Origin of the sequence: Klebsiella sp. CN_Kp088 (assembly GCF_040064335.1) — a bacterium.
GTDB classification, from domain to species: Bacteria; Pseudomonadota; Gammaproteobacteria; order Enterobacterales; family Enterobacteriaceae; genus Klebsiella; species Klebsiella aerogenes.
Window position 1 is genome coordinate 57672 of sequence record NZ_JBEAIQ010000025.1, and the last position, 97886, is coordinate 155557.

Annotated in this window: 95 protein-coding genes, 1 tRNA gene, 2 pseudogenes and 1 other annotated feature (1 of these 99 only partly in view); of the genes and pseudogenes, 62 read left to right on the top strand and 36 right to left on the bottom strand. The window is 56.6% G+C overall.

The features are described from left to right. From gyrB to ABLV08_RS15695, 10 genes are all read left to right on the top strand, one after another. Nucleotides 1-129 carry the 3' end of a DNA topoisomerase (ATP-hydrolyzing) subunit B gene (gyrB, locus tag ABLV08_RS15650; RefSeq protein WP_015703899.1) on the top strand. 2286 nt of this gene lie to the left of the window's left edge, so only the last 129 of its 2415 coding nucleotides appear in the window; its start codon lies off the left edge, out of view; it ends in the stop codon at nucleotides 127-129. Between the two features lie 202 nt (nucleotides 130-331). Continuing rightward, nucleotides 332-1144: a sugar-phosphatase gene (yidA, locus tag ABLV08_RS15655; RefSeq protein ID WP_015369035.1), complete on the top strand. Its 813-nt coding sequence runs from the start codon at nucleotides 332-334 to the stop codon at nucleotides 1142-1144. Nucleotides 1145-1463: 319 nt separating this feature from the next. After that, nucleotides 1464-2477, top strand: coding sequence for a hypothetical protein (locus ABLV08_RS15660; protein WP_072206474.1), 1014 nt, complete (start codon nucleotides 1464-1466; stop codon nucleotides 2475-2477). Then, nucleotides 2474-3613, top strand: a complete 1140-nt coding sequence (locus ABLV08_RS15665; RefSeq protein WP_077203993.1) for a BamA/TamA family outer membrane protein — start codon at nucleotides 2474-2476, stop codon at nucleotides 3611-3613. The genes ABLV08_RS15660 and ABLV08_RS15665 overlap by 4 nt, the downstream gene beginning before the upstream one ends. 233 nt (nucleotides 3614-3846) lie before the next feature. Continuing rightward, on the top strand, nucleotides 3847-4536 hold the full coding sequence (dgoR, locus tag ABLV08_RS15670; RefSeq protein WP_348856015.1) for a D-galactonate utilization transcriptional regulator DgoR: 690 nt from the start codon (nucleotides 3847-3849) through the stop codon (nucleotides 4534-4536). Then, nucleotides 4533-5411 (top strand): 2-dehydro-3-deoxygalactonokinase, encoded by an 879-nt coding sequence (locus ABLV08_RS15675; RefSeq protein WP_348856016.1) that lies wholly within the window; start codon nucleotides 4533-4535, stop codon nucleotides 5409-5411. The genes dgoR and ABLV08_RS15675 overlap by 4 nt, the downstream gene beginning before the upstream one ends. After that, nucleotides 5395-6012, top strand: coding sequence for a 2-dehydro-3-deoxy-6-phosphogalactonate aldolase (locus tag ABLV08_RS15680; protein WP_004181595.1), 618 nt, complete (start codon nucleotides 5395-5397; stop codon nucleotides 6010-6012). The genes ABLV08_RS15675 and ABLV08_RS15680 overlap by 17 nt, the downstream gene beginning before the upstream one ends. Beyond that, a complete protein-coding gene (dgoD, locus tag ABLV08_RS15685) occupies nucleotides 6009-7157 on the top strand; it encodes a galactonate dehydratase (protein WP_348856017.1) in 1149 nt (382 codons plus the stop codon). The genes ABLV08_RS15680 and dgoD overlap by 4 nt, the downstream gene beginning before the upstream one ends. 177 nt (nucleotides 7158-7334) lie before the next feature. After that, nucleotides 7335-8672 (top strand): MFS transporter, encoded by a 1338-nt coding sequence (locus tag ABLV08_RS15690; RefSeq protein ID WP_032706561.1) that lies wholly within the window; start codon nucleotides 7335-7337, stop codon nucleotides 8670-8672. 51 nt (nucleotides 8673-8723) lie between these two features. Further along, complete coding sequence (locus ABLV08_RS15695) at nucleotides 8724-9950, top strand: DUF3748 domain-containing protein (RefSeq protein ID WP_163374208.1); 1227 nt, start codon at nucleotides 8724-8726, stop codon at nucleotides 9948-9950. Nucleotide 9951: 1 nt separating this feature from the next. On the opposite strand, the gene ABLV08_RS15700 is transcribed toward ABLV08_RS15695, so the two are convergent. Further along, nucleotides 9952-10281 (bottom strand): YceK/YidQ family lipoprotein, encoded by a 330-nt coding sequence (locus ABLV08_RS15700; RefSeq protein WP_015369045.1) that lies wholly within the window; start codon nucleotides 10279-10281, stop codon nucleotides 9952-9954. Between the two features lie 233 nt (nucleotides 10282-10514). Continuing rightward, nucleotides 10515-10589 (top strand) — a sequence feature (ROSE (Repression Of Heat Shock gene Expression) occurs in the 5'-region of heat shock genes and acts as an RNA thermometer to modulate expression.). On the opposite strand from ABLV08_RS15700, the gene ibpA reads away from it, so the two are divergent. The 3 genes from ibpA to ABLV08_RS15715 all read left to right on the top strand — a co-directional run bounded on the left by ibpA (nucleotide 10583) and on the right by ABLV08_RS15715 (nucleotide 13326). After that, entirely contained in the window at nucleotides 10583-10996 is a 414-nt protein-coding gene (ibpA, locus tag ABLV08_RS15705) for a small heat shock chaperone IbpA (RefSeq protein ID WP_015369046.1), read from the top strand. Its footprint overlaps the feature before it by 7 nt. A gap of 116 nt (nucleotides 10997-11112) precedes the next feature. Beyond that, complete coding sequence (ibpB, locus tag ABLV08_RS15710) at nucleotides 11113-11541, top strand: small heat shock chaperone IbpB (RefSeq protein WP_015369047.1); 429 nt, start codon at nucleotides 11113-11115, stop codon at nucleotides 11539-11541. A gap of 123 nt (nucleotides 11542-11664) precedes the next feature. Continuing rightward, nucleotides 11665-13326: a putative transporter gene (locus ABLV08_RS15715; RefSeq protein WP_049053715.1), complete on the top strand. Its 1662-nt coding sequence runs from the start codon at nucleotides 11665-11667 to the stop codon at nucleotides 13324-13326. Here ABLV08_RS15715 and ABLV08_RS15720 read toward each other — a convergent pair. After that, on the bottom strand, nucleotides 13294-14040 hold the full coding sequence (locus ABLV08_RS15720; protein ID WP_348856027.1) for a GntR family transcriptional regulator: 747 nt from the start codon (nucleotides 14038-14040) through the stop codon (nucleotides 13294-13296). The two genes, ABLV08_RS15715 and ABLV08_RS15720, sit on opposite strands and share 33 nt — an antisense overlap. Before the next feature lie 297 nt (nucleotides 14041-14337). On the opposite strand from ABLV08_RS15720, the gene ABLV08_RS15725 reads away from it, so the two are divergent. From ABLV08_RS15725 to ABLV08_RS15745, 5 genes are all read left to right on the top strand, one after another. Then, nucleotides 14338-15960, top strand: a complete 1623-nt coding sequence (locus ABLV08_RS15725; RefSeq protein WP_020077627.1) for an alpha-glucoside-specific PTS transporter subunit IIBC — start codon at nucleotides 14338-14340, stop codon at nucleotides 15958-15960. Next, nucleotides 15957-17279 carry a 6-phospho-alpha-glucosidase gene (locus ABLV08_RS15730; RefSeq protein WP_348856018.1) on the top strand — a complete coding sequence of 441 codons (1323 nt, stop codon included), beginning with the start codon at nucleotides 15957-15959 and terminating at the stop codon, nucleotides 17277-17279. The genes ABLV08_RS15725 and ABLV08_RS15730 overlap by 4 nt, the downstream gene beginning before the upstream one ends. Nucleotides 17280-17377: 98 nt before the next feature. Beyond that, on the top strand, nucleotides 17378-17725 hold the full coding sequence (locus ABLV08_RS15735) for a DUF202 domain-containing protein (RefSeq protein WP_015369053.1): 348 nt from the start codon (nucleotides 17378-17380) through the stop codon (nucleotides 17723-17725). Beyond that, entirely contained in the window at nucleotides 17715-18077 is a 363-nt protein-coding gene (locus ABLV08_RS15740; RefSeq protein WP_015703888.1) for a DUF202 domain-containing protein, read from the top strand. The genes ABLV08_RS15735 and ABLV08_RS15740 overlap by 11 nt, the downstream gene beginning before the upstream one ends. Nucleotides 18078-18133: 56 nt before the next feature. After that, complete coding sequence (locus tag ABLV08_RS15745; protein WP_020077630.1) at nucleotides 18134-18562, top strand: hypothetical protein; 429 nt, start codon at nucleotides 18134-18136, stop codon at nucleotides 18560-18562. On the opposite strand, the gene dsdA is transcribed toward ABLV08_RS15745, so the two are convergent. Then, nucleotides 18559-19887 carry a D-serine ammonia-lyase gene (gene dsdA, locus ABLV08_RS15750; protein WP_348856019.1) on the bottom strand — a complete coding sequence of 443 codons (1329 nt, stop codon included), beginning with the start codon at nucleotides 19885-19887 and terminating at the stop codon, nucleotides 18559-18561. The genes ABLV08_RS15745 and dsdA overlap by 4 nt on opposite strands. A 16-nt stretch (nucleotides 19888-19903) precedes the next feature. Next, complete coding sequence (gene dsdX, locus ABLV08_RS15755; protein ID WP_015369057.1) at nucleotides 19904-21241, bottom strand: D-serine transporter DsdX; 1338 nt, start codon at nucleotides 21239-21241, stop codon at nucleotides 19904-19906. A gap of 223 nt (nucleotides 21242-21464) precedes the next feature. Between dsdX and dsdC the strand changes: the two genes are divergently transcribed. Further along, complete coding sequence (gene dsdC / locus ABLV08_RS15760; protein ID WP_058674163.1) at nucleotides 21465-22388, top strand: DNA-binding transcriptional regulator DsdC; 924 nt, start codon at nucleotides 21465-21467, stop codon at nucleotides 22386-22388. 70 nt (nucleotides 22389-22458) lie between these two features. Here the strand turns inward: dsdC and emrD are convergent, their stop codons facing one another. From emrD to ABLV08_RS15785, 5 genes and pseudogenes are all read right to left on the bottom strand, one after another. Then, nucleotides 22459-23643 carry a multidrug efflux MFS transporter EmrD gene (gene emrD / locus ABLV08_RS15765; protein ID WP_015369059.1) on the bottom strand — a complete coding sequence of 395 codons (1185 nt, stop codon included), beginning with the start codon at nucleotides 23641-23643 and terminating at the stop codon, nucleotides 22459-22461. Between the two features lie 175 nt (nucleotides 23644-23818). After that, complete coding sequence (locus tag ABLV08_RS15770; RefSeq protein ID WP_048231455.1) at nucleotides 23819-24652, bottom strand: DMT family transporter; 834 nt, start codon at nucleotides 24650-24652, stop codon at nucleotides 23819-23821. A 67-nt stretch (nucleotides 24653-24719) separates the two neighbouring features. Continuing rightward, nucleotides 24720-25166, bottom strand: coding sequence for a GNAT family N-acetyltransferase (locus ABLV08_RS15775; RefSeq protein ID WP_015369061.1), 447 nt, complete (start codon nucleotides 25164-25166; stop codon nucleotides 24720-24722). Between the two features lie 89 nt (nucleotides 25167-25255). Then, entirely contained in the window at nucleotides 25256-25375 is a 120-nt protein-coding gene (gene tisB / locus ABLV08_RS15780; protein WP_004145059.1) for a type I toxin-antitoxin system toxin TisB, read from the bottom strand. 370 nt (nucleotides 25376-25745) lie between these two features. After that, nucleotides 25746-25914: pseudogene (locus ABLV08_RS15785) on the bottom strand (hypothetical protein). Nucleotides 25915-25926: 12 nt separating this feature from the next. Here ABLV08_RS15785 and ivbL point away from each other — a divergent pair. The 8 genes from ivbL (at nucleotide 25927) to ABLV08_RS15825 (ending at nucleotide 33818) form a co-directional block, all read left to right on the top strand. Further along, the gene (gene ivbL, locus ABLV08_RS15790) at nucleotides 25927-26022 is read left to right on the top strand and encodes an ilvB operon leader peptide IvbL (protein ID WP_016162016.1); all 96 of its coding nucleotides are present in this window, start codon (nucleotides 25927-25929) and stop codon (nucleotides 26020-26022) included. A 104-nt stretch (nucleotides 26023-26126) separates the two neighbouring features. Then, a complete protein-coding gene (gene ilvB / locus ABLV08_RS15795) occupies nucleotides 26127-27815 on the top strand; it encodes an acetolactate synthase large subunit (RefSeq protein ID WP_032709481.1) in 1689 nt (562 codons plus the stop codon). A gap of 3 nt (nucleotides 27816-27818) precedes the next feature. Next, entirely contained in the window at nucleotides 27819-28106 is a 288-nt protein-coding gene (gene ilvN / locus ABLV08_RS15800) for an acetolactate synthase small subunit (protein WP_016162014.1), read from the top strand. A 150-nt stretch (nucleotides 28107-28256) separates the two neighbouring features. Next, the gene (gene uhpA, locus ABLV08_RS15805) at nucleotides 28257-28850 is read left to right on the top strand and encodes a transcriptional regulator UhpA (RefSeq protein ID WP_015369064.1); all 594 of its coding nucleotides are present in this window, start codon (nucleotides 28257-28259) and stop codon (nucleotides 28848-28850) included. A gap of 17 nt (nucleotides 28851-28867) precedes the next feature. After that, entirely contained in the window at nucleotides 28868-30352 is a 1485-nt protein-coding gene (gene uhpB / locus ABLV08_RS15810; protein WP_196092727.1) for a signal transduction histidine-protein kinase/phosphatase UhpB, read from the top strand. An 11-nt stretch (nucleotides 30353-30363) separates the two neighbouring features. Next, nucleotides 30364-31692, top strand: coding sequence for an MFS transporter (locus tag ABLV08_RS15815; protein ID WP_196092723.1), 1329 nt, complete (start codon nucleotides 30364-30366; stop codon nucleotides 31690-31692). Nucleotides 31693-31837: 145 nt separating this feature from the next. Continuing rightward, a complete protein-coding gene (gene uhpT, locus ABLV08_RS15820; RefSeq protein ID WP_015703879.1) occupies nucleotides 31838-33229 on the top strand; it encodes a hexose-6-phosphate:phosphate antiporter in 1392 nt (463 codons plus the stop codon). Between the two features lie 136 nt (nucleotides 33230-33365). Then, nucleotides 33366-33818 (top strand): DUF1198 family protein, encoded by a 453-nt coding sequence (locus ABLV08_RS15825; RefSeq protein ID WP_348856021.1) that lies wholly within the window; start codon nucleotides 33366-33368, stop codon nucleotides 33816-33818. Between the two features lie 90 nt (nucleotides 33819-33908). On the opposite strand, the gene ABLV08_RS15830 is transcribed toward ABLV08_RS15825, so the two are convergent. Together ABLV08_RS15830 and ABLV08_RS15835 are read right to left on the bottom strand one after the other, a co-directional pair. After that, the gene (locus tag ABLV08_RS15830) at nucleotides 33909-34232 is read right to left on the bottom strand and encodes a DNA-binding transcriptional regulator (RefSeq protein WP_004173862.1); all 324 of its coding nucleotides are present in this window, start codon (nucleotides 34230-34232) and stop codon (nucleotides 33909-33911) included. Further along, nucleotides 34216-34575: a type II toxin-antitoxin system RelE/ParE family toxin gene (locus ABLV08_RS15835; protein WP_032454415.1), complete on the bottom strand. Its 360-nt coding sequence runs from the start codon at nucleotides 34573-34575 to the stop codon at nucleotides 34216-34218. The genes ABLV08_RS15830 and ABLV08_RS15835 overlap by 17 nt, the downstream gene beginning before the upstream one ends. 211 nt (nucleotides 34576-34786) lie before the next feature. Between ABLV08_RS15835 and nepI the strand changes: the two genes are divergently transcribed. After that, entirely contained in the window at nucleotides 34787-35971 is a 1185-nt protein-coding gene (nepI, locus tag ABLV08_RS15840) for a purine ribonucleoside efflux pump NepI (protein ID WP_015369069.1), read from the top strand. Between the two features lie 5 nt (nucleotides 35972-35976). Here nepI and phnX read toward each other — a convergent pair whose 3' ends face one another. Continuing rightward, on the bottom strand, nucleotides 35977-36786 hold the full coding sequence (phnX, locus tag ABLV08_RS15845) for a phosphonoacetaldehyde hydrolase (protein ID WP_015703877.1): 810 nt from the start codon (nucleotides 36784-36786) through the stop codon (nucleotides 35977-35979). A 9-nt stretch (nucleotides 36787-36795) separates the two neighbouring features. After that, nucleotides 36796-37899, bottom strand: a complete 1104-nt coding sequence (gene phnW / locus ABLV08_RS15850) for a 2-aminoethylphosphonate--pyruvate transaminase (RefSeq protein ID WP_015703876.1) — start codon at nucleotides 37897-37899, stop codon at nucleotides 36796-36798. A gap of 141 nt (nucleotides 37900-38040) precedes the next feature. Between phnW and phnR the strand changes: the two genes are divergently transcribed. From phnR to phnV, 5 genes are all read left to right on the top strand, one after another. Continuing rightward, entirely contained in the window at nucleotides 38041-38760 is a 720-nt protein-coding gene (gene phnR / locus ABLV08_RS15855) for a phosphonate utilization transcriptional regulator PhnR (RefSeq protein ID WP_015369072.1), read from the top strand. A 179-nt stretch (nucleotides 38761-38939) separates the two neighbouring features. Then, nucleotides 38940-39953 carry a 2-aminoethylphosphonate ABC transporter substrate-binding protein gene (gene phnS / locus ABLV08_RS15860; RefSeq protein ID WP_032709474.1) on the top strand — a complete coding sequence of 338 codons (1014 nt, stop codon included), beginning with the start codon at nucleotides 38940-38942 and terminating at the stop codon, nucleotides 39951-39953. A gap of 5 nt (nucleotides 39954-39958) precedes the next feature. Continuing rightward, on the top strand, nucleotides 39959-41071 hold the full coding sequence (phnT, locus tag ABLV08_RS15865) for a 2-aminoethylphosphonate ABC transport system ATP-binding subunit PhnT (protein WP_015369074.1): 1113 nt from the start codon (nucleotides 39959-39961) through the stop codon (nucleotides 41069-41071). Continuing rightward, on the top strand, nucleotides 41071-41931 hold the full coding sequence (gene phnU / locus ABLV08_RS15870) for a 2-aminoethylphosphonate ABC transporter permease subunit (protein ID WP_002923191.1): 861 nt from the start codon (nucleotides 41071-41073) through the stop codon (nucleotides 41929-41931). Before phnT ends, phnU begins: the two co-directional genes overlap by 1 nt. A gap of 2 nt (nucleotides 41932-41933) precedes the next feature. Next, on the top strand, nucleotides 41934-42731 hold the full coding sequence (phnV, locus tag ABLV08_RS15875; RefSeq protein ID WP_047056138.1) for a 2-aminoethylphosphonate ABC transport system, membrane component PhnV: 798 nt from the start codon (nucleotides 41934-41936) through the stop codon (nucleotides 42729-42731). A 57-nt stretch (nucleotides 42732-42788) separates the two neighbouring features. Here phnV and ABLV08_RS15880 read toward each other — a convergent pair whose 3' ends face one another. The 3 genes from ABLV08_RS15880 to ABLV08_RS15890 all read right to left on the bottom strand — a co-directional run bounded on the left by ABLV08_RS15880 (nucleotide 42789) and on the right by ABLV08_RS15890 (nucleotide 46096). Then, a complete protein-coding gene (locus tag ABLV08_RS15880; RefSeq protein ID WP_032713034.1) occupies nucleotides 42789-44168 on the bottom strand; it encodes a carbohydrate porin in 1380 nt (459 codons plus the stop codon). A gap of 276 nt (nucleotides 44169-44444) precedes the next feature. After that, nucleotides 44445-45770, bottom strand: a complete 1326-nt coding sequence (locus tag ABLV08_RS15885) for a PTS cellobiose transporter subunit IIC (RefSeq protein WP_015703869.1) — start codon at nucleotides 45768-45770, stop codon at nucleotides 44445-44447. Between the two features lie 11 nt (nucleotides 45771-45781). Beyond that, nucleotides 45782-46096, bottom strand: a complete 315-nt coding sequence (locus tag ABLV08_RS15890; RefSeq protein WP_015369080.1) for a PTS sugar transporter subunit IIB — start codon at nucleotides 46094-46096, stop codon at nucleotides 45782-45784. 293 nt (nucleotides 46097-46389) lie between these two features. Here ABLV08_RS15890 and ABLV08_RS15895 point away from each other — a divergent pair, with 293 nt between their 5' ends. Beyond that, nucleotides 46390-47340 carry a LacI family DNA-binding transcriptional regulator gene (locus ABLV08_RS15895; protein ID WP_020077647.1) on the top strand — a complete coding sequence of 317 codons (951 nt, stop codon included), beginning with the start codon at nucleotides 46390-46392 and terminating at the stop codon, nucleotides 47338-47340. Between the two features lie 45 nt (nucleotides 47341-47385). Here ABLV08_RS15895 and ABLV08_RS15900 read toward each other — a convergent pair whose 3' ends face one another. The 3 genes from ABLV08_RS15900 to ABLV08_RS15910 form a co-directional block, all read right to left on the bottom strand. Further along, entirely contained in the window at nucleotides 47386-47676 is a 291-nt protein-coding gene (locus tag ABLV08_RS15900; RefSeq protein ID WP_015703867.1) for a YicS family protein, read from the bottom strand. Between the two features lie 101 nt (nucleotides 47677-47777). After that, nucleotides 47778-48680: an EamA family transporter gene (locus tag ABLV08_RS15905; protein WP_045375196.1), complete on the bottom strand. Its 903-nt coding sequence runs from the start codon at nucleotides 48678-48680 to the stop codon at nucleotides 47778-47780. A gap of 62 nt (nucleotides 48681-48742) precedes the next feature. Then, nucleotides 48743-49648 carry an AraC family transcriptional regulator gene (locus ABLV08_RS15910; protein ID WP_015369088.1) on the bottom strand — a complete coding sequence of 302 codons (906 nt, stop codon included), beginning with the start codon at nucleotides 49646-49648 and terminating at the stop codon, nucleotides 48743-48745. A 116-nt stretch (nucleotides 49649-49764) separates the two neighbouring features. Between ABLV08_RS15910 and ABLV08_RS15915 the strand changes: the two genes are divergently transcribed. Next, the gene (locus ABLV08_RS15915; protein ID WP_015369089.1) at nucleotides 49765-50301 is read left to right on the top strand and encodes a peroxidase-related enzyme; all 537 of its coding nucleotides are present in this window, start codon (nucleotides 49765-49767) and stop codon (nucleotides 50299-50301) included. A gap of 19 nt (nucleotides 50302-50320) precedes the next feature. Here the strand turns inward: ABLV08_RS15915 and ABLV08_RS15920 are convergent, their stop codons facing one another. Both ABLV08_RS15920 and ABLV08_RS15925 read right to left on the bottom strand, forming a co-directional pair. After that, nucleotides 50321-50791: a nuclear transport factor 2 family protein gene (locus ABLV08_RS15920; RefSeq protein ID WP_015369090.1), complete on the bottom strand. Its 471-nt coding sequence runs from the start codon at nucleotides 50789-50791 to the stop codon at nucleotides 50321-50323. Then, nucleotides 50791-51420, bottom strand: a complete 630-nt coding sequence (locus tag ABLV08_RS15925; RefSeq protein ID WP_348856022.1) for a pyridoxamine 5'-phosphate oxidase family protein — start codon at nucleotides 51418-51420, stop codon at nucleotides 50791-50793. Before ABLV08_RS15925 ends, ABLV08_RS15920 begins: the two co-directional genes overlap by 1 nt. Before the next feature lie 39 nt (nucleotides 51421-51459). Between ABLV08_RS15925 and ABLV08_RS15930 the strand changes: the two genes are divergently transcribed. Beyond that, nucleotides 51460-52431, top strand: coding sequence for a LysR substrate-binding domain-containing protein (locus ABLV08_RS15930; RefSeq protein ID WP_161798755.1), 972 nt, complete (start codon nucleotides 51460-51462; stop codon nucleotides 52429-52431). Here ABLV08_RS15930 and ABLV08_RS15935 read toward each other — a convergent pair. Next, the gene (locus tag ABLV08_RS15935; RefSeq protein ID WP_015369093.1) at nucleotides 52428-53921 is read right to left on the bottom strand and encodes an MDR family MFS transporter; all 1494 of its coding nucleotides are present in this window, start codon (nucleotides 53919-53921) and stop codon (nucleotides 52428-52430) included. The genes ABLV08_RS15930 and ABLV08_RS15935 overlap by 4 nt on opposite strands. 80 nt (nucleotides 53922-54001) lie before the next feature. Here ABLV08_RS15935 and ABLV08_RS15940 point away from each other — a divergent pair, with 80 nt between their 5' ends. Next, on the top strand, nucleotides 54002-54649 hold the full coding sequence (locus tag ABLV08_RS15940; RefSeq protein WP_032709455.1) for a TetR/AcrR family transcriptional regulator: 648 nt from the start codon (nucleotides 54002-54004) through the stop codon (nucleotides 54647-54649). Between the two features lie 176 nt (nucleotides 54650-54825). Here ABLV08_RS15940 and ABLV08_RS15945 read toward each other — a convergent pair whose 3' ends face one another. Continuing rightward, nucleotides 54826-55242, bottom strand: a complete 417-nt coding sequence (locus ABLV08_RS15945) for a GNAT family N-acetyltransferase (protein WP_020077651.1) — start codon at nucleotides 55240-55242, stop codon at nucleotides 54826-54828. 287 nt (nucleotides 55243-55529) lie between these two features. Here ABLV08_RS15945 and eefA point away from each other — a divergent pair, with 287 nt between their 5' ends. From eefA to nlpA, 6 genes are all read left to right on the top strand, one after another. Then, a complete protein-coding gene (gene eefA / locus ABLV08_RS15950; protein WP_015703858.1) occupies nucleotides 55530-56654 on the top strand; it encodes a multidrug efflux RND transporter periplasmic adaptor subunit EefA in 1125 nt (374 codons plus the stop codon). Further along, nucleotides 56654-59761 (top strand): multidrug efflux RND transporter permease subunit EefB, encoded by a 3108-nt coding sequence (eefB, locus tag ABLV08_RS15955; protein WP_348856023.1) that lies wholly within the window; start codon nucleotides 56654-56656, stop codon nucleotides 59759-59761. The genes eefA and eefB overlap by 1 nt, the downstream gene beginning before the upstream one ends. 3 nt (nucleotides 59762-59764) lie before the next feature. Beyond that, nucleotides 59765-61129, top strand: coding sequence for a multidrug efflux RND transporter outer membrane subunit EefC (gene eefC, locus ABLV08_RS15960; protein ID WP_063421576.1), 1365 nt, complete (start codon nucleotides 59765-59767; stop codon nucleotides 61127-61129). Nucleotides 61130-61345: 216 nt separating this feature from the next. After that, nucleotides 61346-62248 carry an N-acetylmuramic acid 6-phosphate etherase gene (gene murQ / locus ABLV08_RS15965; RefSeq protein WP_047037960.1) on the top strand — a complete coding sequence of 301 codons (903 nt, stop codon included), beginning with the start codon at nucleotides 61346-61348 and terminating at the stop codon, nucleotides 62246-62248. A 24-nt stretch (nucleotides 62249-62272) separates the two neighbouring features. After that, nucleotides 62273-63706 (top strand): PTS N-acetylmuramic acid transporter subunit IIBC, encoded by a 1434-nt coding sequence (murP, locus tag ABLV08_RS15970; RefSeq protein ID WP_020077655.1) that lies wholly within the window; start codon nucleotides 62273-62275, stop codon nucleotides 63704-63706. Between the two features lie 188 nt (nucleotides 63707-63894). Continuing rightward, nucleotides 63895-64704 (top strand): lipoprotein NlpA, encoded by an 810-nt coding sequence (nlpA, locus tag ABLV08_RS15975; RefSeq protein ID WP_026612192.1) that lies wholly within the window; start codon nucleotides 63895-63897, stop codon nucleotides 64702-64704. On the opposite strand, the gene ABLV08_RS15980 is transcribed toward nlpA, so the two are convergent. Next, on the bottom strand, nucleotides 64705-65247 hold the full coding sequence (locus ABLV08_RS15980) for an NUDIX hydrolase (protein WP_020077657.1): 543 nt from the start codon (nucleotides 65245-65247) through the stop codon (nucleotides 64705-64707). It lies immediately after the preceding gene. A gap of 167 nt (nucleotides 65248-65414) precedes the next feature. Here ABLV08_RS15980 and ABLV08_RS15985 point away from each other — a divergent pair, with 167 nt between their 5' ends. Beyond that, the gene (locus ABLV08_RS15985; protein WP_015369105.1) at nucleotides 65415-66194 is read left to right on the top strand and encodes an MBL fold metallo-hydrolase; all 780 of its coding nucleotides are present in this window, start codon (nucleotides 65415-65417) and stop codon (nucleotides 66192-66194) included. Between the two features lie 21 nt (nucleotides 66195-66215). Then, a complete protein-coding gene (locus tag ABLV08_RS15990) occupies nucleotides 66216-67169 on the top strand; it encodes a helix-turn-helix domain-containing protein (protein ID WP_059304931.1) in 954 nt (317 codons plus the stop codon). Here ABLV08_RS15990 and ABLV08_RS15995 read toward each other — a convergent pair. From ABLV08_RS15995 to ABLV08_RS16005, 3 genes are all read right to left on the bottom strand, one after another. Beyond that, the gene (locus tag ABLV08_RS15995; RefSeq protein WP_032709443.1) at nucleotides 67166-68215 is read right to left on the bottom strand and encodes an NAD(P)-dependent alcohol dehydrogenase; all 1050 of its coding nucleotides are present in this window, start codon (nucleotides 68213-68215) and stop codon (nucleotides 67166-67168) included. The genes ABLV08_RS15990 and ABLV08_RS15995 overlap by 4 nt on opposite strands. A 157-nt stretch (nucleotides 68216-68372) precedes the next feature. Further along, complete coding sequence (locus ABLV08_RS16000) at nucleotides 68373-68675, bottom strand: putative quinol monooxygenase (protein WP_042893661.1); 303 nt, start codon at nucleotides 68673-68675, stop codon at nucleotides 68373-68375. Continuing rightward, a complete protein-coding gene (locus ABLV08_RS16005; protein ID WP_047078221.1) occupies nucleotides 68676-69683 on the bottom strand; it encodes a zinc-binding alcohol dehydrogenase family protein in 1008 nt (335 codons plus the stop codon). It lies immediately after the preceding gene. A 210-nt stretch (nucleotides 69684-69893) separates the two neighbouring features. On the opposite strand from ABLV08_RS16005, the gene ABLV08_RS16010 reads away from it, so the two are divergent. From ABLV08_RS16010 to ABLV08_RS16020, 3 genes are all read left to right on the top strand, one after another. Then, nucleotides 69894-70340 (top strand): helix-turn-helix domain-containing protein, encoded by a 447-nt coding sequence (locus ABLV08_RS16010; protein WP_348856024.1) that lies wholly within the window; start codon nucleotides 69894-69896, stop codon nucleotides 70338-70340. Next, nucleotides 70340-70915: a PIN domain-containing protein gene (locus tag ABLV08_RS16015; protein WP_045362976.1), complete on the top strand. Its 576-nt coding sequence runs from the start codon at nucleotides 70340-70342 to the stop codon at nucleotides 70913-70915. The genes ABLV08_RS16010 and ABLV08_RS16015 overlap by 1 nt, the downstream gene beginning before the upstream one ends. A gap of 304 nt (nucleotides 70916-71219) precedes the next feature. Beyond that, nucleotides 71220-72416: a hypothetical protein gene (locus ABLV08_RS16020; RefSeq protein ID WP_348856025.1), complete on the top strand. Its 1197-nt coding sequence runs from the start codon at nucleotides 71220-71222 to the stop codon at nucleotides 72414-72416. A gap of 110 nt (nucleotides 72417-72526) precedes the next feature. Here the strand turns inward: ABLV08_RS16020 and ABLV08_RS16025 are convergent. The 3 genes and pseudogenes from ABLV08_RS16025 to ABLV08_RS16035 form a co-directional block, all read right to left on the bottom strand. After that, a pseudogene (locus tag ABLV08_RS16025) lies at nucleotides 72527-72815 on the bottom strand (SymE family type I addiction module toxin). Nucleotides 72816-72886: 71 nt separating this feature from the next. Then, the gene (locus tag ABLV08_RS16030) at nucleotides 72887-73189 is read right to left on the bottom strand and encodes a DUF6680 family protein (protein ID WP_020077664.1); all 303 of its coding nucleotides are present in this window, start codon (nucleotides 73187-73189) and stop codon (nucleotides 72887-72889) included. Between the two features lie 117 nt (nucleotides 73190-73306). Continuing rightward, nucleotides 73307-73401, bottom strand: a tRNA-Sec gene (locus ABLV08_RS16035). A gap of 291 nt (nucleotides 73402-73692) precedes the next feature. On the opposite strand from ABLV08_RS16035, the gene ABLV08_RS16040 reads away from it, so the two are divergent. The 11 genes from ABLV08_RS16040 (at nucleotide 73693) to ABLV08_RS16090 (ending at nucleotide 85425) form a co-directional block, all read left to right on the top strand. Continuing rightward, the gene (locus tag ABLV08_RS16040) at nucleotides 73693-75087 is read left to right on the top strand and encodes a glycoside-pentoside-hexuronide family transporter (RefSeq protein WP_032709427.1); all 1395 of its coding nucleotides are present in this window, start codon (nucleotides 73693-73695) and stop codon (nucleotides 75085-75087) included. Nucleotides 75088-75099: 12 nt separating this feature from the next. Next, nucleotides 75100-77418 carry an alpha-xylosidase gene (gene yicI / locus ABLV08_RS16045; protein WP_059305037.1) on the top strand — a complete coding sequence of 773 codons (2319 nt, stop codon included), beginning with the start codon at nucleotides 75100-75102 and terminating at the stop codon, nucleotides 77416-77418. A 267-nt stretch (nucleotides 77419-77685) separates the two neighbouring features. Continuing rightward, the gene (locus tag ABLV08_RS16050; protein WP_015369117.1) at nucleotides 77686-79257 is read left to right on the top strand and encodes a transcription antiterminator; all 1572 of its coding nucleotides are present in this window, start codon (nucleotides 77686-77688) and stop codon (nucleotides 79255-79257) included. A 10-nt stretch (nucleotides 79258-79267) separates the two neighbouring features. Beyond that, entirely contained in the window at nucleotides 79268-79738 is a 471-nt protein-coding gene (locus ABLV08_RS16055; RefSeq protein WP_015369118.1) for a fructose PTS transporter subunit IIA, read from the top strand. Nucleotides 79739-79759: 21 nt separating this feature from the next. Further along, entirely contained in the window at nucleotides 79760-80074 is a 315-nt protein-coding gene (locus tag ABLV08_RS16060) for a PTS fructose transporter subunit IIB (RefSeq protein ID WP_015369119.1), read from the top strand. 23 nt (nucleotides 80075-80097) lie between these two features. After that, complete coding sequence (locus ABLV08_RS16065) at nucleotides 80098-81189, top strand: PTS fructose transporter subunit IIC (protein WP_015369120.1); 1092 nt, start codon at nucleotides 80098-80100, stop codon at nucleotides 81187-81189. 11 nt (nucleotides 81190-81200) lie between these two features. Beyond that, nucleotides 81201-82052: a class II fructose-bisphosphate aldolase gene (locus ABLV08_RS16070; protein WP_015369121.1), complete on the top strand. Its 852-nt coding sequence runs from the start codon at nucleotides 81201-81203 to the stop codon at nucleotides 82050-82052. Nucleotides 82053-82132: 80 nt separating this feature from the next. Beyond that, a complete protein-coding gene (locus ABLV08_RS16075) occupies nucleotides 82133-82993 on the top strand; it encodes a ketose-bisphosphate aldolase (RefSeq protein WP_015369122.1) in 861 nt (286 codons plus the stop codon). Between the two features lie 49 nt (nucleotides 82994-83042). Further along, nucleotides 83043-83960 carry an ROK family protein gene (locus ABLV08_RS16080; RefSeq protein ID WP_262830552.1) on the top strand — a complete coding sequence of 306 codons (918 nt, stop codon included), beginning with the start codon at nucleotides 83043-83045 and terminating at the stop codon, nucleotides 83958-83960. Further along, nucleotides 83957-84631, top strand: a complete 675-nt coding sequence (locus ABLV08_RS16085; protein ID WP_116326451.1) for a D-lyxose/D-mannose family sugar isomerase — start codon at nucleotides 83957-83959, stop codon at nucleotides 84629-84631. Before ABLV08_RS16080 ends, ABLV08_RS16085 begins: the two co-directional genes overlap by 4 nt. 71 nt (nucleotides 84632-84702) lie before the next feature. Further along, nucleotides 84703-85425, top strand: a complete 723-nt coding sequence (locus tag ABLV08_RS16090) for an SIS domain-containing protein (protein WP_045375248.1) — start codon at nucleotides 84703-84705, stop codon at nucleotides 85423-85425. 87 nt (nucleotides 85426-85512) lie between these two features. On the opposite strand, the gene ABLV08_RS16095 is transcribed toward ABLV08_RS16090, so the two are convergent. From ABLV08_RS16095 to ABLV08_RS16110, 4 genes are all read right to left on the bottom strand, one after another. Beyond that, a complete protein-coding gene (locus ABLV08_RS16095) occupies nucleotides 85513-86892 on the bottom strand; it encodes a glycoside hydrolase (protein WP_213192074.1) in 1380 nt (459 codons plus the stop codon). A 13-nt stretch (nucleotides 86893-86905) separates the two neighbouring features. After that, nucleotides 86906-88465 (bottom strand): PTS transporter subunit EIIC, encoded by a 1560-nt coding sequence (locus ABLV08_RS16100; RefSeq protein ID WP_032713061.1) that lies wholly within the window; start codon nucleotides 88463-88465, stop codon nucleotides 86906-86908. 192 nt (nucleotides 88466-88657) lie between these two features. Beyond that, nucleotides 88658-90367 (bottom strand): AsmA family protein, encoded by a 1710-nt coding sequence (locus ABLV08_RS16105; RefSeq protein ID WP_117026066.1) that lies wholly within the window; start codon nucleotides 90365-90367, stop codon nucleotides 88658-88660. 161 nt (nucleotides 90368-90528) lie between these two features. After that, nucleotides 90529-91920 carry a uracil-xanthine permease family protein gene (locus tag ABLV08_RS16110; RefSeq protein ID WP_015369129.1) on the bottom strand — a complete coding sequence of 464 codons (1392 nt, stop codon included), beginning with the start codon at nucleotides 91918-91920 and terminating at the stop codon, nucleotides 90529-90531. Nucleotides 91921-92207: 287 nt separating this feature from the next. On the opposite strand from ABLV08_RS16110, the gene gltS reads away from it, so the two are divergent. Then, the gene (gene gltS / locus ABLV08_RS16115; protein ID WP_015703819.1) at nucleotides 92208-93410 is read left to right on the top strand and encodes a sodium/glutamate symporter; all 1203 of its coding nucleotides are present in this window, start codon (nucleotides 92208-92210) and stop codon (nucleotides 93408-93410) included. Between the two features lie 114 nt (nucleotides 93411-93524). On the opposite strand, the gene glpK is transcribed toward gltS, so the two are convergent. Both glpK and ABLV08_RS16125 read right to left on the bottom strand, forming a co-directional pair. Then, nucleotides 93525-95036: a glycerol kinase GlpK gene (glpK, locus tag ABLV08_RS16120; RefSeq protein WP_045386561.1), complete on the bottom strand. Its 1512-nt coding sequence runs from the start codon at nucleotides 95034-95036 to the stop codon at nucleotides 93525-93527. 21 nt (nucleotides 95037-95057) lie between these two features. After that, nucleotides 95058-95906 carry an MIP/aquaporin family protein gene (locus tag ABLV08_RS16125; protein ID WP_015369132.1) on the bottom strand — a complete coding sequence of 283 codons (849 nt, stop codon included), beginning with the start codon at nucleotides 95904-95906 and terminating at the stop codon, nucleotides 95058-95060. Between the two features lie 438 nt (nucleotides 95907-96344). Between ABLV08_RS16125 and zapB the strand changes: the two genes are divergently transcribed. Beyond that, on the top strand, nucleotides 96345-96590 hold the full coding sequence (gene zapB / locus ABLV08_RS16130; RefSeq protein ID WP_020077673.1) for a septal ring assembly protein ZapB: 246 nt from the start codon (nucleotides 96345-96347) through the stop codon (nucleotides 96588-96590). Nucleotides 96591-96742: 152 nt separating this feature from the next. Continuing rightward, a complete protein-coding gene (locus tag ABLV08_RS16135; protein ID WP_015369134.1) occupies nucleotides 96743-97732 on the top strand; it encodes a sulfate ABC transporter substrate-binding protein in 990 nt (329 codons plus the stop codon). Nucleotides 97733-97886 lie beyond the last annotated feature (154 nt).

The window sequence follows — 97886 nt, forward strand, 5'->3', positions numbered from 1 at the left end:
CTGCGCGTCACCGTGAAGGATGCGATTGCCGCCGACCAGCTGTTCACCACCCTGATGGGCGATGCCGTTGAACCGCGTCGCGCCTTTATCGAAGAGAACGCCCTGAAAGCGGCGAACATCGATATCTAAGCCTGTATTTCCCCGGCGACATACTGTCTACCGGGGCCACGGCTTTGCTAAACCCGGTATGCGTTGCGCTGCCGGGTTTTTCTTTTGCGGCAAAAGAGGAATCCTCCCACGCAATCCATCCTCGTTTTCTCCCGTTGCGAGAGCTGTTTTTTGAGCGGAATCGCGTTAGCATGAGTAAAGACTCATCTTACCCGGGGATCCCATGGCTATTAAACTGATTGCAATTGATATGGACGGCACGCTGTTGCTGCCGGACCATACCATTTCTCCGGCGGTGAAAACCGCCATCGCGGCAGCGCGCGCCCGCGGCGTTAACGTGGTGCTGACGACTGGCCGCCCTTACGCTGGTGTTCATAGCTACCTGAAAGAGCTGCACATGGAACAGCCGGGCGACTACTGCATCACCTATAACGGTGCGCTGGTTCAGAAAGCCAGCGACGGCAGCACCGTGGCACAAACGGCGTTAAGCTACGATGATTATCGCTTCCTTGAGCAACTCTCTCGTGACGTCGGCTCGCATTTCCACGCGCTCGATCGTAATACGCTTTATACCGCGAACCGCGATATCAGCTACTACACGGTGCATGAATCCTACGTGGCGACCATTCCGCTGGTATTCTGCGAAGCAGAAAAAATGGACCGTAACATTCAGCTGCTGAAGGTGATGATGATCGATGAGCCTGCCGTTCTCGATCGGGCCATCGCTCGTATTCCGGCGGAAGTGAAAGAGAAGTATACCGTGCTGAAAAGCGCGCCGTACTTCCTCGAAATCCTCGATAAACGCGTCAATAAAGGCACCGGCGTGAAGTCGCTGGCCGATACGCTGGGTATTAAGCCGGAAGAAATTATGGCGATTGGCGATCAGGAAAATGATATTGCGATGATTGAATTTGCCGGCGTCGGCGTGGCGATGGATAACGCCATCCCGACCGTTAAAGAAGCGGCGAATTTCGTCACCAAATCGAACCTTGAAGATGGCGTCGCCTTCGCCATTGAAAAATACGTTTTAGCCTAAGCGCATTTCGGGCCCGGAATTCTCCGGGCCTCAGACTGCTGACAAAGAAGGAAAAAGCGTGGTTTTTCCTTCTTTGTGGTTATCAGCCGAAAATCAATAAATTGATTTTCCATGTTTTTTGTCTGGTGCAATTTGTAAGTGCAACGGTTGCATGAGGTTTGTCATCAATCTCAGGCCCCGAATTCTCCGGGCCTGTCTTCTCTTTTTTCATGAATAGATGTTAATCCGCATTTAAATCCCTTAATTAGCGCAGGGGATTCTATAAGCTACCCGCCCCATTTTATGAATTCTGTTCTTAAGAACTAACATCATATTTCCCATGAATAAAAATCACCTTTTGATGTTGGTTGCGCTGCCTTTTCTCTCTTTTCAGGCCTGCGCGGCCGCAGAACCAACGGCTCAACTTGAGCCCATATATGCCTGGCACGGTAGCGAACCGGCGGATCTGCCCGCGCCTGACAATAGCCAGGCCGCGGCGCCGGAATCGACATCGGTATTGCCTTTTTTAGGCGATGAAGCCCGAAAGCGTGGCTACGTCCTACCGCTGCCATTTGGCGTCGGCGTTAACTATATGGATATGCGGCAGAATATTAATGTCGATAGCATTAATTTTACCGGTTTATCGTTAGGTCATTTTTCACTAGATAATGCCTTCCAGATTGGCGTCGGTAATACGCGAGAAAGTAGCAAAACCGAGACCCTTAAGCTGGATGCCTGGCTGCTGCCGTTTATGAACGTCTATGGTCTGGTTGGACACACTAAAGGCCATTCTATCTCGCAAATCGCCGTTGGCCTGAAAGGGCCGAATGGTAAAGTGGTGCCTATGCCAGGTATGCAGAATCTTGATTTTCGTCTTGATTTTAAAGGCACTACCTACGGCGTCGGTACCACGCTGGTGGGCGGCGTCGGCAACTGGTTCACGGTATTAGATGCCAACTATACGCAGACGCGTTTTGATATCCTCGACGGCAGCATTGATGCTTTCACCTTTTCGCCGCGTTTGGGCTATCGTTTCAATACGCCGTCGGTAGATGCGCTGCATCTGCCGAACGGGAAGCTGAATGTCTGGGTCGGCAGCATGTATCAGGATGTGCAGCAAGAATTTAAGGGCAGCCTGAACGATCTGTCGATGCCGTCGACGATGCTGCAAAACATGGTCAATCTGGCCAATAAGAACGGCAACGGTCGCTTTGATGTGAAACAGCATCTGCAGTCGCCGTGGAACGTGCTGGTGGGCGCGCAGTATGAGATGACCCGGAACTTTAATATCACTACGGAGTTTGGTTTTGCCGAACGTAATAGTTTCTTTATCGCCGGCGAGTATCGCTTTTGAGCCGACCGTTTAACCCTATCCTGCTGTTGCTAACCTGCCTTGTTATGGGGCAGGCGCAGGCACAGGCGCTTAGCCGCGAAAAAATCGACGGCTGGTTGCAAAACCTTGGCGCCAGCGACAAGTTTGACGCCAGCAAAGGCATCGACTGGGGCGTCATGCCGGGGCCATTTTATACGCCGGAGCTGGGGCTTGGATTGGGTACGGCTGTTGTGGGCATGTATCGCCCGGACCCACATGACACCATCAGCCAGAACTCCACGCTGACGCTTAGCGGCTACGTCAGCTCCACCGGCGCGTTTGGCCTTAGCGTTAAAAACTATGCCTTTTTCGACAATGATTTGTGGCGGGTATTTGTTGAAGGCTCGATGGCCAACACACCGACTTACTACTGGGGACAAGGTTTTCACGCCGGCGACAAAGACAATGAGAAAGAAAAATATACCGCCCAGGTGCTGACATTGCGCCCGATGCTCTACCGGCAGCTCATCGATAATGTTTATCTGGGGGCGGGGTGGTCGCTGGCGGCGCAAAATGCCGATGAGATGGACCATGACGATCTGCCGAAAATAGAAAACACCCCGCAGGGGCCATCGGTATTCAGCTCCGGCGCCAGTATTGATATCAACTGGGACGATCGCGATTTTGTCCCCAACCCACGCAAGGGCCAATACGCCGATTTTCGCTATACCCACTATGCGCCGGGGCTCGGCAGCGACACGCGTTTTGATGAGTTTCGCCTGCACTACAGCCGCTATCAGGCCCTGAGCGATAAAAGCGTGCTGGCCTGGGAAGCGGATGGCACATTTACTCAGGGCGATGTGCCGTGGAGCATGATGCCGCTGCTCGGTAGCGATGAGCGTATGCGCGGCTACTACCAGGGGCGCTACCGCGATAAAAACGTGGTCAGCTCTCAGCTGGAATATCGTCGTCAGTTGACGTGGCGACACGGCGTTGTTGCCTGGGTCGGCGCGGGCACCATGGGGCCATCCATTGATTCACTGAATGATGGACGCTGGCTACCTTCGGCGGGCGTCGGCTACCGCTTTGAATTCAAACCTCGCGTTAATATTCGCCTCGACTACGGTATCGGTAAGGGCAGCAGCGGCTTTTACTTCCAGGTCGGCGAAGCGTTCTAACTCTTATTTACCCTCCTTCCCTGCTTTGACGGCGCCATCTGTCGTGGTCACAGGCATTTTTATTTTTATGGGTTGTTCTTTTTGTGATCTAAATTGTAGTACAACACAATCATGTTGTACTACATTGAGCTCATGACGACGACGCCTGACATCACGCTAGTAGTACAAAAGTGAGGCGAAATTCGACAGCGACGGTAAAGTAGAGCAGTACACATAGAGCATAAGGACTCTCCATGACTCTCAATAAAACCGATCGCATCGTGATCACGCTGGGCAAACAGATTGTCAGCGGTAAGTACGTACCGGGTTCGGCGCTACCGGCCGAAGCGGAACTGTGTGAAGAGTTTGAAACTTCGCGCAACATCATCCGCGAAGTGTTTCGCTCGCTAATGGCGAAGCGGCTGATCGAAATGAAGCGTTATCGCGGCGCGTTTGTCGCTCCCAGAAACCAGTGGAACTACCTCGATACTGAGGTTCTGCAGTGGGTACTGGAAAATGATTATGACCCGCGTCTTATCAGCGCGATGAGTGAAGTGCGTAATCTGGTAGAGCCCGCCATTGCCCGCTGGGCGGCGGAACGCGCCACCTCAAGCGATCTGGCGGAAATCGAGTCGGCGCTCAATGACATGATCGCCAACAACCAAAACCGGGATGACTTTAACGAGGCCGATATTCGTTACCACGAAGCGGTGCTGCAGTCAGTACATAACCCGGTTTTGCAGCAGCTTAGCGTGGCGATCAGTTCGCTGCAGCGGGCGGTATTTGAACGGACCTGGATGGGCGATGAAGGCAACATGCCAAAAACCCTGCAGGAACATAAAGCGCTATTTGACGCCATTCGGCATCAGGATAGCGACGCGGCGGAGCAGGCGGCGTTGACGATGATCGCCAGCTCGACACGAAGGCTCAAGGAAATCACATGACGGCTCGCTACATCGCAATAGATTGGGGATCGACGAATTTACGCGCCTGGCTTTATCAGGGCGAAGAATGCCTGGAAAGCAGGCAATCTGAAGCAGGCGTAACGCGCCTGAACGGTCGCTCTCCCGCTGCGGTGTTAGCGGAAATTACTCAAAACTGGCGCGATGGCGCCACACCGGTGGTGATGGCTGGTATGGTTGGCAGCAACGTGGGCTGGAAAATCGCCCCCTATTTGCCGCTTCCTGCCGCTTTCTCGGACATTGGCCAGCAGTTAACTGCCGTTGGCGACAATATCTGGATAATTCCCGGTCTTTGCGTTTCCCGTGACGATAACCATAACGTCATGCGTGGAGAAGAAACGCAACTGCTGGGCGCACGCGCCTTAGCCCCTTCATCTGTCTACGTGATGCCGGGAACCCACTGCAAGTGGGTACTGGCCGATCGCCTGCAAATTCACGATTTTCGTACCGTTTTGACCGGTGAGTTGCATCATCTGTTGCTTCAGCACTCGCTGGTGGGCGCCGGCTTACCGCCGCAGGAAACGTCCGCTACCGCATTCGCGGCCGGTCTGCAGCGCGGTATCAACAACCCCGCCGTCCTGCCGCAGCTGTTTGAAGTGCGCGCTTCGCACGTGCTGGGCGCGCTGCCTCGCGAGCAGGTTAGCGAATTTCTTTCCGGCCTGCTGATTGGCGCTGAAGTTGCCACCCTCAGCGACACGTTCGCCGGACAGCAGGCGATCGGCCTCGTCGCCGGATCATCGTTAACGTCCCGCTATCAGCAGGCATTCGCCGCCATTGGCCGCGAAGTCACCGCGGTTGCGGGCGATACGGCATTTCAGACAGGAATAAGGAGTATCGCTTATGCAGTGGCAAACTAACCTTCCGCTTATCGCTATCCTGCGCGGCATTACGCCAGACGAGGCGCTGGCTCACGTTGGCGCCGTTATCGACGCCGGTTTCGACGCGGTCGAAATCCCGCTGAACTCGCCGCAGTGGGAGAAAAGTATTCCGCAGGTCGTCGACGCTTACGGCGAGCAGGCGCTTATCGGCGCGGGCACCGTGCTGCAACCGGAGCAGGTCGACAGGCTGGCGGCCATGGGCTGTCGGCTGATTGTGACGCCAAACATTCAACCGGAAGTGATCCGGCGAGCGGTGGGTTACGGCATGACCGTGTGTCCAGGCTGCGCCACCGCCAGCGAAGCCTTTAGCGCGCTCGATGCCGGCGCGCAGGCGCTGAAAATCTTCCCGTCATCGGCTTTTGGACCGGATTACATCAAAGCGTTGAAAGCCGTGTTGCCGCCGGAGGTTCCGGTCTTTGCCGTTGGCGGCGTGACGCCGGAAAACCTGGCGCAGTGGATTAATGCCGGTTGTGTGGGGGCTGGGCTGGGTAGCGATCTCTATCGCGCCGGCCAGCCGGTTGAACGTACCGCGCAACAGGCAGCCGCATTCGTAAAAGCGTATCGAGAGGCAGTGAAATGAAAATAACCAATATCACCACGTACCGTTTACCTCCGCGTTGGATGTTCCTGAAGATTGAAACCGATGAAGGCATTGTTGGCTGGGGCGAACCGGTGATTGAAGGGCGCGCCCGCACGGTCGAGGCGGCCGTTCATGAATTTGGCGACTACCTGATTGGCCAGGATCCGGCGCGGATTAACGACCTGTGGCAGGTGATGTACCGCGGCGGCTTTTATCGCGGCGGCCCGATTATGATGAGCGCCATCGCCGGTATTGACCAGGCGCTATGGGATATTAAAGGTAAGGTTCTGAATGCCCCGGTCTGGCAACTGATGGGCGGGCTGGTGCGTGACAAAATTAAAGCCTACAGCTGGGTGGGCGGTGACCGCCCCGCCGAAGTAATTGACGGGATTAAGAAGCTGCGCGGCATTGGTTTCGACACCTTTAAATTAAACGGCTGCGAAGAGATGGGGCTCATCGATAATTCCCGCGCGGTTGACGCGGCGGTGAATACCGTGGCGCAAATCCGCGAAGCGTTTGGCAATGAAATTGAGTTTGGTCTCGATTTTCATGGCCGCGTTAGCGCGCCGATGTCTAAGGTATTAATTAAAGAGCTGGAGCCATATCGCCCATTATTTATTGAGGAACCGGTATTAGCCGAGCAGGCGGAATATTATCCGCGACTGGCGGCGCAAACGCATATTCCAATTGCCGCCGGCGAACGTATGTTCTCGCGCTTTGAATTTAAACGGGTACTGGAAGCGGGCGGGGTGGCTATTTTACAGCCCGATTTGTCGCACGCAGGCGGTATTACCGAATGCTATAAAATTGCCGGAATGGCGGAAGCCTATGACGTTGGGCTGGCGCCGCACTGCCCGCTGGGGCCGATCGCTCTGGCGGCTTGTCTGCACGTCGATTTCGTTTCACATAATGCGGTCTTCCAGGAGCAGAGCATGGGGATCCACTACAACAAAGGCGCCGAACTGCTTGATTTTGTGAAAAATAAAGAAGATTTCAATATGGAAGGCGGCTTCTTTAAACCTTTGATGAAGCCGGGGCTGGGCGTAGAAATCGATGAGGCCCGCGTGATTGAGTTAAGTAAAAATGCGCCGGACTGGCGAAATCCGTTGTGGCGGTATGAGGATGGATCTGTCGCCGAATGGTAAATGCGCGTCATACTTCGCACTGGTGATGCGTTGGCTGCATTTTCTTACCCTGGTCACATACTATTGTATGCTCCCAGGGATGCGAAAATTTGCCGCCTTTCCCCAGCACGAATTATTTAGCGCATCGCAACATAGTTATTAATAAAAAACAAAAACACCCTCTGTAAATTACCGGGCATGGTGAGCGGCTTCGCTATGCCCAAAATCTGGAGACAGATTGCGATGGATATTTCAGTTACCGCTGTAAAAACCGGGCGTCGCCGTTATCTGACGCTCATCATGATCTTTATTACCGTGGTTATTTGTTATGTTGACCGCGCCAACCTCGCCGTCGCCTCGGCGCATATTCAGGAGGAGTTTGGTATTAGCAAAGCGGAAATGGGCTACGTATTTTCCGCCTTTGCCTGGCTGTATACCCTCTGTCAGATCCCTGGCGGTTGGTTCCTTGACCGCGTGGGATCCCGGCTTACCTACTTTATCGCTATATTTGGCTGGTCCGTGGCGACGTTGTTACAAGGCTTCGCCACCGGCTTAATGTCGCTTATCGGTTTACGCGCCATTACCGGCATCTTCGAAGCGCCAGCCTTCCCGACCAATAACCGCATGGTGACCAGCTGGTTCCCGGAGCACGAACGCGCCTCTGCCGTCGGGTTTTATACCTCGGGGCAATTTGTGGGCCTGGCCTTCCTCACGCCGCTACTGATCTGGATCCAGGAGCTATTAAGCTGGCATTGGGTATTTATCGTTACCGGCGGGATCGGCATTATCTGGTCGTTAATCTGGTTTAAGGTTTATCAACCGCCGCGCCTGACTAAAAGCATCAGCAAAGCCGAGCTCGACTATATCCGCGACGGCGGCGGCCTGGTGGATGGCGATGCGCCGCTGAAGAAAGAGGCGCGTCAACCGTTATCAAAAGCGGACTGGAAGCTGGTCTTTCACCGTAAGCTGGTTGGCGTTTACCTTGGGCAGTTCGCGGTTACCTCGACGCTGTGGTTCTTCCTGACCTGGTTCCCGAACTACCTAACCCAGGAAAAAGGCATCACCGCGCTGAAGGCCGGTTTTATGACCACGGTGCCCTTCCTCGCCGCGTTTTTTGGCGTCCTGCTCTCCGGCTGGCTGGCGGATAAGCTGGTGAAAAAAGGTTACTCGCTGGGCGTAGCGCGCAAAACGCCGATTATCTGCGGGCTGCTGATCTCCACCTGCATCATGGGGGCGAACTATACCAACGACCCCGTGTGGATCATGGCGCTGATGGCGCTGGCATTCTTCGGCAACGGCTTTGCGTCTATCACCTGGTCGCTGGTCTCCTCCCTGGCGCCGATGCGCCTGATCGGCCTGACCGGCGGGGTGTTTAACTTTGTTGGCGGACTGGGTGGTATCACCGTACCGCTGGTGATTGGTTATCTGGCGCAGGATTATGGCTTTGGCCCGGCACTGGTTTATATCTCCGTGGTGGCGCTGATCGGCGCGCTGTCTTATATCCTGCTGGTCGGCGATGTGAAACGTGTAGGCTAAATTTTGGCGATACGCTACCCTGATGCGTAAGTCTCGCATCAGGGTATCGTCATGAAACAAGTCACTTTTGCTCCCCGTCACCATCAGCTTACCAATATCAATACCTGGACCCCGGACAGCCAGTGGCTGGTTTTCGACGTCCGCCCGTCGGGGGCCTCTTTCACCGGCGAGACCATTGAGCGGGTGAATATCCATAGCGGCGCCGTTGAGACGCTCTATCGCGCCGCTGACGGCGCCTGCGTTGGCGTGGTCACCGTACACCCGACGCAAGATAAATACGTTTTTATTCACGGCCCTGAACACCCGGATGCCAACTGGCATTACGATTTTCATCACCGCCGCGGGGTGGTGAGCTGGCAGGGTGAAACCCGCAATCTTGATGCGCTGGATATTACCGCGCCTTATACCCCCGGCGCGCTGCGCGGCGGCAGCCATGTTCATGTCTTCAGCCCTGACGGCCAGTTTGTTAGCTTCACCTATAACGACCACGTACTGCACGAGTACGATCCGGCGCTGGATCTGCGCAACGTTGGCGTGGCCGCGCCCTATGGCCCGGTGAGCCCGCAGGGCACGCATCCCCGTGAATATGCCGGCAGCCACTGGTGCGTGCTGGTGAGCCGTACCACGGCGAACCCATTACCGGGCAGCGATGAGATCAATCGCGCCTATGAAGAGGGATGGGTGGGTAATCATGCCCTGGCGTTCATTGGCGATACGTTGGCGGAAAACGGCGACAAAGTGCCTGAACTGTTTATGGTGACGCTGCCGCGGGATGAGGCGGGCTGGAAGCGGCAGGGCGATATGCCGCTGGCCGGTACAGCAACGACGCTGCCCGCGCCGCCGGCAGGCATAAGCCAGCGCCGCTTGACCTTTACCCACCAGCGCCGCTATCCGGGGCTGGTGAATGTACCGCGCCATTGGGTACGCGCCAATCCGCAGGCCACCGAGATCGCCTTTCTGATGCGTGATGACGCAGGCGTTGTACAGCTGTGGCTTATCCCGCCTGCGGGCGGCGAGCCGCGCCAGCTGACACATACGGTAACGGGCATCCAGTCAGCATTTAACTGGCATCCGTCGGGCGCGTGGCTGGGATGTGTGGTGGAAAACAAAATCGCGCTCTGCGATGCCCGCAGCGGCGCGGTAAGTTATTTGACGACCGATCGCGAAAATCCGCCGTCCGCGGATGCCGTCGTATTTTCACCGGATGGCAAATACCTGGCGTGGATGGAAGACGTCGACGGTTATCGCCAGTTGTGGATAACCGAAACGCAGCGCTAGCTTAGCGCGAAGGCATTGGCGCTGGCGGGATGACGGAGTTGGTCGCCAGCGTCTCCTGCTCGCTTTTTTCGACGCGCGATTTGACCGAGCTATCGGTGCGGAATAAATCCCACGGCAGCAGTAGCGTGTCCATGACCGCGGTGAACGGCATATCGAGGGCCACCAGCGATTTCACGCCCCAGTTAGTGTCGTCATCGCCCAGCGTATGGGCGCTGGAGCGCGTGCCTGGGTAGGTTCCTTCCTTGCCGCCGGTATGCGACATCACGCTGGAGCAACCGCCCAAACTAATCATCCCGCTGAACAGGACCAGCTTTAACAATCCGCTTTTCATCACTCTTCCGTCATTTTATCGGGGTTACTTCGGTTATAACGAGCCGTCCCGTGAATGCCTAGCGTTATTGCACTGCACTGTGGCGAGTATCGCACTTTGCCTTTTGTGCTTTGCAACCAGTCTAAGCATTCGCCAGCAAACTGCAAAAAAATTTGGCCGAAAAGGCCTTGAAAAGCGTCGGGGCACACCCATTTTAGTAGTGTCACCCAATGAGGATACGCCTGAGGGGTATTCCGGGTCATAACGGCTTGTCCATGATGGAAAGCCATTGAATTCTCGCTGATTTCAGGAGCTATTTACTATGCGTAATTTCGATCTCTCCCCGCTTTATCGTTCTGCTATTGGTTTCGACCGTCTGTTCAACCTGTTAGAAAATAATCAAAACCAGGGCAACGGCGGCTACCCTCCGTATAACGTTGAATTAGTAGATGAAAACAATTACCGCATCGCGATTGCCGTCGCCGGTTTTGCGGAAAGCGAATTAGAGATAACCGCGCAAGACAATCTTCTGGTGGTGAAAGGCTCCCATGCCGCCGAGCAGAAAGAGCGCACCTACCTGTACCAGGGTATCGCGGAGCGCAACTTCGAGCGTAAATTCCAGCTCGCCGATAACATTCATATTCGCGGCGCGAACCTGGTCAACGGCCTGCTGTATATCGATCTGGAACGTGTGATTCCGGAAGCGAACAAACCGCGCCGTATCGAAATTAACTAATCGTCCTCTTCAGGCCGCGCGGCGGCCTGAATATACAACTTGCTCGCCGTCAGGGAGCAAATGCGAATTCGCTGAATTCGCAGGTACCTACTCGCTTCTCAGAAGGAGAAAACACTATGCGTAACTACGATTTATCCCCACTGCTGCGTCAATGGATCGGTTTTGACAAACTGGCTAACGCCCTGCAAACCGCCGGTGAAAGCCAAACCTTCCCGCCCTATAACATCGAAAAAAGCGACGATAACCATTACCGCATTACCCTCGCGGTAGCCGGGTTCCGTCAGGAAGATTTGGATATTCAGCTGGAAGGTACGCGTCTGACCGTTAAAGGCACGCCGCAGGCCGCTGAAAAAGAGACCAAATGGTTGCACCAGGGGCTGGTGAATCAGGCCTTCAGCCTGAGTTTCACCCTCGCGGACAATATGGAAGTCTCCGGCGCCACCTTTACCAATGGCTTATTGCATATCGACTTAACCCGCCACGAGCCGGAAGTCGCCGCCCCGCAGCGTATCGCCATTAGCGAGCGCCCGGCACTGAATAGTTAATTAAGCCACATCGCTTTCAAGCCCCGATAACTCGGGGCTTTTTTGTGCGCGGGACTACATACAGTATTCCCGCCTTCAGTCATAATCCCTGTTAATAATAATGTTATTCACAGGGAAAATAGTATGAGTGATATAGCATTGACCGTCAGCGTGTTGGCGCTGGTTGCGGTGGTGGGATTGTGGATCGGTAATGTCAAAATCCGCGGCGTCGGTTTTGGCATCGGCGGCGTGCTGTTTGGCGGCATTATCGTGGGCCACTTTGTGGATCAGGCAGGGATTACGCTGAGCAGCCCGATGCTGCATTTTATCCAGGAATTCGGCCTTATTCTCTTCGTTTATACCATCGGTATTCAGGTCGGGCCGGGCTTTTTTGCCTCGTTACGCGTCTCCGGACTTAAGCTCAATCTGTTCGCGATCCTTATCGTCGTACTTGGCGGGCTGGTGACTGCGATCCTGCATAAACTGTTCAATATTCCGCTGCCGGTGGTGCTTGGTATCTTCTCCGGTGCGGTCACCAATACCCCGGCGCTTGGCGCCGGACAGCAAATCCTGCGCGATCTTGGCCTGCCGTTTGATGTCGTCGATCAGATGGGGATGAGTTACGCGATGGCCTACCCGTTTGGTATCTGCGGCATTTTGCTGACCATGTGGCTGGTGCGGCTGTTCTTCCGCATCAATGTGGAAAAAGAGGCGCAGCAGTTTGATGAGAGCAGCGGTAACGGGCACGCTCATCTGCACACCATTAACGTGCGGGTGGAGAACCCGAACCTGAATAATATGGCGATTCAGGATGTGCCAATGCTCAACAGCGACAAAATTATCTGCTCGCGGTTGAAGCGCGATGAGCTATTGATGGTGCCGGCGCCGGGTACGCTTATCCAGCATGGCGATCTGCTGCACCTGGTCGGGCGGCCGGAGGATTTACACAATGCGCAGCTGGTGATTGGTAAAGAGGTGGCGACTTCGCTCTCAACGCGCGGAACCGATCTCAAAGTGGAACGCGTGGTGGTCACTAACGAGAAGGTCTTAGGGAAGAAAATCCGCGATCTGCACTTTAAACAACGCTATGACGTCGTGATCTCGCGGCTTAATCGCGCCGGGGTGGAGCTGGTGGCCAGCAGCCATGCCAGCCTGCAGTTTGGCGACATTCTTAACTTAGTTGGGCGTCCACAGGCCATTGACGCGGTGGCCAATGAACTCGGCAACGCACAGCAAAAACTGCAACAGGTACAAATGCTACCGGTGTTTATCGGCATTGGCCTGGGGGTGCTGCTGGGGTCTATTCCGCTGTTTATTCCTGGCTTCCCGGCAGCGTTAAAACTGGGGCTGGCCGGCGGGCCGCTGATTATGGCGCTGATCCTCGGGCGTATCGGCAGCATCGGCAAGCTGTACTGGTTTATGCCGCCGAGCGCCAACCTGGCGCTGCGCGAACTCGGTATTGTGCTGTTTCTGGCGGTGGTGGGGCTGAAATCCGGCGGCAATTTTGTCGACACCCTGCTCCACGGCGAAGGGCTCAGCTGGATCGCCTACGGTATTTTCATCACCGCTATCCCGCTGCTGACGGTGGGCATACTGGCGCGGATGCTGGCGAAGATGAACTATCTGACCCTCTGCGGCATGCTGGCCGGCTCAATGACCGACCCGCCGGCGCTGGCCTTCGCCAACAACCTGCACGCCACCAGCGGCGCGGCGGCGCTCTCCTACGCCACGGTTTATCCGCTGGTGATGTTCCTGCGGATAATCACCCCTCAGCTACTGGCCGTGCTGTTCTGGGGGCTGAGTTAGCGGGCTCTGTGCCTGGACCCGGCGCAGGTGGTAATCCACCTGATACTCGCTGGCGTTGCGGAACATCACGGAATAGTTAAGAAACTCGCCGCTATCGCTGTAGGAAAGTGAGGTAATGCGCAGCAGCGGCGTCTGCTCCGGCACGTTCATTGAGCGGGCCAACTGTTTATCCGCCAGTACCGGGGTGAGGGTTTCATAGTTGCCGCTGATGGTGATACCGCATTCTTTCTCGATATAGTCGAACTTCGACCCCTCCAGATGACCCAACGACAGATGGCGGAACAGTTTCACCGGCATATAACTGTCCTCCAGCATTAGTGGTTTACCATCGACGTAGCGCACCCGGCGTGAGAAATAGATCCGTTCATCAATTTTAATTCGCAGCTGACTGGCGATAGCCGGCGGCGCGGGCATCACTTCGAATATCAACACCTGACTCACCACTTCTTTACCCTGCTGGCGCAGAACTTCCGCCAGCCCGGTCAGGTTGCTGGTCTCATGGTGTACATCTTTGCGCGCGACATAGGTGCCGGAGCCGTGGCGGCGCACCACTAATCCACTTTCCACCAGCAGGTCAATGGCTTTGCGAATCGTCATGCGCGCCACGCCGAACTCCTGCGCCAGTTTTTTCTCGCCCGGTAACGGGTTGCCAATGTTGAAATCGGAAGAGTTGAGCCGTAAACGCAGTTTGTCAGCAATAGATTTGTAGATCACCAGTAGACCTCTATTCGTCATTGATGAATCAGCGATAGTTAGCTGACGTGAATTATAAAATTATAAAAAACAATAAATTAAAAACTATTGCTGACGTTGATTTCGTCACCTCAATTCATCGTGTCTATGTTTTACGCAAAAAGTAGACAACATTGACCGAATTAAAACCATGAATGCGATCACGAATCGCAGCGGCGCAGCATGTTGCCGACGGGGCGAATTCCTATGCTCGAAGCAGGCCGGTAAAGAACAAAAAAAGGCCACTTACCCTACGAGTTGTTACATGAGGATTTTCAAATGCTCAGTCAAATACAACGCTTTGGCGGCGCCATGTTTACCCCGGTTTTGCTGTTCCCATTCGCCGGGATTGTGGTGGGTATCGCCATTATGCTGCGTAATCCGATGTTTGTCGGCGAAGCGCTCACCGCACCCGATAGCCTGTTCGCGCAAATTGTTCACATCATTGAAGAGGGCGGCTGGACCGTCTTTCGTAATATGCCGCTGATTTTCGCCGTCGGCCTGCCGATTGGCCTGGCGAAGCAGGCCCAGGGCCGGGCCTGCCTGGCGGTACTGGTCAGTTTTCTTACCTGGAACTACTTCATCAACGCCATGGGGATGACCTGGGGCCACTTCTTCGGCGTTGATTTCACCCTGGATCCCACGGCGGGAAGCGGCCTGACGATGATTGCCGGGATTAAAACCCTGGATACCAGCATTATCGGAGCCATCGTTATCTCCGGCATCGTCACCGCGCTGCACAATCGTTACTTCGATAAACCGCTGCCGGTGTTCCTCGGTATTTTTCAGGGATCGTCGTTCGTGGTGATAGTTGCTTTTCTCGCGATGATCCCTTGTGCCTGGCTAACGCTGCTCGGCTGGCCGAAGGTACAGATGGGGATTGAGTCGCTGCAGGCTTTCCTGCGCTCAGCCGGTGCGCTCGGGGTGTGGGTTTACATCTTTCTTGAGCGCATTTTGATCCCGACCGGCCTGCATCACTTTGTCTATGGGCCATTTATCTTTGGTCCGGCGGTAGTGGAAGGCGGCATCCAGGTCTACTGGGCGCAGCATCTGCAGGAATTTAGCCAGAGCGTTGAACCGTTGAAAGCGCTGTTCCCTGAGGGCGGTTTTGCGCTGCATGGCAATTCGAAAGTCTTTGGTTCGGTGGGTATTGCGCTGGCGCTTTACTTCACCGCCGCGCCGCAAAACCGGGTGAAGGTCGCTGGTTTGCTGATCCCCGCCACCCTGACCGCGGTGCTGGTGGGCATTACCGAGCCACTCGAGTTTACCTTCTTGTTTATCTCACCGCTGCTATTTGCCGTGCATGCGCTGCTGGCGGCCACCATGGCGACGGTGATGTATATCTGCGGCGTCGTGGGGAACTTCGGCGGCGGCCTGCTCGATCAGTTCCTGCCGCAAAACTGGATCCCGATGTTCCATCACCACGCGTCGATGATGTTTATCCAGATAGGCATCGGCGTCTGCTTTACCGGCATCTACTTCGTCATCTTCCGCACCCTGATCCTGCGCCTGAACCTGAAAACGCCGGGTCGCGAAGACAGCGAAATCAAGCTTTACAGCAAAGCGGATTATCAGGAGGCGCGCGGTAAAACCAGCGTGGCGGCAGCTGCGGAAAACAAGCTGGGTCAGGCCGCCGGCTTCCTGCAGGCGCTGGGCGGGGCCGGCAATATTGAAAGCATCAATAACTGCGCCACCCGACTGCGTATTGCGCTGGTGGATATGGCGAAAACGCAAAGCGACGAGGTGTTTAAAGCACTCGGCGCTCACGGCGTGGTCCGCCGCGGCAACGGCATTCAGGTCATTGTTGGTCTGCATGTCCCGCAGGTTCGCGACCAGTTGGAAACCTTAATGAAAGATTCTTTATCGACCGAACACACCACCATGACGGAGGCAGTATCATGAAAAAATTCTCAGTTGTTATCGCAGGCGGCGGCAGTACCTTTACCCCTGGCATCGTTTTAATGCTGTTGGCAAACCGCGATCGTTTCCCGCTGCGGGCGCTAAAATTTTATGACAACGACGGCGCGCGTCAGGAGACTATCGCCGAAGCCTGTAAAATTATCCTCAAAGAACAGGCGCCAGAGATTGAGTTCAGCTACACCACCGACCCGCAGGCCGCCTTTAGCGATGTCGACTTCGTGATGGCGCACATCCGCGTCGGCAAATACCCGATGCGCGAGCAAGATGAAAAAATACCGCTGCGCCACGGCGTGTTGGGTCAGGAAACCTGCGGACCGGGCGGGATTGCCTATGGTATGCGCTCTATCGGCGGCGTGCTGGAGTTGGTGGATTATATGGAGAAATATTCGCCAAACGCCTGGATGCTCAACTACTCCAACCCGGCGGCGATAGTGGCAGAAGCCACACGTCGCCTGCGGCCTAATGCTAAAATTCTCAATATTTGCGATATGCCGATCGGCATTGAAGGGCGGATGGCGCAAATCGTCGGGCTGAAAGACCGCAAACAGATGCGCGTGCGTTACTACGGCCTTAATCACTTCGGCTGGTGGACCTCAATTGAAGATCTCGACGGCAACGATTTGATGCCGAAACTGCGCGAGTATGTGGCGAAATACGGCTATGTACCGCCATCGAACGACCCGCACACCGAAGCCAGCTGGAACGATACGTTTGCCAAAGCGAAAGATGTACAGGCGCTGGATCCGCAAACGATGCCAAACACTTACCTGAAATATTATCTGTTCCCGGATTACGTGGTCGCGCACTCCAACCCGGAGCGTACCCGCGCGAATGAGGTAATGGATCATCGGGAGAAAAACGTCTTTAGCGCCTGCCGGGCGATTATTGCCGCCGGTAAATCTTACGCGGGCGATCTGGAGATCGATGAACACGCGTCGTATATCGTCGATTTAGCGACGGCTATCGCCTTTAACACTCAGGAACGAATGTTGTTGATTGTGCCGAACAATGGCGCAATCCATAACTTTGATGCCGACGCGATGGTAGAGATCCCTTGTCTGGTCGGTCATAACGGACCGGAGCCGTTGACGGTGGGCGATATTCCGCATTTCCAGAAAGGGATGATGAGCCAGCAGGTGGCGGTGGAAAAACTGGTGGTGGATGCGTGGGAGCAGCGTTCATATCACAAGCTGTGGCAGGCGATTACGCTATCGAAAACCGTACCGAGCGCCTCTGTGGCGAAAGCGATCCTCGATGACCTGATTGCCGCTAATAAAGCGTACTGGCCTGAGCTGCATTAACCCTCGTTTTACCGGCATCCATCGGGTGCCGGTTCTTCTCTCCTGTTCGTGATTTAGGCTATGCTGTGGCCTGTTTGCCTGACGAACAAGGACTGCTGATGAAAATTTCCCGCATTGGCGAAGCGCCGGATTACCGCTTTTCGCTGGCCAATGAACGCACCTTTCTGGCGTGGATCCGTACGGCGCTCGGCTTTCTCGCCGCGGGCGTCGGGCTCGATCAGCTGGCGCCGGATTTTGCCACTCCGCTTATTCGCGAAGTGCTGGCGCTGCTGCTGTGCCTGTTTGCCGGCGGGCTGGCGGTGTATGGCTATCTGCGCTGGTTGAGTAACGAAAAGGCGATGCGCCTGAAGCAGGATCTTCCCTATACCCGTACGCTGCTGGTGATTAGCGTCCTGCTGCTGGCGGTCGTGGCGGCGGTGATGCTGCTGGTGCTGTATGGCGGATAAACGCCGGGCGCGGCGGGAGAGTGATCCTGGTTTGCAGCCGGAGCGCACCTCGCTGGCGTGGTTCCGTACTCTGCTTGGCTACGGGGCGCTGATGGCGCTGGCGATTAAGCATAACTGGCATAGCGCCGGGCTGGCGTTCTGGATATCGATTGGCGTACTGGCAGTGGTGGCGATCATTCTCTGGCGCTACACCCGCAGCCGCCATTTAATGGATGTCGGCGAGAGCGATTTTTTGCAGCCGGGAGCAGTTCGTGACAAATTTTTGATCTCCCTCGCAGTGCTTTCGCTGTCATTATTGTTTGCTGTAACGCATCTACGGCAGATCATTTTATTTCTTAAGGATGTGACATGACAGGATGTCGGACAGAATGCCACTCCCTCGCTCATAACGAACCGGCAGTTCAGGAGGTGAAAGTTTATCTCCACCATTGCCAGCAACCGCTGCAGTTCTATCGGGAGCTACGCGCACAGGGCGTGCGCGCCGTTCGTTTTATTCCACAGCTCAGAGCGGAAGATGCCAATGCATGGGGAAATTTCCTTTGCGCCATTTTCCACATCTGGGCGCGGGAAGATATTGGCCGCATAACGATTACGTTATTTGAGGAAACCCTGCGTATCTGGTGCGGCGAACCGCTGCGCGAACAACGGCAGTTGGCCGCCAATAGCGCCTGTTTTGTCTGTGCGTGGCGGCGATTATGCGCAGGCGACGACGATCCGCTCTGTGAAGGCTACCGCCAGTTCTATGTCGCCAGCGCGCCCTGTATGCGGGTCATGCGCGATCTGCGTAAACAGCAGCGGTCACCGGGCGAACTGATGCCGCTGCTGAGGGCGATTTAACGCCCCTTCGCCAGATACTGCGCCATCTCTTCTTCCGGCACCATGCCGCCGCCGGTCGCCCATATCAGGTGAGTGGCGTGGCGTAGCTGTTCGTCGCTCAGTCCTTGTAGCTGATGGTACGCTTTACTGGCGCAGACGCGCTGCGGCCCGGCCATACCGGCCAGCGCGGACGGCTCAAGGCGAATATTTTCCGCCGTTGCCAGCCAGCCCAGCATGTCGTACATCGTTTGATCGTCGAGAGTATACAGGCCGTCGAGCAGGCGCTCCATCGCCCGGCCAACGAAGCCGGAAGCGCGGCCGACCGCCAGACCATCGGCGGCGGTCAGGTTATCTATCCCCAAATCCTGCACCGCAATCTGGTCATGGAGCCCGGTGTAAATGCCGAGCAGCATGCATGGGGAATGGGTCGGTTCGGCGAACAGACAGTGAACGTGGTCGCCAAACGCCAGTTTCAGGCCGAATGCGACGCCGCCGGGGCCGCCGCCAACGCCGCATGGCAGATAGACAAACAGCGGGTGATCGGCATCGACCACGCGCCCTGCCTGGGCAAACTGCGCTTTCAGGCGCTCGCCGGCCACGGCATAGCCGAGGAACAGCGTGCGCGAGTTTTCATCGTCGATGAAAAAGCAGTTTGGGTCGGATTCCGCCGCCTTGCGCCCCTGTTCGACCGCCACACCGTAATCTTCTTCATACTCAACGACCGTTACGCCGTGGCTGCGCAGTTTGGCCTTTTTCCATGCGCGGGCATCCGCCGACATATGTACCGTCACCTTAAAACCAATGCGCGCGCTCATGATGCCAATCGACATACCGAGGTTGCCGGTAGAACCGACGGCGATGCTGTAGTGGCTGAAGAACTGTTTGAATTCCGGCGTCAGCAATTTGCGATAATCATCCGCGATGGTGAGCAGCCCGGCTTCCAGCGCCAGCTTTTCCGCATGGGTCAGCACTTCATAAATGCCGCCGCGCGCCTTAATGGAACCCGAAATCGGCAGGTGGCTATCTTTTTTCAGTAACAGATCGCCATTAATCGGCTGATTGAATTGTTGCTCGAGGCGGCGTTTCATTGCCGGAATGGCAACCACTTCTGATTCGATAATCCCGCCGGTGGCGGCCGTTTCCGGAAAGGCTTCCGCCAGATACGGCGCGAAGCGCTGCAGGCGTTCGTGAGCGTCTTTTACATCTGCGGCGGTCAGGCCGACATAGGGCAAACCTTGCGCCAGCGTCGTCGTCGCCGGGTTAAACCAGGTGGTTTCTTTCAGCGCGATCAGCTCCTGTACAAGCGGGAAGGTCGCGGTTAATTGGGTCAGGTCAGCGTTTTTCATATTACGTCTCGTTCGCTTAGATGATGAAAGAAAGCAGGAAGGTGGCGGCGAGTGCAAGTAAAGAAGCGATAAATGTCGCCGTCGTATAATACTTGAACGTTTCGCTGAGGCTTGCGCCACAGTATTGTTTCACCAGCCAGAACAGGGAATCCGTTACGATCGTGCAGCCAATCGCGCCGGAACCGATGGCAATAGCGATGATCTCCGGACTTACGCCGGGATACAGCGGCAGCATCGGGGCGACGATAGCGGTGGCGCCCATCATGGCCACGGTAGCGGAACCGACGGCGGCGTGAAGGATCAGCGCCACCAGCCAGGCCAGCAGAATCGGATGCATATGCAGATTCGAGAGGATCACCGCCAGGCTATCGGCCAGGCCGCTGGATTTCAAAATCGCGTTGAACGCGCCACCCGCGCCAATAATTAGCAGAATATTAGCAATCGATCCGAAGCCGTTTTCAGTATGGGTCAGCAGGACGCCCATCCCCATCTGGCGACGAATACCAAGAATGTAATAAGCGACAAAGACGGCAATAAACATCGCGGTGATCGGGTTGCCGATAAATTCCAGCAACATATACAGCGTGCCGCCTTTAGCCATGTTCAATTCAGCGACGGTTTTCACCAGCATCAGCCCAATCGGTAGCAGCACGGTAAATAGCGTAGCGCCGAGCGAGGGCAGCGTCGATTCTTCGCGTACTTCAAGGTTGGAAAACTCGGTCGGCACCGGTTTAAACGGCAGGCGGTTGCCGAGCAGCTTGAGGAACAGCGGGCCGCCAACCAGCGAGGCAATCAGGCCAACCAGCAGGCCGTAGACGATGACCGTGCCGATATCTGCGCCGAGTTTATTCGCCACGAACAGCGCGGCCGGATGCGGCGGCACCACGCAATGCACCGCCATCAGCGCGGTACACAGGGGGATGGCCAGCTTCAGCAGCGAGGTATTGGTTTTTTTGGCAATGGAGAACGCCAGCGGGATTAGCAGCACCACGCCGACTTCAACAAACAGCGTAATACCGCAGATCAGGCCAACCAGCACCATAATTACGTCTGCCGACAACCAGCGACAGCGCTGCAGCGCCAGGCCGATGCGTTCCGCCGCGCCGGAGACTTCCATCATCTTCCCGAGGATGGTACCGAGACCGATCACCGCCGCCAGGAAACCAAGCGTACCGCCAATACCGCTCTCAATGGCGTTGACCATATCCAGCGGCCCCATGCCCATCATCGCGCCGACGAAAAAGCTCGCCAGCAGGAGCGCCAGAAACGGATGAAACTTCAGTTTGACGATCGTTAAAACGATTAACACGATACTGATAAATAGCGTGCATACCACCCAGATTTGAGATTCCATACCCCACCTCGCCGTAAATAACGTGTGGTTATTGAACAGAAAAGCGACATAGGCTGACAAACGATATAAATCGCCTTTCAGGTGAGCCAAATTGATGCAAAAGCGTGATTTGGTTCTTAAATAGACCGTTAAATGTGTATTGAGTCACTTTTATTCATCTTTCAGGCGCGCTCCGGCTGCGTTTTTTTTACACTTACCGGCAAAGAAAAGGCGGGGAATTTTGATGGATGTGATGAAAGAGATGGGTAATCGCCTGCTGAACGGCTGGCAGTTGTCAAAGCTGTATACCTTTGAAGTCGCGGCTCGCCATGAGTCCTTTGCACTGGCGGCGGAAGAGCTGTCGCTGACGCCGAGCGCCGTTAGCCATCGCATCAACCAGCTGGAAGAAGAGCTGGGTATTCAGCTATTTATACGTTCGCACCGCAAGGTGGAGCTGACGCGCGAGGGGCGGCGGGTATTCTGGGCGTTGAAATCCTCGCTGGATAGCCTTAACCAGGAGATTCTGGATATTAAAAATCAGGAGCTCTCCGGCACGCTGACGGTGTACTCGCGCCCGTCGATCGCGCAGTGCTGGCTGGTACCGGCGCTGGGCGATTTCACTCGCCGCTATCCGTCCATTTCGCTGACTGTGCTCACCGGCAACGATAACGTCAATCTACAGCGGGCGGGTATCGATCTGGCGATCTATTTTGATGATGCGCCGTCATCACAGCTAAGCCATCATTTTCTGATGGATGAAGCGATCGTGCCGGTATGTACGCCGAATTACGCGCAACAGCAGCAGTTAATCCACAATCCAGGCAACCTGCGATACTGCACGTTGCTACATGACCGCCAGGCATGGAGCAATGATTCCGGTACCGATGAGTGGTTCAGTTGGGCGCAGCAATTTGCGATTGAATTGCCGCAATCGTCGGGTATCGGCTTCGATCGTTCTGATTTAGCGGTGATTGCGGCGATGAATCACGTCGGGGTAGCGATGGGGCGTAAGCGGCTGGTGCAGAAGCGGTTAGATAGCGGGGAGCTTATCGCGCCGTTCGGCGACATGACGCTGAAGTGTCACCAGCACTACTATGTGACGACCCTGCCGGGCCGTCAGTGGCCGAAAATCGACGCCTTTATCGAATGGTTGCACAGCCTGACATAAGGCAAAAGCAGCCGCCGAGGGGGTAGCCCGGATAAGGCGTAAGCCGCTATCCGGGGAGCGCCAGCGGCGCTTAGACCGGCTGCTGGTGGCTGGTAAAGCGCGAGGCCAGCGGCAGCCAGCACAGCAGAATCAACAGCCCCATTAACATCATCAGCAGGCCGAGGCTGCTTTGCCCGGTTTGCGGCATCATTGCCGACAGCCAGGCCAGCACGCCGGAGCCGATATTCTGCAGGCCGCCAACCAGCGCGCCAGCGGTACCGGCGAGGAACGGGAATGGTTCCATCGCGCCGCTGGTAGCCAGCGGGAACAACATACCCGCGCCGAAGAAGAACAGCGCCGCAGGCACCAGCAGTGTCCAGACGGTCATAATGCCGAACAGCCCCGGCAACCACATCATAATTCCCGCCAGCAGGCAGCAGATAACCGACTGCCACATCAGCGTTGAGAAGCGTTTATTCGGACGGCCAGCGAACCACGCGCCGAAGAACGCCGCCGGGATCGGCAGAATAAACAGAATACTGACCGCCATACTGCTCAGGCCAAGGACCGCGCCCATCAGCACGCCGGAACAGGCTTCGAACACCGCAATCCCGGCCAGTCCGCCCACCAGCATCAACAGGTAACAGTTAAAGGCGCCGGTACCGAACAGCGTTTTGTAGCTGGCCAGTAGTTTCGTCCGCGGCGCGCCTTGTGGGCGCGTTTCCGGCATCCATTTCGCCATACTAATCGTTACGCCAGCGCACAGTATGAGCAGGAAAGCGTAGCATGCGCGCCAGTTCCACAGGGTATCAAGGATGCCGCCGAGCAGCGGCGCAATCAGCGGGCTGACCAATATTCCCATATTCAACAGGCTATTAGCGTGACGCAGCTGCGCGCCTTCATACAGGTCTCGCGGTAGGGTGCGCGCCATCACGCCGCCGACGCCGGTGCCCATCCCCTGCATGGCGCTGGCGGCGATCAATACCGGCAGGCTATGGGTAGTGATGGCAACCAGCGTCGCCAGCATAAAAATAGACATCCCGACGAGGATCACCGGACGGCGGCCCACGCGGTCGGAGAGCGGGCCGTAGAACAGCTGGGAAATGCCGTACGTCAGGAGATAGGCCGCCATCACGCTTTGTACCGCCCCTTCGCGGACGTTAAGCGATACCGCCATGTCGGCGATAGCCGGAATATAAATGGTCTGCGCCATCTGGCCAACGGCCACCAGCAGTACCAGCATCAACAACAAATTGAAGTTCTTATGCCGTTTCATGTCGATGAATACTTCGTGAGCAATGAGAAATGAAGAATATGTGACTGGCACACCCCTTAAACGATGGAGGAATCTACCACAATAAAATGACAGAACAACTACATAGCACCGATTGTTGGGGAAAATTCAGGCAGGTTTTGTAAACAGGATCGGCAACTAATGTTGCCATTTTAATCTATGAGAGGCGCAGCAGGATTGCTCCGGCGGCAATACCGCAGGCGGCAACGATGCGCAGCGCTACCACCTGTTCTTTCAGGACGATAAACGCGATCAGCGCGCCGAACAGAATGGAAGTTTCACGCAGCGCGGCGACCACCGCCAGCGGCGCCTGAGTCATCGCCCATAGCGCCAGGCCGTAGGATCCCATGGTGCCGACGCCGCCGAGGATGCCTTTTTTCCAGTGCTGGCGTAAATAACGGCTGGCTTCGCGCCGCCGCGCCACCATCGCCCAGCACAGCAGGCAGCAACCGTTCATAAAAAAGGTCCACAGGGTATAGCCGAGCGCCGATCCCGCCAGCCGTACCCCGGTGCCGTCCACCAGCGTATAACCCGCAATAAAACAGGCGTTGATCAGCGCCAGCATGATGCCTTTGCGGGAACTGACGCGGCCGTTAAAGGCCATCGCCAGAATCGCCAGGCAGATGACGCCAATACCCAACCAGGCTAGCGGCGATAAGCGATCGCCGAGAAATATCACGCTGATAGCCGCGACCAGCAACGGCGCGGTGCCGCGCATTAGCGGATAGGTCTGGCTCATATCCGACACCTGATAGGTCTTCGCCACCAGTACCGTATACACCACCTGCAATGCACATGACGCCACCAGATAAGGGGCGCTGGCCAGCGTCGGCTGCGGCGCGAAGGGGAGCATCACCAGGGCGATCAGCGAGGCCGACCCGCTGACGCTTATCGCCGCGTACACTTTATCGCCGCTGGCTTTGACGATAGCGTTCCAGCTGGCGTGGAGCAGTGCGGCGAAAAGCAAAATGCAGAATACGGTGATGGTCATCGCAGGCAGATTCAGCAGTTAAGGTCAGCGGACTGTAACATGACCCCGTTCCGCCAGCCAGCCACGCTTACAGCGAGCAGAACAGGCGATGCGTGACCCGCGGCTCATCGTATACCGGGCGGAAACCAAAGCGTTCATAAAAGGGCCAGGCCTGCGCCGGGGCATGAGTGTTAAGGAAATCGAACCAGGCGCCGGAATGCGTGATGACTGAGAGCAGCAGCTGCTGGCCAATTCCCTGGCGGCGATGGCTATCGCGAATATAGAGATGGCGAATGCGCCCGGCCCGCGGCTGCTGGCTGAAGGGGTCGACGTTCAGACCGCAGACCCCAACTAACTGGCCACGGACGAACGCGCCCAGCAGCTTTTCACCAGGGGCGTTAAAGCGGTTTTTGCCGCTTTGCCAGTTTTCCGCCAGACGGCGCAGCATATTGAAGTGCTGTTCAAGGCTTTCGGCGCGCAGCGCAACGAACCCCGGATCCTCCGGCGTTGTTGCGGCAATTAATAGCGGTGGCATGGTTCCTCCATCAAGTTTTCCCGGAACGCCCGCAGGACGCCTGTAGGGGGGCGGTTTCCCGCCCCCCTCAGGTGCGACTTGAACCTGAATCAGCGGAACTGTTTCAGGACTGCATCAAGTAGTTGCAACACAGCAACCATGAGTTTCAGGATTAAAATAATAATATCCATTCCGCCCATACGCGCGTCTCCTGTGGTTAAGGAGCACAATAAGCTGACGTACCTTTCCGCTGCCTGTTGCCAGCTTATCCCTGTTCTCACAGGGGTTGCGCAGTGATGGCCGCACGGGCCGGACACGACGCATTGTTGACGTAACACAGTGTGCTCTCTCGGGGTTAAGGCACTGACGGCACCACCCGTTTCAGCCAGGACTTCGTTGCGCCGGTCAAACTTGCGGCCCCCGAATGGCACAAAGTGAACACATCCAGTATAGATAAATACTGTATGTATGAACAGTATTTTTTGGACAAATTCGCACCCGCCATCCATACTCTATGACAGAGAAATTTCGACCTTAAATTGCGCGAATTGCAGCGATCGCGTATACTTTTGTCGTTGACGTAATACAGTGTGCTTGCGGCTACCACCCGTAAAAATGCTGATAAAAACCTCGCTCCGGCGGGGTTTTTTGTTTTCTGCCGCTGATGTCGCAAACTGTGATCTTTCGCGCAAATTCTCGTGGATGAAAATAAATCCATTGTGAAAACGCAAAACCTGTGTTTGTATAAATTCAGCTTATTTTTCGACACAACAGGTCCCTAATGAACGCTGCCATGATGACTTCGACCCTACTAAAAACCGCGCCTGCCGCGGTGGTCGTCGTGTCTGTGGTGGTCGTCGTCGGCAATGCGCCGTAGGGTCCGGAACAACACGAATTCCAAACCCCGCCGGCGCAAACCGAGCGGGGTTTTTTGTTGGCGAGCCCCCCGGTAAAGTCGGCCCAGAATAAAAGGACTGGAGCATGGCAAGTTCGGGCACCACATCAAACACAATGCGCTTTACCGGCGCGCAGCTGGTTGTTCATTTACTGGAACGCCAGGGTATCACTATGGTCAGCGGCATTCCGGGCGGCTCCATCCTGCCCATCTATGATGCCTTGAGCCAAAGCACGCAGATCCGCCACATCCTGGCGCGCCACGAGCAGGGGGCGGGTTTTATCGCTCAGGGGATGGCGCGTACCGAAGGTAAACCGGCGGTCTGCATGGCCTGTAGCGGCCCTGGCGCCACCAACCTGATTACCGCCATCGCCGATGCCCGCCTCGATTCTATTCCGCTGGTCTGCATCACCGGCCAGGTTCCGGCCTCAATGATCGGCACCGACGCCTTCCAGGAAGTCGATACCTACGGCATCTCTATCCCCATCACCAAGCATAACTACCTGGTGCGCGACATCGCCGAGCTGCCGCAGGTGATGAGTGACGCCTTCCGTATTGCCCAGTCCGGGCGCCCCGGGCCGGTGTGGATAGACATTCCTAAGGACGTACAGGCGGCGACCATTGAGCTGGAAGCGCTGCCGGAGCCAGGCGAGCGCGCCCCGGCACCGGCATGCGCGCCTGAAAGCGTGCGTGAAGCGGCGGCAATGATCAACGCGGCGAAACGCCCGGTACTGTATCTGGGCGGCGGCGTGATTAATGCGCCGCAGGCGATCCGTGAGCTGGCGGAAAAAGCCAACCTGCCGACCACCATGACCTTAATGGCGCTGGGTATGCTGCCGAAGGCGCACCCGCTGTCGCTGGGGATGCTGGGGATGCACGGCGCACGCAGTACTAACTTTATTCTGCAAGAAGCTGATTTACTGATTGTTTTAGGCGCGCGTTTTGATGACCGGGCGATTGGCAAGACCGAGCAGTTCTGCCCGAACGCGAAGATTATTCACGTCGATATCGACCGCTCGGAGCTTGGCAAAATTAAGCAACCGCACGTAGCGATTCAGGGCGATGTGGCGGAGGTCTTAGCCCAGCTTATTCCGCAGATTGAGGCGCAGCCGCGTGATGAGTGGCGCCAACTGGTGGCTGATTTACAAAGAGAATTCCCCTGCGCCATCCCGCAGGAAAGCGATCCGCTCTCCCATTACGGCCTGATTAACGCCGTGGCCGCCTGCGTTGATGATGAGGCGATCATCACCACCGATGTGGGTCAGCATCAGATGTGGACGGCGCAGGCCTATCCGCTCAACCGTCCGCGCCAGTGGCTGACTTCCGGCGGTCTCGGCACCATGGGCTTCGGCCTGCCGGCGGCCATCGGCGCGGCGCTGGCGAATCCGCAGCGGAAGGTTATTTGTTTCTCCGGTGACGGCAGCCTGATGATGAATATTCAGGAGATGGCCACCGCCGCCGAAAATCAGCTGGATGTAAAAATTATCCTGATGAACAACGAAGCGCTGGGGCTGGTGCATCAGCAGCAGAGCCTGTTCTATCAGCAGGGCGTCTTCGCCGCGACCTATCCGGGGATGATTAACTTTATGCAGATAGCTGCCGGTTTTGGTCTGCAAACCTGTGATTTAAATAACGAATCCGATCCGCAGGCGGCGCTGCAGGCGATTATCGACCGCCCAGGTCCGGCGTTGATCCACGTGCGAATCGACGCGCAGCAAAAAGTGTATCCGATGGTACCGCCGGGTGCGGCCAATACTGAGATGGTGGGGGAATAAGCCATGCAAAAGCAACACGATAACGTCATTCTGGAACTCACCGTCCGCAACCACCCAGGCGTCATGACCCACGTCTGCGGGCTATTTGCCCGCCGCGCGTTTAACGTTGAAGGTATTCTCTGCTTGCCGATTCAGGGCAGCGAGCACAGCCGCATCTGGCTGCTGGTAAATGATGACCAGCGGCTGGGGCAGATGATTAGCCAGATTGAAAAGCTGGAAGATGTCACCAATGTGGCGCGTAACCAGTCCGATCCCACCATGTTTAACAAAATTGCGGTGTTCTTCGAATAGCGCTCAAGGCTTGAACAGCTACGCGCTTACCGCTAAGGTAAGCGCCTTTGCCGGATGGCGCTGCGCTTATCCGGCCTACAGGGAGTGAATCCGTAGGCCGGATAAGGCGTTTACGCCGCCATCCGGCGCTTTCAGGCACCAGGAAACACCATGACTACCATCGCCCTTATTGACGATCATTTGATTGTCCGCTCCGGTTTTGCTCAGCTGCTGGGGCTGGAAGCTGATTTTCAGGTTGTCGCTGAATTCGGCTGTGGACGCGAGGCGCTGGCGGGGCTACCGGGGCGCGGTGTACAGGTCTGTATCTGCGATATCTCAATGCCGGATATTTCCGGGCTGGAGCTGTTAAGCCAGCTGCCTAAGGGGATGGCGACCATCATGCTGTCGGTGCACGATAGCCCGGCGCTGATCGAGCAGGCGCTGAACGCCGGCGCGCGCGGCTTCCTGTCGAAACGCTGCAGCCCGGATGAACTTATCGCCGCGGTCCGCACGGTGGCGGCGGGCGGTTGCTATCTCACGCCGGATATCGCCATGAAGCTGGCCGCCGGGCGCCAGGATCCGCTCACCAAACGCGAACGCCAGGTGGCGGAAAAGCTGGCGCAGGGTATGGCGGTGAAAGAGATCGCCGCTGAGCTCGGTCTGTCGCCGAAAACCGTTCACGTTCATCGCGCCAACCTGCTGGAAAAACTGGGCGTCAGTAACGACGTTGAGCTGGCGCGCCGCATGTTCGATAGCTGGCAATGAACACCGTCGTTTCACGATTGCTGTCGGTGATCGGCTGCGCCTTTATCTTCTCAGCCGCCTGGTTCTGCCTGTGGAGTATCAGTCTGCATCTGGTGGAACGCGCGGATTTAGCGGTGCTGCTGTTTCCCTTTGGCCTGCGTTTAGGGCTGATGCTGCAATGCCCGCGTGGCTACTGGCCGGTGCTGCTGGGAGCCGAGTGGCTGCTTATCTTCTGGCTGGCGCAGGAAGTGGCGCTGGCGCATCCGATAATATTGATGACCGGAAGTCTGCTGACCCTGCTGCCGGTGGCATTGATTTCACGCTATCGCCAGCAGCGAGACTGGCTGACATTGTTGCGCCAGGGCGGGGCACTGATCGCCGCCTCGCTGCTGCAATCGCTGCCGTGGCTGGCGCAAGAAGGCAGTGAGGGACTGACCGCGCTGTTGTTGACGCTGACCGGCGGCCTGACGCTGGCGCCGACCTGCCTGGTTATCTGGCATTATCTGACCAGTACCGTCTGGCGGCCGTTGGGGCCGTCGCTGGTGTCGCAGCCGGTTAACTGGCGTGGCCGGCATCTGATCTGGTACCTGCTGCTCTTTACCGTCAGCCTGTGGCTACAGCTCGGGTTGCCCGCCGAACTCTCCCGCTTTACCCCTTTTTGTCTGGCGCTGCCGATTATCGCTCTCGCCTGGCACTACGGCTGGCAGGGGGCGCTGATCGCCACCCTGATGAACGCCATTGCGCTGATTGCCAGCCAGACCTGGCACGATCACCCGGTTGATTTATTGCTTTCACTGCTGGCGCAGAGCCTGACCGGACTGCTGCTGGGCGCGGGGATCCAGCGATTGCGCGAGCTTAACCTGTCGCTACAGAACGAACTGGCGCGTAATCGGCGGCTGGCGGAACGTCTGCTGGAAACGGAAGAGAGCGTGCGGCGTGACGTGGCGCGCGAGCTCCACGATGATATTGGCCAGACTATCACGGCAATTCGCACCCAGGCGGGGATCGTGCAGCGTCTGGCGCCAAACAACGCCAGCGTACGGCAGAGTGGCCAGTTGATAGAACAGCTGTCGCTGGGGGTTTACGACTCTGTGCGAAGACTGCTTGGTCGTCTGCGTCCGCGCCAGCTTGACGATCTGCCGCTTGAACAGGCGGTACGTTCGTTGATGCGTGAAATGGAGCTGGAAGACCGCGGTATCGTCAGTCATCTCGAATGGCGGATTAACGAGGCGGGGCTGAGCGAAAACCAGCGCGTGACGCTGTTTCGCGTTTGCCAGGAGGGACTGAATAATATCGTCAAGCACGCCAGCGCCAGCGCCGTCACCCTCCAGGGTTGGCAGCAGGATGGGCAATTGATGCTGGTGCTGGAAGATGACGGTTGCGGCCTGCCGCCGGGTTCGAATCTGCAAGGCTTCGGCCTGACCGGCATGCGTGAACGCGTGACCGCGCTGGGCGGTACGTTAACTATCTCCTGCACACACGGTACCCGCGTGTGCGTCAATTTACCGCTGCGTTACGTCTGAGAGGATCGCCGATGTTTGCCTTTTTAAAAGCGCCGCCGGACGCCGCGCCAATTAGCGATAAACTCGAGCTCGACGAGCGTTATCGTTACTGGCGTCGCCATATTCTGCTTACCATCTGGCTTGGTTACGCGCTGTTTTATTTCACCCGCAAAAGCTTTAATGCCGCGGTGCCTGAAATTCTTGCCAGTAACGTGCTGACCCGCAGCGATATCGGCCTGCTGGCCACGCTGTTTTACATCACTTACGGGCTGTCGAAATTTTTCTCCGGTATCGTCAGCGACCGCTCCGACGCCCGCTATTTTATGGGGCTGGGGCTGATTGCCACCGGGGTGGTTAATATTCTGTTTGGTTTTTCTACTTCGCTATGGGCATTCGCGCTGCTGTGGGCGCTGAATGCCTTCTTCCAGGGCTGGGGCTCGCCGGTGTGCGCCCGGCTGCTGACGGCCTGGTATTCGCGAACCGAGCGTGGCGGCTGGTGGGCGCTGTGGAATACCGCGCATAACGTCGGCGGCGCGCTGATCCCGATGGTGGTGGGCGCGGCGGCGCTGCATTACGGCTGGCGAATGGGGATGACCATTGCCGGTTGCCTGGCGATCCTCGCCGGACTGTATCTGTGCTGGCGGCTGCGCGATCGCCCGCAGGCGGTGGGGTTACCCGCCGTGGGCGACTGGCGTCACGATGCGCTGGAAATCGCCCAGCAGCAGGAAGGCGCTGGGCTGACGCGCAAAGAGATCCTGACCCGCTACGTGCTGGCCAATCCCTATATCTGGCTGTTATCGCTGTGCTATGTGCTGGTGTACGTGGTGCGGGCGGCGATTAACGACTGGGGCAATCTGTATATGTCGGAGACGCTCGGCGTCGATCTGGTGACCGCTAACTCGGCGGTCACCATGTTTGAGCTGGGCGGTTTTATCGGCGCGCTGGTGGCGGGATGGGGCTCGGATAAGCTGTTTAACGGCAACCGTGGGCCGATGAACCTGATTTTCGCCGCCGGAATTTTGCTGTCGGTTGGCGGGCTGTGGCTGATGCCGTTCGCCAGCTATGTGATGCAGGCGGCCTGCTTCTTCACCACCGGGTTCTTCGTTTTCGGCCCGCAAATGCTAATTGGCATGGCGGCGGCGGAATGTTCGCATAAAGAAGCCGCCGGGGCGGCAACCGGGTTTGTCGGCCTGTTCGCTTATCTTGGCGCCTCGCTTTCCGGCTGGCCGCTGGCGCAGGTGATGGATATCTGGCACTGGACCGGATTCTTCGTGGTGATTGCGATTGCCGCCGGCATTTCCGCGCTGCTGCTGCTGCCGTTTTTAAACGCGCAGGCGCCGCGTACCGCCAGCGAAGCGTGATGTAGCTCACCCTTTCGCCGCGAACGGGGCAAAACTAAGAAATTTTCCCGGTTTTACCTGGAAGCCGTCTCAGGCCAGACGGCGCGCGGGTTTTTACAATGCCTGGTTATTACGCAGGCATAAAAAATCAGCTCAGGAGATACCCATGCTGGCCTTTCTGAATCAGGTGCGCAAGCCGACCCTGGATCTGCCGCTCGATGTGCGGCGCAAAATGTGGTTCAAACCTTTCATGCAGTCCTATCTGGTGGTCTTCATCGGCTACCTGACCATGTACCTGATCCGCAAAAACTTTAACATCGCGCAGAACGACATGATCTCCACTTACGGGTTGAGCATGACGCAGCTGGGGATGATTGGCCTGGGCTTTTCCATTACCTACGGCGTGGGCAAGACGCTCGTCTCTTATTATGCCGACGGTAAAAATACCAAGCAGTTCCTGCCGTTTATGCTGATCCTCTCCGCCATCTGTATGCTGGGCTTTAGCGCCAGCATGGGGGCGGGTTCAACCAGCCTGTTCCTGATGATCGCCTTCTATGCGCTGAGCGGTTTCTTTCAAAGCACCGGCGGTTCGTGCAGCTATTCCACCATCACCAAGTGGACGCCCAGACGCAAACGCGGCACCTTCCTCGGCTTCTGGAATATCTCCCACAACCTCGGCGGCGCGGGCGCCGCGGGCGTGGCGCTGTTTGGCGCCAACTATCTGTTCGACGGCCACGTGATCGGCATGTTTATCTTCCCGTCGATTATTGCGCTGATCGTTGGCTTTATTGGCCTGCGCTACGGTAGCGACTCTCCGGAATCCTACGGCCTTGGCACGGCGGAAGAGCTGTTTGGCGAAGCGATCAGCGAAGAGGACAAAGAGACCGAAGAAAATGCGATGACCAAGTGGCAGATCTTTGTTGAGTATGTGCTGAAAAACAAAGTGATCTGGCTGCTGTGTTTCTCCAACATCTTCCTCTATGTGGTGCGTATCGGTATCGATCAGTGGTCCACCGTGTATGCCTTCCAGGAGCTGAAGCTGTCTAAAGAGGTGGCGATTCAGGGCTTTACCCTGTTTGAAGTCGGCGCGCTGGTTGGCACGCTACTGTGGGGCTGGTTGTCGGATCTGGCCAACGGCCGCCGCGCGCTGGTGGCCTGCGTAGCGCTGGCGCTTATTATCGCCACCCTCGGGGTTTACCAACATGCCAGCAACCAGTACGTCTATCTGGCCTCGTTGTTTGCGCTGGGCTTCCTGGTGTTTGGTCCGCAGCTGTTGATCGGCGTCGCCGCCGTCGGTTTCGTACCGAAAAAAGCGATCGGCGCCGCCGATGGAATCAAGGGCACCTTCGCCTATCTGATCGGTGATAGCTTCGCCAAGCTGGGTCTTGGGATGATCGCCGACGGCACGCCGATCTTCGGCCTGACCGGCTGGGCCGGCACCTTTGCGGCGCTGGACGCCGCCGCCATCGGCTGTATCTGCCTGATGGCCATCGTGGCTATCTTCGAAGAGCGTAAAATTCGCCGCGAGAAAAAGAATCGAGTTTTGCAGACTGCCTGATTCACCAGGTATTTGGTAACCTTGCCCGGCCATTGCGCCGGGCTTTTTTATTTCTTGCGTAATATGCCAGGTCCGACAGTCGACAGCAGGCAAATTCCCATTATGATAGTGAGGCTGCGATTGGATGAGAGGATGCATGATCTGGATAGGACTGGCCACCCTGGTAGTGGTATTTGTTGTGGGATTTCGGGTGCTTACCTCTGATTCACGCCGCGCGATTCGTCGCCTGAGCGAACGCCTTGGCATTACGCCTGTTCCGTTGGAATCGATGATCGATCAACTGGGAAAAACCGCCGGTAATGAGTATTTGCATTACCTGGAGCGGCCGAATGAAGCACATTTGCAGAATGCCGCGCAGGTGCTGCTCATCTGGCAGGTCGCGATTGTCGACGCCAGCGAAAAAAACCTGCATTACTGGTATCGCCTGATGCAAAAAGCGCGTTTAGCGGCGCCGATTACCGACGCGCAGCTCCGCCTGGCGCAAGGTTTTCTGCGCGAGCTGGACCCGGATGTGAGCGATTTACATAACCTACAGCAGCGCTATAACGACCTGTTTCTCCCGGAAGACGGCGTGCACTGGCTGCACTGATCTCATTGTTATCCGGCCTGTGGTTCAAAACCATATCTCCCTTACGTTTTTTGTAGGCCGGATAAGCGTAAGCGCCATCCGGCAGAATGACTACAGTAGGATTTTCAGGCCGTGTTTTTGTACGACGCTAAGCAATTTTAATGACATTCCGCTCGGTCGTTTAGCGCCAGTCTCCCATTTTTGCACGGTAGACACGCTGGTATTCAGATAACGAGCGAACACGGGTTGGCTAACATTGAGTTGTTCACGTAGCGCTTTAATTTCAATGGGTTGAAGTGCGGCTACGCTACCGAGACATGATTCATCAAAATGGCGCATTGTTTCCTGTGGGATTGCGCCAACGCTGAATAGCCCCGACGCAGCGCTATGGATCGCTTCGAAAGCCGGGCTTTTGTATTTATTTTTTGCTGTCATCGCAAATCTCCACCAGTTCTTTACTTTTAACTAAGGCCGTCGTTTTCTCTTCAGAGAGATTGGCATAGTGTTTTGCTAACTCACGAAACCCCATTAATTCGCGATGGTTGATATTGGCCATATCCTGTTTGGCATATAGAAAGGTATAAAACCAATACCCTGCGCTTTTGGTAAGGATGATTGCGCGATCGCGATTCTTGTTGAGTCGCTTTTTATAAACCCCCCCTCCTAAATCAACCACTTTGCCCTGAAGCGCAGATTGAATTGCCTGATAGAGCTCGTCGTCGGAAATGCCATGAGAGCTAGCCTCTCTGGCGAACCATTTGGTTTTAAAGATACGCATTGCTGACATCCTGTCGTTAAAAGTATAGCACATAGTGCTATATTAAATTCTCCTGAGATTTGTTAAAGCGATAGCAAGCATCGTTTTTTTAAACATGCGAGCAGCTACGCATCCTCTTATGAAAAGCGAGAAGAGTTGCGAAAACGTTAAGTACGTCACATACAAAATGTTACACTGCGCAGCTTTCCGCCACTTTCTTCGCAGGTCACTCATGAGTCATTCAAATGAAACCAAACCCCATGCACGCGATCTCGCGCGGCCAAACTGGTCGGCGGTCTTCGCGGTTGCTTTCTGCGTCGCCTGCCTGATTACCGTCGAGTTTTTGCCGGTCAGCCTGTTAACGCCGATGGCGCTGGATTTAGGCATCTCCGAAGGGATGGCCGGGCAGTCGGTGACGACGACGGCATTCGTCGCGATGTTTTCCAGCCTGTTTATCACCACGGTGATAGGTAAAACCGATCGCCGCTACGTGGTTATCCTGTTTTCGCTGCTGCTGACCCTTTCTTGCCTGCTGGTATCGTTTGCCGATAGCTTCACCCTGCTACTGCTGGGGCGCGCCTGTTTGGGCCTGGCGCTCGGCGGTTTCTGGGCGATGTCGGCATCGCTGACCATGCGTCTGGTGCCGATGCGCGTGGTGCCGAAAGCGCTATCAATTATTTTCGGCGCGGTATCAATCGCGCTGGTGATCGCCGCCCCGTTGGGCAGTTTCCTTGGCGGGCTTATCGGCTGGCGCAACGTCTTTAACGGCGCGGCGGTGATGGGCGTGCTGTGTACGCTCTGGGTGCTGAAAGCGCTGCCGTCGCTGCCGGGTGAATCGGCGGCTCAGCAGCAAAATATGTTTGGTCTGCTGAAGCGTCCGGGGGTGATGGCCGGGATGTGCGCCATTTTCATGGCCTTTGCCGGACAGTTCGCCTTCTTTACCTATATTCGACCGGTATACATGACACTCGCCGGTTTTGACGTCGACGGCCTGACGCTGGTGCTGCTGAGCTTTGGTATCGCCAGCTTTATCGGCACCTCGCTCTCCTCGGTGGTGCTGAAGCGCTCGGTCAAAGCGGCGCTGGCGATTTCGCCGCTGGTGCTGACCGCCTGCGCGGCGGCGCTGGTACTGTGGGGAGAAAGCAAAATCGTCGCCTCGACGGTGGCGATTATCTGGGGCTTCGCGTTTGCGCTGATCCCGGTGGGGTGGTCAACGTGGATCACCCGTTCGCTCTCCGATCAAGCGGAAAAAGCCGGGTCGATTCAGGTGGCGGTGATCCAGCTTGCCAACACCTGCGGCGCCGCGGTCGGCGGCGTTGCGCTCGACCACTTAGGGCTGCTGTCGCCGCTGGTGTTGTCAGGAATATTAATGCTGTTTACCGGCCTGCTGGTGACGACCAAAGTGAAGGTGAATTAACCCGCTTACGGCCGTTCGCCTTTTGCCAGCCGGGCGTTGATGTCGGCAATCACTTCCGGCAGATCCGCCAGGGTATCAACCACATAGTGAGCCCCGGCGGCATACAGTTTGCCTGCCGCCCGCTCGCGACGGGTGGCGATTTCCTCTTTCGACATCGCCTGGTACTCCTCCCAGGTAGCGCCGAATTCGTTACCGGACACCGCCAGCCCGACGCTCCACATCCCGGCATGTAACCCTTCGCTGATGCCCGGTGCGGCATCATCGACCTTCACGCAGTGGGCCACATCGTCTATGCCTAGGGTAATCACGTTCTGCAGCGCCATCCACGGGCCCGGACGACCGCCGACGGCAAGGTCATCGGTGGCGACCCAGTGGTCCGGGGCGTAGCCCTGGGCGGCAGCGGCTGGTACCAGCTTTTCCATCACCGGGCGCGGATAACCCGAGCAGGAGCCGATCTTCAGGCCCTCGGCGCGAAACGCGGCGATAGTGTCGACAACGCCGGCAATCGGTGCGGAAAAATCGACAACCTTAGCGATTTGCAGCGGCATAAACGCGGCGTAGATCGCATCGATATCGGCGGCAGTCATCGCGCGGCCGAATTTGGCCTGCCAGCGGCTATCGACAGCAGGGAGTTTGCCCAGCGCCTCAATGTGCTGCCACTTGCCAAGCCCCATCGGCACGCGGGCCTCTTCAAGGGTGATCTCAATATCGAAGGCCTTGCGGAAGGCCTCGACGAAAATTTGCGTCGGGGCGAAAGAGCCGAAGTCTACGGTGGTGCCTGCCCAGTCAAGGATCAGTGCGCTAATACGGTTCATGGCGGTTCCTTATTGTTTCCAGTACATGGCGTTGTCGATAGCCGCCAGCAGGGCGGTGATATCGGCGTCGTAGACTTCGCCAATGTTGCCGATGCGGAAGCAATCGCTTTGCGATACTTTGCCCGGATAGATAACGAAGCCCTGATCTTTCAGCTTCTGGTAGAAGGTGTGAAAGCGATACTGCGGCGCATCCGGTGAATAAAAGGCGGTAATGATCGGCGAGTGCAGGCTATCGTCGAGCAGTGGCCGGAAGCCGAGCGCGCGCATCCCTGCCACCAGACGGCGTTGATTGTTGCGGTAGCGCTGATAGCGGGCGCTAACGCCGCCCTCCTGCGCCAGCTCTTTCAGCGCCTGGGCAAAGGCCAGCACGGTATGGGTCGGCGAGGTGAAGCGCCACTTACCGTGGTTATCTTCCATGCAGCGCCACTGGGCGTACAGATCCAGTGATAGCGAGCGCGAACGGCCTTTGCAGGCGGCCAGTTCCGATTCGCGGGCAATCACGAAGGCAAAGCCCGGCACGCCCTGAATGCATTTGTTGGCGGAGCTTATCAGGTAATCAATATTCAGCGCGGCGATATCCAACGGAATGCCGCCAAAGCTGCTCATCGCATCGACGATATAGCGTTTATCGTACCGTTTTGCCACTTCGGCTACCTCTTCGATCGGATTCAGCATGCCGGTGGTGGTTTCGCTATGTACCATCGCGATATGGGTGATCGCCGGGTCGTTCTGCAGGATCTGTTCGATCGCGGCCGCATCTGGACGGGAGACTTCGCCGCAGTCGTAAGGGTGGCAGGCGATGCCCATCAGTTGCGCCATCTCAATCATACGCGCGCCATAGGCGCCATTGCTGACGATCAGCACTTTGCCTTGTTCGCCGATGACGCTGCCGAGCACCGCTTCGACCGCGTAGCTGCCGCTACCCTGCAGCAGCACCGCCGTATAACCGTCGGCCGGGGTAGCCAACTGCACCAGCTGCTGGCGAATGGTCTGTACCACGCCGAGATTGTAATCATCATCCCAGGTACAGCTATCGAACAACATCGCCTCTTTTACCGTACGGGAGGTGGTTAGCGGGCCGGGGGTCAGCAGCAAGTAGTTCCGTGAAGTCATTTGTCTCACCATTTGGTCTATACCAGATTTGTATTTATCATGGAGACAAAGCCGGGGCAGGGTCAAAGGAAATGTGGCGCTGCAACAAAAAATTCATCTGGCTATGTATAATGAGCGCACGAAAAGTGGCAGTGAGTAAACATGAAATCACCCTCTGGCGAGATGCCGCAATACCTGATGATTAAGGCGCAGCTGCAGGCGCGTATTCAAAACGGCGCGTTGAAAAGCGGCGATAAGCTGCCTTCAGAGCGCGAACTGTGCGCGCTGTTCAACACGACCCGGATTACGGTACGCGAGAGCCTGGCGCAGCTGGAGGCCAGCGGCGTGATTTACCGCGCCGACCGCCGCGGCTGGTTCGTGACGCCGGAGCGTCTGTGGTTGGATCCGACGCAGAACACCAATTTCCACAAGCTGTGTCTCGAGCAGGGGCGCGAACCGAAAACGGTGCTGCTTGAAGGGCGCTTAACCGCCGTGCCGCTGGACGTGATGGCCCCGCTGGCGCTGCAACCCTTCGATCAGGTCTATTTGCTGACGCGGCTGCGCTATGCCGACGGCCGGCCGGTGTGCTACTGCGAAAACCACTGTCTGCCCGCGCGGGTGCCGGAGCTGCTGCGCCACGATCTCAATGGCAGTCTGACCGAGATTTATCAAACTCAGTACGACCTGATCTATACCAGTATGCATTTGTCGTTCTATCCCACTTCAATGCCGCCGCAGGCCGCAGAGGCGTTGGGGGTGATGGAAGGGCGCCCGGCGCTGCTGTTGCGCCGGCTGAATTACGATCAACACGGGCGTATTCTCGATTACGATATTGAATACTGGCGGCATGACAGCCTGCGGATCGAAGTCGATACCCATTGATTTTATTAGTTAAAATTTTTGATCTCCCCGGTGGCGCTAGCGCTTACCGGGGCTACGCACTTCCCCTCGTTTTAACTATTTCGACACACTTCTTTCATCGTTTTGTCATAAACCCTCGGTAGCGTGAAAGCAAATCTGGTCTACACCAGAATAACTGACTATCCGATGAGGCTTAAACGATGAAACTCTCCCGACTTGCTCTGCTGTCCCTGTTCGCGCTGACCAGCTCTCCGGTTTGGGCGGACGGCGTCGTCACGGTTTACTCCGCCGACGGCCTGCATGATGGCGATAACAGCTGGTATCAGAGCCAGTTCGACGCCTTCACCAAAGCGACGGGCATCAAAGTGCAGTATGTGGAAGGCGGCTCCGGCGCGATCGTCGAACGTCTGGCGAAGGAGCGCACCAATCCGCAGGCTGACGTGCTGGTCACGGTGCCGCCGTTTATCCAGCGCGCCGCGAAAGAGCAATTGCTGGCAACCTTTACCCCGCAAGGTAGCGCGCAGATCCCCGGCGCTAACGACCGCTACGCGCCGCTGGTGAATAACTATCTGACCTTCATCTATAACGGCCAGTTGCTGAAAACCGCGCCGGCCAGCTGGCAGGATCTGCTGGATAGCCGCTTTAAGAACAAGTTGCAGTACTCCACGCCGGGGCAGGCGGGCGACGGTACCGCGGTGATGCTGCAGGCGTTCCACAGCCTCGGCGGTAAAGACGCCGGTTTTGCGTATCTGGGTAAGCTGCAGGCCAATAACGTTGGCCCATCGGCCTCGACCGGCAAGCTGACTGCGCTGGTCAATAAAGGCGAGCTGTACGTCGCCAACGGCGATCTGCAGATGAACCTGTCGCAGATGGCGCGTAACCCGAACGTTAAAATTTTCTGGCCGGCGGATGATAAAGGCGAGCGTAGCGCGCTGGCGCTGCCCTACACCATCGGGTTGGTACAGAACGGACCGAACAGCGAAAACGGCAAGAAGCTGATCAATTTCCTGCTGGATAAACCGGCGCAATCCAGCGTCAGCGCGCGCTCCTGGGGCCTGCCGGTACGCAGCGATGTGACGCCGGATGACGCTAACTTTAAGGCGGCGAAAGCGGCGCTCGACGGCGTGAAGAGCTGGGAGCCGAACTGGGATGATGTCGCGGTATCGCTGTCGGCTGACATTGCCCGCTGGCATAAAGTGACTGATAGCGAGTAAGCCTGATGTTGATGAAAACCACCGTCACTTCTTCCCCGTCGCTGGCGGGGACTTCCGGGATCACCCTGGACTCGCTGCGTGTTTCATACCACGGCAACGTGGTCTTAAAACCGCTGTCATTGACCATTGAACCCGGTGAGGTGCTGGCGCTGATAGGCCCTTCCGGTTCCGGGAAAACCACGGTGCTGCGGGCGATTGCCGGTTTTGTGCAACCGGCTGGCGGTCGGATCCTGATCGGCGATACTGACGTCACCCAGCTGCCGCCGTACAAACGCGGGCTGGCGATGGTGGTGCAGAACTACGCGCTGTTCCCGCATATGAAGGTGGAAGATAACGTTGCTTTCGGCCTGCGGGCGCAGAAGCAGCCCAGGGGGCTTATCGCCGAGCGGGTGACCGAAGCCTTAAAAATCGTCGGTATGGCGGATTACGCCACCCGCTACCCGCATCAGCTTTCCGGCGGCCAACAGCAGCGCGTCGCGATAGCCCGCGCGATTGCCGTGCGTCCTCGGGTACTGTTGCTTGATGAACCGCTGTCGGCGCTGGATGCGCAAATTCGTCATAACATGGTGGAAGAGATTGCCCGTCTGCACCGCGAACTGCCGGAACTGACCATTCTCTACGTCACCCACGATCAGACCGAAGCGCTGACCCTGGCGGACAAAATCGGCATCATGAAAGACGGTTCGCTGATCGCCCACGGCGAAACGCACGAGCTCTATCACTATCCACCGAACCGCTTTAGCGCCGAATTCCTCGGCCGCGCCAATATCCTGCAGGCGACGGCGCTGAAAGACAGCACCGAGCCGGGGCTGGTTAGCGTGAGCTGTGGCGGCGGCCTGATTAACGCCTTCAGCCGGGGCGGCCTGCATGGCAACAACAAGCTGTTATGCATTCGCCCGCAGCACATGAGCCTGGCGCCGCGATCGGCAACCAGTAATCGTCTCAACGCCACCCTGACCTCGGTACACTGGCAGGGCGATCTGACGCATCTGCTGTGCGATGTTGCCGGCGAAGCGGTGCGGATTGTGATGACCCACGTGAACCCGCTGCCGCGCGCGGGGGACAAGCTGGCGCTCTACTTCGAACCTGGCGATGCGGTTCTGATCGAGGTGCAATGATGGCGCAAACCCTCACGCTTGCGCGTCCGGCGCGAAACTTACGGCCTTACCTGTGGCTGGCATTGCCGCTGCTGGTGCTGGCGACGCTATTTTTCTATCCGCTACTGTTGATCGCCGAACAGGCATTACGTGACGCCAGCGGCAACCTGAGCCTCGAGACTTTCTGGCAGGTGATTGACTCAAAACGCTTTATTGGCGCGCTGCTCAATACCTTACAGATTGCGGTGTTCGCCACCCTTGGCTGCCTGGTGCTCGGCAGCGTGCTGGCGCTGATTCTGGTCTTTATTCCGTTCCCCGGCAGCCAGCTGGTGAGCCGGGTCATTGATACTTTTATTGCGCTGCCGACCTTCCTGATTACCCTCGCATTCACCTTTATTTACGGCTCGGCGGGGCTGCTCAACGGCACCCTGATGGCGCTGTTTGCTTTTGAACTGCCGCCGGTAGACTTTCTCTATTCAATAAACGGCGTGATTCTGGCGGAGATTACCGTCTTTACGCCGCTGGTGATGCGCCCGCTGATGGCGGGACTGCGGCAGATAGATAAGAGCCAGCTGGAAGCGGCGAGTATTCTCGGCGCCCATCCGCTACGGGTGATTACCCAGGTTATCTTCCCGGCGGCGCTACCGGCGCTGATGGCGGGCGGCAGCCTGTGCCTGCTGTTGACCACTAACGAGTTCGGTATCGTGCTGTTTATTGGCGCCAAAGGGGTTAATACCCTGCCGATGATGGTCTACAGCAAGGCGATTCTGGAGTCGGATTACAGCGTGGCCTGCATGATTGCGCTGATTAATATTCTGCTGTCGCTGGGGCTGTTTATGCTCTATCGGCTGGCGGCGGCGCGCACTGGCGTAAGGAGTTAACGATGTTGATTTGGTCGCGTAAAGGCCGCGCGGCGGCGGGCGCGCTGGCGGTGACGCTTTTTGCCGGCATTTTCCTGCTGCCGCTGGCGGTGATTTTACTCTCCAGCCTGAGTAAACAATGGAACGGCCTGCTGCCCACCGGCTTTACCTTTACCCACTTTGTTAACGCCTTTCGCGGCGCGGCGTGGGATTCGCTGTTTTCGAGCCTGATGGTGGGCTTCTGCGCCAGCCTTCTGGCGCTGCTGTGCGGGATGTGGGCGGCGCTGGCGCTGCGCCAGTATGGTGCGACGCTACAGAAATATCTTGGCCTGGCGTTTTATCTGCCCAGCGCTATCCCCTCGGTTTCCGTCGGACTGGGCATTCTGGTGGCGTTCAGCCAGGGGCCGCTGCAGATGAATGGTACTTTTTGGATCGTCCTGGCGGCGCACTTTGTACTGATTTCCGCCTTTACCTTCAGCAACGTAACGACCGGGCTGGCGCGGATTTCCGCCGATATTGAAAACGTCGCCTCCAGTCTTGGCGCCTCGCCGTGGTATCGCCTGCGTCATGTGACGCTGCCGCTGATGACGCCGTGGATGATTTCAGCGCTGGCGCTGAGCTTATCGCTGTCGATGGGGGAACTGGGCGCGACGGTGATGATCTATCCGCCGGGCTGGACGACGCTGCCGGTGACTATTTTCAGCCTCACCGATCGCGGCAATATCGCCGATGGCTCGGCGCTGACCATTGTGCTGGTGGGCGTCACGCTGCTGTTGATGATGAAGCTTGAGCGCATCGCCCGCCGATTAAGCCAAAGATAAGTTGTACCCGGAGCTGTAGCCCGGCTCAGCGTAGCGCCAGCCGGGAATCGGATTGCCTCAGAACCACGCCTCAAACATGCCGCCGATGTTCAGCGAATCCAGCCGCTCGTCGCTGGTGCCGTCTACTTTCGCGGTGTGTTCGTTATCCACCTGGCCGCCGGTCACATAGAAGCGCAGCATCGGGCGGAACTCCGGCCCCATACCGATGGCGATGTTCTGCGACAGCGTCAGCTTCCAGCCGTGGTTATCCCCGCCCTGGTCGTAGTCCACGCGCTGGTAGCCCGCTTCCAGCCAGGTCGAGTGCACATCGTTCCAGAAGTACATTGGCCGGACGATCGCGCCGTAGTTTTTACGGTTATCGGTATTATCCTTGCCGTTGTCGTAGTCGTGGAAGGCCAGCAGATACTCGATCTGCGCCTGCTGGGTGAACTTATGGCTGCCCTCGAAGCTGGCGTAGACCGTGGTCAGGTCGTCGGTTTTGTTGTAGACGCTGTTATCCGAGTTGTCGGAGTAGCGCAGGATCACTTTGTTCACCCCGCTGTCGTTGGTGTGGCTCAGCACCAGCCCGCCCTGCCAGGCATCGAGGCGCGCGTCGCTGTCCACCGCTTTTGAGTCAAAGCCGTAGTTGGCGTACACCTCGACGTCGATCGGCCCGGCCTTGATGTTGTGGGTTTTGGTGGTCAGCGCGTAGTGGCCGTTGTCGCCGGTATCGGAGCTGCCGGTACAGGTGATGCGCGACGGGTTGGTCTCATCGGCCATCACTTCCGGGCTACAGGATTTCACCTGCGACACCGTCGCCACGTCGAACTGCACGCCGCCGATATCGAAGTTCTTCACCCCCGCGCCCTGACCGTCGTGGTTCATCCAGAAGTAGTCGTTGATCCCCTGTTGCGGGCGCTGGTGGAAATCGCGGCCGGCCCAGATATAGGCGTTGGGGTTGGATTCGAGAACATTGGTGACGCCGACGTAGGCTTTTTTCAGGTTAACCTCGTCGCTCCAGTGGTCAAACATGACGTTGAGATCCCAGATGGCCCCCTGCGCGCTTTTGAACGCTTTGCTGATCTGGAATTCGCCGCCGTTGCTTTCGTTACCGAGACGGCCAATCGCCGAGGCGCCGTTATAGGAGCCGTCGACGCCGACATATTTCTGGTCGCCGGTCTGGAAATGGGCGCCATAGCGGGCGTAGCCGCTAAATTTCAGGCCGAAAGGGATCGCCATATCCGGCGAAGCGGCGGTGGTCTGCGGGTTGGTAATAACATCGACCTTTTTATCGGCCGCGGCATCAATTTTAGCCTGGCGGTCGGCCAGCGCTTTATCGACGGCTTTCGCGACGATGGCGTCGATCTGTTCCTGAGTAAAATCCTGCGCCAGTACGGAAATTGGGCACAGCGCGGCGATAACCGCCATGGCCAATGGCAGCTTTTTAACTGTATTCATGGTTATCTCACTTTAATAATTAATATATGCAGACAATAACCGCCCCATTCTGGTTAAAATAAAAATAACCAAAATAAGCTGATTTGTTTTTTCAGGGTACAGCTACGCCGGAGAATAAATATCTTACTCTCAGTGGCGAAATTTAACGGCTAGTACAAATGCAGATGTATTAATTTTTTCTCAAAATATATTTCCTGAGGTTATTGCGTTTATAATCAGATTATTTGGCGAAAATCCCTTTTCCGCATAAATACATATTTTCAGGTAATACAGGAATTACTGGCTAACGGCCCCGGCGACCGGTGCAACGCTTTTCGCCTTTTCGACTTCATTCTTTATTAATGAACGCTCATAGGCGCGCAGGAATGGCAGATAAATCACTGCCGACATCACCATGCAGATAACGCACATCACCACCGGGCTTAAAGTCCAGTTAGCCGCCCACGAGGCGCCAATCGGCGCGGGCGTCGTCCACGGCGTCAGCGACACCACCTGGCTCAGCCAGCCAAGGCGGGTTGCGCCGTAAGCCAGCACCGCGTTGACCATCGGCACGCAGACGAAGGGGATAAACATCATTGGGTTCATGATGATCGGCGCGCCGAACAGAATCGGTTCATTGATATTAAAGAAGCTCGGCACGATGCCCATTTTGCCGATAGTCCGCAGATGCGTGACCCGGCTACGCAGCAGCAGGAAGGCCAGCGGCAGGGTCGAACCGACGCCGCCAATCAGCAAATAGTGATCCCAGAAGCCCTGCAGGTAAACGTGCGGCAGCGCCGCGCCGGCCGCCAGCGCCGCCTGGTTTGCCGACAGGTTGGCCATCCAGAACGGGTTCATAATCCCGGTAACGATAAGCGAGCCGTGAATACCGGCGAACCAGAAAATCTGGCACATCAGCACCGACAGCAGAATCGCCGGCAGCGAATCGGAGGCGGAGACCAGCGGTTCCAGCAGATGCATAATCGCCTGCGGCAGGATCATGCCGGTTTGCGCCTCAATGAACAGGTTGAGCGGATGCAGAGTACCGATGACCACCAGTACCGGAATGAGGATCTCAAACGAACGGGCGACGCCGGTCGGCACCTCTTTCGGCAGGCGAATGGTCACGTTGTTTTGCTTCAGCCAGGCGTAAACGCGGGTGGAGTAGATGGCGGTGATCAGCGCGGTGAAAATGCCCTGGCCGGATAAATATTGAGTAGAAATTTTGCCATCGGCATAGGGCGCGGCGACCAGCAGGAAGGCCATAAACGCCAGCAGGCCGGACATGACCGGATCGAGCTGGAACTGGCGTCCGAGGCTGGCGCCGATGCCGACCGAGATAAAGAAGGTCATAACGCCCATGCTGAGGTTAAACGGCAGCATCAGCTGTTCACGGTACTGCTGGGAAAAATCCAGCCAGCCGCGGGCAAAGCCGTTAGTGGTCTCCGGCGAGAAAGGCGGAAAGATAAATACCAGCATGAAAGAGCCGATGATCATGAACGGCAATGCGGCGGTAAAGCCATCGCGGATGGCGATAACATATTTCTGTTGCCCAAGGCGTCCTGCCAGCGGAGTAATAGATTGCTCGATCACGGCAATCATCGACTGATACAGAGAACTCATTTGAACACCTCTTAGTGCGCCGCGGCGATCAGCGACAGGGCATAATTCAGAACGTTATCTCCCCGCTGCATTCCGTAATCCATCGTATCGATAGGCTGGACGGGAATATTCAGGGGAGCGGCTTTCTCGCTAAGCATTTTCAGCATGTATTTGACCTGGGGGCCAAGCAGCACCACCTGGTATTGTGGAAACTGCATATCAAATTCGGCAACGCCATAGGCGTCAATCTGCACCGGCAGGTCGCGTTCCTTTGCGGCATCCACCATTTTCCTCACCAGCAGGCTGGTGGACATCCCGGCGGAGCAACACAGCATAATCTTGTACATCGACGGCTTTCCTCATATGTAAAAAGTTATTGCGAGGATGATTTGATATCAGACGGAAACCGGTTTCCATTTATAAAAAACAGAACTGTGAGCGCGGTCAATAACTCACCGTTAGCGGGCTTACTAATTAGATTTCGCTCACAAAATAATGTCGATTTGGCGTGGTTTTTTGCCGAAATGGAAAATCGGTTTCCAAATAAAAAAGGAAACGGCTATACTGCCGCTGGTTATAATTGAAGCGATTCAGGACACAGCGTTACAGGGGCTAAGCCGCACCTGCCAGGGGAAAAAAGATGTCGACAATCAATGATGTATCACGGTTAGCCGGGGTATCGAAAGCCACGGTTTCGCGCGTGCTGAGCGGTTCGCGCGGGGTAAAAGAGGCCAGCCGCCAGGCGGTGCTTCAGGCGGCGGAAACGCTGAACTACCGGCCCAATATGATTGCCCAATCCTTACTGAGCCAGTCGACGGGCTGTATCGGCGTGATTTGCGCGCAGGACAACATCAATCAGACCACCAGCTATCTCTACGCCCTGGAAAAACAGCTCAGCCAGCATCAGAAGCATCTACTGCTGCGCTTCGCCAATAACCGCGGCGACGTATTAAGCGCGCTGGATGAACTCACCTGTGGCCTGTGCGATGACGTGCTGATCATCGGCGCGCGCTTTCCGCTGCAGATCGAGCGCCCCGATGTGGTGCTGATTGATTGTCTGGAAAGCGATGGCGAGAACAGTATTCAGTTTGATCACGCCTTCGCCGCGGAAACCGCCTGTCATTATCTGATTAATCAGGGGCGGCGGCAGATTGCGCTGATCCATCCGCAGGGGAGCGGCTTTGCCGATCAGGTGCTGCTGGGCTATAAGCATGCGCTGGAGAAGAACTTCCTGCCGTTTAATCGCAACCTGGTCTTCCTGGACTGCGCCTCGTCGTCGGTGGCGGTACAGGAGTTGATGAATAACGCCACTACCCTGAACTTTAATGCGCTGTTGGTGAGCGATGAACTGCAGGCGCAGCGGGTAGTGCCGCAGCTGCAGGCGTTTAACCGCGCGGTGCCGGAAAAAGTAATGGTCTTCAGTCTCGCGGGTTCGCTGCAGATGCCGGGTATTCCGACCATCCCAGCGATTGAGTATTCGATGGATGCGATGGCTTCGCGGATCGTCAACTGGCTGATCGGCAAAAGCCCGCAGCCCGGCGGCAGCCTGCTGCGCGGCGACTTAATTATTCCCGAGCGTTGGGGGAAATAAAAAAACCGTCGCGGCAGGCAACGGTTTTCCTGATAATTCAGCCCGTTATTTACCCGGGCAGCGAATTTTATCAATGGCGGCCAGATAGCCTTTTTGATTATTGCGCTCTTTCGCCAGCGTCGCTTCGCGAACGTAACTCTGGTTGTCTTTCGAGGCGAGGATTTTATTGGCGAAATCGGTATCGCTGAGGGTGCTCGCCGGGGCGCATTTTTCCTTCACCGCTTTCAACACCTGCTGTTTTTGCTGCTCAAACTGCAGGCTTTGCAGCGGCGATTCGGCCCACGCCGCGCTGGCGCTAAGGGCAGTAACCAGACACAACATCCAACACGCTTTCATGGCGCTTCTCCTTCACTTTTCGCTTCAGTCAACTATATGCGCAGCAGGTGAATTGCGCAAATGTTAGACACTTTTTGTTGTTTAAAATCAGATGATTGCTATTACGCCGCGCGTACCCGCCGCCGGGAATCCACCGCGATGAGAATGACCGAAGAGAGAATCAACAGCGTCCCCAGCCAGTCCGGCAGGGTAAAGGTAATGCCCAACAGCAATAGAGAGAGCAGGGCGCTGCTCAGCGGCTCTGCGCAGCTGAGAATCCCGGCCTTTGCGCCGCCAATCTGCTGGGCGCCGTTGAGATACAGGCTGAAGGTCAGCGAGGTACCGATCACCACGAGATAGAAAAACGCCAGCAGCAGACGGCCGTTCACTACAAAGTTCGCGCTCTGGCTGCCATAAAACGGCAACAGCATCGCCCCGCCAATCAGCATGCTCCAGCCGACGATCGGCAGCGTGCCGTAGCGGGCGATAAGCGTTGAGGGATAGGTGGTATAAAACGCCGCCGCGAAGGCTGAGGCGATCCCCCAGAACAGCGCCGCCGGCGAGATGGAGAGCGAGGTCGGGTTGCCGTGGGTGACCAGCAGGAAGGTGCCGGCAAGCGAGGTGCCAATCGCCAGTAGCACAAAGGGACTGGGCCGCGCCTTACGCGCCAGCGCGAACCAGGCGACGATAATCGTCGGCGACAAAAACTGTAGCACCGTGGCGGTGGCGGCGTTCGACTTCTCGATAGTCATCAGGAAGGTGTACTGCACGGTTAACGCGCCGACCAGCGAGAAAAACAGCAGGCTGAGGGCATCTTTGCGGTTTTGCATAACGCGGAAAATTTTGTCGCCGTGAACGAAGGCGAGCATCAGCAAAATCAGCCCGGCGAACAGCAGGCGGATCATGGTCAGATAGGGCGATGACATCTGACTTTGCTGCATAATGTACTGCGCGCAGACCCCGGAACTGCCCCACAGGACGGCGGCGATCAATACGTTCAACATCCCTCTTTTGCTGGAACCCATTTTTCCCTCGCGTGAAATAGCGCAAAGCAGGAATCATAGCACGGCGCGACGCGGCGCGCGCTTTACTGCCGACGCCACTCGCCCGGCGTCATGCCGTAGTGTTTTTTAAAGGTTTTCGCAAACGAAGCCTGTGATTGAAAACCGCAGCGTTCGGCAATCACTTCCAGCCGCGCCTGGCGATCGAGATGCAGCAGGCGAGCGGCCATCGCCATCCGCAGTTGCGACAGCCACGCCTGTGGCGTCAGATGATAGACGCGGGCAAAATGGCGGGCGAAGGTGGCGCGCGATAAAAACGCCCGCGCCGCCATGCTCTCGATAGTCCAAGGCTGTTCCGGCGCGGCCAGCACCGCGAGAACGGCCGGCATCAGCCGCGCATCGCTCATCAGGCGCAACAGGCCGCCCGGCGGCTCCTGCGCGCCGAGCAGGGTACGTAACAGCAGTACCAGCAGCGTATCGCCAAGACTGCGTACGATAGCGCTGCCGCCGGGATGTTCCGCCAGGCTTTCGCGTACCAGCACGTTAAGCAAAATATCCAGTTCCGGGCAATCTTCGCGCTCATCGGTATGTAAATGGATCAGCGCCGACTCTTCGGCGAACAGCCAGTTAACGTGCGGGCCGAAGTAAAACTCGCCGCACAGCATCTCCAGCGCATCGCTCTCTTCGGCGGTGCGGACTTCCGTCAGCGTGCCGTTAAAGCGGTGGGCGACGGGCAGTACCTGGCCCCACTCCACCAGGCTCTCCATCAGATGCGGCGAACCGTGCGGCAGCAGGATCACGTCGCCGGCGCGCATGTGGCGGGTTTGATGACCAACGGTTAACCGTCCTTCGCCGCGCAACACAAAGTGCCACGGCACCACGCCCGCTCGCATTTGATCGTGTCCGGCCTGCCAGCGGCCGCCGAAACGGCAATGAAGATTCACTTCGCAACGTGGGGCCAGCAGCGCCAACAGATGGCTCAAACTATCCATGCGACTCCTGAGACGATAAGACAAAAAAATGAGACGAAGAGCGCCAGTCTAGCACGTCGCCGACCACTAAGATGTCTCCATTGCCACAACATACCCTCAAACAACAGGAGTACACCATGAGCCGTTTAGCCGATATCCGTGAACAAGATGCCACCGGGAAAGCCGCCGATATTTTCGCCGGAATTAAAAAAGCGATGGGTAAAGTGCCGAATGCCTATCTGACCATCGGCGGCCACTCGCCGGCGGCGCTCCAGCAGGCGCTGGCGCACAACGCGATGCTGCATAAAAGCAGCCTTAGCGCGCAGGAGCTGGAGGCGATTAATTTATCGGTCAGCGAAGCGACCGGCTGTGATTACTGCCTGGCCGCCCATACCCTGATGGCCAAAAAAGCGGGCTTCAGCGGCGAGCAAATCCACGCCCTGCGCCGCGGCGAGTATACGGAAGATGCGCGCCTGGACGCGCTGGTGAAATTCGCCCAAACCCTGGTGACCACCACCGGTACGCTGCCGGAAGCGGATGTCGCCGCGCTGCGTCACGCCGGTTTTAGCGACCAGCAGGTGATTGAGATCATCAGCGCTGTCAGCGCCATCTTGTTCACCAACATGGTGAACCGGGTTAACGACACGGTAGTGGACTTCCCGAAAGCCGATTAACCCGTCGTCGCGCGCCTGTTTACAGTCCCAATTCGCTTAGCCCCGGATGATCGTCAGGGCGGCGACCCTGGGGCCAGTGGAACAGGCGCTCGCTTTCCGCGATCGGCAAATCGTTGATGCAGGCGTAGCGCGTGGACATTAGCCCGTGCTCATCAAACTGCCAGTTTTCATTGCCGTATGAACGAAACCAGTTGCCGCTGTCGTCGCACCACTCGTAGGCAAAGCGTACGGCGATGCGATTATCCTGCCACGCCCAAAGCTCCTTAATCAGCCGGTATTGCAGCTCTTTACGCCATTTTCGCTGCAGAAACGCCACGATTTGCCCCCGTCCGTGGACAAATTCGCTGCGGTTGCGCCATTCGCTATCCACGGTATAAGCCAGCGCGACTTTTTGCGCATCGCGGCTGTTCCAGCCATCTTCGGCGGCGCGCACCTTCTGCACGGCGCTATCGCGGGTAAACGGCGGTAACGGGGGACGTTGTTCGCTCATCAAAACTCTCCTTTTGGGGATAATTGTTGCTGCAGGTGCTGATTCTCCTGCTCCAGTTCATGAATACGCTCTTGCAGGCTCTGGCTGTATTCCGCGACCTGCTGTGCGCTGTAGCGCGGCGTAATGTGCTGCGGGCAGTTCCAGTCAAAAGCCTGCAGATGAAAACGAAACAGGCGTTCGATGCTGGCGCGATAGTTTGTCGGCGTCACTAATGCCAGCAGCTCAGGCTGCTCTTCCGCCACCAGCACCTCGACGGTGGCGTAGATTTTCAGCCTGGCACGGCGCGGGTAATCCATCAAAAACAGGCAGGCCCGGTCGCTGCCGCGCAGGTTGCCGGTGGTGATGTACTGGCGATTACCGCCGAAATCGGCCATGGCCAGCGTGGTGTCATCCAGCAGGCGCAGAAAACCCGGCGGGCCGCCGCGATGCTGAATGTAGGGCCAGCCGCTTTGCGACACCGTCGCCAGATAAAAACTGTCGCGGGTAGCGATCATCCCCTCTTCGCTGGCGCCGAAGCGATCCGCCTGACGGCGGCTGTGCGGCGTTTGCCACAGCTGGTCGCTGCCCATTTCATGTTGCACATCCATGACATCCGGGGTGATAGCGATATCGAGAAAGGTTGCTGTCATAACGCCTCCTGAAGGTAGGGGGCTATCATGGACTGTGCTGTGAAAAATGATAATACTGCTTATCTGGTAATCATCTTTCCGAAAAGCGGGAGAATAATGGACCGATTAAGCGCTATGGCGCTGCTGGTGAAAGTCACTGAACTGGGCAGTATGTCGGCGGCGGCGCGGGCGCTGAATACGCCGTTGACTACCGTGAGCCGTAATATCGGCGAGCTGGAGAGCGCGCTGGGAGTCCGTTTATTGACGCGCACCACCCGTAAACTCACCCTCACCGATGCCGGCGTCGATTATGTCGCCGCCGCGCGGCGGATCCTCGAAGAGGTGGAAAACGCCGAACGCCGGGCAACGGGTGAATACCAGGAACCGAAGGGCGAGCTGGTGATCTCCGCGCCGACGATGTTTGGTCGCCAGCACGTTCTGCCAGTCATTAGTGAATTTATCGCCCGTTATCCGCAAATTCGCGTACGTTTGTTACTTAGCGACAGTAATGCCGATCTGGTCGACGACCATATCGATCTGGCGGTACGGATTGGCGAACTGGCTGATAGCAGCATGGTGGCGACCCGGCTCGGCGCGATGCGCATTGTCGCCTGCGCCCATCCCGCGCTGTTGGCGAAATACGGCGAACCGCAGCGGCCGCGCGATCTGGCGGCGCTGCCGATCATCCGTATTGAATCGCCGATGCCCTATCGCGGCTGGCGCTTTCGCGCCGTTGAGCGCGAGGACCAGCTCATTCATCTGCCGCCGGTGTTAGCCGTCACCACGCCGGAGAGCGCCGCCGATGCCGCGCGGCTGGGCGTTGGCGTGGCCCGCTTGCTGCACTACCAGGCGCTGGATGGCCTGCGCTGCGGGGAACTGCGTCTGCTGCTGGAAAGCGTCGAGCCGGAGCCCGCGCCGGTTCATTTGTTATATACCGCGCGGGAGCTGGCTCCGCTTAAGCTGCGGAAATTTATCGATTTTGCCGCGCCGGCGCTGCGCCAGTCCTTGCTACGCATTGCCGGGGCCGTTTAATGCGCCGCGGTTTTCAGCGGCGCCTCCTTCAATAGCCAGGAAAGGACAAACGCGACGGCCATAATGCAGGCCGCCATCAGGAATGCCGCATGGATCGCCGCGCCGAAGGCGTCGAGATAATCGAGACGGATCGCCGCTGGCAGATGCTGTACCGCCACCGGGTTCATGGCTGGCGGCAGCACCGCGCCCTCCGGCAGCAGTTTCTGCAGGTTATTTTGCAGCACATGGGTAAAGACCGCGCCGAACAATGCCACGCCGATGGAGCCGCCAATCGAGCGGAACAGGGTCACGCCGGAAGTGGCGACGCCGTACATCTGCGCCGGCATCGCGTTCTGTACCGCCAGCACCAGTACCTGCATCACCAGCCCCAGGCCAGCGCCGAGCACGCCGGTAAACAGGTATAACTGCCACATTGGCGAATGAATGGTGATGCGTGTCAGCAGCACCATGCCGGTCACGCCGAGTAGGGTACCGATAATCGGGAAAATTCGGTATTTCCCGGTGTGGCTAATCACCCGGCCGCTGATGATCGAGGTCAGCAACAGGCCGCCCATCAGCGGGATTAACTGTAACCCGGCCTCGGTTGGCGTCGCCTCTTTCACCACCTGCAGATAGAGCGGCAGGAAAGTGACCGAACCGAACAGCGACATGCCGATAACAAAGCCAATCAGACTACACAGCAGGAAGCTGCGGTTGCGGAATAGCGACAGCGGAATAATCGGCTCGGCGGCGATCCGTTCTTCGTAGATAAAACCGATGATCCCCACGATGCCGAAGGCCAGAATGCACCACAGCTGCGGGTCATTCCACGCATGGACGCTGCCGCCTTCCGAGGTAAACAGGATGATGCATAACAGCGCCATGCTGAGGTAAATCGCCCCCAGCCAGTCAATCTGATGCTGGCTACGTTTGTTGCTACTGTGGAATACCGCGCCGATGACCAGCAACGCGAACAGGCCCAGCGGTAGGTTGATATAGAAAATCCAGCGCCATGAGGCGTGCTGTACCAGGAAACCGCCGATCAGTGGGCCGATAACCGTCGCCAGGCCGAAGACGCCGCCGAACAGTCCCTGATAGCGTCCGCGGTTGGCAGGTGGGATAACGTCGGCGACCGCCGCCATGCTGATCACCATCAGGCCGCCGCCGCCGAGCCCCTGTAGCGCGCGCATCAGTACCAATTGCGTCATGTTTTGCGCCAGTCCGCAGAGCGCGGAACCGGCAAGAAACAGCACGATCGCCACCTGCAGCACGATTTTACGCCCGAACAGATCGCCGAATTTACCGTACAGCGGCACCACGATGGTCGAGCTGAGGATATAGGCGGTAACCACCCACGAGAGTTTATCCAGTCCGCCGAGCTCGCCAACGATAGTAGGCAAGGCGGTGGAGACAATGGTCTGGTCCAGCGCCGACAGCAGCATCACCAGCAGCAGGGCGCTGAACAGCAGGCGGATTGAGGGCGCCGGTTGGTTTGCGACTTCAGATGTCATTGCATCACTCGCTTGAAATTAATTAAATGCATAATTAATATTTAGTGAAATGATGAATCGGGTCAAGAGATCGCCAACATATGCCAGCACAAAAAGCTAATGAAGCGCCGCGCCGCCCCGGTCGGCCACGCGGTAAAAAACCGGGAACCGCTAACCGCGAGCAGTTGATAGATATCGCCCTGGCGCTGTTTGCTCGTCACGGCGCGGCCCGCGTGTCGCTCAATGCCATTGCCAAAGAGGCCGGGGTGACGCCGGCGATGCTGAATTACTATTTTACGTCGCGGGAAGCGCTGATTGAGAATTTGCTGGAAGAGCGCTTTATGCCGCTGCGCAACGATATCAGCCGCATTTTCGTCGACCATCCGCAGGATCCGGTAACGGCGTTGACGATGATGGTTGAGACGCTGGCGGACATGGCGGAGCAAAATGCCTGGTTCGCGCCGCTGTGGATGCAGGAGATCATCGGCGAGATGCCGATGCTGCGCCAGCACATGGATGCGCGCTTCGGCGAGGAGCGTTTTCAGGTGATGCTGGAGACGGTTCGCCGCTGGCAGCAGGAGGGGAAAATTAACCCGGCGCTGGCGCCGGAACTGCTGTTTACCACGGTGATTAGCCTGGTGCTGGTGCCGTTCTCGCGCATCCATAGCGACCCGCGCTTACAGGCGGTAACCCGGCAGACCATTGTTAGCCACGCGCTGGCGTTAATGGGCCACGGGGTCGGCGGTTAAGGCGTGATGTTGTGTTAATTCAGATGCTGATACTGCTTCTGCCTTATGGCTCTCCTGGCGCAGGGATTTTCCCGGAGGCGGCGCGTTGCGCCTTGTCCGGGCTACCAAAGAACTGTCGGCCGGATAAGGCGTAGCCGCCATCCGGCGCAAAAGTCGCGCCTTATCCACGGTTATCGTTACAGTGTCTTCGATAAATAGTGGCGTTGCATACCCGCGTGCGGGAAATCGGGCAGCGACATCTGCAATTGATAGCCTAATTTCTGATAAAACGGCAGCGCCTGGAAGCTGAAGGTATCGACCAGGAGATGACTGCAGCCCAACGCCTGCGCCTGCCGTTCCGCTTCCTGCATAAGCTCGCGGCCCAGACCGTTGCCGCGCGTCGCTTCGCTCACCCACAGGTATTCGATACACAGCCAGTTGCCTTTGCGTTTGGCGATAAGCCCGCCGCGCATCACCGCTTGCTCATCGCGGGAGTAAATGCCCAGATCGCCAAACTGATCTGCGTCGAGATACTGCTGATTATACTGCCGTAGGCCGGCAAACAATTCTTGTTGATCGTCGGGATTAATGCTTTTTGTAATTATTAGAGCCATTAAGTTTCTCCAGTTGCACAGGCTATCGTTATATTTTCCTCTCCTGACTTTCACAAAATATTCTTATTTTCTCCATTATTTTTTGTCTTAATTTTGACCTTCAAAGTAAGCGAAATAACCTTTCCATGACTTTCGAAAGGGCGGGCTGAGAATCCCCACAATAATAATAGTGTTAAGGAACATCTGAGCTCTATTGCGATATTTCCATTGAGACGAAATGTCACCGCGCCCCTCTTTTCCTCGCGATTTAATTCACGGGGGGACGTCTTACATCTTGAGAAAATAAAATGAAACACATCATAGCCCCCATCGCGACAGCATTATTTCTCCTGAGCGGATGCGATAATGCGCAGACAACTGCGCCGCAACAACCCACGCCGGAGGTGGGAATTGTTACGCTGCAAGCCCAGCCGGTGCCGGTGGTCAGCCAACTGACTGGCCGCACTACCGCCTCGCTCAGCGCCGAAGTGCGCCCGCAGGTCGGCGGTATTATTCAGAAGCGCCTGTTTACCGAAGGCGATATGGTGAAGGCCGGGCAGGCCCTTTACCAGATCGATCCCTCCAGTTATCGCGCCACCTGGAACGAAGCGGCGGCCGCGTTGAAGCAGGCGCAGGCGCTGGTGGTCTCTGATTGCCAGAAAGCCCAGCGCTACGCGTCGTTGGTCAGAGATAACGGCGTCTCTCGCCAGGATGCCGACGACGCTGCCTCCGCCTGCGCCCAGGACAAGGCCAGTGTGGAGTCGAAAAAAGCGGCGCTCGAGAGCGCGCGCATCAACCTGAACTGGACCACCGTCACCGCGCCGATTGCCGGGCGCATCGGCATCTCCTCGGTTACGCCGGGAGCGCTGGTCTCTGCCGACCAGGATACCGCGCTGGCGACGATCCGCGGCCTCGACACCATGTATGTCGATCTGACGCGATCCAGTGTCGATCTCCTGCGTTTACGCAGGCAGAGCCTGGCCAGCAACAGCGATACCCTCAGCGTGACGTTAACCCTTGAGGATGGCAGTACCTATCCCGAAAAAGGGCGTCTGGCGCTCACCGAAGTCGCCGTCGATGAATCCACAGGCTCGGTGACTCTGCGCGCCATCTTCCCCAACCCGCAGCACGTCCTGCTGCCGGGAATGTTTGTCCGCGCGCGTATCGATGAAGGTATCATGAACGACGCGATCCTCGCGCCGCAGCAGGGTATCACCCGCGATGCCAAAGGCGACGCCACGGCGCTGGTTGTCGATGCCGACAACAACGTTGAGCAGCGTACCGTGCAAACCGGCGATACCTACGGCGATAAATGGCTGGTGCTGAGCGGTCTGAAAGCGGGCGACAAGCTGATTGTCGAAGGCACCGGTAAAGTGTCCCCCGGACAAGCGGTGAAGGCCGTTGCCGTCAAAAATAACGGAGGCAATGCCTGATGTTCTCCCGTTTCTTCGTGCGTCGCCCGGTCTTTGCCTGGGTGATCGCTATCCTTATCATGCTTGCCGGGGCGCTGGCGATCCGCACGCTGCCGGTGGGACAATATCCGGACGTCGCCCCGCCAGCAGTAAAAATATCCGCGACCTATACTGGAGCTTCCGCAGAAACCCTGGAAAACAGCGTCACCCAGGTTATCGAGCAGCAACTCACCGGGCTGGATAACTTACTTTATTTCACCTCCACCAGCAGTTCGGATGGTACGGTAAGTATTACCGTCACCTTTGAGCAGGGGACCGATCCGGATACCGCTCAGGTACAGGTGCAAAACAAAGTGCAGCAGGCGGAATCGCGTCTGCCGAGTGAAGTACAGCAATCTGGCGTAACGGTAGAAAAATCGCAAAGCAGCTTCCTGTTAATCCTCGCGGTGTATGACAAAACCAACCGCGCCACCAGTTCTGATATCTCCGACTGGCTGGTCAGCAATATGCAGGACCCGCTGGCGCGCGTGGAGGGCGTCGGCAGCCTGCAGGTATTCGGCGCCGAATACGCGATGCGCATCTGGATGGATCCGACCAAACTCGCCTCTTACTCGTTGATGCCTTCCGACGTACAGTCGGCGATTGAGGCGCAGAACGTGCAGGTCTCCGCGGATAAAATCGGCGCGCTACCGTCGTCCAATGCCCAGCAATTGACTGCTACCGTGCGCGCGCAGTCGCGGCTGCAAACTCCTGACCAGTTCAAAGCGATCATTGTAAAGAGCCAGTCCGACGGGTCGGTGGTGCGCCTGAGCGATGTCGCGCGGGTGGAGATGGGCAGCGAGGATTACACCGCCACCGCTAATCTGAACGGCCACCCCGCCGCCGGGATTGCGGTGATGATGGCGCCCGGCGCCAATGCGCTGGATACCGCGACGCTGGTGAAAAGCAAAATCGCTGAATTCCAGCGTCAAATGCCGCAGGGCTACGATATCGCCTACCCGAAAGACAGCACCGAGTTCATCAAAATCTCGGTCGAGGACGTCATTCAGACCCTGTTTGAGGCGATTATCCTCGTGGTCTGCGTAATGTATCTGTTCCTGCAGAACTTCCGCGCGACGCTCATTCCGGCGGTAGCGGTACCGGTCGTGTTACTTGGCACCTTTGGGGTGCTGGCGCTGTTCGGCTACTCCATTAATACCCTGACGCTGTTTGCCATGGTGCTGGCGATCGGCCTGCTGGTGGATGATGCCATTGTGGTGGTGGAAAACGTCGAACGGATTATGCGCGACGAAGGGCTGCCCGCCCGCGAAGCCACCGAAAAATCGATGGGCGAAATCTCCGGCGCGCTGGTGGCGATCGCCCTGGTGCTGTCGGCGGTATTCCTGCCAATGGCCTTTTTCGGCGGTTCGACCGGGGTAATCTATCGCCAGTTCTCGGTGACGATTATCTCGGCGATGATGCTGTCGGTGGTCGTAGCGTTAACCCTCACTCCGGCGCTGTGCGGCGCGCTGCTAAGCCACTCCAAACCTCATGACAAAGGTTTCTTCGGCGCCTTTAATCGCCTGTGGGGGCGTACGGAAGATGGCTACCAGCGTCGCGTACTCGGCGGCTTACGCCGCGGCGCGGTGATGATGGGCGCTTACGCCTTGATTTGCGGGGCGATGGCGTTGGCGATGTGGAAACTGCCGGGCAGCTTTCTGCCGGTGGAGGATCAGGGCGAAATAATGGTCCAGTACACCTTGCCTGCCGGGGCGACGGCGGTGCGTACCGCCGAGGTGCGCCGTCAGGTGACCGACTGGTTCCTCACCAAAGAGAAAGCCAATACCGAAGTTATCTTCACCGTCGACGGCTTCAGTTTCAGCGGCAGCGGTCAGAACGCCGGAATGGCCTTCGTCTCATTGAAAAACTGGTCGCAGCGCAAAGGCGACGAAAATACCGCGCAAGCCATTGCGCTGCGCGCCAACAAAGAGCTGGGCGCGATCCGCGACGCCACCCTGTTCGCCATGACGCCGCCATCGGTGGATGGCCTTGGGCAAAGTAATGGCTTCACTTTCGAGCTGATGGCCAGCGGGGGTACCGATCGCGATAGCCTGATGAAGCTGCGCAGCCAACTGCTGGCCGCAGCCAATCAGAGCGGCGAACTGCAGTCGGTTCGCGCCAACGATCTGCCACAAATGCCACAGCTGCAGGTGGATATCGATAACAATAAAGCCGTCTCGCTGGGGCTGTCGCTCAGCGACGTGACCGATACGCTCTCCAGCGCCTGGGGCGGCACGTACGTCAACGACTTTATCGATCGCGGCCGGGTGAAAAAGGTCTATATCCAGGGCGAGAGCGACGCGCGCGCCGTGCCGTCCGATCTTGGTAAATGGTTTGTCCGCGGCAGCGATAACAGCATGACGCCGTTCACCGCGTTCGCCACCACCCATTGGGAGTACGGCCCGGAAAGCCTGGTACGCTACAACGGCTCGGCCGCCTTTGAGATCCAGGGGGAAAACGCCGCGGGCTTCAGCTCAGGTGCGGCAATGGACCAAATGGAAAAACTGGCCGATAGCCTGCCGGCGGGTTCCACCTGGGCATGGAGCGGTATTTCGCTACAGGAAAAACTGGCCAGTGGCCAGGCGATGAGCCTGTACGCCATTTCGATTCTGGTGGTGTTCCTGTGCCTGGCGGCGCTGTATGAAAGCTGGTCGGTGCCGTTCTCGGTGATCATGGTCATCCCGTTAGGCCTGCTTGGCGCGGCGCTGGCGGCCACGCTGCGCGGCTTAAGTAACGACGTCTATTTCCAGGTGGCGCTGTTGACGACTATTGGCCTGTCGTCGAAGAACGCCATCCTTATCGTTGAATTCGCTGAATCCGCGGTGGATGAGGGCTATTCGCTCTCGCGGGCGGCGATCCGCGCCGCGCAGACCCGTCTGCGCCCGATTGTCATGACCTCGCTGGCATTTATCGCCGGAGTACTGCCGCTGGCCATTGCTACCGGCGCCGGGGCCAACAGCCGCGTGGCGATTGGTACCGGGATTATCGGCGGCACCCTGACGGCGACGCTGCTGGCGGTGTTCTTCGTCCCGCTGTTCTTTGTGCTGGTGAAGCGTCTCTTTACCCGCCCACGTCCTTCTCAGGAGTAAGTTATGTTTCGTTTGAGTTTAATGTTTATCGCGCTCCTGACCGCGGGCTGTGTCTCTCTTGACCCGCACTACGAGCGCCCGGCCGCGCCGGTGCCGGCGACCCTTCCCGGCGCGCACGGCGAATCAACGGCGGTGGTCGGCGACTGGCAAAAAGTGGTCAATGATGCGCGGTTAAAAAAAGTGGTCAGCATCGCGCTTAATAGCAACCGCGATGTGCAAAAGGCATTGGCCGATATTGAAGCCGCTCGCGCCCAGTATGGCGAAACGCGCGCATCGTTGTTTCCCACCGTCGATGCCGAGCTGAGCCATACCCGCAGCAAATCGATCGCCAGCGGCCTAAGTTCTACCTCGCAGGCTGACGGCGCGGTCTCGAGCTTCGAACTGGACTTGTTCGGCAAGAACCAGAGCCTGTCGCGCGCGGCGCGAGAAAGCTGGCTTGCCAGCGAATTCACCGCGCAAAATACCCGACTGACGATGATTGCCGATTTGACCACCGCATGGGTGACGCTGGCGACGGATAATAGCAATCTGGCGCTGGCGCAGCAGACGATGGAAAGCGCGGAGAACTCGCGTAAAATCGTCGCTCGCCAGATGGCGGTGGGCACCGCCTCCGCCGGTGATTTAAGTTCGGCGGAAAGCGTCTATCAGCAGGCGCGAGCCAGCGTCGCCAGCTATCGTACGCTGGTGGCGCAGGATAAAAACGCCATTAACCTACTGGCCGGGGAAACCGTGCCGGAGAGCCTGCTGCCCGGTACGCTGGAGAGCCTGGGGGATAACAGCATCGCGCTGGTGCCGGCGGGGGTATCGTCATCGGTACTGTTGCGCCGGCCGGATATTCAGGAGGCGGAACATAATCTCAAGAGCGCTAATGCCGATATCGGTGCGGCGCGAGCGAACTTTTTCCCGTCCATTTCGCTGACCGCCAGCGCCGGGGTCGGCAGCGATTCGCTATCGTCGCTGTTTAGCCATGGCATGCAGGTGTGGTCGTTCGCCCCGTCCATCAGCCTGCCGCTGTTCACCGGCGGCAGTAATCTGGCGCAGCTACGCTATGCGCAGGCTGAGAAAAAGGGGCTGATTGCCACCTACGAGAAATCCATTCAGAGCGCCTTTAAGGACGTTGCCGATGCGTTGGCGCGCCGGGAAACGCTGAGTGAACAGCTCGATGCCCAGCAGCAGTATGTTGCCGCCGAGCAGAAGTCGCTGGATATCGCGATGAAGAGTTATCAGGCCGGGGTTGGCGATTATCTGTCGGTGCTGACCGCCCAGCGGACGCTGTGGTCGGCGAAGGCGACGCTGCTGTCGCTGCAGCAGACCGACCTCAATAACCGCATTACGCTCTGGCAATCGCTGGGCGGCGGCGCCAGTTAATGTTCCTCTTCGGACGCGTTATAGCACCTTAATCACTCCTGGCACATGCGTTAACTCCAGATTGCGGTAATAAAATATTCCACCTTTATTACCGCAATATCTCTGGCTATACCTACAATTCTCCTATTATCCCAAGCGTATTAATCGTGATACTCTTCACATGAATGGAATAAAAAATTCCTTATACTGCGCGCAACTGAGAATAACGAGGTTTTTATGAGTATCGACCTGAGCAAACTGCTGACCGAGCGACGCAACGCCAACAGCGCCAACATTGACACCCTCTCCACTGTCGACATGCTGACGGTGATAAACCAGGAAGATCAGCAAGTGGCGCAGGCGATAACGCCTTACTTGCCGCAGATAGCGGAAGTCGTGGATAAAGTGGCGGCGGCGCTGCAGGCCGGTGGCCGCTTGATTTATATCGGCGCGGGCACCTCAGGGCGTCTGGGGATCCTCGATGCCAGCGAATGCCCGCCGACCTTTGGCACCCGTCCGGAGCAGGTGGTGGGGATTATCGCCGGCGGACATAAAGCGATTCTGAGCGCCGTGGAAAACGTGGAAGACAATAAAGCGCAAGGGGCGATGGACCTGCAGAACCTTAACTTCAGCAACCGTGATGTGCTGGTGGGGCTGGCGGCCAGCGGACGTACGCCGTACGTCATTGGTGCGATGGAATACGCCCATAGCCAGAATGCGTTTGTCGCTATCGTCAGCTGTAACCCGCACGGTGAAATGGCGCAGCTGGCGGACGTGGCGATTACCCCGGTGGTCGGCCCGGAAGTGGTTACCGGATCGACCCGCCTGAAAGCCGGCACCGCGCAGAAGCTGGTGCTAAACATGATCTCCACCGGGGCGATGATCCGCATCGGCAAGGTCTACAGCAACCTGATGGTGGATGTCGAAGCGACCAACGCCAAGCTGATTGAGCGCCAGGTGTCTATCGTGATGGAAGCGACCGACTGCGATCGCGCCACCGCGCAGAATGCGCTGGATGCCTGTGGCCGCCACTGTAAGACGGCGATTGTGATGGTGTTGGCTGACTTAAGCGCTGCAGAAGCGCAGTCGCTGCTGGCGAAAAACAACGGTTATATCCGCAAGGCGCTAAGCAACACCTGAGCGCCGACAGACAGGTAACAGGCAATGGCAAAAATAACTAAAGAGATGATAGCGCGGATCCTGGCTCACGTCGGCGGGGCCGCAAACGTGGCGCAGGCGGGTAACTGCATGACGCGCCTGCGCTTGACCCTGCGCGATGAAAGCCTGGCCGATAGCGCCGCCATTCGCCAGATTGACGGCGTGATGGGGGTTATCGTCAGCGATGAACAGTTCCAGGTGGTATTAGGGCCCGGCAAGGCGCAGACCGCCGCGGAAATGATGAACGGCCTGATGGAAGCGGCGCCGCAGGCAGCCGCCTCGCTGGCGGATGTGGCAGCGGAGAAAAAGCAGGCGTTAAAGAGTAAGCAGACCAGCGGTGTACAGAAGTTTCTCGCGAAGTTCGCCACTATTTTTACGCCGCTGATCCCCGGCTTTATCGCCGTCGGGCTGTTGTTAGGCTTCGCCACGCTGGCGGAACAAATCTTCGTGCTGGAGAACGCGCATCCTAACGCCAGTCTGGTGGCGCTGATTGGTTATATGAAGGTATTCAGCAAAGGGATGTTTACCTTCCTGAGTATCCTGATTGGCTATAACGCTCAGAAAGCCTTCGGCGGTTCGGGCGTGAACGGCGCGATTATCGCCTCGCTGTTCGTGCTGGGCTACAACCCGGAAGCGACCAGCGGATTCTACGCCGGAATTTCGACCTTCTTCGGCCATGGTATCGACCCGCGCGGCAATATTATCGGCGTGCTAATCGCCTCGATTCTTGGCGCGTGGGTGGAGCGTCAGGTGCGGCGGATAATGCCCGCTAACCTCGATATGATCCTTACCTCGGCGGTGACGCTGCTGATTATGGGCGCGGTGACCTTTACGGTGATTATGCCGATTGGCGGCTGGCTGTTTACCGGTATGTCGTGGCTGTTCCTGCATCTTAACGGCAATCCGTTTGGCTCGGCGGTGCTGGCCGGGCTGTTCCTGCTGGCGGTGATGTTCGGTGTGCATCAGGGGTTTGTGCCGGTCTATTTTGCGCTGGTGGATGCGCAGGGCTTTAACTCGCTGTTTCCTATCCTGGCGATGGCCGGGGCCGGGCAGGTGGGCGCGGCGCTGGCGCTGTTCTGGCGCGCGAAGCGCGATTCGCTGCTGCGAACCCAAATCAAAGGGGCGATTATTCCGGGCTTCCTCGGTATTGGCGAACCGCTGATTTACGGCGTGACCTTGCCGCGCATGAAACCGTTTATCACCGCCTGTATCGGCGGCGCCTGCGGCGGTTTCTTCGTGGGCCTGATTGCCTGGCTGGGGCTGCCGGTTGGCCTGAACACGGTGTTTGGCCCGTCCGGGCTGGTGGCGCTGCCGCTGATGACCTCCGGTAGCGGAATTTATGCCGGGATGGCGGTGTACGCCGGCGGTCTGGCGGTTTCGTATTTATGCGGTTTTGTCCTCACCTGGCTGTTCGCCAGTAAAAACGTTGACCTGAGTTAAGCGTATTTCCCCGGATATGGTTAGGCATTCGGCCGGTAGCCCCGGTAAGCGTAAGCGCTACCGGGGAAGGCGCTTAGACGATTTTCATCTTATTGATACCTTTTCGTGTTTAAAAATCGAGCACAAAATCGTTATAGTTTTGCTCGAAAAATAATAATGATTTTCCATGGACTGATGGGGTACTGATGATGAAATTGCGTTTACGCACGGCGGCGGCAGTGATGCTGGCTGGCCTGCTGTTAGCGGGCTGTGACCAGAAGAATGACAATGCCAAACACATAAAAGTCGGCGTGATTAACGGCGCGGAACAGGATGTGGCGGAAGTGGCGAAGAAGGTGGCGAAAGAAAAGTATGGCCTCGACGTCGAGCTGGTAGGCTTTAGCGGCTCGCTGTTGCCGAACGATGCTACCAACGCCGGGGAGCTGGATGCCAACGTCTTCCAGCATCGTCCCTATCTGGAACAAGACAACAAAGCGCACGGCTACCACCTGGTGGCCATCGGCAATACTTTCGTCTTTCCCATGGCCGGCTATTCGCGCAAGATTAAATCCGTTGCCGATATTAAAGATGGCGCGACCATCGCCATTCCCAATGACCCGACCAACCTCGGCCGCGCGCTATTGTTATTGCAAAAAGAGCAGCTGATTACCCTCAAAGCGGGTACCGGCCTGCTGCCGACGGCGGTGGATATCACCAGCAACCCGCGAAACCTGAAAATTATGGAGCTGGAGGGCGCGCAGCTGCCGCGGGTGCTGGACGATCCGAAGGTTGATGTCGCCATTATCAGTACCACCTACCTGCAGCAAACCGGGTTATCGCCGGTGCGCGACGGCATCTTTATTGAAGACAAAAACTCGCCGTACGTGAACATCATTGTGGCGCGTGAAGACAATAAAGACGCCGAAAGCGTGAAAGAGTTTATGCAGTCGTACCAGTCGCCGGAAGTGGCGAAGGCGGCAGAAACCATCTTCAACGGCGGCGCGGTACCGGGCTGGTAATCATCTACGCTGCGCCATCAGGTGCAGCAGCGGCACCAGAGACAGCCCGTCCGGCATTTCGCCGCGGGCGATCAGCTGGTTTATCTCCTCGAAGGTAAACCAGCCGGTTTCCATCACTTCATCCTGATCTGCGTCCATGCCAACCCAGCTTAAATCGGTGGCGAGCCAGGTGATAAACAGCTGGTCGCTGCTGCCGTATGACGGGTTGTAGCGGATGATTTCCTCAGCGTGTTGCGCTTGCCAGCCGGTCTCTTCGCGTAGTTCGCGCAGCGCGGCGACGGCGGGCTCTTCCCCTTCATCGACGCCGCCAGAGGGAATGGCCCACACCACCTTATCGATCAGATAGCGGTAGTGGCGAATCAGCAGCACTTTGTCGTCCTGGAGCGCCACAATCCCGACCGCCGGGCGTGGGTAGTGAATGGAATAAAAGTCACGCCGCTCGCCGGGGGCGACATCAATACCTACCTTGCGCATGCTGAACCACGGCGTCTCGGCGATGACCTGTGGATTGTGCATATCGGCGGCGGTTAGTTTCTTCTTCATCCTGCCATTCCTGTAGAAAGTTTAATCTTCAGAACAACATAGCCGGCTGCGATTGGCAACCGTCGCAGGTTGGCCCGATTCCATCGATCATTGCCCAAATGCCCATATTGCGCCAGGCTGGTACGCAATACGATGTTCGTCAGATTACCCCACAGAGGAACGCTAACATGAACATCACTCATATCCGTAATGCTACACAGGTTATTGAATACGCAGGTAAAAAATTCCTGATCGACCCGATGCTGGCGGACAAAGGCGCCTGGCCGGGATTTCCAGGAACCGCGCGCAGCGAACTGCGCAATCCGCTGGTGGCGCTGCCGTTTCCCCGCGAAAAAATTATCGACGTCGATGCGGTAATCGTCACCCATACCCATGACGATCATTGGGACGAGGCGGCGATCGCGGCGATCCCGAAAATCCTTCCGGTTTTCGTCCAGCATGAGGCCGACGCCGCGCTGCTGCGCAGCCAGGGATTTCAGGATATCCGCCTGCTGTCGGCAGACAGTGAATTTGCCGGAGTAGGCCTGCAGAAAACCACTTCCGGGCAACATGGCAGCGACCGTACCTACGCGGTACCGGCGATGGCTGAACGTCTGGGCGAGGCCTGCGGCGTGGTGTTCCGTCATCCGCAGGAGAAGACGCTGTGGCTGGTTGGCGATACCATCTGGCGCGATGAGATTGAAGCCGACATGCTGAAGCTGCGCCCGGATGTGGTGGTGCTGAACGCCGGCTACGCTCACGTTATCGGCTTTGGCCCGATCATCATGGGCAAAGAGGACCTGCTGAAGGCGCATTTCGCCCTGCCGGAAGCGAAAATCATGGCCATCCACCTTGAGGCGGTCAACCATTGTCTGGTGAGCCGCGAAGAGATGCGCCAGTACGTCGCGGATAATCAGATTGCCGGGGTAGTCAGTATTCCACAGGATGGGGAAACCGTTGTTTATTAACCTGCTCAAGGGGAAGGGATGATGACATTAACCGACGTGGCGATTGTCGCCGTAGAGGGCTTTAGCCCGTTTCATTATTCCGTCCCCTGTATGCTGTTTGGCGATACGGTCTCGGAAACCAAACGTTTTAATCTGCAGATTTGCGCCGAACAGCCGGGATTACTCAGCGCCCGCGACGGCTTCGCGCTATACGCCAGCGGTGATTTTACCGCGATGGAACAGGCGGATATCGTGGTGGTGCCCTACTGGGGCGAGGTCAACCAGCGCCCGCCGCAGGCGCTGATCGCGAGTCTGATTCGGGCGCGCGATAACGGCGCGGAAATCGTCGGCCTGTGCCTCGGCGCGTTTGTCCTTGGCTACGCCGGGCTGCTCGACGGTAAGCGGGCGGCGACCCACTGGGAGTTCGAGCAGGATTTCCAGCGCCTGTTTCCGCAGGTTCAGCTTGATATCAACGCCCTGTACGTCGATGACCAGAAGGTGATTACCTCGGCGGGGACCGCCGCGGCGCTAGATTGCTGCCTGTATATCATTCGCCAGCGTTTTGGCAGCCTCGCCGCCAACCAGATCGCCCGGCGGATGATCGTGCCGCCGCACCGCGAGGGCGGCCAGGCGCAGTTTATCGCCCAGCCGGTGCCGCGCAACACCCGCGATGCGCGGATTAATTGTCTGCTGGATTATCTGCAACAGCATATTGCCGAGCCGCATAATCTTGATTCGCTGGCCGAGGTGGTGGCGATGAGCCGCCGTACCCTGACCCGCCACTTCGCCAGGGCGACCGGGATGAGCATTGCCGACTGGTTGACCGCTGAACGTCTGCGCCGCAGCCAGAGCCTGCTCGAAGCGGGGAATTTGCCGGTCGAGCAGGTGGCGGAAGCGGTGGGCTATCTCTCCGCCGTGACCTGGCGCCAGCAGTTTAAAGCGCGTTTTGGCGTTAGCCCGACGGAGTGGCGGCGGACTTTCCGCCGCGGCGTTTAGCCGGCGAGAGTCGAACTGTCGATCACGAAGCGATATTTCACGTCGCCCTTGACCATTCTTTCCCAGGCTTCGTTGATCTGATCGGCGCGAATCAGCTCGATATCGGCGACGATGCCGTGTTCGGCGCAGAAGTCGAGCATCTCCTGGGTTTCCGGGATACCGCCGATCATCGAGCCGGCAATCGAGCGGCGGCGGAAGATCAGATTGAACACTTCCGGCGATGGATGCGGCGTGGCCGGGGCGCCAACCAGGGTCATAGTGCCATCACGTTTCAGCAACGTGGTGAAGGCATCGAGATTGTGCGGCGCCGCCACGGTGTTGAGGATGAAATCGAAACTTTTGACGTGGGCCGCCATTTCGTCTTCGTTGCGCGACACCACGACCTCATCCGCGCCCAACGCTCTGGCCGCGTCGCGCTTGGATTCGGAGGTGGTAAAGGCCACCACGTGGGCCCCCATGGCGTGGGCCAACTTGATCCCCATATGTCCCAGACCGCCGATGCCGACGATGCCGACTTTTTTGCCCGGCCCGGCGTGCCAGTGGCGCAGCGGCGAATAGGTCGTGATCCCGGCGCACAACAGCGGCGCGACGGCGGCGAGCTGCGCTTCGGGATGGTTTATCCGCAGTACGTAGCGTTCATTGACCACGATCTGCTGTGAATAACCGCCCAGCGTATGCCCTGGCGCGTCCTGGGTCGGCCCGTTATAGGTCAGCACCATATGGTCACAGTAGTTCTCCAGCCCTTCAGCGCACTCCTCGCACTGTTTACAGCTATCCACCATACAGCCGACGCCCACCAGATCGCCAACGGCGTAACCTGAGACGGCATCGCCGACCGCCGTCACCCGGCCAACGATTTCATGGCCCGGCACGCAGGGATACAGCGTCCCGGCCCATTCCGCTCGCGCCTGATGGAGATCGGAATGGCAAACGCCGCAGTATGCAATGGCGATCTGCACATCCTGTGGGCCGGGTTCGCGGCGGGTGATAGACATCGATTCGAGCGGCTGGCTGGCGGAGTACGTACCTATAGCGTTGATCTGCATAGCATTACCTCTTGTGCAATAGCGTGATAAATCAAGCGGAAGGGGGTGAGTGTTTTTTGCGCGGCAAGGGTAAGCGTAGCCTGGTTAGGGCAGGATGAGAAAAGCGCAGCTCGAAGGGTTAAAGAAGGCGCCTCACCGAGGTGAGACGCTCGTGATATCAAGGCGCGATGGGCGTCAGATAATCCAGGCGCAGCGGCTCGGCGAGCAGGCTCTCCATCTGGCCGATAAAGGCCTGGAAGTAGGGCTGGGCGATATGCTCATCCAGCGCCTGCTGGTCGCGCCAGGACTCACGCATGTAGAAGGTATCCGGCACGTCACGCAACTGAAACAGCGCGTAGTCGAGATTGCCTGGCTCCTCGCGGGTTGGCAGCAGCAGCGCCTGCAGCGCGTCGCGCAGGGCCTCGGTTTGCCCGGCTTTCGCCTTCAGAACCGCGATAAGCGCAATGGTGTCGTCGCGCATTTAGAAACCCTCCAGCACGATTTTGCCGACCGAGCGCCCGGTTTCCAGCTTAGCGTGGGCTTTTTGCAGATTGGCGGCGTTGATGGTTCCGTAGTGCTCGCCAAGGGTGGTGCGCAGCGTGTTATCGTCAATCAACGCGGCGACGCGGGTCAGTAGCTGATGTTGGGCGATCATATCATCCGTCTCAAACATTGAGCGGGTGAACATAAATTCCCAGTGCAGCGAAATGCTTTTCGCTTTCAGCGGCACCACGTCCAGGCTCTCCGGGTCATCAATCAGCGCCAGCTTACCCTGCGGGGCGAGCGCGGCGATCAGTTCGTTAAAATGCTGATCGGTATTGGTCAGGCTGGCGACGTGGGTCACGGCATGAATGCCGATTTTCGCCAGTTCTTCAGCGAGCGGCTTGCTGTGGTCAATGACGTGATGCGCCCCGGCCTCGCGTACCCACTTCTGGCTTTCCGGGCGCGATGCGGTACCAATTACCGTCATGTTGGTGAGTTTGCTGGCCAACTGGGTGAGGATAGAGCCAACGCCGCCCGCCGCGCCGACAATCAGCAGCGTATCGCCGGCGTTACCGCCTTCCTGCACGCCAAGGCGGTGGAACAGCAATTCCCAGGCGGTGATAGCGGTCAGAGGCAGCGCGGCGGCGGCGGCATTCTCCAGCGAGCGCGGCTTCAGCGCCACGATGCGTTCATCAACCAGCTGCAGTTCGCTGTTACTGCCGGGACGGCCCAGCGCGCCGGCGTACCACACTTCATCGCCCGGCGTGAACAGCGTCACAGCATCGCCAACGGCTTTCACCACGCCAACCGCATCCCAGCCCAGCACTCGCGGGGTATCGGCATTAAACCCGGCGCGCACTTTGGTGTCGACCGGATTCACCGAAATGGCTTTGACCTCGACCAGCAGATCGTGCCCCTGCGCCTGCGGATCCGGCAGATCGATATCGCGTAAAAAGGGGATGTTGTTGCCGTCGGCGGCGGCCTGGGTAATAGCAATGGCTTTCATAGGTTCTCCGGTCTACAAAAAGGATTCATGGTGTGAATGCGTCGAGGATAGACCGCTCTACCATCGGGAAAAACGGCCCGGCGGCGATAACAGTTATATAAAAAAAGTGAAAATCGGCGAATGCGACATTAGCAAGTTTCGTTTATTTCGAATATTGTGGGTTTCGAATATTGCGATTATAATTTTTACATGGCCATTGGAGACAAGCGCATGACTAAACTGAACCTTCCGGACCCGCTGGAGAGTGAACTTGCCCTGCGCGGGCAGCGTGAGCTGGCGGCATACCTTTCTACTCATCTTGAAACGCAGCGTATTGCGATTGTGGGTGAAGATGACAAAACTCATACCATTGAGTTGCCAACCAGCGCTCTGACTATGCTGATGGAGATCCTTGGGGAATTGGCTTGTGGCAACGCGGTGCAGATTGTTCCTGTTCATGCTGAACTCACCACCCAGGAAGCAGCGAATATCCTCAATGTTTCTCGTCCGCATATGGTTAAACTGCTGGAAGCGAGGAAGCTTCCATTTCATAAAACTGGACGCCATCGCCGGGTTCTGTTTGCCGATCTGATGGAGTATAAAAAACGTAGGGAACAGGAAAGCCTGGACGCGATGCAAGCGCTGGCGGATCAGGCGCAGGACTTAGGGATGTATTAATGCGACATTCACCTTATCCGGTGATTTTAGATGCTTGTGTATTATATCCAGCACGGCTCAGGGATTTATTAATGCACTTAGGGATCGCTGGACTTTATCAACCAAAATGGAGCCGCTTCATTCACGATGAATGGTGCAGGAATCTTCTTATAAATCGGCCTGATATAGCACCTGAAGCGCTGCGTCGTACCGTTGATCTCATGAATGCAGCTTTACCGGATGCTAATGTAACGGGTTTTGCAGGATTAATTAACGGACTAGTTTTACCCGACCCTGACGATCGGCATGTCCTTGCTGCGGCAATCAGAGCGAAGGCTGAAATTATCGTTACGTTAAATAATAAAGACTTTCCAGCAGAATCATTGCTTCCATTTGAAATGGAAACACTTCATCCTGATGTATTCATATCGGACCTGTTTGACCTTAATCATGCTCTGGCGTTGGAGGCGGTGAGAAGGCAGCGGCAGTCTCTCAAGCATCCTCCAATGACCGTCGATGAGTTCCTGGAGATGTTGCTAAAGCAGGGCTTGCCGATGACGGTAAAAGAGTTAGCCAATTACCAGTACGCCATATAGCGATGGTCATCACCCGGAAGTATTATGGTTTCATATTTGAGACCCTTTTCCTTTCCATGTCGCAAATATTAATATCACTCCGGCAGAATAATAATATTGCGTTATGGCTCAAGGTTTATACCTTGACTCCCGACACCCTGCGTGCGATTTTTCTTCTATCAAATAATAAACAGAGTTTCATATTTGGAACAAAAATAAAACCATCGTGCTATTTAATTAAGAGTTTCACCACTGAGACAAAATAATAAGTCGATATTAATCGACGGTCTTTTATCGCTTATAAAAATAAAGTGAGGAATGTGCTATGCGTAAAATACTCCTTTCGCTGCTGCTGGCAGCCGCGACCAGCGGGACGGCGCTGGCGGATGACGGTAAGCCGTTCCCGCATATCGGCTGGCGCAGCGCGGATAATCTCGCCGGGCTGGATTTCGGCGGCGCGCTGCGGGCAAATTATCGCTATGAAGACTGGAAAGGCAGTAATTATCGCAACCCGCCACATCTGCGTTTTGATACATTCCGTATCGACAGCAGCGGCTTCTATGATAATTATTTCTTTGATGCCGGGTTCTGGTTCCAGGATCACCGTAAATACGCCATCGACCGCGCTTACGTAGGGTATCGCTTCGACAATAATAATAATATCCAGCTGGGGATCCCCGGCAAACCATTTGGCCTTGAACCTTATCCGCAATTTGGCTGGTCCTATGGTATTCCGTTTTATTTAGGCTTTGGCGTGAGCGCCGGTAGCGGCGTGAACTATCAATATCATGATAATAACTGGTCGCTGGATGTGGCCTATTTGCCGTGGATGGAACCGGAGAATTTGCGCTATGCGCCGGACGTTGGCGATTACGATCGGCTGAAAAACACTATCTATCCGACTCAGCATCAGCAGCATAATGAAAAGCGGGACCAGGTGAATGTGCGTATTGCGCGGGATTTTCACGGCGGCGGCTGGAATAACGAGCTGGGCGGCTCACTGGCGCTGGCGCGGTTGCACAACCGCGAGACCGACGACGACGGCACCTTCTGGGCGGCAGGCGTGCACGGCATGTTGCATAACGGGCCGTGGCAGCTGACTTCGCAGCTGATTCGCTACCAATACGATCCGAAGAACCCGGCGGGCGTCAGCGACGATACGATTCTGATGGGCGGCAACGGCCTGACGCCGGCCTACCTGATCCCGGCGAAAGCGACGACCGCGTCGCTGAACGTCGCCCGCGATGTCGACGTGAAGTGGGGCGGCGTATCGAAGCTGCGTTTTTACAACGACTACAGCGTGCTGTGGAAAGATAAAAGCGGCTGGAGCGATTCGCAGATGAACACCCTTGGCGTACAGGTCTTTGCGCTGCCGGTGATGTTCTGGGTCGATCTCAGCTGGGCGAAGAATGTTAATCCGTGGGGAGGCGCGCTGAACGCCACCGGCTGGACCAGCACCCAGTCCGAGGGCAGCGGCAAATGGTACTTCCGCACCAACGTTAATATTGGTTATTACTTCTGAGGCGGGAATTTTCCCTGCTCGCGCTGCGCTCAGCAGGGCTACGGTTCTGCGCCGTCTGGTAGCCCGGGTAAGGCGCTAGCCGCCACCCGGGGTTTTTCTTGCTCGCGCTATCAGGTATGTTGCAGCGTGCCGTTGACGCTTTTCAGCGATTGTTGAATATGCCGTAATTCGGCTGTTAGCTTCTCTTCTTTATCGCTGAGAGGCAGCAATACAATGCAGCCATCCATCACCTTAACCGTGACCGGCTTCCCGGTATCGAATCCCGCTTCGCGTAGCCACTTGCCGGAAAGGGTAAGACTTGGTGTACTGGTATCCCGGCCATTGGGCCGATAGCCAACCAGCTGCTGACGTTCGGTTCCGCTAACGATGATATCTGGGGGTAGAATGCAAATCAGCCATAATCAACTCCTTGATAGTTGGTGAGGTTAGCTCTCATCAGGTATTGCGAGTACTTGATGGGGTCGATTAATTTAACTCTCCACTCGGCTGGGAACACCAACAATCTCCATTTTTATAACCCCTTCATCAGTGAATATTGATGTCAGACCTTTCCTTACCCGACCATAAAAAGCAATATCGATCATATTAAGTGCTCTGACATGTTCATTTGATAGCCTTGCGTTCTGCGACCTGGTGGCCATCAATTGTTTAAAAATATCTATTTTGAGCGTCTTTCTATCAGTATATCTTTTAATAAATTTCTGAACTTGAACGGCAACAACAGGGCTGATTAAAGTCACTATCACCGTTGTGATCGATAGCATTAAACTCATTTTAGAATCCATATTTTTATAAGATATAAAGTTAGAATAAAAAAAAGAATTCAATAGGATAGGCTAACTGTAAGATATTGGATACATGCCGAATGGCCGATAGAGGATGAGAAACTTTGGCGGAAGATCACAGGAGTTGAACCTGCCCGGGACCGCTGGCGGCCCCAACTGGATTTGAAGTCCAGCCACCTCACCGGAGATGACGATCTTCCGCGCCTCGATTGCTACATGGAGGCGGGCGCATTATAGCTACTTTCAGGCATTTACCACATACCTAAACGCACTTTTTTACTGTTAAAACTGGACTTTGCAGAACAGTCTTAGACAAATCCGTTCAAAATCCATGGGTTACACTTTTTCACACTCTTTCGGGCTACCGCGATCACAGAAAACAAGAAACGTAATTTGATAACGAGATATCGCAATTCATCTTACTGCGCCAAAGGTTTAAAAAAACCGTAACCGGTACCAATCCGCGGTGCCGCTAAGGGAATAGTGCGCAAATGAAAGATCATATTCTGTCCGTCAAAGAGAAAATTGGCTACGGTATGGGTGACGCCGCCAGCCACATCATTTTTGATAACGTCATGTTATACATGATGTTTTTCTACACCGATATTTTCGGTATCCCCGCCGGCTTTGTCGGCACCATGTTCCTGCTGGCGCGGGCGCTGGATGCGATTTCCGACCCGTGCATGGGCCTGCTTGCCGACCGTACCCGCAGCCGTTGGGGTAAGTTCCGCCCGTGGATCCTCTTCGGCGCTATCCCGTTCGGCCTCGTCTGCGTGCTGGCTTACAGCTCGCCGGATTTAAGCCACAACGGCAAGCTGATCTACGCCGCCGTGACCTACACGCTGCTGACCCTGCTCTACACCGTGGTGAATATCCCCTACTGCGCGCTCGGCGGCGTGATCACCGACAACCCGACGCAGCGCATCTCGCTGCAGTCCTGGCGCTTCGTGCTGGCGACGGCGGGGGGCATGCTCTCCACCGTGCTGATGATGCCGCTGGTCAACTTTATCGGCGGCGAAAATAAAGCGCTGGGCTTCCAGGGCGGCATTGCGGTGCTCTCGGTGGTCGCCTTCCTGATGCTGGCCTTCTGTTTTTTCACCACCAAAGAGCGTGTCGAAGCGCCGCCGAGCAGTACCTCGATGCGTGAAGACCTGCGCGATATCTGGCGTAATGACCAGTGGCGGGTGGTCGGCGTGCTCACCATCCTCAATATCCTCGCGGTCTGCGTTCGCGGTGGCGCGATGATGTACTACACCACCTGGATCATGGGCTCGGCGGCGTTGTTCACCGTCTTCCTCACCACCTACTGCGTCGGCAACCTGATTGGCTCGGCGCTGGCGAAGCCGCTGACCGACTGGAAATGTAAAGTCAGCGTCTTCTGGTGGACCAACGCCCTCCTGGCGGTGCTCAGCGTGGCGATGTTCTTCGTACCGATGGACGCCGAAATCACCATGTTCGTCTTTATCTTTATCATTGGCGTACTGCACCAGCTGGTGACGCCAATCCAGTGGGTGATGATGTCCGACACCGTCGACTACGGCGAATGGTGTAACGGCAAACGCCTGACCGGCATCAGCTTCGCCGGCACCCTGTTTGTGCTCAAGTTGGGGCTGGCGCTGGGCGGCGCGCTGATCGGCTGGATGCTGGCCGGCGGCGGCTATGACGCCGCCGCTAAAACCCAGAACAGCGCCACCCTCACCATCATTATCGCCTTGTTCACCCTCGTTCCGGCGGTGTGCTACCTGCTGAGCGCGGTAATCGCCAAACGCTACTACACGCTGAAAACGCCGTTCCTGAAAAAAATGATGGCCGAGCTGGCCGAGGGCGCGCGTCGCAACGAACAAGAATTTACGGCAGCCCCGATCGAAAAAGAATGGCAAAACTAAGAGGACGTTTTAATGAAAATCAGTGATGGAAACTGGCTCATTCAACCAGGGCTCAACCTGATCCAACCCGTACAGGTTTACGAGGTGGAGCAGCAGGGGAATGAAATGGTGGTCTATGCCGCGCCGCGCGATGTCCGCGAACGCGCCTGGCAGCTGGATACGCCATTGTTCACCCTGCGCTTTTTCTCGCCTCAGGAAGGGATAATCGGCGTGCGCATGGAGCACTTCCATGGCGCGCTGGATAACGGCCCGCACTATCCGCTGAACGTGCAGAAAGACGTCCATGTCGAAATAGAAAATACGGCCGAGTTCGCCGAGCTGAAAAGCGGCAGCCTCAGCGTGCGGGTGACTAAAGGTGAATTCTGGGCGCTGGATTTTCTGCGCGACGGCGTGCGTATCACCGGTAGCCAACTGAAAAACAACGGCTACGTGCAGGATAGTAAGACCCAGCGCAACTACATGTTTGAGCGCCTCGACCTCGGCGTCGGCGAAACCGTCTACGGCCTCGGCGAGCGCTTTACCGCGCTGGTGCGCAACGGCCAGACGGTAGAAACCTGGAACGAAGACGGCGGCACCAGCACTGAGCAATCCTACAAAAACATTCCGTTCTACCTGACCAACCGCGGCTACGGCGTGCTGGTGAATCACCCGCAGCGCGTCTCCTTCGAGGTGGGCTCGGAGAAAGTCTCTAAAGTCCAGTTCAGCGTTGAAGGCGAATATCTCGAGTACTTCGTGATCGACGGCCCGACGCCGAAAGCGGTGCTTAACCGCTATACGCAGTTCACCGGCCGCCCGGCGCTGCCGCCGGCATGGTCGTTCGGTCTGTGGCTGACGACCTCGTTCACTACCAACTATGACGAAGCGACGGTAAATAGCTTTATCGACGGCATGGCCGAGCGCCATCTGCCGCTGCACGTCTTCCACTTCGACTGCTTCTGGATGAAGGCCTTCCAGTGGTGCGATTTTGAATGGGATCCGCTAACTTTCCCGGACCCGGAAGGGATGATCAAGCGCCTGAAGGCGAAAGGGCTGAAGGTCTGCGTGTGGATCAACCCGTACATCGGCCAGCGCTCGCCGGTGTTCAAGGAGCTGAAAGAGAAGGGCTATCTGCTTAAGCGCCCGGACGGTTCGCTGTGGCAGTGGGATAAGTGGCAGCCGGGGCTGGCGATTTATGACTTCACCAACCCGGAAGCCTGCCAGTGGTACGCCGACAAGTTAAAAGGTCTGGTAGCGATGGGGGTCGATTGCTTCAAGACCGACTTCGGCGAGCGTATCCCGACCGACGTGCAGTGGTTTGACGGTTCCGATCCGCAGAAAATGCACAACCACTACGCATTCATCTATAACGAGCTGGTGTGGAAGGTGCTGAAAGAGACCGTCGGCGAGCAGGAGGCGGTGCTGTTCGCCCGTTCCGCCTCGGTGGGGGCGCAGCAGTTCCCGGTGCACTGGGGTGGCGACTGCTATGCCAATTACGAATCGATGGCGGAAAGCCTGCGCGGCGGGCTGTCGATCGGCATGTCCGGCTTCGGTTTCTGGAGTCACGATATCGGCGGTTTCGAAAACACAGCGCCGGCCCATGTTTATAAGCGCTGGTGCGCCTTTGGCCTGCTCTCCAGCCACAGCCGCCTGCACGGCAGCAAATCCTATCGTGTGCCGTGGGCCTACGACGAAGAGTCCTGTGACGTGGTGCGCCACTTCACGCAGCTGAAATGCCGCATGATGCCGTATCTCTATCGCCAGGCGGCGCTGGCCAACGAGTTCGGTACTCCGATGTTGCGTGCGATGATGCTCGAGTTCCCGGACGATCCGGCCTGCGACTATCTCGACCGTCAGTATATGCTCGGCGATTCGGTCCTGGTGGCGCCGGTGTTCTCTGAAGCGGGCGAGGTGCAGTTTTATCTGCCGGAAGGGCGCTGGACGCACCTGTGGCATAACGATGAATTGCCGGGTAGCCGCTGGCATAAGCAGCGTCACGATGCACTGAGCCTGCCGGTCTACGTACGTGACAACACCCTGCTGGCGCTGGGCAACAACGACCAGAAACCCGATTATGCCTGGCATGAAGGCACCGCCTTCCAGCTGTTCCAGCTTGGCGATGGCAATGAAACGGTCTGTCAGGTTCCGGCGGCCGATGGTTCCTTGATTTTCACCCTGAAGGCGAAGCGCCAGGGCAACACCATCACCGTGAGCGGCGAAGGCGAAGCCCGCGGCTGGACGCTGTGTCTGCGCAATATCCCGCAGATAGCGGGCGTGGAGGGTGGGACTCAGGCGGGCAGCGAACTGGGTGTGGTAGTGAGCGCCCAGGGCAATGCGCTGACGATTACGCTGTAAATAACAACTCCCGCAGCATATCGCGGGAGTTATTCTTTCTGCGAATTTGAGATCGTTATCACGTATATTAATGACTGAAATGTGACCTGACGTATAAATATCGGTCCTTTCTCTGTCTTGTCTTATTTCTGTCCGGATATCCGGACACGATTTAGTATTGTTGTTTACTCCCCGCCTCCCTATATTTATCCTCAATGATTTTCATAGAGATCGCGTCGTATAGCGATATCTTATTGGCATTAATCTGCTATGCAATAAGGGTAAATAATGCAAATGGTTACCTCGCGACAGAACAGATTATTAAAATTTCTCTTGCCTAAACGAGAATACGTTACGTTATTAAAAATGGCTGAATACTTGAATGTTTCAGAAAAAACAGTTCAGCGTGACCTACGTTTTCTTGAACAATGGCTCTCTGACTGGAAAATCAGTATTGATAAACGTGCCGGCGCGGGCGTCATGCTATTGGCTGATAACGTCGCCGATCTGTTGCAATTAGACCAGTTACTCAGTAGCGAAAGCGATGATACAGATGCCATGATGAATAATTCCCGGCGTGTGAAAATTGCTTCTCAGTTATTAAGTGAAACGCCGCGCGAAACATCGATCAGTAAATTGTCTGAACGTTATTTTATTAGCAGCACCTCAATTGTGAATGATTTAAAAGTGATCGAATCATGGATTAGGCCACTAGGTCTGATGCTCATTCGTAGCCAGAGCGGCACTCATATTGAGGGGAGTGAATCACATGTTCGCCAGGCTATGGCCTTATTAATTAATGGTGTTATTAACCATAATGAACCAGGAAATATTATTCACTCCCGTCTGGATAGCGGTAGCTATAAAGCCCTGGTGCATTATTTCGGTGAAGAAGATGTCATCTTTGTGCAGTCGCTTCTCCAGGATATGGAACGAAAATTAAGTTGGTCACTGGGCGAGCCGTATTACGTCAATATTTTTACCCATATCCTGATTATGATGTATCGCATCACCCGCGGCAATGCATTACCGCGCCGGGAACAGGGACATCCGTTATTTGATGAGTCCATCTTTCGTATCGCGCAGAATATGCTGCAAAAAATTGAGGCCCGCATTGCCCACCCTTTACCAGAGGACGAAAGCTGGTTTATTTATCAATACATTATTTCGTCCGGCATGCTGGTGGAAGAGCGTGATGATGTCAGCATGCTGCGCAATATACGCTCCAGCGATGAGGCCCGGCAAATCACCTCCCGGCTGATCGCCCTGTTTTCCTCGGTGGTTGATATCGATCTGACGCATGACACCGCGTTATATGAAGGGTTGCTCATTCATATCAAGCCGCTGCTCAACCGGCTGAATTATCGTATCTATATCCGTAATCCGCTGCTGGAAGATATCAAGGGCGAATTAACAGAGGTGTGGCCATTAACTCTGCGGGTGGTGAATCAGGTATTTGCCGCCTGGGGCGAGAACGCGGTTTCGGAAGATGAAGTGGGTTATTTAACCGTGCATTTCCAGGCCGCGATGGAGAGGCAGGTGGCCAGAAAGCGGGTACTGCTGGTGTGTTCGACCGGGATTGGTACCTCGCATCTGTTGAAAAGCCGGGTCCTCAGGGCCTTTCCTGACTGGACCATCGTCGGCGTACTGCCTGCGGGTAGTCTACATACGCTACAGCGACAGGATGATATTGAATTGGTCATTTCAACCATTCATCTGCCGGAGATTGCGTTACCGGTAGTCTATGTCACGGCTTTTTTTAACGATGCCGATATTAAGCGGGTAACAGAAAAAGTTATCACCGAGAAATTACACCATGCTGCAACGTCAACTGCCAGCAATGAAATTTTATATCCATGAGGTAAATAATATGGACATCAGCCGGATTTTAAATACTAAGCGTGTATTGCTGGATATGAAGGCCACGACTAAAGCGGAAGTTATTGAAGAATTAACCGACCTGCTGCAGAAAGATGGGGCCATAAGCTGTCGCGAAACGTTTATTCAGGACGTTTGGCAGCGTGAGTCGGAAGGTTCGACCGGATTTGAAAACCACATCGCTATTCCTCATGGAAAATCATCCGCGGTGCTGAATACTACGCTCGCCATTGGCCGTACTCGTCAGGATATTGCCTGGGAAACGCTCGATGGAAGCCAGGTTCGTTGCATTATTTTATTTGCCGTCCGTCTGGAAGATCAAAATACCACCCATATCCGCTTACTCTCCCAGGTCGCTGGAGCGTTGGCCGATGATGACATTATTGCGCAATTGCTCGAAGAAACCAGTCCGCAGAAGATTATTGATCTCTTTAGTCAATATGCTGAATCGGATGTTTACTAACAATAACTAGTGGAGTCTGAGATGAATATTGTCTGTGTTGCCGCCTGTACGGCGGGTATTGCTCATACTTATATCGCACGTGAGAAGTTAATGAAAGGCGCGAAAGCGCTGGGCCACAATGTCAAAGTTGAAACTCAGGGAACAATAGGTACTGAGAATGAACTGACAACCGAAGATATCGCTGCCGCCGATGTCGTTATTCTTGCCGTTGATGTGAAAATTAAAGGCGAAGAGCGTTTTAAAAACAAACGAATTGTCCGCGTGAAAACGGAGGTCGTTATTAAGTCACCGATTCAGTTTATCGAAAAGGTCGAGAAATCCTTAGCTAATGCCTGATCCTTATTCTGGAGGGATCTACCATGAGTGAGAATAAACCACCTGTCTCGCAGGAAATTAAAAAGCATTTGTTAACGGGTATTTCATGGATGATACCGCTGATTGTTGCCGCCGGGATCTGCATTGCCCTCGGTCAGGTTCTGGGCGGTACCAATGTCGCCGAGAAAGTCGGCACCATTCCATGGATGTTGAATCAAATCGGCGGCTGGGGGATGGGGCTCATCGTCCCGCTCATCTGTGCGGCGATTGCCTATTCTATTGCCGACAGACCTGGTTTTGCCCCTGGACTGATTGTTGGGTTTGTCTGCGGGCAAATCCACACCGGTTTCATCGGCGGAATGCTGGGCGGTTTCCTGGTGGGCTATACGGTGCTGCTGTTAAAGCATTACGTGCGGTTGCCAAAATCGATGCAAGGGCTGATGCCCATTATGGTGCTGCCGGTATTAAGCACCATTATCAGCGGTCTGTTGATGATGACCCTGATAGGCAAGCCGATTGCCTGGCTGCAGGAGGCCTTGATTCATCTGTTGGAGTCGATGCAGGGCGGTTCACGATTCCTGTTGGGGGCCATTCTTGGCGCGATGGCCACCTTTGATTTTGGCGGGCCGGTGAATAAAACCATGTCGTTATTCGCCGATGGCTTGCTGGTGAGCGGGGTCTATGGGCCGGAGGCGGTCAAGTTTGTCGGCTCCATGATCCCACCGTTCGGTATTACGTTGTCCTTCCTGCTGACCCGCCATAAATATACCCGTGCCGAAAGTGAAGCGTTAAAGGCCGCCTTCCCGATGGGTATTTGCATGATCACCGAAGGGGTGATCCCTATCGCGGCCCGCGATCTGCTGCGGGTGGTGGGATCCTGCGTCGTGGCTTCAGCGGTGGCAGGCGGCTTGATTATGACCTGGGGTGTGGAAAGCCCGGTGCCACATGGCGGTATGTTTGTGGTGCCGCTATTCACCCATCCACTGCTGTTTTGTCTGGCGCTGGCGATTGGGACGGTTATCTGCGGCGTGATGTTGTCGCTATGGAAAAAACCGGTCACGGAGCGTGATGAAGAGTTTGATGAACTGAGCGACCAAAAAGTCGCCGATGATGAAATCACCTTTACCCTTGAGTAAACGGAGGCCCTATGTTTGCCGATATGAAGCAGATGGTTGAGAAAGCCTGGCGTGAACAGTATGCCCTGCTGGCGATTAACTGTATGAATCTGGAGAGCGCCCGCGCCGCGGTACGCGTGGCGGAAAAATACCGCGCGCCTATTATTCTCAATCTCTATCAGGGCCATCTGGCGCATTTTCCGCCAGCGACAGCGATGGCGGTGGCCAGGACCCTTGCCGAAGAGGCCAGCGTTCCCGTGACCTTGAGTCTCGATCATGGGAAAGAACCGGTGAAGATCCGCCAGGCTTTTCGCGCTGGATTCAGCGGGTTGATGATTGATGCTTCTGCATTTCCACTTGCGGAAAATATCCGCCAGACCCGAGAGGTCACCACTCTGGCTGCCAGCATCGGGCTGTGTGTTGAAGGGGAATTGGGGCATCTGGCTGATGCTCCGCGCTATGACTCTGCGACGAACGCCGACCTGATGACGCAACCTGAGGACGTCGCCCCGTTTATCGAGCAAACCGGTATCGACTTACTGGCGGTCTCCGTCGGCACGGCCCACGGCATGTATGCGCCTGGGGTCACGCCCGCGCTGGACTTTGACCGTCTGGCGCAGGTGCAGCGAGCCTCTTCGGTGCCCCTGGCCCTGCACGGCGGCAGCGGCACGCCATTTGATCAGCTTGCCTGCTGCCCGGCATTTGGCGTGGCGAAGATTAATGTCGGCGCGGCGGTGTTCGAGGCAGGTAAAGCCGCACTACTCCATACCCTTTGCCATGACAGCTCTATTGAACTGGCCGATGCCATGGCGGTGATGGAACACGCCAGCGCTGAAGCTATCGTCCCTTACTTACAAGCATCCGGCGCGATAAACCGCGCCTGATTCACTTATCAGTCACGCCCTTTATGCCAGCGCATATTCGCCCTGGCAGGGCGAACTACACCCTGAAACTGGAGAAGACCATGTTAGTTTCCATGCAAGAAATACTTAAACCGACTCGTGAACACGGCTTTGCCATCGGCGCATTTAACGTTGCGGACAGCTGCTTTATTCGCGCCGTCGTGGAAGAGGCGGAAGCAACAAATACTCCCGCCATCATTTCAATTCACCCCAGCGAGCACGATTTTGTCGGCGATTCCTTTTTTAGCTACGTGCGGGATATCACCCAGCGTAGCCGGGTGCCGTTTACATTACATCTCGATCATGGCGCCTCGGTGGAGCATGTGCTGCGTGCGATCCAGTGCGGTTTTACCTCGGTGATGATCGATGGGTCGCTGCTGCCCTATGAAGAAAACGTCGCTCTAACGCGGGAAGTGGTCAGGCTGGCGCATGCGGTTGGCGTCTCTGTCGAAGGTGAACTGGGGACCATCGGCCAGACGGGAACGTCGGTAGAGGGCGGAGTGTCGAAAGTGACTTATACCGACCCGGCGCAGGCGCAGGATTTTGTCACTCGTACCGGCGTCGATACCCTGGCGGTGGCGATTGGTACCGCGCACGGCATCTATCCAAAAGGGATGCAACCTGAACTGCAGATGCACATCCTGCGCGATATTGCCGGACGAGTGTCGATCCCGCTGGTACTGCACGGCGGCTCCGCCAATCCGGATGCGGAAATTGCCGAGTCTGTCACGCTCGGAGTCGGGAAAATCAATATCTCCAGCGATATGAAACACGCTTACTTCCTGAAAGTACGTGAAATTTTGAGTAAAGAGAGCTGGTGGGATCCGAATGTGATTTATCCGGAACCGATTAATGCCGCACGTGAAGTTATTCGCCACAAAATGAAGTTGTTTGGTTCCACCGGCAAAGCAAGCTTGTATTGACCCAGTCGGAAGGCGGGTACGCCCGCCTTCCAATCGGCAGGAGGCAAAGATGAATTACCTCGGACTGGATGTCGGTGGGACGAAAATCGCCGCCGTCGTGATGGATGAGCAGGGACGGGAGCGGGGGCGTTACCGCCGCGCAACACGGAAAGAAAACCGTCAGGCATTTATATCGTGCATCGTGGATTTCGTTGCCGATATTCGCGCGCGGACGGGAACGCCGATGGCTATTGGCATCGCGTTGCCGGGTAGCGTTTCGCCACAGCATGGCGCCATTCGTAACGCCAACATTCAGGTGATTAACGGCTATCGTTTACAGGATGCGCTTGAACAGGCGCTCGGTCAGCCGGTGGTGTTAGCCAACGATGGCAATTGTTTCGCTTTATCAGAAGCATGCGATGGCGCCGGAGAAGGGTTTTCATCTGTTTTCGGCATGACGTTAGGGACCGGCTGCGGAGGTGGTATTACCCTGGAGCGGCAGCCTTTCGTCGGCGCCTCAGGTATTGCCGCAGAGTGCGGGCATATCGCCTTGCCCGGCTATTCTCCTGAGGAGGATGGGCCGCCGACACGTTGTTATTGCGGCAGATTTAACTGTGTGGAGTCTTTTATTTCCGCAACGGGGCTACGTGAACGCTATCGACTGCTCAGCGGAGAGCGTTTGTCGAGCGAGCAGATTCTCGCCCGCGCGCAGGCGGGAGAATCCGCCGCTTGCCATCAGATCCACCGCTTTCGTCAACAGCTGGCGCGGACGCTGGCGACTATTGTCAATATCATCGATCCCGGCGTGATTGTGCTGGGCGGCGGTTTATCCAACGCGCCGCAGCTGGTAGCGGATTTATCATCGGCGGTCGCCCCGTTGGTCTTCACCGACCATTTTTCTACCCCTATCATTTCTGCGCGGCATGGCGACAGTAGCGGTATGCGCGGCGCCGCCTGGCTTGCCGTGCGAAGCGGAGTTAAACCATGAAACGTTCACAGATTAACTATGCGATAGATAAAGCGCTGGCGATGGCCGAAACTTTTCGCATCAGCCTGCCGGAATTTGCCCACTTTACGGCGTCAAGCTGGCCGCAGAAGCGGCATGAAGGTTGGAATGAAGTCCAGGATCTACAGCTTGGATGGGATGTGACGGATTTCGCCAGTGGTTGCTTTCGCGAAACAGGCCTTACGCTGTTGACGTTACGCAACGGTTCTTTATCCGACCCGCGTTATACCAAACCCTACGCGGAAAAAATGTTACAGATTCAGCAAGATCAGCAAACCCCCTGGCATTTCCATTACCACAAAATGGAGGACATCATTAACCGCGGCGGCGGCGACCTCTGCATGCAACTGGCCTGGGCGACACAGGACGAACAGTTAGACCAACAGCGCCATGTTAGCGTGATGATCGATGGCTGCCAGCGTACGCTGAAACCCGCTGACACGCTGGTGCTGCATCCGGGGCAGAGCGTCTGTCTACCGGTGGGCCTCTATCATCGCTTCTGGGCCGAAAAAGGGATAGTGATGGGTTGGGAAATTTCAATGGTTAATGACGACCATACGGATAATCGTTTTCTCGAGGCGGGCGGGCGCTTTCCCTCCATTGAGGAAGATGAACCTGCAAGATGGCTGCTGTGCAGTGAATATCGGCAGTGACGTTGAGAGCCATCCCACAGACCGATTTGCTCTCCGGTGGTAGCGTAATCTGCCGCTGAGAGGAGCCCGTAATGGACTTAGAAAATATCTTTCGTGACGTGAAGTTGAGTAAAACGGAAATGACCGTGCTGCGTTTTATTCAAAATGACCCGCAGCTATGTATCCGCGAAGGGATCCGCACCGTCGCGGAGCGCTGCTACAGTAATCCTTCTTCGCTGGTGCGGCTGGCGAAGAAGCTTAAGTTCAGCGGCTGGCTGGAGCTGGTCTATTTCATCAAGTTCAATATCACCATGCCAAAGCTCGATGTCACCAACGATATCGATTATATGAGCATTCAGCCGGCAGAAGCGCTGACGCCGCTGCTGGCAGGCCTTGAGCAGCAGCGTATCTTGATCCACGGCAGCGGTTTTTCGCAGCTAATCGCCCAGTATATTTATAATAAGTTTCTCGTTACCGGCGTGAACGCCAGCCTGGCATTGTGGCCGGATTATGAAATCCTTGAGCAAAAAAACGCTGCCCGCTTTGATTCTATCTGGATCATTTCTAAATCCGGACGCAGCAGTTCGGCGTTAAATTGGGTTAAGGCGCTGGAAGGCAAGGAGATAAACCTGGTTTGCTTTACCGGCGATTATCAAAGCCCGCTGGCGCAGGCCGCGAATACGGCGTTTATTATTCATGACCCGCAGAAGTTCGACGATGATATTTACTGGAGCAACCCGTTTTTTGGCTACTGCATATTGGGCTTTGAGCGGCTGTTAAAAATGTGGTTTACCAGCGTACATAGCAATAGGTAGCCCCGCTAAGCGTAGCGCGAGCGGGGGGAGTTCCCGGATGGCGGCTGGCGCCTTATCCGGGCTACTCAATCGAGCGGGGGCGACTCGTTACCGCCACCCGGCGAACTGTTCATCGTCGAGATAGGCCTCAACCAGTTTCTTCGCCAGCGAATATGAACCGACCAGCGGATGAGCCATCAACGCCTGCAGCGCCAGCGATTTGTCCTGCTGCAGAATTGCCGCCACCGCCAGCCGCTCATACTCCTTCACGCTGGCAATCATATTTTTCTGCGCCGTCGGCACGTTTATCGGTGTCACCGGCTTAAGACCCTCTTTGCTCAGATCGCAGCTGATTTCAATTACATCGTCGGGGCGTAAAAAATCGAGCGTGCCGTTATTCTGTATCGACACCACGATGCGTTTGGTGGTGGTGCTGTTGACCGCCTCCAGAATATCCAGCGCCACCCCGGCGTAGCCGCCGGTATCCGGCTCTTCGATAAACTGCCGCAACGTTAACGGCTCGCGGGTATGGAATTTTTCCTGCTGCGACTCGTTCTGCATATAGCTGTTTTCGCGGCGCAGGTAGTGCTTCATCCAGATGGTAAAGGCCGCCTGCGGATCCGCTTTAACATCCACGCCGCTGAGCTCCTGACGCATATCGTGGTTGATACGGGCAATCTGCTCGCCGCGGGTCTCCGGCGCCTGTTGAATCGCCCGTAGCGCCACTTCGCGATAGTAGTAGTAATAGAGATATTCGTTGAGCAACTGGTTATCGCACAGTTTGACCAGCTCCGGCGAGAAGTACTGCATCGCCGTTTTGCGGTACAAATCCGGGTTGGCGACCAGTTGCGCGGTAACCTCTTCCCCGCGCACGGTGAAGTGCGTAAACCAGGAAAAGTGGTTTAAACCGTAGCATTCCACGCTCAGGTCGTGCGGGTCGCAGCCGAGGATCTCCGGCAGCTCGCGGATGAGTTCCGACGGCGCATCGCAAATCCCGTACACCCGGCGTTTGAAACCGGATTTGATAATCGCTTCGGTGACCAGCCCGGACGGATTGGTAAAGTTAAACAGGATCGCGTCTTTGTCGGCATGTTCTTCGATCAGCCGACAGTAGCGTAGGATCGCCGGGATCGAGCGCATCGCCATGGCAAAACCGCCCGCGCCGGTGGTCTCCTGGCCCAGCGTGTTATGCTCCAGCGCGATTCGCTCGTCGCGGATGCGGCTCTCATCGCCGCCGACGCGCAGCGTGGTAATCACGTAATGGGTACCCTGCAGCGCGGCAACCGGATCGCTGGTGGTCGTAAAATGAATATCCGGGCGAATGGTATTAAATACATAGCGGGCGATTTCACCAAATAGCGATAAATTATCTGCTGAGCTATCCTGAAATACCACTTCCGTTAAACCAATGCGGTGCGCGTTATAAGCCAGCGACTTCGCCAGAAATGCAGAGCGTACGCCGCCCCCGCCTAATACGGTTAATTTCATACATCACTCCCAATTAATTTTCTGCTAGCCAGCTATCAACCCGGGAACGGACTTGCCCGACTTTGACGCCATAAATAACCTGAACTTCATTACGATTGCGTACTACGCCATTTGCGCCAGTGCTTTTTAATATTTCATCATCAACTAATGTCATATTATGGACAACCACCCGCAGGCGCGTGAAACAGTTATCAACGGAGATAATATTGGCTTTACCACCTAAGCCATTAATAATTTCATCCGTCATCGACTGCGGGCCGCTGACTTTTCTACGGTAGTCCGCCTTACTGTATAATTTAACGTTATCGTCATCCTCGCGGCCCGGCGTTTTCAGATTTAACTTCACGACCAGCGTGCGGAATATCGCGTAATAAACGATAAATTGGCCAATACCGATCAGCACGTACCCCGGCCAGCGGGTTAACGACACCGGCAGCGGCAGGTTGTAGATCAGAAATTCAATCAGGCCGGAGGCGCCCCACGGCCGCACGGTGAAGATGTCGCAAATTGCCTGCGAAGCGGCGGTTAACGTCGCATGGATCACCCACAGCAGCGGCGAGACAAATAAGAATGTGAATTCAATGGGTTCGGTGATACCGGTCAGCATCGAGGTGATAATCGCCGGCAGCAGAATCGCCTTTGCCATCGCTTTTTTCTCCGGCTTCGCGGTGTGATAAAACGCCAGCGATGCGCCCGCCAGGCCAAAGATGGTGGTCATCCCCTGTTGCGAGAAACGTAATGCATCGTTCATCACCGGCGTCAGATCGGGATGGCGCATATAGGCGAGGAAAATCGCCTGGGTGCCGGAGACGACCTGGCCATCGACATTTAGCGTGCCGCCGATTTGTGTAAGCTGGAAAGGCGACCACACGAAATGGTGCAAGCCGGTGGGAATAAGGAATTTTTCAAAGAAGCCGTAGACAAACACTCCCGCAACGCCGGCATTCTTCATAAACCCGGTCAGGGCGCTAATGCCGTGGGTCATAAAAGGCCAAATCCAGGTAAAAGCAATGGCGTAGCAGATAATGACTGGCGTCATGGCGACCAGCGTCAGCTTCGCCCCGCCGTACATCGATAGCGCGCCGGGCAGCTCAATATTGGAGACTTTATTATGTACCCAGGCAATGGTGCAGCCAAGAATGATTCCGAGGAATACCCCCATATCGACGACCACAAAGCCTAATAGCTGCGTTTGCCCGGTACCGTAATATTCGCCGTTAATTTTTTCCGCCACCGCATGAGTATGTTCCAGCCATGAATGGTTGGCGCCGAGAAACATGATAAAACACATCACCGAGACAAGTGCGACCTCCGTTTTTTTATCTTTTGCCAGGCCGTAACTTATTCCCACGCAAAACAATAATCCGAGGTTACCGAATAATGGCCAGAAGGTATCGCCAAGCAGTTGCCCTAATTGATGAAGGAAACTGGTTTCAGCAATAAGAGTCGGGTTAGTTAAGACGGAACTGAGAGCCAGAATTAATCCAATGACCGGCAAGAACAATACTGCGCCGATCATGGCCCTGGAGAATTTTTGCATATTCTCCAGAATACGTTGACGTATTACAGACATGGTTGTTCCTTTTATTTTTGTAGGTACAGGGGATCATTATTTTTATCAACTTCCAGTATTTTGGTTATAGCAATTCTGATATTTGAAAGGAACCTGTTGCGGGAAATAGGCACAGATAGCCGCTAATTGCATACAGGTTTCAGGGAGGGAGATTAGCCCTCTTCCGCCGGGAAGAGGGCAAGAGGAAAATGGCTACGGCGTTACGGGAACCGACGCGGCAGGCGCGTTGCTAACCTCGCCGTTGCGCATCACCTGCGCCGCCTGCTGCTTGTCCATATTGGTGGCGCTGAGCTGGCCGTTGACGCTCGGTTTCAGCGGCGCATTGGCCTGCACGCTACCGTTCGCGGTTAGCTGGAAGTTGCCGTCGCCGCTAATCGGCAGCGCAGGCCAGCCCCAGGCCTGCAGAATATTCAGCGGCACGCCGCGGCCGTTCAAGCTCAGATTGACCTGGCGTTGCGGCAATTGTGACACCGCGGCGGTCGCCTGCAGAATGCCGCGCTCGGTAAAAGCGCTCAGCTCGCTGATGTTGACCGTAGAAGCGTTCGCGTTCAGCTTCAGCGACGGACGGCGCACGTCGATGCGGTTGAAGGTCGCGGCGGCGGCATTGAGGGTGGCGCTGCCATTCCACACGCCCCACTGACCATCTTTCACCAGCTGTAATTCGCCGCCGTAACCGTCCAGCGCGGTGATCTGCCACGGGAAGGCTGGGTCGATATCGATAATCAGATTTCGGCTGGCGCTGAATTTCTTCAGCGTCAGGCTTTGCAGCCAGCCCGGCATCGGCTCCATCCACAGCTGTTTCCAGTTGGACGGTAGCGTATATTCCAGCCCGGCGAAGACGGCATCGTCGAGCACCAGTGCATTACCGGCGCGCAGCCAGTTGCCGGAGGTACGCACCATGCCGCCCTCCCAGCGGGAGCTGAACTGGCGTAGCGCAATGCCCTGCGGCGAGAATTCGGCATTAACGATGGGATCGAGGAAATTCAGCGAACCGTAGATAAACTCGCTGGCGTTCATCGATAGCGTCCCGTCGTCGCTCTGCCAGCCGTTATGGCTCAAGGTCAGATTGCGCAAGTTGAGGTCGAGGTCGGTCACCGCCCAGCCTGGCCCCTGCAAACGAGCATCGGTCACATCCAGCCGGCCAATCTGCAGCGACGGCACCGAGGTGAGCGGCGCAAGGAACTCATTCAGCGGTTTGGCGCTCTGCAGACGAATTTCATTCAGGCGCAGGTTATCAACCAGCCAGCTACCGTCGGCACGGCGTTTGGCGTTGCCGGTCAGCGTGCCGCGCGCGATATCGGCGCCAAGGGTGTTCAGGGTCACCTCGCCATTATCCATTGCCCCCTGGATCAGGACGTTGCTGGCTTCGACGCCGTTAATATTCATCGAGCCCGCGCTCATCTGAATTTGCGCTTTTCTGCCCAGCACGTCGCCCGCTTCCGGCTGCCATGGCATCACGCCGCCGGTCACCCGCTGCGCGCTCAGGTTCCACTCGCTGTCCGGGCTGTTAAAGGCCATATCGCGTAGCTGCAGGCGGTCGGCGGCAAACGGCATCGAGGCGGAAGCCGGAGAAAGATTCAGCGTGCCGTCGCTGAGGACGATTTCATCAGCGTGCAGCGGGTCGCTGAACTGGCGGGTGCTAAAACCGATATCCACCGTTTTGGCGACCAGCGTCGGCGGCTTGCCGTCGCGGCCAAAGGTGACATTTTGCAACTGCAGATGTAGTGGGGAAGAGAAGTCATGCGCCATCTTATCGAAGGCGATTTTCCAGCCGGTGCTTTCGCTTAACCAACTGCTCGCCTGGCGCGCCCCCCAGCGGGTTTGCAGCGCAAAGTAAGCGGCGACGATAACGACCAGCAGGGCGATCAGCAGCCAGAGAATCAGCTTTCCAAGAAATTTCATGATCTTCCATCCTGATAAGTACACATCACCGTGTTATGCACGATTTATGCGCAATCCTCAAGGCGGGAATAGTGAAATGAGATGAAGGGAGGTGAAGAGATGTTACAGCCGGCGCGCTCCCTGGTCGCCGTGGCGATACCGGGGAGCGCAACTTCAATGCGTTAGTTCTTCTCAGGCGGGAAGATTAAATTCAGAACAATCGCCGTGATACCGCCAGCGGCAATACCGGAAGAGAGCAGGTTTTTCAGCCAGTCCGGTGCGAACTGCAGGATCAGAGGCTGCTGCGATACGCCGAGACCCACCGCCAGAGAGAGGGCGATAATCAGGATAGCGCGGCGATTCAGCGGCTCGCGGGAGACGATGCGCACGCCGGATGCGGCAATGGTACCGAACATCACCAGCGTCGCGCCGCCAAGTACCGGCTCAGGAATATGCTGCACAAAGCCGCTTACCGCCGGGAACAGGCCGAGCACAATCAGCATCAGCGCCACCACAAAGCCCACATAGCGGCTGGCGACGCCGGTCAGTTGGATCACGCCGTTGTTCTGGCCGAAGCAGGAGTTCGGGAAGGTATTGAAAACGGCGGAAACAAATGAGTTCAGGCCGTTCGCCAGTACGCCGCCTTTCAGGCGTTTCATATACAGCGGGCCGGAGACCGGTTGTTCAGAAACGTCGGAGGTGGCGGTGATATCGCCGATCGTTTCCAGCGAGGTGATCATAAAGACCAGCATCAGCGGCAGCAGCAGGCTCCAGTCGATGCCCAGGCCGTAATAGAGCGGCGTAGGGATAGTGATCAGGCTGCTGTTGGTAGGCGCGGTGTTAGCCGGCAGCATATCGAGGAACCACGCCGCCAGATAACCGGCAGCCATCGCGATCACCAGCGAGGCGATGCGCAGGTACGGGTTGCGCTGGCGGTTGAGGATAATAATCAGCGCCAGCACGATGCCCGCCAGCAGCAGGTTTTTCGGCGCGCCGAAGGTGTGGTCGGCCATCGCCGCATAGCCGCCGCCGATGGAAGTCAGGCCAACCTGAATCAGCGACAGGCCGATAATCATCACCACCACGCCGGAGACCAGCGGCGTAATAATGCGGCGCGCCAGATGCAGAACCCGCGAGAGGACCATTTCGGTGCAGCTCGCCAGCATCAGGGTGCCGAACAGCGCGGCCATCATCGTCGGCACGTCGGCGCCGCCGGTTTTCAGCGCGGTGCCGCCCATAATCAACGGGGCGACGAAGTTGAAGCTGGTGCCCTGGATGGAGAGCAGGCCGGAGCCAACTGGTCCCCAGGCTTTAATCTGGATAATGGATGCCACGCCGGAGGCGAACAGCGACATGCTGATGATGTGTTGCGTATCTTCGGCCGGGAGGCCGAGCGCCTGACAGATAAGCAGCGCCGGGGTGATGACCGCGACAAACATCGCCAGCAGGTGCTGGAATGCGGCAAACAGCGTTTGCGGAAGCGGCGGACGGTCTTCGAGGCGATAGATTAATTCGCTGGCTGGTTTATGCGCAACCGGTTGCGCATTTTCTGACTCTGCGGTCGTAACGGACATCACAAACAATCCCAAGGTGGCAAAGCGGGAATTTTATCGGACTGTAGACCAAAAGCAAACGTTTGCTACGATTTGGCGCAAAAAATATCCTCACTGAATAGATGTAACAAATTAATTAACATTTTGTATGCTTGATCGCATCAACGCTAATACAAAATATCTTTTTCTGTCATTTTTTGCGCACTTCTGCTTAAAATCGCTCTCCGACTCCTCAAGATGAGAAGTAATCGACACCGGGAATACCGTCGCGTGTGAATGAATCATGCGCCCATAAGGAGCTCTTTTTTATGTTGCATCTCGATACCTTATCGACGCTCGTTGCCGCAACCATGGTGTTGCTTTTAGGGCGAAAGCTCGTTCAGAACGTCCCATTCCTCAAAAAATATACCATTCCTGAACCCGTCGCCGGCGGCCTGCTGGTGGCGCTGGCGCTGCTGGTTTTGAAAAAAAGCATGGATATCGAAATTGATTTCGATATGAGCCTGAAGGACCCGCTGATGCTGGCGTTCTTCGCCACTATCGGCCTTAACGCTAACCTTGCCAGCCTGCGGGCGGGCGGCAAAGTGCTTGGCACTTTCCTGATTGTGGTGGTGGGCCTGCTGCTGCTGCAGAACGCTCTCGGTATCGGCATGGCGAAGCTGCTGGGGCTGGATCCGCTGATGGGTCTGCTGGCCGGTTCTATCACGCTTTCCGGCGGTCACGGCACCGGGGCGGCGTGGAGTAAATTGTTCGTTGAGCGTTACGGATTTGCCAACGCCACCGAGGTCGCCATGGCTTGCGCAACCTTCGGCCTGGTGCTCGGCGGCCTGATCGGCGGGCCGGTGGCGCGTTATCTGGTGAAGCACTCTTCCTCGCCGGACGGTACGCCGGACGACCAGCTGGCGCCGACGGCGTTTGAGAAGCCGGATATGGGCCGTATGATCACCTCGCTGGTGCTGATTGAAAGTATTGCGTTAATCGCTATCTGCCTGACCGTAGGGAAGGTGGTTGCGCAACTGCTGGCGGGTACCGTGTTTGAATTACCGACCTTCGTCTGCGTGCTGTTTATCGGCGTGATCCTCAGCAACGGCCTGGCGCTGGCTGGGCTGTATCGCGTGTTTGACCGTGCGGTATCGGTACTGGGCAACGTCAGTCTGTCGCTGTTCCTCGCGATGGCGCTGATGAGCCTCAAGCTGTGGGAACTGGCGTCGCTGGCGCTACCGATGATTATTATTCTGGCGGTACAGGCGGTGGCGATGGCGCTGTATGCGGTGTTTGTGACTTACCGGATGATGGGCAAGAACTATGATGCCGCCGTGCTGGCAGCCGGTCATTGCGGGTTCGGGCTTGGCGCGACGCCGACGGCGATTGCCAATATGCAGGCGATTACCGACCGTTTTGGCCCGTCGCATATGGCTTTCCTGGTGGTGCCGATGGTGGGGGCGTTCTTTATCGACATCGTCAACGCGCTGGTGATTAAGCTGTACCTGTTGTTGCCGATATTTGGCTGATAAAAAACCCGGAGGCGGTGCTGCGCACCTGTCCGGGCTACAAGATCGTGCTGTTTGGGGTTTTGTAGCCCGGCTAAGGCGTTTACGCCGCAAGCCGGGAATACCTCCACAATCTTACGCTTCGTCGTGCTCTTCCCACGCTAACGCGCGTTTCACCGCTTTCTTCCAGCCGCTGTAGCGGAAATTACGCTCGGTGGTTTCAATACCCGGGCGGAACTCACGTTCAATCACCGCTTTCTCCTGCAGCTCGTCGAGATTTTGCCAGAAGCCGACCGCCAGACCTGCCAGATAGGCGGCGCCCAGCGCCGTGACTTCACGCACTTCCGGGCGTTCCACGCGGGTGCCGAGAATATCGGACTGGAACTGCATCAGGAAGTTGTTGGCGACCGCGCCGCCGTCCACGCGCAGGGCGTGCAGACGAATACCGGAGTCGGCCTGCATCGCTTCCAGAACGTCACGCGTCTGATAGGCGATAGATTCCAGCGTGGCGCGGATAATATGGTTGGCGTTCACCCCGCGGGTCAGGCCGAAAATCGCGCCGCGCGCATACGGATCCCAGTACGGCGCGCCAAGACCGGTAAAGGCCGGCACCACATACACGCCGTTGGTGTCTTTCACCTTAGTGGCGAAGTATTCAGAATCGAAAGCATCGTTGATGAGTTTCATTTCATCGCGCAGCCACTGAATCGACGCCCCGGCCATAAACACCGCGCCTTCCAGCGCGTAGTTCACTTCGCCGGTCGGGCCGCAGGCGATGGTGGTCAGCAGGCCGTGGGTTGAGGTCACCGCCTTTTCACCGGTGTTCATTAACATGAAGCAGCCGGTACCGTAGGTATTTTTCGCCATCCCTTCTTTCACACACAGCTGGCCAAACAGCGCCGCCTGCTGGTCGCCGGCGATGCCGGAGATAGGAATACGGGTGCCGCCTTTACCGCCGATGTTGGTCTGGCCGTACACTTCAGAAGACTTACGTACTTCCGGTAGCATGGCGCGCGGGATATCCAGCGCGTCGAGCATTTTGTCGTCCCAGTCCAGTTCATGGATGTTGAACAACATGGTACGCGAGGCGTTAGTGTAGTCGGTGACGTGCACGCGCCCCTGAGTCATTTTCCAGATAAGCCAGGTATCAACGGTACCGAACAGTAGTTCGCCGCGCTTCGCGCGCTCGCGGGCGCCTTCGACATGGTCAAGGATCCACTTCACTTTGGTGCCGGAGAAGTACGGGTCCACCACCAGGCCGGTGGCTTTGCGGATGTACTCTTCCATGCCGTCGCGCTTGAGTTGCTCGCAGATATCCGCGGTGCGGCGGCATTGCCAGACGATGGCGTTGTAAATAGGCTTACCGGTCTCACGCTCCCATACGATGGCGGTTTCACGCTGGTTGGTGATGCCGATGGCGGCGATTTCGTCGGAGTTGATATCCGCTTTCGCCAACACTTCGACCAGCGTAGAGCTCTGCGAGGCCCAAATCTCCATCGGGTCGTGCTCAACCCAGCCTGGCCTCGGATAAATTTGTTCGAATTCACGCTGTGACACGCTGACGATATTGGCGTCGTGATCCATCACGACGGCGCGGGAGCTGGTAGTGCCCTGGTCGAGCGCAACGATATATTTTTTCTCGGTCATAATTGGTGTCCCGTAGTCAGATTACAGCGAAGCTTTTTGTTGCGACGCGGAAGAAGCGGATTCTTTTTCTTCCTCGACGCAGGTGTCGCAAGGCAGATGGCGGCCAATGAATTTGCGGTAGCTGAATGCGCCCAGCGCCGCGCCGACCACCGGTGCGCACAGCGGCACCAGGAAATAAGGAATATCTTTGCCGCCGGTGAAGGCGACGTTACCCCAGCCTGCCAGCCAGGCGAAGGCTTTCGGTCCGATATCACGCGCCGGGTTCATCGCGAAGCCGGTCAGCGGACCCATAGAAGCACCGATAACGGCAATCAGCAGACCAATCAGCAGCGGCGCCAGCGGGCCGCGCGGCACGCCGTTGCCGTCGTCGGTCAGCGCTAAAATCACGCCCATCAGGATAGCGGTAATCACCATTTCTACCGCGAAGGCCTGCACAAAATTGATATGCGGGTTAGGGTAGGTCGAGAAGATACCGGCGAGCTCAAGGCTTTCCACGCTGCCGCGTACCATGTTGTGGGTGTGTTCGAAATCGAAGAAAAGATTGTAATAAAGCCCGTAAACTAATGCCGCAGCGCAAAAGGCGCCGGCGAATTGCGAAATAATAAAAGGAACAACTTTGCGCCCATCAAAGCAGGCGAATAACCATAAGGCGATGGTGACTGCCGGATTAAGGTGCGCGCCGGATACGCCCGCGGTCAGGTAGATAGCCATAGCCACCCCCAGACCCCAGATGATGCTGATTTCCCACTGACCGAAGCTGGCTCCTGCGACTTTGAGCGCAGCTACGCACCCAACGCCGAAAAAGATCAACAACCCGGTACCGAGAAACTCTGCGATGCACTGGCCTTTTAATGTTGATGTCTGGCTCATAATCGGATCCTGAAGCGAAGTGATTATTGTAAGTATATTGGTCGCGGACGACCACGGTGCCTTGTAGGCATAGTGTTAATTTATCGTTAACGAGCATAAACGAGAAATATCGAAATTTAAATTTGTGTCCCTCGTCAAGAAAATGAGCGTTTTCGCGCCATAAACGCGTGTTGCGGCACATTTACCCACCTTTTTCTGCGTATTTTGTTATCTCATTGATTAACAATCGCCAGAGAAGTTCGGGGCAATTGCCGCGAACGCACCAGGTAAAGACTGAAAAGTGTTGCAAACCGCAATCTGCGCGGGTTGTCGCTGGACAGGTGAGGCGGGGATTCATACAATCGACGACAACACCGCTATTGTGCGCTAATTCGTTAAGGCGGGACCGCGTATACGAAACACGAGTTTCTATCAACGCCTTGCAAGATCAGGAGAGGTATGACGATGTCATTAGAAGTGTTTGAGAAATTAGAATCTAAAGTTCAGCAGGCGATTGATACCATCACTCTGTTGCAGATGGAAATCGAAGAGCTGAAAGAAAAGAACACCACGCTGGCGCAGGAAGTGCAGAGCGCGCAGCACGGCCGCGAGGAGCTGGAGCGTGAAAATAGCCAGCTGAGAGAACAACAGCAAGGCTGGCAGGATCGTCTGCAGGCGCTGCTGGGCCGCATGGAAGAAGTCTAATCGCTTCCCGCCCCTTCCCGCCCGGGAAGGGGTTTTCTCTATCCCCCGCTTTATATCTCCAGGTTATAGCCAATCTTTTTTTATTCTTTAATCATTGATTCGCTTTCTGGCACGCTTAGTTCATCACAACACGACATAAAGAGAGCGGTGCGATGAATAAGTGGGGCGTAGGGTTAACTCTGTTGCTGGCATCCGCCAGCGTGCTGGCAAAAGATTATCAGCTGTTAAACGTATCGTACGATCCGACGCGCGAGCTGTACGAACAGTACAATAAAGCGTTTAGCGCGCACTGGAAGCAGGAAACCGGCGATAACGTGGTGATTCGTCAGTCGCACGGCGGCTCCGGCAAACAGGCGACGTCGGTTATCAACGGGATTGAAGCGGATGTCGTCACCCTGGCGCTGGCCTACGACGTAGACGCCATTGCTGAACGTGGTCGTATCGATAAAAACTGGCTGAAGCGCCTGCCGGATAACTCCGCGCCGTATACCTCAACCATCGTGTTCCTCGTCCGTAAGGGCAACCCAAAACAGATCCATGACTGGAACGACCTGATTAAACCCGGCGTATCGGTCATCACCCCGAACCCGAAAAGCTCCGGCGGCGCCCGCTGGAACTATCTGGCGGCATGGGGCTATGCCCTGCATCAGAATCACGGCGATCAGGCGAAAGCGCAGGAGTTCGTGAAAGCGCTGTATAAAAACGTTGAAGTGCTGGATTCCGGCGCGCGCGGTTCCACCAACACCTTCGTAGAACGCGGGATCGGCGACGTGCTGATTGCCTGGGAGAACGAAGCGCTGCTGGCGACGAAAGAGCTGGGCAAGGACAAGTTTGAAATCGTGACGCCGAGCGAGTCCATTCTGGCCGAGCCGACGGTTTCCGTCGTCGATAAAGTGGTGGATAAGAAAGGCACTCGCCAGGTGGCTGAAGCGTACCTGAAGTATCTCTACTCGCCGGAAGGCCAGGAGATTGCGGCGAAGAACTTCTATCGTCCGCGCGATCCTGATGTGGCGAAGAAATATGCCAACGAGTTCCCGAAATTGAAGCTGTTTACCATTGATCAGGAGTTCGGCGGCTGGACGAAAGCGCAGAAGGAGCACTTCTCCAACGGCGGTACCTTCGACCAGATTAGCCAGCGTTAATCCTCTTGTCCCTGCTGGCGCTACGCTTAGCAGGGCTACAGTTCTGCGCCGTCCGGTAGCCCGGGTAAGGCGACAGCTGCTACCCGGGAGTCCCTGCTTGCGCTACGCTTAGCAGGGCTACAGTTCTGCGCCGTCCGGTAGCCCGGGTAAGGCG

Excerpts from the sequence above, each read along its gene's own strand:
- yidA (WP_015369035.1), top strand. The coding sequence starts at position 332 with ATGGCTATTAAACTGATTGCAATTGATATGGACGGCACGCTGTTGCTG.
- ABLV08_RS15660 (WP_072206474.1), top strand. The coding sequence starts at position 1,464 with ATGAATAAAAATCACCTTTTGATGTTGGTTGCGCTGCCTTTTCTCTCT.
- dgoR (WP_348856015.1), top strand. The coding sequence starts at position 3,847 with ATGACTCTCAATAAAACCGATCGCATCGTGATCACGCTGGGCAAACAG.
- ABLV08_RS15675 (WP_348856016.1), top strand. The coding sequence starts at position 4,533 with ATGACGGCTCGCTACATCGCAATAGATTGGGGATCGACGAATTTACGC.
- ABLV08_RS15680 (WP_004181595.1), top strand. The coding sequence starts at position 5,395 with ATGCAGTGGCAAACTAACCTTCCGCTTATCGCTATCCTGCGCGGCATT.
- dgoD (WP_348856017.1), top strand. The coding sequence starts at position 6,009 with ATGAAAATAACCAATATCACCACGTACCGTTTACCTCCGCGTTGGATG.
- ABLV08_RS15690 (WP_032706561.1), top strand. The coding sequence starts at position 7,335 with ATGGTGAGCGGCTTCGCTATGCCCAAAATCTGGAGACAGATTGCGATG.
- ABLV08_RS15695 (WP_163374208.1), top strand. The coding sequence starts at position 8,724 with ATGAAACAAGTCACTTTTGCTCCCCGTCACCATCAGCTTACCAATATC.
- ABLV08_RS15700 (WP_015369045.1), bottom strand. The coding sequence starts at position 10,281 with ATGAAAAGCGGATTGTTAAAGCTGGTCCTGTTCAGCGGGATGATTAGT.
- ibpA (WP_015369046.1), top strand. The coding sequence starts at position 10,583 with ATGCGTAATTTCGATCTCTCCCCGCTTTATCGTTCTGCTATTGGTTTC.
- ibpB (WP_015369047.1), top strand. The coding sequence starts at position 11,113 with ATGCGTAACTACGATTTATCCCCACTGCTGCGTCAATGGATCGGTTTT.
- ABLV08_RS15715 (WP_049053715.1), top strand. The coding sequence starts at position 11,665 with ATGAGTGATATAGCATTGACCGTCAGCGTGTTGGCGCTGGTTGCGGTG.
- ABLV08_RS15725 (WP_020077627.1), top strand. The coding sequence starts at position 14,338 with ATGCTCAGTCAAATACAACGCTTTGGCGGCGCCATGTTTACCCCGGTT.
- ABLV08_RS15730 (WP_348856018.1), top strand. The coding sequence starts at position 15,957 with ATGAAAAAATTCTCAGTTGTTATCGCAGGCGGCGGCAGTACCTTTACC.
- ABLV08_RS15735 (WP_015369053.1), top strand. The coding sequence starts at position 17,378 with ATGAAAATTTCCCGCATTGGCGAAGCGCCGGATTACCGCTTTTCGCTG.
- ABLV08_RS15740 (WP_015703888.1), top strand. The coding sequence starts at position 17,715 with ATGGCGGATAAACGCCGGGCGCGGCGGGAGAGTGATCCTGGTTTGCAG.
- dsdA (WP_348856019.1), bottom strand. The coding sequence starts at position 19,887 with ATGAAAAACGCTGACCTGACCCAATTAACCGCGACCTTCCCGCTTGTA.
- dsdX (WP_015369057.1), bottom strand. The coding sequence starts at position 21,241 with ATGGAATCTCAAATCTGGGTGGTATGCACGCTATTTATCAGTATCGTG.
- dsdC (WP_058674163.1), top strand. The coding sequence starts at position 21,465 with ATGGATGTGATGAAAGAGATGGGTAATCGCCTGCTGAACGGCTGGCAG.
- emrD (WP_015369059.1), bottom strand. The coding sequence starts at position 23,643 with ATGAAACGGCATAAGAACTTCAATTTGTTGTTGATGCTGGTACTGCTG.
- ABLV08_RS15770 (WP_048231455.1), bottom strand. The coding sequence starts at position 24,652 with ATGACCATCACCGTATTCTGCATTTTGCTTTTCGCCGCACTGCTCCAC.
- ABLV08_RS15775 (WP_015369061.1), bottom strand. The coding sequence starts at position 25,166 with ATGCCACCGCTATTAATTGCCGCAACAACGCCGGAGGATCCGGGGTTC.
- ivbL (WP_016162016.1), top strand. The coding sequence starts at position 25,927 with ATGAACGCTGCCATGATGACTTCGACCCTACTAAAAACCGCGCCTGCC.
- ilvB (WP_032709481.1), top strand. The coding sequence starts at position 26,127 with ATGGCAAGTTCGGGCACCACATCAAACACAATGCGCTTTACCGGCGCG.
- ilvN (WP_016162014.1), top strand. The coding sequence starts at position 27,819 with ATGCAAAAGCAACACGATAACGTCATTCTGGAACTCACCGTCCGCAAC.
- uhpA (WP_015369064.1), top strand. The coding sequence starts at position 28,257 with ATGACTACCATCGCCCTTATTGACGATCATTTGATTGTCCGCTCCGGT.
- ABLV08_RS15815 (WP_196092723.1), top strand. The coding sequence starts at position 30,364 with ATGTTTGCCTTTTTAAAAGCGCCGCCGGACGCCGCGCCAATTAGCGAT.
- uhpT (WP_015703879.1), top strand. The coding sequence starts at position 31,838 with ATGCTGGCCTTTCTGAATCAGGTGCGCAAGCCGACCCTGGATCTGCCG.
- ABLV08_RS15825 (WP_348856021.1), top strand. The coding sequence starts at position 33,366 with ATGATCTGGATAGGACTGGCCACCCTGGTAGTGGTATTTGTTGTGGGA.
- ABLV08_RS15830 (WP_004173862.1), bottom strand. The coding sequence starts at position 34,232 with ATGACAGCAAAAAATAAATACAAAAGCCCGGCTTTCGAAGCGATCCAT.
- ABLV08_RS15835 (WP_032454415.1), bottom strand. The coding sequence starts at position 34,575 with ATGCGTATCTTTAAAACCAAATGGTTCGCCAGAGAGGCTAGCTCTCAT.
- nepI (WP_015369069.1), top strand. The coding sequence starts at position 34,787 with ATGAGTCATTCAAATGAAACCAAACCCCATGCACGCGATCTCGCGCGG.
- phnX (WP_015703877.1), bottom strand. The coding sequence starts at position 36,786 with ATGAACCGTATTAGCGCACTGATCCTTGACTGGGCAGGCACCACCGTA.
- phnW (WP_015703876.1), bottom strand. The coding sequence starts at position 37,899 with ATGACTTCACGGAACTACTTGCTGCTGACCCCCGGCCCGCTAACCACC.
- phnR (WP_015369072.1), top strand. The coding sequence starts at position 38,041 with ATGAAATCACCCTCTGGCGAGATGCCGCAATACCTGATGATTAAGGCG.
- phnS (WP_032709474.1), top strand. The coding sequence starts at position 38,940 with ATGAAACTCTCCCGACTTGCTCTGCTGTCCCTGTTCGCGCTGACCAGC.
- phnT (WP_015369074.1), top strand. The coding sequence starts at position 39,959 with ATGTTGATGAAAACCACCGTCACTTCTTCCCCGTCGCTGGCGGGGACT.
- phnU (WP_002923191.1), top strand. The coding sequence starts at position 41,071 with ATGGCGCAAACCCTCACGCTTGCGCGTCCGGCGCGAAACTTACGGCCT.
- phnV (WP_047056138.1), top strand. The coding sequence starts at position 41,934 with ATGTTGATTTGGTCGCGTAAAGGCCGCGCGGCGGCGGGCGCGCTGGCG.
- ABLV08_RS15880 (WP_032713034.1), bottom strand. The coding sequence starts at position 44,168 with ATGAATACAGTTAAAAAGCTGCCATTGGCCATGGCGGTTATCGCCGCG.
- ABLV08_RS15885 (WP_015703869.1), bottom strand. The coding sequence starts at position 45,770 with ATGAGTTCTCTGTATCAGTCGATGATTGCCGTGATCGAGCAATCTATT.
- ABLV08_RS15890 (WP_015369080.1), bottom strand. The coding sequence starts at position 46,096 with ATGTACAAGATTATGCTGTGTTGCTCCGCCGGGATGTCCACCAGCCTG.
- ABLV08_RS15895 (WP_020077647.1), top strand. The coding sequence starts at position 46,390 with ATGTCGACAATCAATGATGTATCACGGTTAGCCGGGGTATCGAAAGCC.
- ABLV08_RS15900 (WP_015703867.1), bottom strand. The coding sequence starts at position 47,676 with ATGAAAGCGTGTTGGATGTTGTGTCTGGTTACTGCCCTTAGCGCCAGC.
- ABLV08_RS15905 (WP_045375196.1), bottom strand. The coding sequence starts at position 48,680 with ATGGGTTCCAGCAAAAGAGGGATGTTGAACGTATTGATCGCCGCCGTC.
- ABLV08_RS15910 (WP_015369088.1), bottom strand. The coding sequence starts at position 49,648 with ATGGATAGTTTGAGCCATCTGTTGGCGCTGCTGGCCCCACGTTGCGAA.
- ABLV08_RS15915 (WP_015369089.1), top strand. The coding sequence starts at position 49,765 with ATGAGCCGTTTAGCCGATATCCGTGAACAAGATGCCACCGGGAAAGCC.
- ABLV08_RS15920 (WP_015369090.1), bottom strand. The coding sequence starts at position 50,791 with ATGAGCGAACAACGTCCCCCGTTACCGCCGTTTACCCGCGATAGCGCC.
- ABLV08_RS15925 (WP_348856022.1), bottom strand. The coding sequence starts at position 51,420 with ATGACAGCAACCTTTCTCGATATCGCTATCACCCCGGATGTCATGGAT.
- ABLV08_RS15935 (WP_015369093.1), bottom strand. The coding sequence starts at position 53,921 with ATGACATCTGAAGTCGCAAACCAACCGGCGCCCTCAATCCGCCTGCTG.
- ABLV08_RS15940 (WP_032709455.1), top strand. The coding sequence starts at position 54,002 with ATGCCAGCACAAAAAGCTAATGAAGCGCCGCGCCGCCCCGGTCGGCCA.
- ABLV08_RS15945 (WP_020077651.1), bottom strand. The coding sequence starts at position 55,242 with ATGGCTCTAATAATTACAAAAAGCATTAATCCCGACGATCAACAAGAA.
- eefA (WP_015703858.1), top strand. The coding sequence starts at position 55,530 with ATGAAACACATCATAGCCCCCATCGCGACAGCATTATTTCTCCTGAGC.
- eefB (WP_348856023.1), top strand. The coding sequence starts at position 56,654 with ATGTTCTCCCGTTTCTTCGTGCGTCGCCCGGTCTTTGCCTGGGTGATC.
- eefC (WP_063421576.1), top strand. The coding sequence starts at position 59,765 with ATGTTTCGTTTGAGTTTAATGTTTATCGCGCTCCTGACCGCGGGCTGT.
- murQ (WP_047037960.1), top strand. The coding sequence starts at position 61,346 with ATGAGTATCGACCTGAGCAAACTGCTGACCGAGCGACGCAACGCCAAC.
- murP (WP_020077655.1), top strand. The coding sequence starts at position 62,273 with ATGGCAAAAATAACTAAAGAGATGATAGCGCGGATCCTGGCTCACGTC.
- nlpA (WP_026612192.1), top strand. The coding sequence starts at position 63,895 with ATGAAATTGCGTTTACGCACGGCGGCGGCAGTGATGCTGGCTGGCCTG.
- ABLV08_RS15980 (WP_020077657.1), bottom strand. The coding sequence starts at position 65,247 with ATGAAGAAGAAACTAACCGCCGCCGATATGCACAATCCACAGGTCATC.
- ABLV08_RS15985 (WP_015369105.1), top strand. The coding sequence starts at position 65,415 with ATGAACATCACTCATATCCGTAATGCTACACAGGTTATTGAATACGCA.
- ABLV08_RS15990 (WP_059304931.1), top strand. The coding sequence starts at position 66,216 with ATGACATTAACCGACGTGGCGATTGTCGCCGTAGAGGGCTTTAGCCCG.
- ABLV08_RS15995 (WP_032709443.1), bottom strand. The coding sequence starts at position 68,215 with ATGCAGATCAACGCTATAGGTACGTACTCCGCCAGCCAGCCGCTCGAA.
- ABLV08_RS16000 (WP_042893661.1), bottom strand. The coding sequence starts at position 68,675 with ATGCGCGACGACACCATTGCGCTTATCGCGGTTCTGAAGGCGAAAGCC.
- ABLV08_RS16005 (WP_047078221.1), bottom strand. The coding sequence starts at position 69,683 with ATGAAAGCCATTGCTATTACCCAGGCCGCCGCCGACGGCAACAACATC.
- ABLV08_RS16010 (WP_348856024.1), top strand. The coding sequence starts at position 69,894 with ATGACTAAACTGAACCTTCCGGACCCGCTGGAGAGTGAACTTGCCCTG.
- ABLV08_RS16015 (WP_045362976.1), top strand. The coding sequence starts at position 70,340 with ATGCGACATTCACCTTATCCGGTGATTTTAGATGCTTGTGTATTATAT.
- ABLV08_RS16020 (WP_348856025.1), top strand. The coding sequence starts at position 71,220 with ATGCGTAAAATACTCCTTTCGCTGCTGCTGGCAGCCGCGACCAGCGGG.
- ABLV08_RS16030 (WP_020077664.1), bottom strand. The coding sequence starts at position 73,189 with ATGAGTTTAATGCTATCGATCACAACGGTGATAGTGACTTTAATCAGC.
- ABLV08_RS16040 (WP_032709427.1), top strand. The coding sequence starts at position 73,693 with ATGAAAGATCATATTCTGTCCGTCAAAGAGAAAATTGGCTACGGTATG.
- yicI (WP_059305037.1), top strand. The coding sequence starts at position 75,100 with ATGAAAATCAGTGATGGAAACTGGCTCATTCAACCAGGGCTCAACCTG.
- ABLV08_RS16050 (WP_015369117.1), top strand. The coding sequence starts at position 77,686 with ATGCAAATGGTTACCTCGCGACAGAACAGATTATTAAAATTTCTCTTG.
- ABLV08_RS16055 (WP_015369118.1), top strand. The coding sequence starts at position 79,268 with ATGGACATCAGCCGGATTTTAAATACTAAGCGTGTATTGCTGGATATG.
- ABLV08_RS16060 (WP_015369119.1), top strand. The coding sequence starts at position 79,760 with ATGAATATTGTCTGTGTTGCCGCCTGTACGGCGGGTATTGCTCATACT.
- ABLV08_RS16065 (WP_015369120.1), top strand. The coding sequence starts at position 80,098 with ATGAGTGAGAATAAACCACCTGTCTCGCAGGAAATTAAAAAGCATTTG.
- ABLV08_RS16070 (WP_015369121.1), top strand. The coding sequence starts at position 81,201 with ATGTTTGCCGATATGAAGCAGATGGTTGAGAAAGCCTGGCGTGAACAG.
- ABLV08_RS16075 (WP_015369122.1), top strand. The coding sequence starts at position 82,133 with ATGTTAGTTTCCATGCAAGAAATACTTAAACCGACTCGTGAACACGGC.
- ABLV08_RS16080 (WP_262830552.1), top strand. The coding sequence starts at position 83,043 with ATGAATTACCTCGGACTGGATGTCGGTGGGACGAAAATCGCCGCCGTC.
- ABLV08_RS16085 (WP_116326451.1), top strand. The coding sequence starts at position 83,957 with ATGAAACGTTCACAGATTAACTATGCGATAGATAAAGCGCTGGCGATG.
- ABLV08_RS16090 (WP_045375248.1), top strand. The coding sequence starts at position 84,703 with ATGGACTTAGAAAATATCTTTCGTGACGTGAAGTTGAGTAAAACGGAA.
- ABLV08_RS16095 (WP_213192074.1), bottom strand. The coding sequence starts at position 86,892 with ATGAAATTAACCGTATTAGGCGGGGGCGGCGTACGCTCTGCATTTCTG.
- ABLV08_RS16100 (WP_032713061.1), bottom strand. The coding sequence starts at position 88,465 with ATGTCTGTAATACGTCAACGTATTCTGGAGAATATGCAAAAATTCTCC.
- ABLV08_RS16105 (WP_117026066.1), bottom strand. The coding sequence starts at position 90,367 with ATGAAATTTCTTGGAAAGCTGATTCTCTGGCTGCTGATCGCCCTGCTG.
- ABLV08_RS16110 (WP_015369129.1), bottom strand. The coding sequence starts at position 91,920 with ATGTCCGTTACGACCGCAGAGTCAGAAAATGCGCAACCGGTTGCGCAT.
- gltS (WP_015703819.1), top strand. The coding sequence starts at position 92,208 with ATGTTGCATCTCGATACCTTATCGACGCTCGTTGCCGCAACCATGGTG.
- glpK (WP_045386561.1), bottom strand. The coding sequence starts at position 95,036 with ATGACCGAGAAAAAATATATCGTTGCGCTCGACCAGGGCACTACCAGC.
- ABLV08_RS16125 (WP_015369132.1), bottom strand. The coding sequence starts at position 95,906 with ATGAGCCAGACATCAACATTAAAAGGCCAGTGCATCGCAGAGTTTCTC.
- zapB (WP_020077673.1), top strand. The coding sequence starts at position 96,345 with ATGACGATGTCATTAGAAGTGTTTGAGAAATTAGAATCTAAAGTTCAG.
- ABLV08_RS16135 (WP_015369134.1), top strand. The coding sequence starts at position 96,743 with ATGAATAAGTGGGGCGTAGGGTTAACTCTGTTGCTGGCATCCGCCAGC.